This window comes from Bacillus sp. NPDC057893 (assembly GCF_042796455.1).
Lineage (GTDB): Bacteria > Bacillota > Bacilli > Bacillales > Bacillaceae_G > Bacillus_A.
On the sequence record NZ_JBHVNG010000002.1, the window covers coordinates 516825 to 598684 of the forward strand.

Annotated in this window: 92 protein-coding genes, 3 pseudogenes and 2 riboswitches (1 of these 97 only partly in view); of the genes and pseudogenes, 67 read left to right on the top strand and 28 right to left on the bottom strand. The window is 34.9% G+C overall.

From position 1 onward, the window contains the following. The 9 genes and pseudogenes from ACFVQC_RS11280 to ACFVQC_RS11320 all read left to right on the top strand — a co-directional run. Positions 1-793 carry the 3' portion of a YncE family protein gene (locus tag ACFVQC_RS11280; RefSeq protein WP_377890642.1) on the top strand. The gene continues 179 nt to the left of window position 1, outside the view, so only the last 793 of its 972 coding nucleotides appear in the window; the start codon falls outside the window, past its left edge; it ends in the stop codon at positions 791-793. After that, entirely contained in the window at positions 790-1461 is a 672-nt protein-coding gene (locus tag ACFVQC_RS11285; protein WP_002126137.1) for a response regulator transcription factor, read from the top strand. Before ACFVQC_RS11280 ends, ACFVQC_RS11285 begins: the two co-directional genes overlap by 4 nt. Before the next feature lie 3 nt (positions 1462-1464). Further along, entirely contained in the window at positions 1465-2865 is a 1401-nt protein-coding gene (locus ACFVQC_RS11290) for a sensor histidine kinase (protein ID WP_088098832.1), read from the top strand. A gap of 229 nt (positions 2866-3094) precedes the next feature. Beyond that, the gene (locus ACFVQC_RS11295) at positions 3095-3784 is read left to right on the top strand and encodes a FadR/GntR family transcriptional regulator (protein WP_256416076.1); all 690 of its coding nucleotides are present in this window, start codon (positions 3095-3097) and stop codon (positions 3782-3784) included. 166 nt (positions 3785-3950) lie between these two features. Next, entirely contained in the window at positions 3951-4670 is a 720-nt protein-coding gene (locus ACFVQC_RS11300; protein WP_002149679.1) for a (Fe-S)-binding protein, read from the top strand. Positions 4671-4686: 16 nt separating this feature from the next. Continuing rightward, complete coding sequence (locus ACFVQC_RS11305) at positions 4687-6108, top strand: LutB/LldF family L-lactate oxidation iron-sulfur protein (RefSeq protein WP_002149674.1); 1422 nt, start codon at positions 4687-4689, stop codon at positions 6106-6108. After that, complete coding sequence (locus ACFVQC_RS11310) at positions 6108-6818, top strand: LutC/YkgG family protein (RefSeq protein WP_377898388.1); 711 nt, start codon at positions 6108-6110, stop codon at positions 6816-6818. Before ACFVQC_RS11305 ends, ACFVQC_RS11310 begins: the two co-directional genes overlap by 1 nt. Before the next feature lie 112 nt (positions 6819-6930). Continuing rightward, positions 6931-7653, top strand: coding sequence for a prepilin peptidase (locus ACFVQC_RS11315; RefSeq protein ID WP_377898389.1), 723 nt, complete (start codon positions 6931-6933; stop codon positions 7651-7653). 14 nt (positions 7654-7667) lie between these two features. Next, positions 7668-7751, top strand: a pseudogene (locus ACFVQC_RS11320) (cyclic-phosphate processing receiver domain-containing protein); the annotation flags it as partial. Positions 7752-7787: 36 nt separating this feature from the next. Here the strand turns inward: ACFVQC_RS11320 and ACFVQC_RS11325 are convergent. The 7 genes from ACFVQC_RS11325 to phaQ form a co-directional block, all read right to left on the bottom strand. After that, on the bottom strand, positions 7788-8639 hold the full coding sequence (locus ACFVQC_RS11325) for a formate/nitrite transporter family protein (RefSeq protein ID WP_377898390.1): 852 nt from the start codon (positions 8637-8639) through the stop codon (positions 7788-7790). Between the two features lie 209 nt (positions 8640-8848). Further along, entirely contained in the window at positions 8849-9643 is a 795-nt protein-coding gene (locus tag ACFVQC_RS11330; RefSeq protein WP_377898391.1) for a TerC family protein, read from the bottom strand. 77 nt (positions 9644-9720) lie between these two features. Then, positions 9721-9895, bottom strand: a riboswitch (yybP-ykoY riboswitch). Between the two features lie 38 nt (positions 9896-9933). Further along, positions 9934-11253, bottom strand: a complete 1320-nt coding sequence (locus ACFVQC_RS11335) for a TrkH family potassium uptake protein (RefSeq protein WP_377898392.1) — start codon at positions 11251-11253, stop codon at positions 9934-9936. A 114-nt stretch (positions 11254-11367) separates the two neighbouring features. After that, positions 11368-11553, bottom strand: a complete 186-nt coding sequence (locus ACFVQC_RS11340; protein ID WP_000241212.1) for an alpha/beta-type small acid-soluble spore protein — start codon at positions 11551-11553, stop codon at positions 11368-11370. 142 nt (positions 11554-11695) lie between these two features. After that, entirely contained in the window at positions 11696-12139 is a 444-nt protein-coding gene (locus ACFVQC_RS11345) for a MaoC family dehydratase (RefSeq protein ID WP_219917564.1), read from the bottom strand. Between the two features lie 101 nt (positions 12140-12240). Next, positions 12241-12765: a polyhydroxyalkanoic acid inclusion protein PhaP gene (phaP, locus tag ACFVQC_RS11350; RefSeq protein WP_002149654.1), complete on the bottom strand. Its 525-nt coding sequence runs from the start codon at positions 12763-12765 to the stop codon at positions 12241-12243. A 42-nt stretch (positions 12766-12807) separates the two neighbouring features. Continuing rightward, complete coding sequence (gene phaQ, locus ACFVQC_RS11355; protein ID WP_000903018.1) at positions 12808-13260, bottom strand: poly-beta-hydroxybutyrate-responsive repressor; 453 nt, start codon at positions 13258-13260, stop codon at positions 12808-12810. 198 nt (positions 13261-13458) lie between these two features. Here phaQ and phaR point away from each other — a divergent pair, with 198 nt between their 5' ends. From phaR to ACFVQC_RS11380, 5 genes are all read left to right on the top strand, one after another. Beyond that, entirely contained in the window at positions 13459-13941 is a 483-nt protein-coding gene (phaR, locus tag ACFVQC_RS11360) for a polyhydroxyalkanoic acid synthase subunit PhaR (RefSeq protein ID WP_000566956.1), read from the top strand. 158 nt (positions 13942-14099) lie between these two features. After that, the gene (locus ACFVQC_RS11365; protein WP_000250406.1) at positions 14100-14843 is read left to right on the top strand and encodes an acetoacetyl-CoA reductase; all 744 of its coding nucleotides are present in this window, start codon (positions 14100-14102) and stop codon (positions 14841-14843) included. An 83-nt stretch (positions 14844-14926) separates the two neighbouring features. Then, positions 14927-16012, top strand: coding sequence for a class III poly(R)-hydroxyalkanoic acid synthase subunit PhaC (gene phaC, locus ACFVQC_RS11370; RefSeq protein ID WP_002170962.1), 1086 nt, complete (start codon positions 14927-14929; stop codon positions 16010-16012). Positions 16013-16106: 94 nt separating this feature from the next. Then, complete coding sequence (locus ACFVQC_RS11375) at positions 16107-17300, top strand: NAD(P)/FAD-dependent oxidoreductase (RefSeq protein WP_377890622.1); 1194 nt, start codon at positions 16107-16109, stop codon at positions 17298-17300. A 23-nt stretch (positions 17301-17323) separates the two neighbouring features. Continuing rightward, positions 17324-18673, top strand: a complete 1350-nt coding sequence (locus ACFVQC_RS11380) for a TrkH family potassium uptake protein (RefSeq protein ID WP_377890620.1) — start codon at positions 17324-17326, stop codon at positions 18671-18673. A 39-nt stretch (positions 18674-18712) separates the two neighbouring features. On the opposite strand, the gene ACFVQC_RS11385 is transcribed toward ACFVQC_RS11380, so the two are convergent. Next, positions 18713-19096, bottom strand: a complete 384-nt coding sequence (locus ACFVQC_RS11385) for a DUF3905 domain-containing protein (protein ID WP_377898393.1) — start codon at positions 19094-19096, stop codon at positions 18713-18715. Between the two features lie 97 nt (positions 19097-19193). On the opposite strand from ACFVQC_RS11385, the gene ACFVQC_RS11390 reads away from it, so the two are divergent. The 11 genes from ACFVQC_RS11390 to cbpA all read left to right on the top strand — a co-directional run bounded on the left by ACFVQC_RS11390 (position 19194) and on the right by cbpA (position 31739). Beyond that, the gene (locus ACFVQC_RS11390) at positions 19194-19349 is read left to right on the top strand and encodes a hypothetical protein (protein ID WP_002011566.1); all 156 of its coding nucleotides are present in this window, start codon (positions 19194-19196) and stop codon (positions 19347-19349) included. Positions 19350-19577: 228 nt separating this feature from the next. Beyond that, entirely contained in the window at positions 19578-20654 is a 1077-nt protein-coding gene (locus tag ACFVQC_RS11395) for a putative 2-aminoethylphosphonate ABC transporter substrate-binding protein (protein WP_016104247.1), read from the top strand. Positions 20655-20673: 19 nt separating this feature from the next. Continuing rightward, a complete protein-coding gene (locus ACFVQC_RS11400) occupies positions 20674-21675 on the top strand; it encodes a putative 2-aminoethylphosphonate ABC transporter ATP-binding protein (protein ID WP_002149646.1) in 1002 nt (333 codons plus the stop codon). Continuing rightward, the gene (locus tag ACFVQC_RS11405) at positions 21676-23433 is read left to right on the top strand and encodes a putative 2-aminoethylphosphonate ABC transporter permease subunit (protein ID WP_377890615.1); all 1758 of its coding nucleotides are present in this window, start codon (positions 21676-21678) and stop codon (positions 23431-23433) included. It begins immediately after the preceding gene. Positions 23434-23454: 21 nt separating this feature from the next. After that, on the top strand, positions 23455-24249 hold the full coding sequence (gene phnX / locus ACFVQC_RS11410) for a phosphonoacetaldehyde hydrolase (RefSeq protein ID WP_377890613.1): 795 nt from the start codon (positions 23455-23457) through the stop codon (positions 24247-24249). A 15-nt stretch (positions 24250-24264) separates the two neighbouring features. After that, positions 24265-25362, top strand: coding sequence for a 2-aminoethylphosphonate--pyruvate transaminase (gene phnW, locus ACFVQC_RS11415; protein WP_377890611.1), 1098 nt, complete (start codon positions 24265-24267; stop codon positions 25360-25362). Continuing rightward, entirely contained in the window at positions 25359-26543 is a 1185-nt protein-coding gene (locus tag ACFVQC_RS11420; protein WP_377898394.1) for a saccharopine dehydrogenase family protein, read from the top strand. The genes phnW and ACFVQC_RS11420 overlap by 4 nt, the downstream gene beginning before the upstream one ends. Positions 26544-26583: 40 nt before the next feature. Further along, entirely contained in the window at positions 26584-27366 is a 783-nt protein-coding gene (locus ACFVQC_RS11425; protein WP_377890607.1) for a DeoR/GlpR family DNA-binding transcription regulator, read from the top strand. Between the two features lie 489 nt (positions 27367-27855). Further along, positions 27856-30114 carry an NEAT domain-containing leucine-rich repeat protein gene (locus ACFVQC_RS11430; RefSeq protein WP_377890605.1) on the top strand — a complete coding sequence of 753 codons (2259 nt, stop codon included), beginning with the start codon at positions 27856-27858 and terminating at the stop codon, positions 30112-30114. Positions 30115-30360: 246 nt separating this feature from the next. Beyond that, positions 30361-30990: a class II aldolase/adducin family protein gene (locus ACFVQC_RS11435; RefSeq protein ID WP_377890603.1), complete on the top strand. Its 630-nt coding sequence runs from the start codon at positions 30361-30363 to the stop codon at positions 30988-30990. A gap of 125 nt (positions 30991-31115) precedes the next feature. Further along, positions 31116-31739 (top strand): cyclic di-AMP binding protein CbpA, encoded by a 624-nt coding sequence (gene cbpA / locus ACFVQC_RS11440; RefSeq protein ID WP_002140932.1) that lies wholly within the window; start codon positions 31116-31118, stop codon positions 31737-31739. A 63-nt stretch (positions 31740-31802) separates the two neighbouring features. Here the strand turns inward: cbpA and ACFVQC_RS11445 are convergent, their stop codons facing one another. Further along, entirely contained in the window at positions 31803-32573 is a 771-nt protein-coding gene (locus tag ACFVQC_RS11445; protein ID WP_002158732.1) for a divergent polysaccharide deacetylase family protein, read from the bottom strand. Positions 32574-33063: 490 nt separating this feature from the next. Between ACFVQC_RS11445 and ACFVQC_RS11450 the strand changes: the two genes are divergently transcribed. Next, a complete protein-coding gene (locus tag ACFVQC_RS11450; protein WP_002011543.1) occupies positions 33064-33345 on the top strand; it encodes an aspartyl-phosphate phosphatase Spo0E family protein in 282 nt (93 codons plus the stop codon). Positions 33346-33374: 29 nt separating this feature from the next. Here ACFVQC_RS11450 and ACFVQC_RS11455 read toward each other — a convergent pair whose 3' ends face one another. Beyond that, complete coding sequence (locus tag ACFVQC_RS11455) at positions 33375-34871, bottom strand: DUF3149 domain-containing protein (RefSeq protein WP_377898395.1); 1497 nt, start codon at positions 34869-34871, stop codon at positions 33375-33377. A 194-nt stretch (positions 34872-35065) separates the two neighbouring features. Between ACFVQC_RS11455 and ACFVQC_RS11460 the strand changes: the two genes are divergently transcribed. The 4 genes from ACFVQC_RS11460 to ACFVQC_RS11475 all read left to right on the top strand — a co-directional run bounded on the left by ACFVQC_RS11460 (position 35066) and on the right by ACFVQC_RS11475 (position 38337). Continuing rightward, on the top strand, positions 35066-35512 hold the full coding sequence (locus tag ACFVQC_RS11460; RefSeq protein WP_000203343.1) for a MarR family winged helix-turn-helix transcriptional regulator: 447 nt from the start codon (positions 35066-35068) through the stop codon (positions 35510-35512). A 160-nt stretch (positions 35513-35672) separates the two neighbouring features. Then, positions 35673-37367 carry a M3 family oligoendopeptidase gene (locus tag ACFVQC_RS11465; RefSeq protein ID WP_377890599.1) on the top strand — a complete coding sequence of 565 codons (1695 nt, stop codon included), beginning with the start codon at positions 35673-35675 and terminating at the stop codon, positions 37365-37367. Positions 37368-37505: 138 nt separating this feature from the next. After that, on the top strand, positions 37506-38039 hold the full coding sequence (locus tag ACFVQC_RS11470; protein ID WP_002149622.1) for a DinB family protein: 534 nt from the start codon (positions 37506-37508) through the stop codon (positions 38037-38039). Between the two features lie 181 nt (positions 38040-38220). Continuing rightward, positions 38221-38337 (top strand): DUF6254 family protein, encoded by a 117-nt coding sequence (locus ACFVQC_RS11475; protein WP_377890596.1) that lies wholly within the window; start codon positions 38221-38223, stop codon positions 38335-38337. A 9-nt stretch (positions 38338-38346) separates the two neighbouring features. Here the strand turns inward: ACFVQC_RS11475 and ACFVQC_RS11480 are convergent, their stop codons facing one another. Continuing rightward, positions 38347-39555, bottom strand: coding sequence for an ATP-binding protein (locus tag ACFVQC_RS11480; protein ID WP_377890594.1), 1209 nt, complete (start codon positions 39553-39555; stop codon positions 38347-38349). Between the two features lie 208 nt (positions 39556-39763). Then, positions 39764-39807: riboswitch (PreQ1 riboswitch) on the top strand. 93 nt (positions 39808-39900) lie between these two features. Here ACFVQC_RS11480 and queC point away from each other — a divergent pair. From queC to queF, 4 genes are read left to right on the top strand one after another with little or no spacing between them, the layout of a single operon-like run. Next, on the top strand, positions 39901-40563 hold the full coding sequence (gene queC / locus ACFVQC_RS11485; RefSeq protein ID WP_377890592.1) for a 7-cyano-7-deazaguanine synthase QueC: 663 nt from the start codon (positions 39901-39903) through the stop codon (positions 40561-40563). Beyond that, on the top strand, positions 40563-41054 hold the full coding sequence (gene queD / locus ACFVQC_RS11490) for a 6-carboxytetrahydropterin synthase QueD (RefSeq protein WP_002011526.1): 492 nt from the start codon (positions 40563-40565) through the stop codon (positions 41052-41054). The genes queC and queD overlap by 1 nt, the downstream gene beginning before the upstream one ends. After that, complete coding sequence (gene queE, locus ACFVQC_RS11495) at positions 41047-41763, top strand: 7-carboxy-7-deazaguanine synthase QueE (RefSeq protein WP_377890590.1); 717 nt, start codon at positions 41047-41049, stop codon at positions 41761-41763. Before queD ends, queE begins: the two co-directional genes overlap by 8 nt. Before the next feature lie 18 nt (positions 41764-41781). Continuing rightward, positions 41782-42279: a preQ(1) synthase gene (gene queF / locus ACFVQC_RS11500; protein ID WP_002117354.1), complete on the top strand. Its 498-nt coding sequence runs from the start codon at positions 41782-41784 to the stop codon at positions 42277-42279. A 55-nt stretch (positions 42280-42334) separates the two neighbouring features. Here queF and ACFVQC_RS11505 read toward each other — a convergent pair whose 3' ends face one another. Then, on the bottom strand, positions 42335-42520 hold the full coding sequence (locus ACFVQC_RS11505) for a YkvS family protein (protein WP_001165081.1): 186 nt from the start codon (positions 42518-42520) through the stop codon (positions 42335-42337). 254 nt (positions 42521-42774) lie between these two features. On the opposite strand from ACFVQC_RS11505, the gene ACFVQC_RS11510 reads away from it, so the two are divergent. Both ACFVQC_RS11510 and ACFVQC_RS11515 read left to right on the top strand, forming a co-directional pair. Next, positions 42775-42933 (top strand): hypothetical protein, encoded by a 159-nt coding sequence (locus ACFVQC_RS11510; RefSeq protein ID WP_377890586.1) that lies wholly within the window; start codon positions 42775-42777, stop codon positions 42931-42933. A gap of 81 nt (positions 42934-43014) precedes the next feature. After that, the gene (locus ACFVQC_RS11515; protein ID WP_377890584.1) at positions 43015-43617 is read left to right on the top strand and encodes a histidine phosphatase family protein; all 603 of its coding nucleotides are present in this window, start codon (positions 43015-43017) and stop codon (positions 43615-43617) included. 60 nt (positions 43618-43677) lie between these two features. Here the strand turns inward: ACFVQC_RS11515 and ACFVQC_RS11520 are convergent, their stop codons facing one another. After that, the gene (locus tag ACFVQC_RS11520) at positions 43678-44256 is read right to left on the bottom strand and encodes a GNAT family N-acetyltransferase (RefSeq protein ID WP_377890582.1); all 579 of its coding nucleotides are present in this window, start codon (positions 44254-44256) and stop codon (positions 43678-43680) included. Between the two features lie 261 nt (positions 44257-44517). Between ACFVQC_RS11520 and ACFVQC_RS11525 the strand changes: the two genes are divergently transcribed. The 18 genes and pseudogenes from ACFVQC_RS11525 (at position 44518) to ACFVQC_RS11610 (ending at position 62592) form a co-directional block, all read left to right on the top strand. Next, positions 44518-44712: an abortive phage infection protein gene (locus ACFVQC_RS11525; protein WP_377890580.1), complete on the top strand. Its 195-nt coding sequence runs from the start codon at positions 44518-44520 to the stop codon at positions 44710-44712. A 25-nt stretch (positions 44713-44737) separates the two neighbouring features. Further along, complete coding sequence (locus tag ACFVQC_RS11530; RefSeq protein ID WP_002201236.1) at positions 44738-45055, top strand: hypothetical protein; 318 nt, start codon at positions 44738-44740, stop codon at positions 45053-45055. A 478-nt stretch (positions 45056-45533) separates the two neighbouring features. Beyond that, entirely contained in the window at positions 45534-45893 is a 360-nt protein-coding gene (nrdI, locus tag ACFVQC_RS11535; RefSeq protein ID WP_000959445.1) for a class Ib ribonucleoside-diphosphate reductase assembly flavoprotein NrdI, read from the top strand. Beyond that, positions 45880-47007 (top strand): annotated as a pseudogene (locus tag ACFVQC_RS11540) (ribonucleotide reductase N-terminal alpha domain-containing protein); the annotation flags it as partial. The gene nrdI and the pseudogene ACFVQC_RS11540, both read left to right, overlap by 14 nt. A 382-nt stretch (positions 47008-47389) precedes the next feature. Continuing rightward, positions 47390-48340: a ribonucleotide reductase large subunit gene (locus ACFVQC_RS11545; RefSeq protein WP_377890681.1), complete on the top strand. Its 951-nt coding sequence runs from the start codon at positions 47390-47392 to the stop codon at positions 48338-48340. A 94-nt stretch (positions 48341-48434) separates the two neighbouring features. Then, complete coding sequence (gene nrdF, locus ACFVQC_RS11550) at positions 48435-49403, top strand: class 1b ribonucleoside-diphosphate reductase subunit beta (RefSeq protein ID WP_002149605.1); 969 nt, start codon at positions 48435-48437, stop codon at positions 49401-49403. A 434-nt stretch (positions 49404-49837) separates the two neighbouring features. Further along, entirely contained in the window at positions 49838-51187 is a 1350-nt protein-coding gene (locus tag ACFVQC_RS11555; protein ID WP_377890577.1) for an APC family permease, read from the top strand. Positions 51188-51523: 336 nt separating this feature from the next. Further along, the gene (locus tag ACFVQC_RS11560; protein WP_002149603.1) at positions 51524-51814 is read left to right on the top strand and encodes an SAV0927 family protein; all 291 of its coding nucleotides are present in this window, start codon (positions 51524-51526) and stop codon (positions 51812-51814) included. 27 nt (positions 51815-51841) lie between these two features. Next, positions 51842-52090 (top strand): biotin/lipoyl attachment domain-containing protein, encoded by a 249-nt coding sequence (locus ACFVQC_RS11565; protein WP_002149602.1) that lies wholly within the window; start codon positions 51842-51844, stop codon positions 52088-52090. A gap of 144 nt (positions 52091-52234) precedes the next feature. Beyond that, positions 52235-54364 carry a sigma 54-interacting transcriptional regulator gene (locus tag ACFVQC_RS11570; RefSeq protein WP_377898396.1) on the top strand — a complete coding sequence of 710 codons (2130 nt, stop codon included), beginning with the start codon at positions 52235-52237 and terminating at the stop codon, positions 54362-54364. 269 nt (positions 54365-54633) lie between these two features. After that, entirely contained in the window at positions 54634-56127 is a 1494-nt protein-coding gene (locus tag ACFVQC_RS11575) for an aldehyde dehydrogenase family protein (RefSeq protein ID WP_377898397.1), read from the top strand. Further along, on the top strand, positions 56128-57510 hold the full coding sequence (locus ACFVQC_RS11580) for a putrescine aminotransferase (RefSeq protein ID WP_002149599.1): 1383 nt from the start codon (positions 56128-56130) through the stop codon (positions 57508-57510). A gap of 193 nt (positions 57511-57703) precedes the next feature. Further along, entirely contained in the window at positions 57704-58084 is a 381-nt protein-coding gene (locus ACFVQC_RS11585) for a GntR family transcriptional regulator (protein WP_377890569.1), read from the top strand. After that, positions 58081-58779 carry an ABC transporter ATP-binding protein gene (locus tag ACFVQC_RS11590; protein WP_377898398.1) on the top strand — a complete coding sequence of 233 codons (699 nt, stop codon included), beginning with the start codon at positions 58081-58083 and terminating at the stop codon, positions 58777-58779. Before ACFVQC_RS11585 ends, ACFVQC_RS11590 begins: the two co-directional genes overlap by 4 nt. After that, positions 58776-59567 (top strand): ABC transporter permease, encoded by a 792-nt coding sequence (locus ACFVQC_RS11595; RefSeq protein ID WP_377890565.1) that lies wholly within the window; start codon positions 58776-58778, stop codon positions 59565-59567. The genes ACFVQC_RS11590 and ACFVQC_RS11595 overlap by 4 nt, the downstream gene beginning before the upstream one ends. A 14-nt stretch (positions 59568-59581) precedes the next feature. Continuing rightward, the gene (locus ACFVQC_RS11600) at positions 59582-60484 is read left to right on the top strand and encodes an ABC transporter ATP-binding protein (RefSeq protein ID WP_377890563.1); all 903 of its coding nucleotides are present in this window, start codon (positions 59582-59584) and stop codon (positions 60482-60484) included. Further along, a complete protein-coding gene (locus tag ACFVQC_RS11605) occupies positions 60484-61260 on the top strand; it encodes an ABC transporter permease (protein ID WP_377890561.1) in 777 nt (258 codons plus the stop codon). The genes ACFVQC_RS11600 and ACFVQC_RS11605 overlap by 1 nt, the downstream gene beginning before the upstream one ends. A 315-nt stretch (positions 61261-61575) precedes the next feature. Then, on the top strand, positions 61576-62592 hold the full coding sequence (locus ACFVQC_RS11610) for a CPBP family glutamic-type intramembrane protease (RefSeq protein WP_377898399.1): 1017 nt from the start codon (positions 61576-61578) through the stop codon (positions 62590-62592). A gap of 37 nt (positions 62593-62629) precedes the next feature. Here ACFVQC_RS11610 and ACFVQC_RS11615 read toward each other — a convergent pair whose 3' ends face one another. Both ACFVQC_RS11615 and ACFVQC_RS11620 read right to left on the bottom strand, forming a co-directional pair. Further along, positions 62630-62812: a DUF3913 family protein gene (locus ACFVQC_RS11615; RefSeq protein ID WP_000707108.1), complete on the bottom strand. Its 183-nt coding sequence runs from the start codon at positions 62810-62812 to the stop codon at positions 62630-62632. Between the two features lie 100 nt (positions 62813-62912). Then, complete coding sequence (locus ACFVQC_RS11620) at positions 62913-63365, bottom strand: Lrp/AsnC family transcriptional regulator (protein WP_377890556.1); 453 nt, start codon at positions 63363-63365, stop codon at positions 62913-62915. A 123-nt stretch (positions 63366-63488) separates the two neighbouring features. Between ACFVQC_RS11620 and ACFVQC_RS11625 the strand changes: the two genes are divergently transcribed. From ACFVQC_RS11625 to ACFVQC_RS11635, 3 genes are all read left to right on the top strand, one after another. After that, the gene (locus ACFVQC_RS11625) at positions 63489-63902 is read left to right on the top strand and encodes a carboxymuconolactone decarboxylase family protein (RefSeq protein WP_377890554.1); all 414 of its coding nucleotides are present in this window, start codon (positions 63489-63491) and stop codon (positions 63900-63902) included. 13 nt (positions 63903-63915) lie between these two features. Further along, entirely contained in the window at positions 63916-64470 is a 555-nt protein-coding gene (locus ACFVQC_RS11630; protein WP_377890552.1) for a cysteine hydrolase family protein, read from the top strand. A gap of 87 nt (positions 64471-64557) precedes the next feature. Beyond that, the gene (locus ACFVQC_RS11635) at positions 64558-64956 is read left to right on the top strand and encodes an SseB family protein (RefSeq protein ID WP_219917606.1); all 399 of its coding nucleotides are present in this window, start codon (positions 64558-64560) and stop codon (positions 64954-64956) included. 27 nt (positions 64957-64983) lie between these two features. On the opposite strand, the gene ACFVQC_RS11640 is transcribed toward ACFVQC_RS11635, so the two are convergent. Continuing rightward, positions 64984-65904 (bottom strand): S66 peptidase family protein, encoded by a 921-nt coding sequence (locus ACFVQC_RS11640; RefSeq protein ID WP_377890549.1) that lies wholly within the window; start codon positions 65902-65904, stop codon positions 64984-64986. 73 nt (positions 65905-65977) lie between these two features. On the opposite strand from ACFVQC_RS11640, the gene ACFVQC_RS11645 reads away from it, so the two are divergent. Next, positions 65978-67114: an NAD(P)H-dependent flavin oxidoreductase gene (locus tag ACFVQC_RS11645; protein WP_377890547.1), complete on the top strand. Its 1137-nt coding sequence runs from the start codon at positions 65978-65980 to the stop codon at positions 67112-67114. 17 nt (positions 67115-67131) lie between these two features. Here ACFVQC_RS11645 and dltD read toward each other — a convergent pair whose 3' ends face one another. From dltD to ACFVQC_RS11670, 5 genes are all read right to left on the bottom strand, one after another. Further along, positions 67132-68307, bottom strand: a complete 1176-nt coding sequence (gene dltD / locus ACFVQC_RS11650) for a D-alanyl-lipoteichoic acid biosynthesis protein DltD (RefSeq protein ID WP_002149580.1) — start codon at positions 68305-68307, stop codon at positions 67132-67134. Next, positions 68304-68543: a D-alanine--poly(phosphoribitol) ligase subunit DltC gene (dltC, locus tag ACFVQC_RS11655; RefSeq protein ID WP_002011622.1), complete on the bottom strand. Its 240-nt coding sequence runs from the start codon at positions 68541-68543 to the stop codon at positions 68304-68306. Before dltC ends, dltD begins: the two co-directional genes overlap by 4 nt. A gap of 67 nt (positions 68544-68610) precedes the next feature. Next, positions 68611-69777, bottom strand: a complete 1167-nt coding sequence (dltB, locus tag ACFVQC_RS11660) for a D-alanyl-lipoteichoic acid biosynthesis protein DltB (RefSeq protein ID WP_264540408.1) — start codon at positions 69775-69777, stop codon at positions 68611-68613. After that, entirely contained in the window at positions 69774-71288 is a 1515-nt protein-coding gene (dltA, locus tag ACFVQC_RS11665; RefSeq protein WP_002158701.1) for a D-alanine--poly(phosphoribitol) ligase subunit DltA, read from the bottom strand. Before dltA ends, dltB begins: the two co-directional genes overlap by 4 nt. A gap of 12 nt (positions 71289-71300) precedes the next feature. After that, positions 71301-71447: a teichoic acid D-Ala incorporation-associated protein DltX gene (locus ACFVQC_RS11670; protein WP_002011626.1), complete on the bottom strand. Its 147-nt coding sequence runs from the start codon at positions 71445-71447 to the stop codon at positions 71301-71303. 337 nt (positions 71448-71784) lie between these two features. Here ACFVQC_RS11670 and ACFVQC_RS11675 point away from each other — a divergent pair, with 337 nt between their 5' ends. The 5 genes from ACFVQC_RS11675 (at position 71785) to ACFVQC_RS11695 (ending at position 74848) form a co-directional block, all read left to right on the top strand. Continuing rightward, positions 71785-72954 (top strand): amidohydrolase, encoded by a 1170-nt coding sequence (locus tag ACFVQC_RS11675; protein ID WP_377890544.1) that lies wholly within the window; start codon positions 71785-71787, stop codon positions 72952-72954. Between the two features lie 233 nt (positions 72955-73187). Next, positions 73188-73352 carry a hypothetical protein gene (locus ACFVQC_RS11680; RefSeq protein WP_002149569.1) on the top strand — a complete coding sequence of 55 codons (165 nt, stop codon included), beginning with the start codon at positions 73188-73190 and terminating at the stop codon, positions 73350-73352. Then, on the top strand, positions 73345-73791 hold the full coding sequence (locus tag ACFVQC_RS11685; protein WP_377890541.1) for a flavodoxin: 447 nt from the start codon (positions 73345-73347) through the stop codon (positions 73789-73791). Before ACFVQC_RS11680 ends, ACFVQC_RS11685 begins: the two co-directional genes overlap by 8 nt. Before the next feature lie 24 nt (positions 73792-73815). Next, positions 73816-74589, top strand: coding sequence for a hypothetical protein (locus ACFVQC_RS11690; protein WP_377898400.1), 774 nt, complete (start codon positions 73816-73818; stop codon positions 74587-74589). A gap of 97 nt (positions 74590-74686) precedes the next feature. Further along, the gene (locus ACFVQC_RS11695) at positions 74687-74848 is read left to right on the top strand and encodes a hypothetical protein (RefSeq protein ID WP_377890537.1); all 162 of its coding nucleotides are present in this window, start codon (positions 74687-74689) and stop codon (positions 74846-74848) included. Positions 74849-74850: 2 nt separating this feature from the next. On the opposite strand, the gene ACFVQC_RS11700 is transcribed toward ACFVQC_RS11695, so the two are convergent. After that, positions 74851-75753 (bottom strand): aminoglycoside phosphotransferase family protein, encoded by a 903-nt coding sequence (locus tag ACFVQC_RS11700; protein ID WP_377890535.1) that lies wholly within the window; start codon positions 75751-75753, stop codon positions 74851-74853. A 99-nt stretch (positions 75754-75852) separates the two neighbouring features. Between ACFVQC_RS11700 and ACFVQC_RS11705 the strand changes: the two genes are divergently transcribed. Then, the gene (locus ACFVQC_RS11705; RefSeq protein WP_377898401.1) at positions 75853-76362 is read left to right on the top strand and encodes a biotin transporter BioY; all 510 of its coding nucleotides are present in this window, start codon (positions 75853-75855) and stop codon (positions 76360-76362) included. A gap of 25 nt (positions 76363-76387) precedes the next feature. Here the strand turns inward: ACFVQC_RS11705 and ACFVQC_RS11710 are convergent, their stop codons facing one another. The 3 genes from ACFVQC_RS11710 to ACFVQC_RS11720 all read right to left on the bottom strand — a co-directional run bounded on the left by ACFVQC_RS11710 (position 76388) and on the right by ACFVQC_RS11720 (position 78164). Next, positions 76388-76537, bottom strand: coding sequence for a hypothetical protein (locus ACFVQC_RS11710; RefSeq protein WP_002149552.1), 150 nt, complete (start codon positions 76535-76537; stop codon positions 76388-76390). Positions 76538-76555: 18 nt separating this feature from the next. Next, positions 76556-76729: a 2-isopropylmalate synthase gene (locus tag ACFVQC_RS11715; protein WP_377890531.1), complete on the bottom strand. Its 174-nt coding sequence runs from the start codon at positions 76727-76729 to the stop codon at positions 76556-76558. 76 nt (positions 76730-76805) lie between these two features. Beyond that, positions 76806-78164 carry an MATE family efflux transporter gene (locus tag ACFVQC_RS11720; RefSeq protein ID WP_377890529.1) on the bottom strand — a complete coding sequence of 453 codons (1359 nt, stop codon included), beginning with the start codon at positions 78162-78164 and terminating at the stop codon, positions 76806-76808. 182 nt (positions 78165-78346) lie between these two features. Between ACFVQC_RS11720 and uppP the strand changes: the two genes are divergently transcribed. Next, positions 78347-79138, top strand: a complete 792-nt coding sequence (gene uppP / locus ACFVQC_RS11725) for a bacitracin resistance undecaprenyl-diphosphatase (protein ID WP_002086752.1) — start codon at positions 78347-78349, stop codon at positions 79136-79138. A 30-nt stretch (positions 79139-79168) separates the two neighbouring features. Here uppP and ACFVQC_RS11730 read toward each other — a convergent pair whose 3' ends face one another. After that, positions 79169-79756 (bottom strand): thioredoxin family protein, encoded by a 588-nt coding sequence (locus tag ACFVQC_RS11730; protein WP_080019178.1) that lies wholly within the window; start codon positions 79754-79756, stop codon positions 79169-79171. 33 nt (positions 79757-79789) lie between these two features. Beyond that, on the bottom strand, positions 79790-80221 hold the full coding sequence (locus tag ACFVQC_RS11735) for a regulatory YrvL family protein (RefSeq protein ID WP_377890527.1): 432 nt from the start codon (positions 80219-80221) through the stop codon (positions 79790-79792). A gap of 162 nt (positions 80222-80383) precedes the next feature. Here ACFVQC_RS11735 and ACFVQC_RS11740 point away from each other — a divergent pair, with 162 nt between their 5' ends. Both ACFVQC_RS11740 and ACFVQC_RS11745 read left to right on the top strand, forming a co-directional pair. Further along, complete coding sequence (locus tag ACFVQC_RS11740) at positions 80384-80803, top strand: MarR family winged helix-turn-helix transcriptional regulator (protein WP_000081440.1); 420 nt, start codon at positions 80384-80386, stop codon at positions 80801-80803. A 153-nt stretch (positions 80804-80956) separates the two neighbouring features. Then, positions 80957-81112 (top strand): hypothetical protein, encoded by a 156-nt coding sequence (locus tag ACFVQC_RS11745; RefSeq protein ID WP_002149538.1) that lies wholly within the window; start codon positions 80957-80959, stop codon positions 81110-81112. 21 nt (positions 81113-81133) lie between these two features. Here ACFVQC_RS11745 and ACFVQC_RS11750 read toward each other — a convergent pair. Then, positions 81134-81390, bottom strand: a pseudogene (locus tag ACFVQC_RS11750) (dicarboxylate/amino acid:cation symporter); the annotation flags it as partial. Between the last annotated feature and the right edge of the window lie 470 nt (positions 81391-81860).

Below are 81860 nucleotides of genomic sequence, written 5' to 3' on the forward strand. Positions count from 1 at the left end.
GCCGATTGCGGGGGTTACGCTACTTCCAAATGGCGAGGAAATACTTGTTTATGGTAAGCAATTAGAATATATGTATGTATATTCACTAGCAGAAGGAAGACAAGTGGACAAATATAAGACTGGAAAAGGAATTGCTAATGTTATCGCATCAGATGATGGAAAACATTTATTTGCTGCCGATCAAAATGAACAAAAGGTAAGGTTCTTTACGATAAAAGGAAAAGAGACAGGGAGTGTTTCAACAGGAAAAGGGCCGATAACGATGGTAGAGCATCATAACCAGTTATCTGTACTCAACTTTTATGATACGAAGCTAACGACTATTGATACAAAGAAAAAAGAAGTGATACAGTCCTTTATGATTCCGCCAGCATCAACAGGAGCGACGGTTAGCGCTGATGGGAAAGAAATATGGATTGGTGGACATGGTGATGGAAGTCAAGTGAATGAGAAAGTATTAGTGTATTCTTTACAGAGCGGAGAGATGATGCGTTCTTTACATGCTCCGTTTATGCCTGTGAATATAACAAAGGATGATAAGTATGTATATGCGCTAAGTCACGGTTCAAATACGCTTAGAAAGTTTGATGCAAGTACGTATCAAGAGGTAGGATTTGCAGAAGTAGGATCTAATCCATTTGCATTTTTGAAAAGCGGTGCAGAAGGATATGTAGCTAGTTATGATAGCGATGAAGTATGCGTAATGGATATGAAGAATATGAAAATAAAACAAACAATTAAAGTCGGAAAAGGACCGTTTCAACTCATAGAGAGAGAAGGGGAAGGACAATGAGTAAATATAACGTGCTAGTCGTAGATGACGAAAGTGATATGAGGCAACTTGTCGGAATGTACTTAGATAACTTCGGATACGAGTGGGGAGAAGCTGAAAATGGAAAAGAGGCACTTCGAAAATTAGAGACGGATCATTATGATTTCGTTGTACTAGATATTATGATGCCTGAGATGGATGGGCTTTCAGTTTGTAAAGAGATTCGAAAAACGTCGGATGTACCTATTATATTTTTAACAGCAAAAGGTGAAGAGTGGAATAGGGTGAACGGCTTACGTATGGGAGCAGATGATTATATTGTAAAGCCATTTAGTCCCGGTGAACTAATTGCTCGTATGGAAGCTGTTTTAAGACGATATACAAAGCAAGAACAGCAAGAAGAGATTCAATTTGGACCGATTCTTATTAATGAAAAAAGTAGGAGGGTCGAGACGAATGGTGAGACGATTCCTCTTACGGTAAAAGAGTTCGATTTACTATATTTTCTTTGCCAACATAATGGACAAGTATTTAGCCGGGAACAATTGCTTGAAAAGGTGTGGGGATATGATTATGCAGGAAGTACAAGAACGGTAGATACGCATGTGAAAACGATGCGTCTAAAGCTAGGAGAAAGTGGAAACTACATTCAAACCGTTTGGGGTGTAGGTTATAAATTTGAGGTGTAACGTATGTTTACGATGGTACAAAAGCTTTGGCTTACAGTAGTATGTGCAGTATGTGTAACAGTTTCCTTTCTTTATTTTGTATCTTTATACTCATATGAAAAGTTATACGTTGATAATTTAAAAGATTCATTAGTAATGGAAGGGAAACGTCTTGCCACGCAATATGATAAACGTGAAGGAGTATCAACTTTTGAAGAGAAAGTAAGGGCGTATGATCAAATATCTAGTTCAGATGTCCTTTTCGTATACAATCCGCGTGATTTAAGCGCATGTTTGCCTTTTGATGTTCACCATCATTCTCTTATAAGTGAAGGGGATAGACAGGCGCTATTAGATGGGAAAACTGTGACAAAGATAGGGTATGAAGAACATTTTGATCGTAATATTATGGGTGTTGTCATCCCTGTTTTAGATAATAAAAAATTAGTTGGTATTGTATACTCTTATATTCCTTTAAAAAGTATAAAAGACTTAATATTTGATATGGGTCTTATTTTAGCGCCGTTAGCACTTGCAATGATTTTAATTACAATATGGATTGGTAGAAAAATTATTATCGCTATTACGAGACCGCTTTCGCAAATGGAACGAGTTGCAAATCATTTGGCTACTGGAGATTTCTCAGAGCGGATTACAATTTCTTCAGAAGATGAAATTGGACGATTGGGAAAAGCTTTTAATAAAATGGCAAATTCTTTAGAAACAGAAGATGTAAAGCGTAAGGAATTTTTAGCTAATGTTTCGCATGAACTTAGAACACCGCTTAGTTATATTAAAGGATATAGTGAAGCTATTTTAGACGGTGTAGCGAAGGGGCCGCAGCAGGAAAAAGTAACGCAACTTATTCATAAAGAAGCAGGTCGCATGCAGCGCCTCGTTCATGATTTATTAGATCTAGCGCAGCTAGAAGGTGAACACTTTCCCCTAAAGAAACAACCTATCGTTTTTTCACAGCTTATTGAAGATGTACTAGATACGTACGAGTTACAGTTTATAGAAAAAAAACTTCGTATTTCAACGAATTTAAATCCTGAAATTATCGTAATGATTGATGAGGATCGTATGCAACAAGTACTTCATAATGTGTTAGATAATGCGATACGTTATACAAATCAAAACGGGGATATCATAATAACATTAAAGCAAATTGATGATTATTGTGAATTGCACATAAAAGATACAGGAATAGGTATTGATAGAGAGCATTTAGAAAATCTCGGGGAACGCTTTTACCGAGTAGATAAAGCGAGAAGTCGTCAACACGGTGGAACAGGTTTAGGCCTTGCAATTGTAAGGCAAATTGTTCATATACATGATGGTGAGTGGAGAATAGAAAGTGAAAAAGGCAAGGGAACGACAGTTATTATTAAATTAAAAGCACAAGATGAGGAGAGCATATTCTAACTTTTGGAATATGCTCTTCATATTGAAGGTAAATAGTTACGCGTAAATGTATTAATTAATATTAAACAAATATCAAAAAATTGACTATTTTATGAACAAAACATTTGTACTTCTTACTAATTCGTTCTAAAATAGTTATGGATGCTAAGTTCTTATAAAACGTTACAATTGTTGTTTGGAAGATACTGAGGTGATTTAACTGGAGTACAAATCTATTAAACCGAAAAAAATTTACGAAGAAGTATCTGAAGCTATTTTAACAATGATTAAAAATGGTACGTTAAAACCTGGTGACAAACTACTTCCTGTTCATCAATTAGCTGAGCAGTTTCAAGTTGGCAGATCTGCTGTTCGTGAAGCGCTAAGTGCGCTAAGAGCAATGGGCTTAATTGAAATGAAACAAGGAGAAGGTACATATGTAAGGAATTTCGATCCTTCTTCATTAACGAAATCACTAAATAACAAGTTATTAATGAAGAAAGAGGATATTTTGAATTTATTAGAAGTACGGAAGGTGCTCGAAGTGGGGGCAGTTCGAGCGGCAGCGGCAAAACGTACGGAAGCTAATTTACAAAATATGAAGCATTGGTTAGATGAAATGGCAAAGAGCATTGGAGATGAAAAGGCTGGCGAAAAAGCAGACTTTCAGTTCCATATGGGAATTGCAGAGTCTTCGCATAATAACATCTTACTTGAGCTGATGAATCATGTTTCAGAGATGATTGCTGAAACGATTGGTGAATCAAGACGCATTATTTTATATGGTGAACAAACAACATCAGAACGACTTTTAGAAGAGCATCAATCTATATATAATGCGGTGTTAAAGCAAGATGTGGAATTAGCGCAGCAAGCAATGCTAAATCATTTAACAAATGTAGAACATATTGTCACAGGTAAAAGCGATATAAATTCGTAATTTAATCTTTTAAAATTCTAATTTTCTGATAAAATAGAGAGATTAAGTAAACGTTTTCTTTAGAAGAGGGAGAGGATAGGCCATGGTTGAGCCTACTTCTTCTAATCTTAGTCATCTGATGACCATATGATTGTTGGCGAAGTTGTAATGAGGGGGAATTATAGTTATGAAAGTTACTTTATTTGTTACTTGTATAGTCGATATGTTTGAAACAAACGTCGGCAAAGCAACAGTTGAAGTATTGGAGCGTTTAGGTTGTGAAATTGAATTTCCAGAAGCACAAGTTTGTTGTGGTCAGCCTGCTTATAATAGCGGCCATGTAGAAGCAGCAAAAGAAGCGATGAAACATATGATTGAAACTTTCGAAGATGCAGAATATATCGTTACACCATCTGGCTCTTGTGCGACAATGTTTCATGAGTATCCGCATGTTTTTAAAGATGATCCGAAGTGGGCTAAACGTGCACAAAAGGTTGCTGATAAAACATATGAATTCACACAATTTATTGTAGATGTTTTAAAAGTTACAGATGTTGGTGCAAGTTTACCAGGAATAGCTACTATTCATAAATCGTGTCATATGACACGCCTGCTTGGAGTAAAAGAGGCACCAGGAATTTTATTATCAAACGTAAAAGGATTAACTGTGAGAGAACTGCCAAACGTGCAAAATTGTTGTGGGTTTGGGGGAACGTTTTCAGTTAAGATGACTCCAATTTCTGAGCAAATGGTAGATGAAAAAGTAGATAGTGTAATGGAAACAGGTGCAGATTATTTAATCGGTGCAGATTGTGGGTGTTTGTTAAACATTGGCGGACGTATTGAGCGTTTAGGAAAAGAAGTAAAAGTAATGCATATTGCTGAGGTCTTGAATAGTCGCTCATGAAGGGGGAACATAAGCTATGTCTATGAAAATCAGTGAGAAAAAATTTAATGATCGCGTTGGCGATGGAATTCAAGATTCGTTTATGCGCGGGGCAGTATCTTCTGCACAAACGCGTTTATATACAAATCGATTGAAAGCAGCTGAAGAGTTAGGAAACTGGGAAGAGTGGCGTGAACTAGGTGAACAAATTCGTCAACATACGTTAGAGAATCTTGATTATTACTTAATGCAGTTAAGTGAAAATGTATCAAAAAGAGGCGGTCACGTTTACTTTGCGAAAACGAAAGAGGATGCAGCAAAGTACATTCAAGACGTTGCAAAAAAGAAACAAGCGAAGAAAGTTGTTAAATCAAAATCAATGGTAACTGAAGAAATTAGTATGAATCATGCCCTTGAAGAGATTGGTTGTGAAGTGTTAGAGAGTGACTTAGGAGAGTATATCTTACAAGTAGATAACGATCCACCATCACATATTATTGCGCCTGCACTTCATAAAAACAGAACGCAAATTCGTGATGTATTTAAAGAAAAACTTGGATATGAAAATTCTGATGATCCATACGAAATGACAAAGTTTGTTCGTAAACAACTTCGTGAGAAATTTATGGATGCAGAAATTGGTGTGACAGGTTGTAACTTTGCTGTTGCAAATACGGGCTCTCTTTGTTTAGTAACGAACGAAGGTAATGCCGATCTTGTTATGTCGATTCCGAAAACACAAATTGCAGTAATGGGTATGGAACGTATGGTTCCGACAATGGAAGAATTAGATGTTTTAGTTGGTTTACTATGTCGTAGTGCAGTAGGTCAAAAGCTAACAAGTTATGTAACGGTAGCAGGACCAATTCAAGAGGAAGAGGTAGATGGACCAGAAGAGTTTCATTTAGTCGTTGTTGATAATGGCCGCTCTCAAATTCTTGGATCGGAATTCCGTTCAGTATTGCAATGTATTCGTTGTGCTGCTTGTGTCAATGTATGTCCTGTGTATCGTCACGTTGGTGGACATTCATATGGTTCTATTTATTCAGGACCAATTGGTGCAGTGTTAACACCACTTTTAGGTGGATATGATGATTATAAAGAACTTCCTTATGCATCTAGTTTATGCGGAGCGTGTACGGAAGCTTGTCCAGTAAAGATTCCGTTACATGATTTATTATTAAAACATCGTCAAGTTATCGTTGAGCAAGAAGGACGTGCCCCGCTTGCAGAGAAATTAGCAATGAAAATGTTTAGTATGGGCGCATCTTCAGCAGCTTTATATAAAATGGGATCAAAAATAGCACCGGCAGCAATGAGTCCATTTACATCTGGCAACCGTGTATCAAAAGGCGTTGGCCCACTTAAAAACTGGACGGATATTCGTGAATTCCCGGCTCCAAGTAAAGAACGATTCCGTGATTGGTATAAAGATCATAAGAAAGGCGGGGACAAATAATGACAGGATTAATTCAAAACCGCGAGTCCTTTCTAGATAATATCGCAAAAGAACTTGGGCGCGCGCGTAAAACAGTAGGCGTAGAACGTCCAGCATGGAAAAGTAATGTGAATGAAGAAACGTTAAAAGATTATTCACAAGAAGAATTGTTAGAAGTATTTAAAAATCAATGTACAAACATTCATACAACTGTTGTGGAAACGACAAACGACCGTTTACGTGAAGATATTCAAAAAGTAATCGTTGAAAACGGCGGAGGACCTATTATATTATCAGCAGATGAGCGTTTTGATTCCTATGGATTGACTTCTTTATTTAAAGAAGAGCTTCCAAAGCAAAATGTTGAAGTAAATATATGGGATCCTGAGAAAAAAGAAGCGAATATGCGTATAGCGGAAAAAGCGAATATTGGAATCGCATTTAGTGATTATACTTTAGCGGAATCGGGTACGATTGTTGTACAAAGTCATAAAGGACAAGGGCGTTCTTTACACTTTTTACCGACTGTATACTTTGCTATTATTCCACGTGAAACACTTGTACCTCGTATTACACAAGCAGTTCAACACATGAACTCTCGTGTGGAAAAAGGTGAAGCAGTCGCATCTTGTATTAACTTTATTACAGGACCAAGTAACTCTGCGGATATTGAAATGAATCTTGTGGTCGGAGTACATGGACCATTAAAAGCAGTATATTTCATCGTATAAAATAGGGGAAAGCAGGCCGGAAAACGGCCTGCTTTTTTAATAGAATAAAGATAATATGAAGTAGAAGTTCTCTCCTTTTTTTGTTATGTTCTTTTGGAAAGGAGAGGAAGGGATGTTCACTTATTTATATGTATTGTTAACAGGGATGGTGTTTGGTTCTTTTTTTATGGTGATTGCGATGAGAGTTCCAGTAGGGGAATCTATTATTACACCGCGTTCGTACTGTCATTACTGCAACTATACGTTAAAGTCGAAAGAACTTATTCCAATCATTTCATTTTGTTTGCAAAAAGGGCGTTGTACGAGTTGCAAAAGAAAAATCTCAAGTTTGTATATAGTGTTTGAATTTGTTACAGGGAGTTTGTTTGTTCTTACTGTATATATAATTGGAATAGAACGAGAGCTCATCATCATTTTATCGCTCTTTTCTTTACTTCTTATTATTTCAGTTACAGATTTAGTATATATGCTAATACCTAATCGTATTTTAATTTGGTTTGGGCTTTTGCTTATTTTAGAATGTATTTTTGTACCGTTAGTTACTTGGATAGATAGTTTAGCTGGTAGTGGAACTATATTCATTTTGTTATATTGCATGCAAAGGATTTATCCAGATGGTCTTGGCGGAGGTGATGTGAAATTACTTTCATTACTCGGATTTATAGTGGGAGTGAAAGGGGTTTTTATAACTTTATTTTTAGCATCTTGCTTTAGTCTTTGTTTTTTCGGAATAGGTATAGCGTTAAAACGTATAAAAATAAGAACTCCAATTCCGTTTGGACCTTTTATTAGCCTTGGAGCAATATGTTATGTGTTGGTCACATATGCAAAATAAAGAGGAGATAGAACATGAATGTATATATGGATGATCAAAGAAGTTGCCCGTACGGATATGTTTTGGCAACTACAGCAGAAGCCACCTTGAAATATGTAGGGAGCTAAAAACTCCAAAGTGAAACTTTGGAGTTTTTAATGTTTCATATGTGCTTGTAAAGGAATAATTTCCTCCGTTTGAGCTGCAACTAATTCAGTTTCCTCTTGTTTAACATCAGGTGCTTTCTTTGTTAAGTAATGATAGACCATACCGACAAATACGGATCCGCCAATAATGTTACCGATTGTAACTGGAATTAAGTTATGAATAGCCCCAGCGAAAGTAATTGTATCAGGATGTGGTGAAACTAAAGATAAGGCAAACAATGATAAGTTTGCAATGCTATGCTCATAGCCAGATAAGAAGAATGTGAAAACGAGCATCATCATCATCAATATTTTTGCTGTATCACCTTTTACTTGAGAAGGTAAGAAGCAAGCGAGACATACGAGCCAGTTACATAAAATTGCTTTAAAGAATAATTGCATAGTAGGTGTATTCATCTTTCCTTCAACGACTTTATTCATTAAATGACCGTGATCAATTGCTTCGAAAATTCCAGTTGCGTAAAATAATAAAGCAAAGAATAAAGCACCAGCTAAATTACCTGCATAACAAGCAATCCAGTTGCGAAGTGTATCAGAAATAGTTGTTTCTTTTCTCAAAGTTGCCACTGTAAAGTACATTGTATTGCCAGTAAATAATTCAGCGCCGCCATATATAATAAGTACGAGAGCAATTCCGAAAAACATGGAGGAAGCTAAATATGTTGCTGGTGAATCTGCAATATGAAAAAAGTTACCTAATTTAAAACATAGTACAATAATAAAACCGATATAAATGCCCGCAAGTGCAGCACGAATGAAATATTGCATTGGATTTATATCTAGCATTTGTTTTTTGCTCTTAGCCAGTTTTACAACGTAATCTAATCCTTGTTCTAGCATGAGTAATACGCTCCTTTAATACATCGTCTATAAATACTCCTTATATGAATAAGGTACATGGATTTGTTCATAGTTTCAATAAGTTTGTGCAATATTTCACAAAAAGGACATACATCTAGAAAGGAAGCGTTTACAAAAGGTAGTATAATGGAATTTTTTCTAAAAATAGAGAGGGGGATTGAAACGAGAAAAAAGAAAAAGCGCTGTAATTACAGCGCTTTTTCGTCTAAATTCTTTTCTACTTTTACTTCTACTTCTTTCGAGAAGAACCAACCGCCAACTGCGATTCCAACTAATACAATCCAGAAAGTAAGTTTCCACGGAGTAGATTCTGGGAATGAATGCGGAATTACATTTAATGCAGGGTGTGCTAATGTATAGATTGCTAACTTCACACCAACCCAACCTACAATTAAAAATGCTGCAGTTTCAAGTCCTGGTTTACGTTTTAAAATTTGTACGAAAGCAGTTGCTGCAAATCGCATAATGATTAATCCGATAAGTCCACCTACAAAGATAACAACGAATTGCCCAGTATCCAGACTACCGATTGTACCTAATCCTGTTTTCGGTAAAGTCATTGCTAATGCAACAGCAGCTAAAATTGAATCAACTGCGAAGGCGATATCAGCAACCTCAACTTTAAATACAGTCCACCAAAATTTCTCTTGTTTTTTCTTTGCTTCTTTTTCTTCTGTTTCTTCATCTGAATTCTTTTTAACATACGTTTTAAATAAGTGATTACCAGCGATAAACATAAGGTAAATTGCACCGATCGCTTGCACTTGCCATACATCGACTAGGAACGAAATCATAAATAGTGATCCGAATCGGAAAACGAACGCTCCTGCTAATCCATAAAATAGTGCTTTCTTTCGTTTTTCTTCTGGTAAATGTTTTACCATAATTGCGAGAACGAGAGCGTTATCAGCCGCTAAAATCCCCTCTAGTGCAATTAGGATGAGTAATACCCAACCATACTCCAATAATAATGATACATCCATGTACATTCTCCTCTCATTTCTATAAAGTCTAAACAAGTGAAGAAGTTCCCCACTGTTTAGTTTCCCCATACTCCTGCGCATCAACGGTGGAGGAAATTTGAAAACAAAAAAGACCTCTGCCGTTGATAGGCAAAGGTCTTGCTAGACATATGTAATGAAAATGCCAACAAAGCCGGAAGAACTAAGTTCTACGTAATGACGACTTTGTTTCCAAGAAATAGTTCTTGGACGCTACTCCCCTTTGGAGATATGCTATTGTACTCTCATTATATGGATAATTTATACGGTTGTCAACCTGTTAAAATATCTTCGTTTGGATATTTTATTTTTCTTTGTTTTTTACGTGCAAATGAAAAGGCTAATGTTAAAGGCCCCATCTTTCCAAAAAACATCATAAAGATAATAATTGTTTTGCCGATGATTGTTAAGTGTGGCGTCAAATTCATGCTAAGGCCGACAGTTCCAAATGCTGAAAATACTTCAAAAGCACTCATTAATAAAGGAACCTTCTCAGTGATGCTTAAAATTAAAATGGAAAGAAAAATAAACGAAATTGAAATAATAGTAATCGTTAATGATTTGACAATGAGCGTATCTTTAATGGATTTTTTAAACACTAATATATCATCTTGTTCTTGCAAAAATTTAAATACGCCTAAAAACATAATTAAAAAAGTTGTTAACTTAATCCCACCACCAGTTGAAGCACTGCCAGCACCAATAAACATAAGAAGCATCATTAATAAAAGTGAAGGTTTTGATAATGCAGAGATATCAACAGTATTAAACCCGGCAGTACGTGTTGAAACCGCTTGAAAATAAGCAGCCATCCCTTCTTCAAATGGTGTAAAACCTCTCATGGAAATTGAATTATGAAACTCGAATATGAAAATGAAAACTGTAGCAATAATATTGACGATAAGAGTAGAAGAGAGCATAAGCTTTGAGTGCAAAGTAAGGTTTTTAAAGTTTTTCTTTCTTTTTATATCTACGATAACTGTAAAACCAATCCCACCTAAAATAATGAGGGAAGAAATAACGAGATTGACGAGAATGCTATGGGAGTGCGACATTAAGTTATCGCTCCACACAGAAAACCCAGCATTGTTAAAGGCTGAGATAGAATGAAAAAAGCTGTAATATATCCCTTTGGCAATCCCGTATTTTGGTACCCATTCAAAGGAGAGAAATAAAGTAGCGATACATTCTACAGTAAAAGAAAATAAAAATAATGCTTTTGCAAGACGAATGATTCCGCCGACATTTGTTTGGTTTAATGCTTGTTGTAATAAAATCCGGTTTTGAAGGCCGATTTTTCTACCGAGCATAATTGCGATTAAAACAGCAAAGCTCATAATGCCAAGCCCGCCAACTTGTATAAGTGTTAAAATGACACATTGGCCAAATAAGGTAAATACTTTACCAGTGTCCACAACACCAAGCCCTGTAACCGTACAAGCAGAAACCGTTGTAAATAAGGCATCGAGCCATGAAATAGACGTTGTTGTAGCAATTGGCAGTTTTAATAAGCATGTACCGATAATTGATAATGAAATAAAAGATAAAGTAAGAACACGGGGAGGACTCATGCTAATGTTAATCCGTTTCATATCACGTATCGTTCCTTTCAATTTACTCTTACTAGTATGTGAAAAAGCACGATTATGTATGATGAAAATAGAAAGAGGCAGAGAATATCTGCCTCTAAGCCATATGTTATAGTATTATCCGCGTAATTGTTGTTGCGCTAAAGCAACAAGGCGTTTCGTTACTTCCCCGCCAACTGAACCGTTAGAACGAGATGCTGTATTAGATCCTAAGCTTACACCGAATTCTTGTGCAATTTCATATTTAAATTGTTCAAGCGCTTGTTCTGCACCTGGAACTAGTAATTTGTTTGTTTTCACCATGCTGATACACATCCTTAAAGAGTAATCCAGTTTAGCTAAGTGCTATCTGGTAACGTTATTTTATGTGGAAACGACGTACTCATACACGGAAGTAATCGGTGTGATTAGAAGTTATTGGATAGAAAAAAGAGTAGCAAATTTGCTACTCTTTTTTCAGTATTGTCGCTGTACCTTCCACGACAATATCATCAGATTGATTATAGATGTTTGTTTGCAATGTAATGATTTTTTTATCATCCCGTTTTTTAATGACTTCTGCCACTACACGAAGTGTATCGCCGATTTTGACAGGAGCGCGGAATGAAACGTTTTGAGATAAATAAATCGTATTTTTGCCCGGGAGTTTCGTTCCAAGGATGGTAGAAATAAAACTGGAAACGAGCATGCCATGAGCAATACGTTCTTTAAACATTGTCGTTTTTGCAAAAGAGTCTAAAATATGAATAGGATTTACATCTCCAGTCAATTTTGCAAAATTGATAACGTCCTCATCCGTAATTGTTCTTGTTAGAGATGCTTGATCACCGACTTGAATCTCATCGTAACGAAGCTCCGGAACAGTTTGTGCTTCTTGAAATGGATTCATTTTGTCCTCCTTCTTTTCCATATCGAAAAATGTAAGCCATCTTGATGTAGTAGGAGGAAGAAAGAGTTTTGTTTGTGCTGCAGTTAGTTGCCACATTTTTCTTACTTGATGGAAGTAAATAGATTTTTTGAGTTTGCCTCGAACTGCTTTGCGAGTTCTAGTTGTTTGGACTTGAACTCTCCCAAAAAAACTTCTAACTGTTTTTGAACCTCTTCACGTTGCGACTGTTGTTGTTCGATAAAGTGTTTTGTTGTTTCTTCAAATTGGCCGCTAGTTTGAGTAAGAATAGACAAAGATGTTTTCGTAGGCGAAACAGTAAGTTGGTGCATTTGATTAGAAAGCTCATTCCACTTTTCTTGCCACTCGTTAATTTGATCATTTAAGGAGTTTCCAGTTAATTGCTTCACATAGTCTGTATATTGGTTATTGAACTGAGCAGTGAATTGGTGTAGTTCTTTTTCTAGTTCATCTACTCCTGATGTTAATTTATGCAAAGCGTCTTGTTGTTGTTTTAACGTTTCTAAAGTAAGTTGCTCTAATTGTTTCCCAGCTGAAGAGAAGAGGGAAAGAGATTGAGACCAGTTTTTCCAAAATGCATCGACTAATTCGTATGGCTTAGTTTCCATTGTTTGACCTCCAAATGTTTTTTTGCATATTGTGAACGCAGATTACTCTGCTGTACCACCAGGTGAAGATGAAGAATCCTTTTCATCCTTTTCTGGAGAAGTAGAAAATGGAAAGAATGCATTGGTGTATAACGTGAAAAACGTCCGCAACATATTTTGATAATGTTCAAAAGAAGTCGCACATGTTGTTAAATATTGCTCTCCATATTCTGTTAAAGAATAAATTCGTTTCGCGGGCCCGCCTTCGCTTGTATCCCAAGTAGAAGAAATAAGATTTTCTTTTTCTAATTTGCGTAGTGTCCTATACACATTACCTTGGTCAACAGAAGAAAAGCCGATGTCCATTAGCATTTGAATAAGTTTGTAACCATGAAGACTCCAGTCTTTTAGACAGAGAAGTAAGAAAGGAACTAAGAAGTTTTTTGGCATGGAGTTTGGTTGTTTCGCTTGGTTTTTTTCCAAACTTTCTGGGTGTTCTGGTTCATTATGTAGCATGATTGTGCATCACCTCATGAATCAGTTAGATGGAATTTTTTGCTTATAAGTGCAATTTACACCTATCTGTTTTTAATGTCAATACATTTGTTAGAAAATAAAGAAAAATAAAATATATACTTGAAGTTTTATTCGGAATATTAGAAAATAGTGAATAGGTTGAATTGTTTCAAAAACGAAAAAGGGAGTGTAGGCGAAGTGATTGATCAAAAATTCGATCCATTGCAAGCATGGAAAAATGCTTATGAACAAACCGAAACATTTTGGGGAAAAGCGCTCAATGAAACAATTAAAACAGAAGAATATTCTGCTTGGATGGGCAGCGTTCTAGATTTGAATTTGTTTTATCAAAAAGCATTAAATGATACGACAAAAAATTATTTAGAGCAGGTGAATGTGCCGACGAGAGAGGATATCGCTAGAGTAGCTACGCTTGTTATTAATTTAGAAAATAAAGTTGATAACATCGAGGAAATTCTAGAAGAGAAAGTGGATTCATTAGGACAAGCTCCTACATTAAAGCGTGATGTTACGAAAGTAAAACAAGATATGCGCACGTTAGAAACGAAAGTTGATCAAATTTTAGAATTGCTAGAAAAGCAAAATGCAGTACTTGCTAAACTACAAGTACCTGTAAAAGAAGAAGTAAAGCCTGTAAATAAGCCAGAAAATAAAAAATGATAATCGCGTTTGTTTATAACGTGTAAAAGAGAGAGGGAGAATCTCTTTTCATGTATAAACAACGAAACATAATTAATATAAATATATGGACTCAATTAGTATGAGTACCAAAATGATTCATAACAATCGTTCACAAATTCATTTAAGGGGGAAAAGAAATGGTTCAATTAAATGGCAAAGTAGCAATCGTAACAGGTGGGGCAAAAGGAATTGGAAAAGCAATTACAGTAGCATTAGCAGAAGAGGGAGCAAAAGTAGTTATTAACTATAACAGCAGTAAAGAAGCAGCTGAAAACTTAGTAAATGAATTAGGAAAAGAAGGACATGATGTTTATGCAGTTCAAGCGGATGTTTCTAAAGTAGAAGATGCAAACAGACTTGTAGAAGAAGCTGTGAATCATTTTGGTAAAGTTGACATTCTTGTTAATAATGCTGGTATTACAAGAGATCGTACATTCAAAAAGTTAAATCGTGAAGATTGGGAGCGCGTAATTGACGTGAACTTAAGCAGTGTATTTAATACAACAAGCGCGGTACTTCCATACATATCGGAAGCAGAAGAAGGAAGAATCATTAGTATTTCTTCTATTATTGGCCAAGCTGGCGGATTTGGACAAACAAATTATTCAGCAGCAAAAGCAGGTATGTTAGGATTTACAAAATCATTAGCGTTAGAACTTGCAAGAACAAATGTAACTGTAAACGCAATTTGCCCAGGATTTATTGATACTGAAATGGTAGCAGAAGTACCAGAAGAAGTGCGTCAAAAAATCGTTGCGAAAATCCCGAAAAAACGTTTTGGTCAAGCTGATGAAATTGCAAAAGGTGTAGTATATCTATGCCGTGACGGTGCGTATATCACAGGTCAGCAATTAAACATTAACGGCGGATTATACATGTAATGAAGTAAGAAAAAAGTGCATATCCATAGCAGGAATGCACTTCTTTTTTTAGAAAGAAATTGACCAAAAAGGAGATAGAAAAAATGACTACATTCGTAACGGAATGGGAAAAGCAATTGGAGTTGTACCCAGAAGAATATCGTAAAGCATATCGCCGTGTGAAAAGAGCGAGCGAAATTTTATTACGCGAACCAGAACCACAAGTTGGTTTAACACCGAAAGAGGTTATTTGGACGAAGAATAAAACGAAGCTTTATCGTTACATTCCAAAACAAGAAAAAACACAGAGAGTTCCAATCTTATTAATATACGCTCTTATTAATAAACCGTATATTATGGATTTAACTCCAGGTAATAGTTTAGTGGAATATTTAGTAGATCGTGGTTTTGATGTGTATATGCTTGATTGGGGCACATTTGGTTTAGAAGATAGTCATTTGAAATTTGATGATTTCGTGTTCGATTATATTGCAAAAGCAGTGAAAAAAGTAATGAGAACTGCAAAATCGGACGAGATTTCTTTACTTGGTTATTGCATGGGTGGCACGTTAACATCTATTTATGCAGCGCTTCATCCGGACATGCCAATTCGTAACTTGATTTTTATGACAAGTCCTTTTGATTTCTCTGAAACAGGATTATACGGTCCTTTATTAGATGAGAAATATTTCAATTTAGATAAAGCGGTTGATACATTCGGAAATATTCCGCCAGAAATGATTGATTTCGGAAATAAGATGTTAAAACCAATTACAAACTTTGTCGGCCCATATGTTGCTTTAGTCGATCGTTCAGAAAATGAGCGCTTCGTCGAAAGTTGGAAATTAGTTCAAAAGTGGGTAGGCGATGGTATTCCGTTCCCAGGTGAATCTTATAGACAATGGATTCGTGATTTTTATCAAAATAATAAATTAGTGAAGGGTGAACTCGTTATTCGCGGACAAAAGGTAGACCTTGCAAATATTAAGGCGAATGTCTTAAATATTTCTGCGAAACGTGATCACATTGCTCTGCCATGTCAAGTAGAAGCTTTACTGGATCATATTTCTAGCACAGATAAACAGTATGTATGTTTGCCGACAGGACATATGTCTATCGTGTATGGTGGAACGGCTGTAAAGCAAACATATCCGACGGTTGGGAATTGGCTTGAAGAGCGTTCTAATTAAAGAGAAGAAATCCAACTAGCGTATGTTAGTTGGATTTTTTTATGGGAAATGACGAAACATAGGAAGGAGAAAAATACATTGTAGGAGTATAATTATGAAGCTTATGACTGGTAAGTTGTTTTGGAATGCTGGGGTTTCTGTACCTTGTTATCCAACGTTAGAAAATGATATGATATGTGATGTGCTAGTAATTGGAAGTGGAGAAGCAGGTGCTCATATAGCGTATTCGTTAGCTAGAATTGGAATGCGTGTTATGCTCATTGAAAAAAGAGCAGTTGCATGTGGTAGCACAGCTGCAAATACAGGATTATTACAATTTGTTCATGATAAATCGTTGACCTCTCTTATTCATACATTTGGTGAAGAGAAAGGGGTACGAGCATATAGACTTTGTTATGAAGCGCTGCAAACAATGGAGACGGTTGTGCCAACTCTCGATATTGATCCCCATTTTATTCCGCGAAATAGTTTGTATTATGCAAGTAGAGATGAGGATATTTCATTTTTACAGGAAGAATATAATACGTTACGCCATTATGGATTTCCGGTTGAATATTTTACAGAGTCTGATATTAAGAAACGTTATTCATTTGCAAAACAAGCAGCGTTATATACAAGCGGTGATGCAGAGGTGAATCCGTATTTATTAGCGCATAGTCTTTTGCATAAAGCGAAACAAATGGGCGCTACTATATATGAACATACAGAGGCATTACATATTAAACAAATCCAAAATGATTTAATTTGTTACACGAATACAGGAAATAAAATCGTGGCAAAAAATATTATTATGGCGACAGGCTATGAAGCAATTTTTGGAAAGAAAGAAAAAAATACAACAGTAGAAACGTCTTATGCAGTTGTGACAAATAAGATAGATCATTTTGAAGGCTGGCATGAGCAATCATTAATTTGGGAAACAGCACGTCCGTATTTGTATTATCGAACGTATCAAAATCGTATTATTATAGGCGGATTAGATGAGGCGCTGAAAATTCAAAAAATCGGCGACACGAAATTATTGCATAAGCGTGATCTCCTTATTAACATTGTAAAAGAAATGTTCCCGCAGTATAAAAATATACAGGCAGAATACTATTGGGCAGCAGCATTTGGTGGCAGTCATGACGGTCTTCCTATTTTGAAAGAAGATAAAAAAATACATAATTTATATTACGCACTGCCGTATGGGGGAAATGGAACTGTATACGGAATGGTATTTGCAAAACTATTTCAGCAGTTATTTACAAATGAAGAAAGTAATGATTTTTCTTTATTTAATCGATAGAAAAAAGGTAGCGAAGTGATGGAATGAGAGATATAAAAAAGTTTTTACAAAAGTTACGCCCCGTGCAACTTATCGTTGTATTTTATTTACTAGCGGTAGTTGTATCGGTAATTTTACTTAGTTTACCATTTGTTACGAAGCCTGGCGTGAAATGGACATTTATAGATGCGCTGTTTACATCTGTTAGTGCTGTAAGCGTTACAGGACTGTCTGTTGTTACTATTTCAGATACGTTTACAACAGCAGGAATTATTGTTTTAGCCCTGATTTTACAATTAGGCGGATTAGGAATTATGGCACTTGGCACATTCGTTTGGATTATAACGGGTAAAAAGATTGGTTTGCAGCGAAGAAGGTTAATTATGGCAGACCATAACCAAGGAAATTTATCGGGTCTTGTAGAATTGATGCGTTCTATTTTAATTGTAATTATTTCGATAGAACTCATTGGAGCAATACTGTTAGGTACAAGATTTTTACTATATTTCCCGACTTGGCAAGAAGCTTATTTTCACGGTTTCTTTGCCGCTGTGAGTGCAACAACGAACGGAGGATTTGATTTAACAGGACAATCACTTATTCCGTACAAAAAAGATTATATTGTTCAAATGATTCATATGTTGCTTATTATTTTAGGAGCTATTGGTTTCCCGGTGTTAATGGAAGTAAAGCAATTCCTTAGTAAAAGGCAACAACAACTATTTCGCTTTTCATTATTTACAAAATTGACGACAATGACATTTTTTGCACTCGTTATTGTCGGAACAATTATGATTTTTCTATTAGAACGAAATCATTTTTTAGTAGGAAAGTCATGGCATGAAACTGTATTTTATACATTATTCCAATCTGTGACGACGCGAAGTGGTGGACTCGCTACAATGGATATACGTGAATTATCACAACCAACGCTTTTATTTATGAGTATATTAATGTTCATTGGAGCATCTCCAAGTTCAGTTGGGGGCGGGATACGTACAACAACATTTGCTGTTAGTATATTATCGCTATATACATTTGCAAGGGGCGGGAGAACAGTCCGTGTTTTCAAACGTCAGCTACATGAAGAGGACGTGTTGAAAGCATCTGTCGTTATGACAATGGGGATTTTATTATGTGCATCAGCGCTATTCATTTTATCCATTACGGAAAATGTACCGTTTATGAGCTTGATCGTTGAAGTTTGTTCTGCTTTCGGGACGACTGGACTATCAACAGGTATTACTCCAGAGTTAACAACTGTTGGTAAACTTGTACTCATTGTACTTATGTTTATCGGACGCGTCGGTATTTTAACATTTATATTAGCTAGTGGTGGAAGAGAACAACCACCTCGCTATAAATATCCGAAAGAGAGAATTATTATTGGATAGTATGAAACCATTCTACCTACGTTAGGTAGAATGGTTTTTTTAATCGTTAATTCCAAATTGAGGGTGCATAAAAGCATCACTTTTGTTATCAACTTCGTTTTTTAGTAGTTCTTGATTTTCTTCTGAAATCCATCCGATATCATTTGTAGGATGAATCCATTCTTCTCCAGCCATAATGGCAGGATCTATTTCATCACTCCAATTATTAAGGGGACTGTTCGTGGAATCATATTTACTGTCTCCGATTACAACGTCGTATTCATTAATAAAAGGTTGTTGCATTTGCTTTCCTGTGCCTTTAAATGATGGGAAATTCATTTGATGCGGGAGCGTCTCGTCTAAAATTGGCGATTGGATCGTTTCTTTTTTTTTCAAAGTAATCGCTCCTTTTTGTAATGGCTTGTTCGTATGTAGTATTTCCATCTATAAGCTCTTCTGTACTTGTTAACACTTCCCAGTAATAATTACTGTAAGTTGTTTCAAACTAGAATAGAAAGTTATTCCGTGAGAGCAGGTGAGTATGTTGGTAAAAAGAAAAGTAAAACAAAATGCAGCAATTAATAATAATAAAACTCCGAAAGAAAGCTTACCAGATGCAGAATTTGCATTAGAGTATGAAGGAGAAAATAGTGCGAAGTACGCAAATCGTAATTCAAAAAAAGGTAAACAAAAATGAGGCGTTTTTTACAAACGCCTCATTTTTTTGTGGGATTATAAAGGTTTTTTTAATTATTTGTAAATTTCACGTTAGATATTAGCAGAAAAATGCGAAAAAACATAGAAGTAGCAACGTATTACACAAAAACAAACAACAAACAAAAGATTAATGTTGGTTTAATACTGCTTTTACACTAGTTGTTTATATTTGAGTTGTACATAAGATTTGTAAAAGGAGAGAGAGACAGTGAAAAAAACAATCTTTAAGGCTGTAGCAACTGGAATGGTATTTTCGTTATTAATGGGGTGTGGTGCAAAGAAAGAAGAAAGTGCTGGAGCAAAAGTGAAAGATGATAAATTATCTGGATCATTAACTATTTACACAGCGATTGAAGAAGAGCTTGTACCGATTTATCTTGATTCTTTTAAACAGAAGTACCCAGACGTGAAGTTGAACATTGTTCGTGATTCAACTGGAGTTATTACAGCGAAATTACTAGCTGAAGGAAAAAATACACAAGCAGATGTTGTATGGGGAACTGCAGCGTCTAGTCTATTAGCTTTAGATAAAAAAGATATGTTAAAAGGATACTCTCCAAAAGGAGCAAATCGTGTTCTTCCGCAATTTAAAGATGATAAGCAACCAGAAAAATGGGTAGGTAATACGGCATTTATGACGGGGATTGCTGTAAATAAAGAAGAATTAAAGAAGAAAAATTTACCGATGCCAGAATCATATGAAGATTTAACGAAACCAGAATATAAAGGAACGCTAGTTATGCCGCATCCAGCTTCTTCTGGAACAGGATTTTTAACAGTTTCTGCATGGCTACAAATTATGGGAGAAGATAAGGGCTGGGATTACATGAAGAAACTTCATGATAATATGGCAACTTATACTCATTCAGGTTCAAAACCAGCGAAATTAGCAGGAGCGGGTGAATATCCAGTTGGTGTGTCAATGGTTTATAGTGCTTTGAAAGAGAAACAAAAAGGTGCACCAGTTGAAGTTGTACTGCCGAAAGAAGGATTAGGTTGGGAAGTAGAAGCGAATGCACTTATTAAAAAAGATAATGCAAAAAATGATAAATTAGCACAAGCATTTTTAGATTGGGCAATTACAGATGATGTAATGAAGTTATACTTCGAGAAAAATGGATTTGCGACAATTAAAAATGATTATAAACTTCCAGATGGATTCCCTAAAGATGTGACAGAAAAGTTATATAAAAAGAATGACTTTAAATGGGCAGCAGAAAATCGCGACAAAATTTTAGAAAAATGGGAAAAAGAGTTTGGCCAAAAAGCAGAACCGAAAAAGTAAGTGAGTGGGAGAGAGAAAAATGAGCGAATATTTATCAATTCAACACATTCAAAAACAGTTTGATGCATTTACAGCGTTAAAAGATATTTCTTTTACTGTGAAAAAAAATGAGTTTGTTTGTTTATTAGGCCCAAGTGGTTGTGGGAAAACGACGTTGCTCAGAATTTTAGCAGGGCTAGAAGAGGCAACAACAGGTAGTATTGCTGTGAATGGAAAAGATATTACAGCATTACCACCTGGAAAGAGGAACTTCGGAATGGTTTTTCAATCGTATGCATTATTTCCGAATTTAACTGCACTTGAAAACATTGAATACGGCTTAAAGACAAAAAAATATGGAAAAGCAGAAGTAAAAGAGAAAGCGCTATCGGCGTTAGAACTTGTTGATTTGATGAATGTAAAAGATAAATATCCTGCTCAAATGTCTGGTGGACAACAGCAGCGAGTAGCACTTGCACGTGCGCTCGCTCTGTCTCCCGATATTTTGTTACTTGATGAGCCGTTATCTGCTTTAGATGCAAAAGTGCGTGAAAAATTGCGTAGAGAAATGCGTGATTTGCAAGAAAAAGTGGGAGTAACAACTATTATGGTAACGCATGATCAAGAAGAGGCATTAACGATGGCTGATAAAATTGTTGTAATGAATCATGCGGAAATTATGCAGATTGGGACACCAGAGGAGATTTATCAAAGACCAGCCAATCCGTTTGTGGCAGATTTTATTGGTTCTATTAATTTCTTTTCGAAAAATAACGAAGAACATGCAATTCGTCCTGAACATGTAACAGTTGTACAAAATAATGGTATTAAAACAGTTGTAGAAAGCATGGAATTTCGCGGGTCTGTATATCGGACGGAAGTGCGGGTCATAGAAGAGAAAACACACCTTTATAACGAGAAAATTGTAGTGGATATATTGGCATCAGAAGTAGAGGCGACTGCAATTAGAAAAGGAAAGTCAATTCAAATCTCTTTCTCAGAAAATCATATGTTGTCATATGGAAAGAAGGTCATTGTATAGATGGAGATGTTAGAAAACTTTAAGGTGGAAAGTACGAAAAAAAAGATTAAGAGACGTATCGGTAAAGAAGAGTGGATACAAAGACTATTAATTATTGGTATGCTTCTTTCATTTTTTATCATGCTTGTATTGCCTTTATTACAACTGTTTACACAAGCCTTTTATGATAAAGACGGAGCTTTCGTTGGTGTTGCGAATTTCAGTAAATATTTCACAACACCAACGCTAGTTCAATCATTACAAAATACGGTATGGATTTCGGGCGCTACAACAATTATTTCAGTTACACTCGCTTTCGCTTATGCATATGCAATTGCTCGTACAAATGTTTTTGGAAAGCGCGTATTTCAATACATAGCATTATTGCCATTATTTGCACCGACGATGATGCATGGTATTGCGCTTACATATTTATTTGGTAATCAAGGGTTAATAACAAAAGGGATGTTCGGTTTATTTGAAGGAATACAAATACCGTTATATGGACCAGTAGGAATTGTAATAGCTGAAGTTATGTATACATTTCCACAAGCATTCCTTATTTTATTAATTGCTTTTCAAGGTTCTGATTATCGTTTATATGAAGCTTCTAATATGTTAGGTGCAAGTAAAGTGAAACAGTTTCTTACGGTTACTTTACCTAGTGTGAAATATGGATTAATTAGCGCGATGTTCGTTGTATTTACACTTAGCTTTACTGATTTTGGGGCACCGAAAATTGTTGGAGGACAATATAACGTACTTGCTACTGACGTATATAAGCAAGTAATTGGACAGCAAAATATGTCCATGGGCGCAACTGTTGGAATGATTTTATTAATCCCAGCTATTTTCGCATTTGCAGTTGATCGTATTACGCAAAGGAAACAGGCGAATCTCTTATCTTCAAAAGCAGTACCATACAGAATAATAAATAATAAGAAAAGAGATGTTATTTCATTCGTATATTGTAGCGTAATAACGCTTATGATCAGTCTTTTATTTGTGGCAGTTGGTATTGCTGCAAGTGTGAAAGTTTGGCCCTACAATATGAGTTTTACACTTGAACATTTTAATTTTTCAAGTTTGACAGGAGACGGACTTGAAGCATTTAAAAATAGTGTAATTGTCTCAGTCGTTACGGCAGTTATCGGGGCGATTTTAACATTTGTGTTTGCTTATGCGATTGAAAAAATAGAACAGCTACATTTTTTCAGGAAAGTAGGTTACTTTTTCTCTATTGTACCGTTAGCGATTCCTGGATTAGTACTTGGATTAGGATATGTCTTTTTCTTCAGTCAACCAACAATTCAAATTCTAGGACTTTCAGTAACAAATCCGTTTCATTCCTTATATGGGACAATTGCTGTTTTAGTATTAGTAAATATCATTCATTTTTACTCTGTAACGTTTGTTACCGCAACGACTGCTTTAAAGAAACTGGACCGAGAGTTTGAACTTGTTTCACAGTCGATGAGTGTACCATTCTATAAAACTTTCTTTCGAGTAACAGTACCGATGTGTTTACCAGCTATTTTAGAAATGGTTATGTACTATTTCGTAAATTCAATGGTAACTGTATCGGCAGTAGTGTTCTTATACGCGGCTGATTTTAAACTAGCTGCTGTATCAATTGTAAATATGGATGATGCAGGAAATGTAGCACCAGCAGCTGCAATGAGTGTACTTATTGTTGTTACAAATATTGTAGTGAGAGTTGTATATGAATGGGGAACGAAAGCACTTCGTAACCGAACTTCACAATGGCAAAAAAGATAAGTAAGAAGGGTGATGGATAGAATGAAAATTGAAGCAGTTATTTTTGATTGGGCAGGTACGACAGTTGATTACGGATGTTTTGCACCATTAGAAGTATTCATGAAGATTTTTCATAAACGCGGTGTTGAAATTACAGCAGAAGAAGCACGTAAGCCAATGGGATTATTAAAAATAGATCATGTAAGGGCACTAACAGAAATGCCTCGTATTGCAAATGAGTGGAAGCATGTCTTCGGACAATTACCAACAGAAGCAGACATTAATGAGATGTATGAAGAATTTGAAGAAATTCTCTTTGCTATTTTACCGTACTATGCCACGCCAATTGATGGAGTAAAAGAAGTGGTTGTTTCACTACGTGAAAGAGACATTAAAATTGGATCAACAACTGGTTATACGAGAGAAATGATGGACATTGTTGCAAAAGAAGCAGAGATACAAGGGTATAAACCTGATTTTCTTGTGACGCCAAATGATGTTCCAGCAGGCCGTCCGTATCCGTGGATGTGCTATAAAAATGCGATGGAATTAGGTGTATATCCAATGAATCATATGATAAAAGTTGGAGACACCGTATCAGATATGAAAGAGGGCAGAAATGCTGGAATGTGGACAGTTGGTGTAATCCTCGGTAGTAGTGAGCTCGGTTTAACGGAAGAGGAAGTTGAGAATATGGATCCGTTAGAGCTTCGTGAAAAAATAGAAGTAGTTCGTAATCGTTTCGTTGAAAATGGGGCTCATTTTACAATTGAAACGATGCAGGAGCTCGAAAACGTAATTGAACATATCGAGAAACAAGAACTTATTATTTCATAAAGGAGGCATAGGGTCATGAATGAAAATCATTATTTATTATTAACGCCAGGACCATTAACGACAACAAAAACTGTAAAAGAAGTTATGTTATACGATTGGTGTACGTGGGATGTTGAATATAACACGATGGTGCAAGATGTAAGAAATAGGCTTGTATCGTTAGCGACAAAGGAAGAAGAAAAGTACACAACAGTTTTAATGCAGGGAAGCGGTACGTTTTCGGTTGAAGCAGTAATTGGTTCTGTTATTCCTAGAAACGGAAAACTGCTAGTTTGTACAAATGGTGCGTACGGTAAGCGGATTGTACAAATGGCAGAGATGTTACATATAGATGTGGTGGTCAGTCAAACAGAAGAGTGGGAGCCTACTAATATTGCAGAAGTAGAACAGTTATTGCAACAAGATAAAGAGATTACGCATATTGTAGTTGTTCATTGTGAAACAACTACAGGTATTATTAATCCAATTGTAGATGTATGTAAATTGGGAAAACAATACGGAAAAATTACACTGGTTGATGCGATGAGTAGTTTCGGTGGTATTGAAATAGATATCGCTGAGTTGCAAATTGACTTTCTAATTAGTAGTGCGAATAAATGTATTCAAGGTGTTCCCGGATTCGGTTTTGTCATCGCAAATCGTGATGAATTATTGAAATGCAAAGGGCAAGCTCGTTCTTTATCATTAGATTTATATGATCAGTGGGAAACGATGGAAGAGCAAAATGGGAAATGGCGCTTTACCTCACCAACCCATATTGTACGTGCCTTCTATCAGGCATTGCTTGAATTAGAAGAAGAAGGCGGGGTAAGAGCCCGTTACAATCGCTATTATAACAATCAAAAACTATTAGTTAATAGAATGAAAGAAATTGGTTTTCGAGCGTTAGTAGATGAAAAATATCAATCTTCTATTATTACATCTTTCATTTATCCAGGTGAAGGATTTGAATTTCAGCAATTATATAACGAATTAAAGCAGTATGGATTTGTTATTTATCCTGGTAAAATTTCGAAAGTAGATACGTTCCGCATTGGAAATATCGGTGATGTACATGAAGAAGATATTAATCGCTTAGTTGATAGTATTGCTAAAGGGGTTGTTATAGGGTGAAAGTATTTTGCTTAGGTGGAGCAGGTAAAATTTGTCGTGAAGCAATTTTAGATTTAGTTCAATTTTCATCTTTTGAGACGATTACGGTAGCCGATTTTAATGAAGAGGAAGGCCGAAAAGTAGTAGAGTGGTTAAACGATCCTCGTGTTGATTTTGTGAAAGTCGACGTGACAAACTATGAAGATACCGTTGCAAAAATGAAGGGCTATGACATTGTAATGGATGGCACGACGATAAAGTTAAATGGCTTGTCTACTCGCTGTATCGCAGATGCCGGCTGTCACGGTGTGAACTTAAATGGATTTGGTGAAGAAAATAAATCCCATTCTATATTTGTTCAAAACGGAAAAACATGTTTACCTGGGTTTGGTATGACGCCAGGTGTAACGCAAATGATGGCTATGCATGCAGTAAATCAGCTAGATACTGTAGAGTCAGTTCGAGTAAGCCATGGCTCATATCGTCCGATTGCTTTTTCTGCATCAATTACAGAAACAACGACATATGAATATGATCCACATTTACCATCGCGTACAGTGTATGAAGATGGTGAATTTAAGCAAGTACCTCCGTTTGCGCGTCCAAGAGAAATTGAATTACCAGCGCCTTACGGAAAAACAATGCAGTATATCATCCCGCATTCAGAAACGATTACGTTAGCGAAGGCACTGGAGGATAAAGGTGTTGGGCTGATAGAAACGAGAGGTACTTGGCCAGAGCAAAATATGCAGCTCGTTCGTGCTTTATATGATTATGGTATATTGCGTAATGATCAAATTGAAATAAACGGTAAAGAAATTGGTATTATGGATTGTATTTCGAAGTATCTATTAAAATCGAAAGAAGGGCAAGCAACAGAGCTTTATGGTTATGCACTTCATGTAGAAGTAGTAGGTATGAAAAATAATCAAAAACAGCGACATGTATTACACCATACACATCCGCTATCTGACGGTTCTGTAGTAGGTTGGGAGAAATTAAGAGCCTATACAAGAAATGTTGGTATCCCATTTGGAATCGCTACAGAGTTAATTGCAAAAGGAGTAGTTGATAAATTCGGTGTTATTACTCCTGAAGAAGCTTTCGAAAATCCACAAATTATTTTTGACGAACTAGAAAAGCGCGGTATTTATATTCATGAAGAGATTTTTATTGAAAAAGAAAATTATAACTTTGTATAAGTAAGGCAGTTTATGAGGTAGATATAAATGGGGTGAGGCTATGTCTGTAGTAGGTGAAGAAAGAAAGAGGACAATTCTTGAAAAGGTAGAGTTTAAAGGGAAAGTAAAAGTTTCAGAATTAGCGAGAGAGTTCGCAGTATCAACAGAGACGATTCGTCGGTATTTAGAAGAATTAGATCGTGAAAAAAAATTGAAGAAAGTGTATGGTGGAGCCGTTCAACTTCCGGGAGCTGGGATAGAGGCACCGATGTTAGAACGAGAGATGCTGCATATAGAAGAGAAGAAAAGAATTGGGTATAAAGCAGCAACGTTTGTGGAAGATGGAGATGTTATTGCGATTGATGATGGAAGTACACCACTTCAAATGGTGCCATATCTTGTTCATCGTAAAAATTTAACGATTGTTACGAGCTCTTTTCCAGTAGCGACACAATTAATATCTTCTATTAATAAAAAGATGTTTCACGGTGAGGTTTTATTTATTGGTGGAAAAGTATCTCCAAAACATTCACGTGTGTCGGGGTCTATTTCGCAGCAAGTGATTCATCAATTTCATTTTCATAAAGCATTCGTTTCGATTGATGGATTGTTACCTAGCTTTGGGGTTTCTAGCTTTGAATTAGAAAAAGCGAAACTGTCAGAAGCGATGATTAAATTATCAGAGAAAACGTATATTTTATGTGATCATACAAAGGTAGGCGTAAAAGGGAACTACCGAATAGCAGGATTTTCTCGTATTCAACATGTTATTTGTGATAAGAAAATGCCATATAGTTTTGAAGAAGAAGTTAAAAAGCATAATATTCAATGGACAGTTTGCTAGTAAGCGGCGGGAGGTTCCATCTCTCGTTAATTATTAGCAAGGACTAGCCACTCAAGCTTTTATGGATAGTTGGACTTACTTAACAAAATTTTGATATGCTCTCGAATAGTGAGAGAAAAGATTTGCATTCGTGCAAAAAAGTGGACACATTTTCTCATTTCCTTCATATAATTTACCAATAGAAAAAAAGTTGGCTGGAGGAAAGAGGGGACGGGAATGTCGGAACGGGTATATAATAAGCTTGTATTGTACGCGAATGTTTTGCAAAAACTCGGTGTTATTAATGAAAAAGAAAAAAGTGAAATCCTTCATACGATAGGTAAAAAAGCCCTTTGAATAAAGGGTTTTTTTTATTTTTTATCGTCGGAAATATAATTTTAATGTAATATTCTCGTTGACAACGATAATGATATTCATTATCATTTAATTGTAGGTAATTGATAAAAGTTATCAATTGCTAAAAATTATATAAGACAAGGGGATATTATTTTGAAAAAAAGTTATATTAAGGCGCTAGTAGTAGCAACGACATTAGCTATTCCATTTGCTGCATACTCTACTCCAGCATTAGCAGCAATAAAAATTGAAGCAAACCAGTCGGTAGCAGCAGCTAGTGATCGCACATACGATACTGAGATTAAAATATATAAGGATCAAAAAGATGAGCCATCTATGGTTTCTCAGTACATAAAAAATCCTAAAGTAGCGATTGAAGACGGGAAAAAAATTGTTACTGCAACAGTACAAGATAGCGATTATTTTCAATATCTTAGAATAGAAGATAGAAACCAACCAGGTGTATTTCATGATGTGAAAGTTTTGTCAGAAGATAAGAGGAAAAATGGGACGAAAGTAGTTCAATTTGAAATTGGTGAATTTGAGAAGAAACATAATATGCAAATGCATATACTTATTCCGGCTATTGGATATGATCACAAATATCAAGTTCAATTTGAAATTAAAGATCCAACTTTAGGCGACAAAGAAACAGAGAAACCAGATGATAACTCTAATTCAGGCAATACGGAAACGGATACTCCAGTTGATAGTCAAAACATGATAACAGATAAGAAACTAAGAGAACTTGTTAATAAAAAAGTATTTAATAGAAAAGATTTAAATACACCAATTACGAAAGAAGAGTTATTACAAGTAAATGACTTGTTTTTAAATACGAATGAGATTCTTGAGTATAATGCATTAAAATATATGCCAAATTTAAAATCTTTAACAGTTGCAAATGCGAAGATAAAAGATCCGTCGTTCTTTACGAGCTTAAAGCAATTGAAACATTTGGCTTTACGCGCTAATGAAATTGTAGATGTAACACCACTTGTTAAGATGGATAATTTAGATTCTCTTGATTTAAGTAATAATAAAATTACGAACGTTGCACCATTAACGGAAATGAAAAATGTAACAAGTTTATATTTAGCAGGAAATCAAATTGAAGATATAACAGAATTAGCGAAAATGGAACAACTAGATTACTTGAATTTAGCAAATAATAAAATTACGAATGTTGCTCCGTTAAGTAAGTTAAAAAATGTAACATACTTATCTTTAGCAGGAAATCAAATTGAAGATATTACACCGCTTTATACGTTACCGTTAAAAGATTTAGTACTAACGCGTAATAAAGTTAAACATTTATCAGGAATTGATCAATTGAATCAATTACAAGAGTTATGGATTGGGAAAAATGAAATAAAAGATGTTACTCCTCTAAGTAAGATGACACAGTTGAAAGTTTTAAACTTACCTAACAATGAGTTAAAGGATATTACTCCATTATCAAGTCTAGTAAACTTACAAAAACTTGATTTAGAAGCAAATTATATTTCAGACTTAACACCAGTTAGCAATTTGAAAAAGTTAGTATTTCTAAGTTTTGTTGCAAATGAAATCCGCGATGTTCGACCAGTTATAGAACTAAGTAAAACAGCTTATATCAATGTTCAAAATCAAAAAGTATTTTTAGAGGAAACAGAAGTAAATAAGGAAGTAAGAGTACCTATATACGAAAAAGATGGTGAAATCTCTACAAAAATTCGTCTGAAGAGTGATGACGGCACGTATAGTAACGGTGTAGTTAAATGGAGTACACCGGGTGAGAAAGTATATGAATTTGGAGTGAAAGATCCATTTGCGGATACAGGAATTTTCTTCACTGGTTCTGTTATTCAAAATGTTGTAAATGAAAAAGTAGCGGAAGAAGTAATTGAATTTAAAGATGTGCCAAAGGGTCATTGGTCAGAAGAAGCAATTAACTATTTAGCGAAAGAAAAGTTATTTATAGGCTATGGAAATGGGCAATTTGGATTTGGTGACAACATTACTCGCGGGCAAGTAGCACTTCTAATACAAAGGTATTTAAAATTAGACACTGATTTAGAACAAAAAACGATGTTTACAGATACGAAAGGAAATATGTATGAAAAGGCTATTGGTGCAGTGGTACAAGCTGGAATTATGACAGGATACGGTAATGATAAGTTCCGTCCAGATGGAGTATTAACTCGTTATGAAATGTCAGTGGTATTACAAAGAGTATTCCAGTTAAAGGAAAATAAAAATAGTGTAGAGAGCTTTAAAGATGTGCCATCTGGTCATTGGGCGGAAGGATATGTGAAAGCTTTAGTGGATAATAAAGTATCAAAAGGTAACGGCAAAGGTGATTTTTTAGGTGATGATTTCGTAACACGTGAACAATACGCACAATTTTTATATAACGCAATAATTAAATAATAAATGGGGAAAATACGTTATTCTTTCATTAGAAGAATAACGTATTTTTTATTGTAAAATTAAGTAGGACATAGACAGCGGTATTGGCATGTGAGCAGCCTATTTTTACGAGGAGCGTTGAAACCATATTGACAAAAAGGTATTCTCGTGTGATAATTCAATTAAATTTTTAGAATAATCAAAAAACATTCCTTTTACATAGAAAGGATTTTAACATTATATTAATATTACGCCGGGGGTGACGAAATGTTATTTTTTCTGAAGAAATGGAACGAATTAAAAGATGTGAAAGCAGAATTGGCACTTCGCGATTGGTTTTATGGTACAAAAATTAGTTTATCGATGTGTACGTCAAAAGAGCCATTAACATTTTTAGTGAATGTAGAGGGAAGAGATAAAGGGGTATTTTCTGAAGAAGATTTTATTGTCGTAAATTGCATGTGTGAGCCAGTATTTGAAAACGAAGAAAAACCAGCTACAGAGTCATTTATGCATGCGGATATTTATAAAAAAAGTAGTGCAGAATGTATTTTACAAGTGCAAACTGTAGATAGTCATTTAATGTCAGAGCTATATGGGAAAGAAGGAGAAGTAACATTCGAAAAACGCAGTGTGGAACGTGTTTTTGGAAAAGAAGGTATTACAGAAATGACAATTCCAATTGTAGAAGATGAAAAAAAATTCGCTGATTTATTAGAAAGTAATGTTCCGAATTTTATTGAAGGTGGCGGAGTAGTACTTGTTCATAATTACGGAATGATCGTGTGGGGGAAAACCCCAGAAGAAGCGAAAAAATGGTTGGAAGGTATAGAGTATTTAATGAACTATCACGTAAAGCTTTTAATGATAAAAGGGGCAAAAAGTTCTGTTATATAAGGATGTATTCACAGATATTATCATTCTATAAAAATGAAAGCGTTTTAAAAATAAATTTCACTCATAAAATATAGGTCTCCTTATTATATATAGATTACATGTTGACATGTAAGGAGGAACATATTTTGCGAGTTAAATATCATTTTCTGCCAAAACAGCAGGTGACATTTTGCAAAACGAATGATTCTGGTGAAAAGGCGTTACAAATTATGAATGAAACGGGATTCCGCGCAATCCCTGTATTAGCAGAAAATGAGAAGGAATTCACGGGGATTATTTATAAAGTAGATCTTTTAGAAAAGAAGTGTAATAGCAGATTAGAGGATGTAAGTACAGAAGATGTACTGGAAAATCCAAATTCGTTTATTTTTGAAAAGGATTCTTTTTTTAGAGCTTTTTACGTTATTCGTCGTCTCCCGTTTTTAGCGGTTTTAAATGAGTATAATGAATTTGTCGGCATTTTAACACATTCTAATGTATTTGATGTTATTGAGGATTCGTTCGGTATGCGGACGGGTGGTTATATATTAACAATTGCAACACAAGATTGTAAGGGAACAATTAAAGAGCTTGGGACATTATTAAAAGCATATAATATCGGTGGACTGTTTACGCTTGATAACGGTGATCAATATATTCGCCGTGTTATCGTAAATATATCGGATGAGTTAAATGAAAAAAAATTAAAGCAATTAATTGAAAAGATAGAGAAAAAGGGATTTAGGGTGAGTCATGTAGATTATATCTAAGTTAAACAAGGTACCTATCTGCTATATGTAGATAGGTACCTTGTTTAGTGTGAGAAATGAATCTTATTTTGAAACAGAAGGTGGAGACAATGCTAAATCAGATAAAAAAATAAAGTCTGCATGCTCACGAATTTTAGGAATAGAAGTTTCTATAACACGTGATGTAATTTCGCCTGGAGCCCCAACGTGTCCGATAGCTACCATAATGGGTTTGTCTTGGATTTTTTTTATGAGTAATTGTGCTTGTTTTGAAATGTGACTTACCGTATATACATCATCAAAAAATAATTGGTTTTCAATAATAGGCACGCCTAATTCTTTCCCGATTTTTGGGACAACACTATTAGGGTTTGTTTTACTATCTAAATAAAATAAACCGTGTTTTTTACAGGCAGAAAGTATAAGACGTACAATCCTTTCATCAGCGGTTACTTTTGATCCCATATGATTGTTCATACCTATTGCATGAGGTATTTCTTGAATTGCTTGTTCGAGTCGGTTGTTTATTTCTTCATCGCTTAAATCTGTTGTAATCGCTTTTGGTCCAAGCCACTCTTTTTTTCCTCTAATTGGTTCCATTGGCATATGTATAATAACTTCATGCCCTTTTTTATGGGCAGCTATTGCATCTTGTTTAGTAGAAGGAAGAAATGGCATAACAGCAACAGTGAGTGGAATAGGAAGTGATAACATCTTATCTGTGCCTTTCATATTATTACCGAAATCATCGATGACAATAGCAACCTTATTCGTATGAGCATTTGCTTGAATAGGAAATAGGAAGAAGGGTATGAACAAGGTGAAGACGAGAAATGTAATAGTATATTTACGCATATAAATATTTCCTTTCTATTTTATTCCGCTATTTGCGGGCAGTAAGACTCCCACCTCAAAATTCGGCTGGAGCAAAGAAGTTAGGTGGGGGATCCACTGCTCGTAAACGCCCGATTGGTGAGGACTAATAATCAGTGGGGATGAACAAAACCTCTACTGATTAAAGTTTCACTTTATCAATCATCATTATGTTTTGCGTTTTTATATAAATTAAACAAAAAATGTCGAAGAAAAGTATATGGAAAATAGAGAATCCGCAGTTTACTTGGTATTTGCTAAAAAAGAAGATGAAAAAAATGTCTATTATTGCGAATGTATTTACAAAGATAGAATAATTTGTAATAATTCTCAAAGTGAGGGTAAAGATTTGTAAATTACAGGGGGAAAATGTTAAATTTTCTGATTCTTCAAATTCAAATAGGATTAAGTGTTTAAAGGGCTAAACTAGAAGAGACGTTGAGAGTATCGAAGAAAAATAAGGGGGATATGGATGTTTACTGTAAAAAGGAAGTACACATTAGAAAAGCTTTCGCATGATATTCATATGAAACGTGAAGAAATGATTCATTTAGGATTAACAAGTGGGTTAAATAGTATGGAGACAATTCAAGTTAGTCAAGAATTGGACAAGCTTATCGTACAGTATCAGCGTTACAAAGAAAAACAAACACCAAAATGGTTTTCAATTATAAAGGTTCCTATTTTTCAAATTGGGTATGAAGGGAAATCGAACAATTTTTGGAGAATGTTTGTGGCTGGTTTTATGAAATAAGTATAATTACCCTTTTAGGATAAGGATAATTATACTATGTGTAATGGAATCTCTATATGAACTGTCGTTCCTTTGTTTTCTTTACTATCAATAAATATATGCCCATTGTACATCTCTACAATTCGTTTACATATAACAAGCCCAAGACCTGTTCCAGTATCTTTATTAGTAAAGAACGGATGAAAGAGGTGTTTTTGAATATATTTTGGAATCCCTTTTCCAGTATCAATAATTTGCAATTGTGCGTGTTTTTCGTTGTTTGTTACTACAATGGTTAATGTATCACCAGAAGCCATAGCTTCAATTGCATTTTTTGTAATGTTTAAAACCACTTGTTTCATATGGTCTTTTGAGCAACGTATATGAACAGGGTGGTCTGGCAAATGTAAATGGAATATAATATTATGCAAATTCGCCTCAGATTGAATAATTACTGCTACCTCATTAAGAATCGTTCTTACATCATATGTTTGTTCAATGATGGCAGTTGGCTTTCCAAGAATAAGAAATTCGCTTACAATCTCATTAATACGTTCAATTTCTTGTTCAATTACTGAAAAGTAGAACTGATCCTGTTCATTTTTATATTTCTCTTTTAACAGTGCAACGAGTCCTTTAATTCCAGTAAGGGGATTACGGATTTCGTGAGCTGTACTAGCCGCAAAAGTTCCAACCAATTCAATCTTCTGTAGTTCATTTTGTTGTCTTTCTAGTTTTGTTTGCCGTTTTAATAACATATATTGAGCAAGTAAAAATAAAATAGACATTAAAAATAAAGTAGCTATACATTCTATTGAAACTAACTGGTATAAGGTTTGTTGATGAATAGGTAATGGAGAAACAGAGACCTTCCAGTTTAATCTTTGGAGTGGGGTAGTAAGCATGTTAGAATGCTCATCACTTGATTCATTATTATCATCGGTTAGAAAAACTACATTATGTTTATCAGTCACTTCGAAATGATATTGTGGTTTAATAGCATTTAAAGAGGATGAAATGTAGTCAAAGCGTAAACTAGCTAACAATAACCCAGAGAGTTCCTTTTGTTTATTAAATATTGGCGAAGCAATCATAATAGCTTGATGCCCAAGAACGCGATCTGTAATAACTGATGATACAGTTGTTTTCTTAGATTGTAATGCATCTTGAATGTACTGGCGGTCAGAGACATCAACATGCGTTGATTCACCTTCAGATGCGATTGTAATCATCCCATCTGTCGTAGCGTAATATAGACCGGAAAAACGTTCATCATTTCCATCGGTATCATGTACAATCTGTTTAATCCCATTGATGTTCCCAGTTTCGGTCCCTACGACTTTTGCGAGCATTTCTAAGGCAGATATAGCTTCACCAAGGTGATGGTCTAAATAGTCTCTATATAAAAAGAGAACAGTATGAGCAGATAGTTTGTTTGCCTGTTTCATTTGATAAGTGTGATACGAAAAAAATGTGGCACCAATCCCTATCGTTGGCAGTATAACAAGCAGTATGTAAAAAACTATACTTTGTAATTTGACTTTCAAATTTGGTACTCCTTCTTTTTTTATTATCATTATATATAAACTATGTTAAAATTGTCATGTTTTTATTCAAGAATCATTTGCATTATATTAGGGAGAGGAAAAGGGATGAGTGAATATTCATTCGGAAATTGTAATGAAGTACTACATTGCTTTTCTTTTTGTTGCGGAGAATTTAAGTGAAGGGTTGAAATGGTATGACATCAAATAATGAGCGAGAAGACATTTCTCAATCTTTAAAAGTATTTATTGCATTATCCCGTGTACATCGTTCTGTTATGGATACTACAAATAAATCCATACAAAGTAACGGATTAAATCCAACTGAGTTTGCTGTATTAGAATTACTATATCATAAAGGAGGCCAACCACTTCAGCAAATCGGTGAGCGTATTTTAATAGCAAGTGGCAGCATTACATACGTTGTAGATAAGCTAGAGAAAAAAGGGCTTGTAAAACGAATTCCATGCCCAAATGATAGGCGTGTTATTTATGCGCAATTAACGGAGTCTGGAGAGAGCTTTATTGCTTCTATTTTTCCAGGTCATGAGCAAGTTATACATCAGTCTTTTGAAATGTTAACGAAGGATGAGAAGGATGAATTACTTGATCTATTAAAAAAAATTGGAAAGTATGAAAAATGATGATATGTTCCAAAGAAGCTTTGGATAAAGAAATCCAAGGCTTTTTTGTGTGTATATATTCATGACATCATCTACCGCATTTTGCTGAAGAATAAGAGGAGATTTGTAAGTAAGCATTGAATTATAGTAATGATGCATATAATGGAGAGGGGGCTCGTTCATGTCATTTAAAGACTATGAATATAAACGGCCAAATATTGAAGAATTAAAAGAGAAGTTTATTGTTGCTTTAGAAAAGTTCGATAAGGCAAAAACGCTTGAAGAACAACAACAAGTAATTAATTCAATTAATGAAATTCGTAATGATTTTGGTACAATGGGGAACCTTTGTTACATTCGTCATTCTGTTGATACGACAGATGTTTTTTATAAGGAAGAGCAAGATTTCTTTGATGAATACTCACCAGTTGTGCAAGGCTATGGAACAAAATATTATAAGGCATTAATTAATTCTCCATTCCGTGAAGAATTAGAAGCGTATTATGGAAAGCAATTATTTGCTCTAGCTGAATGTGATTTAAAAACATATTCAGATGAAGTAGTGAAAGATTTACAATTAGAGAATAAATTGTCTTCACAATATACACAGTTATTAGCATCTGCAAAAATTGACTTTGCAGGAGAAGAAAGAACGTTATCGCAACTTATTCCGTTTATGCAAGGAAAAGAAAGAAGCGAACGTAAAGCAGCAAGTGAAGCATACTACGGATTTTTAGCTGAGAATGAGGAAGAGTTAGATCGTATTTATGATGAGCTTGTTAAAGTGAGAACGAAAATCGCAAAAACACTTGGTTTTAAAAACTTTGTTGAATTAGGATATGCAAGAATGTATCGTACAGATTATAACGCTGAAATGGTAGCGAACTATCGTCAGCAAGTATTAGATTATATCGTTCCGGTTGCAACAGAGTTAAGAAATAGACAAAAAGCACGCATTGGTGTAGAAAAGCTCGCTTATTATGATGAAAACTTTGAGTTTGCTACAGGTAATCCAACTCCAAAAGGTGATGCCGATTGGATTATTAATCACGGGAAAACGATGTATAAAGAATTATCAGCTGAAACAGATGAATTTTTTAATTTCATGCTTGATAATGATTTATTAGATTTAGTTGCGAAAAAAGGAAAAGCTGGTGGTGGATATTGTACATATATCGAGAATTATAAAGCGCCATTCATCTTCTCAAATTTTAATGGAACGTCTGGTGATATTGATGTATTAACACATGAAGCTGGTCATGCTTTCCAAGTATATGAAAGTCGCAAGTATGAAATTCCAGAATATAATTGGCCAACATATGAAGCGTGTGAAATCCATTCAATGAGTATGGAATTCTTTACATGGCCATGGATGAAGTTATTCTTTGAAGAAGATGCGGATAAATATTACTTCTCACACTTAAGTTCAGCACTTCTATTTTTACCGTACGGTGTATCTGTAGATGAATATCAACATTATGTATATGAAAATCCAGAAGCATCGCCAGCGGAACGTAAGTCAGCATGGCGTAACATAGAGAAGAAGTATTTACCACATCGTGATTATGAAGATAATGATTATTTAGAGCGTGGTGGTTTCTGGCAACGTCAAGGCCATATTTATAGCTCACCGTTCTATTATATTGACTACACGTTAGCTCAAATTTGTGCACTGCAATTTTGGAAACGTGCAAGAGATAATAGACAAGAGGCTTGGGAAGATTATGTGAATCTTTGTCAGCAAGGTGGAAGTAAATCATTCTTAGAATTAGTAGAAGTTGCAAATTTAACATCACCATTCGCTGAAGGGTGTGTAAAAAGTGTAATTACAGAAATTGAAGAGTGGTTACGTGCTGTTGACGACACAAAATTGTAAAAAACATGCACTTTTTTCACATGTTTAACATCGACATAATGGAAAAATGATGAGATAATAAAAGAAAATTCAGAATTATTTTAGGGGTGTTTCTAATGGGGAGCACCCCTTTTCACCAACAAAAAGGGGGAAAGCACTATGCTTCAATCTAATATGGATGTTAGTTTAGAAACTTTAGTCCACTCATTACAGTCTACACGAAGCACGCTGTTATCAGAAATTGAAATGTTAAATGATACGGAGGTGAATGTAAAGCCACGCCGTGATAAATGGAGTATTATTCAAATTTTGCATCATTTGCATTTAGTTGAACAGTCTGTCACATCTGCCCTTGTATATGCTTTGCAAAAAAAAGAAAGAAAACTTGCTCCATTTAAAGACCTCCAACTTACGCTTGATCGCACACATAAACGAGAAGCTCCTCAACAAATGAAACCAACAGAAACATTAATGAAAAAACTGCAAGGAATTCAATTACTAGAACATTCACGACAAGAATTATTTCATGCACTTCATAGTGTGATAGATGAAAAAGAATTATTTGAAAATGGATTAAAACATCCTATTTTTAATGATTTGAATTTATATCAATGGGTTCAATTTTTGGATTTACACGAACAAAGACATCTTACACAGCTAAAAGAAGCGAAACATGCAATTTTACAGCGGTAAAGTAAAACTTTAATCAAGGGGCATATCACTGATTATTAGTCCGCAACAATCGGGCTGCCATCAAATAGCGGGAAAAAGGAAAAGAAGCGGCGAACCGCTTCTTTTTCCTTTTTTACTCATGCATAGTTTTATTTCTTATTTTGGAATACTACATGAGGAAGAGAAAAAGGAGTTGAAAAGTATGTCAAAGAAAAAGAGAGAAGAAGAGCGTGAATGGAAAGCTCGGAAAGAAAATCAAAAGCCACATGGAAAGGTGAAAGCTTTTGCAGAATTAGTTGAAGGAACAGAAAAAACGTGATGAACTTCATCACGTTTTTTGTATGAGTGGGAAAGTTAATAAGAAAGTTGTACCTGTACCTTTTTCGCTTATAATATCAATCTTTCCATCCATTGCTTGAATGACGCTGAAGACGACCATCATTCCGAGTCCGGTCCCTTTTTCTTTCGTTGAGTAGAAAGGTGATCCAAGGCGTTTTACTTGTTCTTGATCCATACCAATACCTGTATCTTTTATATATAATTGTATATGCTTATGATCTGGAACTAATGTAAGAATAAGGTCACCACCGTTAGGCATAGCCTCAATACAGTTTTTAAAAATATTTAATAAGCATTGGTTCAGCTTTTGCTTTTCACCAGCTATAAAGAAGGATGTACTTTGTTTTATGTAATGTATACGAACATTTGCTAAATTGGCGAGAGGTGTGATCAAAGACAACGCATGAAGTAATTCGTCCTCTACTTGTAATTGTTGTTCTTTTTCAATACTCGGTTTTGCAAAAGTTAAGTAGTCTGTAAGAACATGATTTGCTTGTTCGATACCATTGATGGCTATGTCGATATATAATTTTCGTTCTTCCTCAGAACATGTATCCGATTGTAAAAGTTGCAAAAATCCTTTCGTTGAAGTTAAAGGATTGCGAATTTCATGAGAGATGGAAGCTGCCATTTCACCGATTAAATGAAATTTTTCAGCATTCATAAGTTCATTTTGGAGACGAACTTGCGTTTGTAATATGTGTAGCAAATATAAAATAAGGATTGTACCAAGCATCGTACATAGTTCGTACACGATAATATGTGGTATATAATCTGCCGTATTTGTAACCTCTGAAAGGAAAAATGGTATCCAGCCAAATCCGAATATGAGGCTGTAGAAGATAGCGAGTGCTATTTTTATACGATTAGAACTTCGGTTAAACAGTTTGTATGTTAATAGTAGAACAATGAATAGTAGAACCGAAGCGATAAAGGATGGGAAAACACCTACCCCTCCTAATAAAAAGCGGTATATGTTTAATACAGCTAAGATGGATGCACCGGCAATAGGACCACCTGTTAATGTACCGACAATTAATACGATATGACGCATATCAAATTGAAATCCATAATTTGTTTTTGCTGCGAAAGTGATACATAGTATGGTAGCGAGGCAACATAATACAATAAATATAGCTGAATTTAATTTAGGAGAGCGTTTCCCTTTTTGATTCCAAAATAAATGATATACAAGCATTGTAACAAGGATGGATAATATATTTAAAAAGAGATAAATAATAAAGAGTTTCAGTGGGATGCCTCCTCTCTTCTCACATTAAATTAATCATACTATAAAATGAAAGAAATGAAATATGAAATAGCGGAAAAAATCAGAAATTTTTTCTGGTAGTATACAATATGTTACAATAATCTTTGTCAATGAAAGAAGAAATTCCGTGCACTGCATGGGAGAGGTTCGCGAACTCCCTCTATAAAAAACTATGGAAACAACAATATCATTAGGTATTGTTTTGTTTTTTTATTGTGACAGTTCAAGAACGTTCTTTCTTCTTATTCGTAGTAGAGAAGGAGAATGAGTGAAATGAAAAAAGAAAAAGCAGTTGTTGTTTTTAGTGGTGGACAAGATAGTACAACATGTTTATTTTGGGCAATACAACAGTTTGCAGAAGTGGAAGCTGTAACGTTTAATTACAATCAACGTCATAAGTTGGAAATTGATTGTGCAGTGGAAATCGCGAAAGAGTTAGGAATTAAACATACGGTACTAGATATGAGTTTATTAAATCAACTTGCTCCAAATGCGTTAACGAGAACGGATATGGAGATTACACATGAAGAAGGTGAATTGCCATCAACATTTGTAGATGGACGAAATTTACTGTTTTTATCATTTGCGGCTGTATTAGCAAAACAAGTTGGAGCACGTCATATTGTAACGGGTGTATGTGAAACTGATTTCAGTGGTTATCCAGATTGTCGTGACGTGTTTGTGAAATCATTAAACGTTACATTAAATTTATCTATGGACTATCCGTTTGTTATTCATACACCACTTATGTGGATTGATAAAGCAGAGACATGGAAATTATCTGATGAACTTGGAGCATTTGAATTTGTTAGAGAAAAAACATTAACATGTTATAACGGAATCATTGGTGATGGTTGCGGTGAATGTCCAGCATGTCAACTTCGTAAAGCAGGATTAGAAACGTATCTACAAGAACGCGAAGGAGCGAGCAACTAATGGATAACTTTTTTGGATTTCGCATCGTAGAAAATTTGCAAAAAATGGACAAGGATATTCAGCGTGAACAACTCAAATATCATAATAAAAGAGTAATGGTCAGCAAGGAATTTACATTTGATGCAGCGCACCATTTACACTGCTATGAAGGGAAATGTAAAAATTTACATGGTCACACATATAAAGTCGTATTTGGAATTAGCGGATATGTAAATGAAATAGGCCTTGCAATTGACTTTGGAGATATAAAAGAGATTTGGAAAAATGAAATAGAAATTTATTTAGATCATCGTTATTTAAACGAAACATTGCCAGAAATGAATACGACTGCTGAAAATATGGTCGTTTGGATCTATGAAAAGATGGCAGAAGCATTAACGAAAGATAATCGTGCGAACGAATACAAGGGAGCTCGTGTTGAATTTGTTCGTCTTTTTGAGACGCCGACTAGTTATGCGGAAGTAAGACGGGAGTGGATGCTCGATGAGTAAAATCCCCGTCTTAGAAATATTTGGTCCGACCATTCAAGGAGAAGGGATGGTTGTAGGACAAAAGACAATGTTTATCCGTACAGCGGGCTGTGATTATAGCTGTGCTTGGTGTGATTCTGCTTTTACATGGGATGGATCGGCCAAAGATCAAATTAAACAAATGACACCGGAAGACATTTGGAATGAGCTTGTAGAAATTGGTGGAGAAAATTTTTCTCATGTTACGATTTCGGGTGGAAATCCTGTTTTGCTGAAAAATATGCAATTTCTTCTTTCTATATTAAAGGAGAATGGAATGCGAACAGCGGTAGAAACGCAAGGGAGTAAATGGCAAGATTGGTTGCTTCAAATTGATGAGGTAACGATTTCTCCAAAACCACCAAGTTCAACTATGCAAACAGATTTTCAGATGTTAGATTCTGTTATTCATAAACTAGCAGAGAAAGATTTTAGTTTAAAAGTAGTAGTATTCGATGATCAAGATTTTGAATATGCAGTTAAGATGCACGAGTGTTATCCGAATGTACCATTTTTCTTACAAGTAGGAAATGATGATACGAAAACAGTGGATGATGCGGTGCTTATAAAAAACTTATTAGAAAAATATGAATGGCTTATTGAAAAAGCTGTGAATTGTAAAGAAATGAATGATGCGAAAGTACTGCCTCAGCTTCATGCGTTAGTATGGGGAAATAAACGAGGGGTATAATGAGAAGGGATGTTTAAAATGGCAGGAAGATTAGATGAAGATTTAAAAGATGTAACATTATTAGGAAATCAAAATACAAAATATTTATTTGAATATAGCCCGGGAATTTTAGAGGTATTTGATAATAACCATCCAAACCGTGATTACTTTGTAAAATTCAATTGTCCTGAATTTACAAGTTTATGTCCGAAAACAGGACAACCAGATTTTGCAACAATTTATATTAGCTACATTCCAGAACAAAGAATGGTAGAGAGTAAATCTTTAAAGCTATATTTATTTAGCTTCCGAAATCATGGTGACTTCCACGAAGATTGCATGAACGTTATTATGAATGATTTAATTAAATTAATGGATCCACGCTATATTGAGGTATGGGGGAAATTTACACCACGTGGTGGTATTTCAATCGATCCATACTGCAACTACGGTCGCCCAGGAACGAAGTATGAACAAATGGCAGACTACCGCATGATGAACCATGATCTATATCCAGAAACAATTGATAATCGTTAATATATAATAGAAAGAAAGGATCTGTATAACATACAGATCCTTTCTTTCTATTATATTATGCATTTTGATTGATGACAGTATAGTTTTTATGACTTACAACTGTAAGAGGTTCCATATCTAGTTCTCTAAAATTCTCCATAATTGTTATATCAACAATAACGGAGTTTTGATTTACCTTTTGAACACGGCCTTGCATTCCACCTTTAAATTCAATGATATCTCCAGTTTCTGCGATCTGCATAAGCAACTCTCCTTGTTCTAGTTTTCCCAAAAAAAGAATAATTTGGGCTTTTTTATTTCCTCCTATTTTGAACTATATTTACTACTTTGTAAATGTTTCCAAAGCAAAAATTCGAAAAATATTCACTTTTTGTAAGAAAATATGTAAAAAAATATTGTTTAGGGGAGGAATGATGAAAGTGCATACATCTTTATATAGGAGTATAATGAAAGATACAATAACCTACTAAAGTGGGAGGAATTAGGGGCGGTAAAATGAGGTTTGAAGTTGTGGGGAGCTTTATAGCGATTTTATTATTTTTATTTTCTTATATACAGTTGAAGAAAGTGCGTCATCATGAAACAACTACATATTTTGATGGACTGGATGGTGTGCACACATCGATAACACATGATAGTGGTGGGGATATATAACTTTCTTTTTATGCATGGTATGATGGCAATAAGAAATAGTACGTAATATAGTTCGTAAGTGATGAATGGGGAGTGGAAAGAATGCGAATTTCTTTTATTCGTCATGGTCGTTTGGACAGTACTATAGAGCCAATGACAATTATTTCATTTCGTGAATGGATGAAGCAATATGATTTAGGGACTACAGCAAAAGAAACTCCTATACCAATTGAAACAATTGAGATGATTGAATCAGCGAATTTGGTCGTAACGAGTGATCAGAGGCGTGCTGCGCGATCAACAGCCGAATTAACGGATTCTTTATCTTTTATGCAAAATCCTCTTTTTAGGGAAGCTGAAGTTCCAACGAGTTTTTATGCTCCAAAATGGTTGAAATGTAAACCTAATGTATGGATGTTTATTGGACGTACACGATGGATAGCTGGTTATAGTAAAGATGTTGAGTCTTATAAGGAAGTACGAGAAAGAGCAAGGCAAGCTGCTAATATGTTGCACCGCTATGCGCTCGTACATGGACGTATTGCCCTTGTAGGTCATAGTTATTTTAATGCGATGATCGGGACTGAACTGAGGGCAATGGGGTGGTCTGGTTCGCCTATTTTCCATAGGAAGCCATGGGGATGTACAACGTATACATTTCATGAGGCGATGGATGGAAATGTATTAAATACAAAATTAACTTAAAAGAGGCTGCCCCTTTGGCAGCCTCTTTCTCTACATAACAAGCAAAAAAGAATTGTCCTTTTAAGATATAGAAACCAATGACCGTAATGGTTTTATTAGATGGGCATACGGTTCGCCAACGAGCATAACGATGTTATCTTTTTTGTAACCAAGTTTTTCATATAGTGAACAAGCGCGTTTGTTTTCTAAATTAACAAGTAAGGCAATTTGTTCATGACCTTTTTCAGTTGCATGAAGTTCAGCTGCATCGATTAATTTAGAGCCAATGCCACGTCCACTGTACATATTTAAAACTGACAACGTGTCAATATAATACTCATCAAGTTCAGCTTCTTTTTCTAACGTAATGGATTCGTCTTCATGTAGTTCTCTTAAGTGGTGTACGATTGGTGCATCAAGTTGCTCAGCGTCACTACCGTGATAAACGACAATAACTCCAACTACCTTTCCATCTTGTTCAGCCACTAAACAGTTTTCATAGCTCAATCGATTATTTTCTTTTGCGAACCATGTTTCAAGTCCTAGTATCACTTTTGCTTCAACTGTACTACCTGTGATTTTTTCAGCAATTTCGTGCAGAGCGTTATACAGTAAAGGTGCAACTCCTACCGCATCTGTCTTTTTTGCTTTCCGAATCATAGTATCCCTCCTAGTTCTATTTGTATATTGTAGCATAAAATAAAATAACAAACAGTGGATTGGAACTTTGTTATACAGAGCGTCAAAAAGTTTGATATAGAGAAGTAGCTATGTTAGTATATGATATTTAGTGCGAATATAATAAAGTGATATAGCTATAAAAATAATGAAAGTGAATTACATAATAGTAACGGGATAATTTTACCGTTGTCGACCTATAGAAGATGCGATAAAATAAACTATTGCAGAGAGGTGAAATACATGGATAAACAATTAGCAAATGCAATTTTGGATCAGCTGAAAAATGGTGAAATAAAGGAGTATGTTGCGACGAAAGATGTATTTTATACGTTCAGGGAAGTTGTTGTAAATCGAGAAGATTTTAAACATATTATCGGGAACGCACAGCGCGGTGGACAGGTAATTTATGCATATTCAGAAACACCACGTTCATAAATAGAAGATAAAGGAGAGGAGAATTATGGGGGATTTTAAACAAGGCATATTGCCACATTGGGATTACATGTGGAAAGATAGAGCTGGGAATAGGTTTATGGGAATGGTTATGTATCCAGAGAAACGAAAATGTTCAGCAAAAATGCTTCGGAAAATAAAAAGAGCATATGAGCAAGCAATAGAAATTAAAGTAACTGTACAAGTTCAACATACATATCAGTACGTAGAAGGAATGATTGTATACTTTGATGAAGAAGCTCCTGTATGTACAATGCTTGATAAAGATGAGAATCCACATCATATATTTGTAAAAGATATTTTGCGTATTGAGCACCCTGAATAATTTTTTTCATAAATAAATTGAAGTTCCATAATAATAATCTTTTTCTATAATAGTTATCTTTTAGTATGTAACGAGGAACGAAAGAGTATGTATAAATATTTAATAAAGTAAAATTGATAAATGTAATCGTTTTTTGGAACAGATTATCGTTTAAGGTCTGTTCTTTTTTGCGTGATGCTGGAGAAATATATTACTCCAGCATTTACTGTTTTATGACAAAAAATATTGTTAACTTTTTAAAAAATAAGGTTAAATTCGTTGACAACTTTTTTGAAAAGCACTTTATTGACATGAGTTTTAGAATGTTGTTTCATAGTCTTTGTATTGAAAAAAATCGACGGTCATGTCGAAAAGTAAAAGTTAAAAAAAGAAAGAATTTATACATATATCTTGTGTCTTATTTTGAAACGTAATACAATATATAGAGAAATCAAGAAACGACATACAGAGAATATAGATTGGAGAGGGAGGGTCGGAAATGTTAGTTGCATATGATTCTATGACAGGAAACGTGAAGCGTTTCATCCACAAATTAAATATGCCGGCCGTTCAAATTGATGAAGCTCTAGTATTAGATGAAGACTTTATTCTTATTACGTATACAACAGGTTTTGGAAATGTACCGGAACGTGTTTTAGACTTTTTAGAACGCAATAATGAAAAATTAAAAGGCGTATCTGCAAGTGGCAATCGTAATTGGGGAGACATGTTTGGTGCAAGTGCTGACAAAATTTCTACTAAATATGAAGTGCCTATTGTATCAAAATTTGAGTTATCTGGAACAAATAATGATGTAGAATATTTTAAAGAAAGGGTGCGGGAGATTGCGACACATTGAACTGAATAATGAAATCACGCAAATGCAGGACGGTTTTTATCAGCTTCATAAAGATAAAGAGGCATTAGAAGTCTTTATGGAAGAAGCTAGAGAGAATACCGTTCATTTTAATAGCGTGGCAGAGCGAATGGAGTATATGAAAGAACATGATTACTATTACAACGTTCTGGACGAGTATAGCTTGGAGGAAGTAGAAGGAGTTTATAACATCGCTTATGGTGAAAACTTCGAGTTCCAATCTTATATGGCAGCATCTAAGTTCTATAAAGATTATGCGTTAAAAACGAATGATCAAAAACAATACTTAGAAAGCTATGAAGATCGTGTAGCAATTGTTTCATTATACTTAGGACGCGGTGATGTTGCGAAGGCAAAACACTTCGCAAGCATGATTGTAAAACAAAACTACCAACCAGCGACACCAACCTTTTTAAATGCGGGACGAAGCAGAAGAGGAGAAATGGTGTCTTGTTTCTTGTTAGAGATGGACGATAGCTTAAATTCAATCGGCTTTAACATTAATACTGCAATGCAATTATCGAAAATCGGTGGTGGAGTAGCTTTAAACTTATCTAAGCTACGCGCACGTGGTGAGCAAATTAAAGGTATTGATAACGCCGCAAGTGGTGTAGTGCCTGTTATGAAATTGCTTGAAGATTCGTTTTCATATGCGAATCAACTTGGCCAACGAAAAGGTGCCGGAGCTGTATACTTAAACATTTTCCATTGGGATATTATTGAATTCCTTGATACAAAAAAAATAAATGCCGATGAGAAGAGCCGTATTCAGTCTCTATCAATCGGAATTATCGTTCCAAGTAAGTTCTTTGAGCTTGCTGAGAAAAACGAACCTTTCCATGTTTTCGCGCCTTATACAGTATTTAAAGAGTACGGAAAACATTTAGATGATATAGATATCGACGAAATGTACGATGAATTAATGAGCAATCCGAAAGTGAAGAAGAAGCCACTAGATATTAGTGCGCGTGATATGCTTATTAAAATTGCTATGATTCAGCTTGAGTCTGGTTACCCATACTTAATGTTTAAATCAAATGCAAATAACCAACATCCACTGAAGGATATTGGAACTGTGAAGATGTCGAACTTGTGTTAAATATGTAGCACCTTCTAGTAGAAATGCTAGTCGAAAACTCCGTTAAACGGGGAAAGCCTCAAGTTTGAGGTAACCTACCGTGCTAAATCTTATCTTAGAATGAAAATATAAAAGTTCAGAATGTATCTTATTATTTTGTATAGCAGAGTTATTGAACAACATAAAGTAATAAGAGACTTTCTGAAAGATTAAGATAAGTAAAAGCCTAACGACTATCCCATTTGGGAGTAGAGCGCAAGCGATTGGCGTTCGAAAAGCGGAGCACCTAACCAGGTAATGCTGTAGGTGGTGATATAGTCTGTCCTGTATGGTGACATACAGCAGTTGCATGAGCAACGGACCGAGGAGTAGCGAACTCGGTTGAACATTCGAGACAGAAATCTTCCAGTTACAAGAAACTTCTGAAATAAATGATTATGGTACAGAAGACATTATCCGTCGTGATATTAACTGTAACTTAGGATCGTTAAATATCGTAAACGTAATGGAAAATAAAGAAATTCGTGAAGCAGTTCATGCGGGAATGGAAGCTTTAACAGCTGTTTCTGATATGACGATCATTCCGAATGCCCCAACTGTGAAAAAAGCAAATGATGAGCTTCATTCAGTTGGACTTGGAGCAATGAACTTACACGGATATTTAGCGAAAAATAAAATCGCTTATGAAAGTGCTGAAGCGAAAGAATTCGCTCGTACATTCTTTATGATGTTAAATTACTACTCGATTGAGAAAAGTATGGAGATTGCTAAAGAAAAAGGCGAAACATTTAAAGACTTCGATAAGTCTGATTATGCAAACGGCACATACTTTGAAAAGTATGAAACGACAGATTACAGCCCAGTAACTGAAAAAGTTCAGCAATTATTTGAAGGAATTCATATTCCAACAAAAGAAGATTGGACAAATTTAAAAGAGCAAGTACAGAAGAATGGTTTATACAACTCATATCGTCTTGCAATCGCTCCGACACAATCGATCAGTTACGTTCAAAATGCAACTTCAAGCGTAATGCCGATCGTAAGTCAAATTGAATCAAGAACGTATGCGAATGCGACAACATATTATCCAATGCCGTATTTATCAAAAGATACGTTCTGGTACTATAAATCTTCTTATGATATGAATCAGTTTAAATTAATTGATTTAATCGCAGAAGTTCAAGAACATATTGACCAAGGAATTAGTACCATTCTTTATGTTAATAGTGATATTTCAACACGTGAGTTAGCACGTTACTACATTTATGCACATAAAAAAGGCTTGAAGAGTCTTTATTATACGAGAACACGTAAATTAAGCGTGGAAGAGTGCGTGGCTTGTACCGTTTAATATAAAAAGTGAGACATTATGAGCAGGGTTTTTCTGAACCCTGCTCATGCTTAGTTATCAATTTTTTATGTTTATTTAGAGAAGGGGCGATTTAATGCGTGCGGTAAACTGGAACAAAAAAGAAGATGATTTTAGTTTAATGTTTTGGAAGCAAAACATCGCTCAGTTTTGGACAGAAGAAGAAATCGCAGTGTCTTCTGACAAAAATACTTGGGCACAATTATCAAAAGAAGAGCAAATTGCTTATAAGCGTGTATTAGGTGGTTTAACACTTTTAGATACGAAACAAGGCGGCGAAGGGATGCCTCTTGTACTTGTTCATCTTGAAAATTTACAAGCGAAAAGTGTATTAGCTTTCATGGGCGCTATGGAAGAAGTACATGCGAAGAGTTACAGTCATATTTTCACAACGTTAGCTACTGAAGAAGAAATTGATGATATTTTTGAATGGGTAGATAACCATCCATTACTTGAGAAAAAGGCTGGTATTGTTACTAGTTACTATCGTCGTTTATTAAAGCCTGAAGTAACGAAAAAAGAGTTATACATGGCAATGGTAGCAAGTGTGTTCTTAGAAAGTTACTTATTCTATAGTGGGTTCTTCTATCCACTTTACTTAGCAGGTCAAGGCAAATTGACGGCAAGTGGTGAGATTATTAACTTAATAATTCGTGACGAGTCAATTCACGGCGTATTCGTTGGTATTTTAGCACAACAAATCTTCGCGGAACTTTCTGCAGAAGAGCAACAAGAAGTACAAACGGAAACGCAAGAGTTATTAATGAAACTGTATGAAATTGAATTGGCATATACAGAAGAAATTTACACTTCTATCGGTCTTGTAGAGGATGTAAATCGTTTCGTTCGTTACAATGCGAATAAAGGACTTATGAACTTAGGGCTTGAGCCGAAGTTTGAAGAAGAAGAAATTAATCCAATCGTTTTAAATGGTTTACGTACAGATACGAAAAACCATGACTTCTTCTCTGTAAAAGGAAATGGTTACGTAAAAGCAACGAATGTTGAAAAGTTAGCAGACGATGACTTCGTATTCAATTTTTAATATAGTGTTATAGAAAAAGCTGTCTTTATAGAAAAGACAGCTTTTTTGCTATGAATAGTTTACATAATGTTATTATTTCATGGAAATATTTTAATCTTGTAAAAGCCCAATTTGTGAGGAAGTGGGAATCAAGAAAAAACACGGATTAAGGTTTTATTTTCATATTTAGTCGTATGAGAGATTGAATAACTTATGTCAAAATGAATAAAAAATGAGAAGAAATGAGAAGAAATGAGGCCCAATTTCACCTATACGTTCTTTTTAATATTGAATTTTTAAACTCTAGAAATTTTGGCTTAAAAATTGCATGAATATTTAAAAAGCAACAAAAAGGGAGGTAATACTCGGTGTGATATATAGTTAATTGAAAACGCTTCCTTTTGATTGTCGATTTTTAAATGGAAATTAGATAGAGAAAGTAGGAGGAATGATAGGTGGGGAAAGTAGTTGGTTTAAAACGTTCATTAGGGCTTTGGTCAATTGTTATGCTAGGGGTCGGGTATATGACACCGATGGTTGGGTTTGATACATTTGGAATCGTTTCTGAAAAAACGGGTGGTCATGTTCCAGGAGCTTATCTTATTGCATTAGCGGGGATGCTGTTTACCGCTGCAAGCTACGGCAAAATGGTAAAGGCTTTTCCTACCGCAGGATCTGCTTATACGTATACACAGAAGACAATTAGTGCAAGGCTTGGGTTTCTTGTTGGATGGTCCGCGTTATTGGATTATTTGTTTCTACCAATGGTGAACGCACTATTAACGAGAATTTATATGTCAGCATTTTTCCCAAGTGTTCCTAGTTGGGTATGGGTAATTGGCTTTGTTCTCCTTGTTACATTAATAAATATGATTAGCGTAAATGTTACTGCTAATTTCAATACGTTCTTAGTAATATTTCAAGTGTTAGTAATGGCCGTATTTGTTTTTCTAGTTATAAAAGGCTTATTAGCGGGAGAGGGAACAGGAGAAGTTTTTTCCATTCAGCCGTTTTTTCAATCAGATATACAAATATCACCGTTAGTTGCAGGTGCAACAATTCTTTGTTTCTCATTTTTAGGTTTTGATGCAGTAACTACATTTTCAGAAGAGACACCAAACGCGGAGAAAACAATTCCTCGAGCTATTTTTCTTACTGCTTTAATCGGCGGAGTTTTATTCATTACTACTACGTATTTTACACAATCTATGTTTCCAGATACATCTGTATTTAAAAATCAAGAATCAGCATCTCCAGAAATTGCGCTATATGTTGGTGGGAAATTATTTCAAGCTTTCTTTTTAGTAGGAACCCTTATGGGGACACTTGCGTCTGGTTTAGCTTCTCATACAAGTGTATCCAGGTTATTATACGTAATGGGGCGAGATAATGTAATTCCGAAGAAAATATTCGGGTACATTCATCCTCGCTGGCGAACTCCAGTATATAATATTATTTTTGTAGGAATTATTTCGCTCTTCGCTATATTCATTGATTTAGAAACAGCAGCATCTCTTATTAACTTTGGAGCACTTATTGCATTTACATTTGTTAATTTGTCTGTAATTTCTTACTATATAATCAAGAAAAAAAGATATAAAACGATAAAAGATTTCTTAAATTATCTAGTTATGCCTATTTTGGGTGCTGCTACTGTAGCGGTACTATGGTTTAACCTCAATATCCATTCACTTATTTTGGGACTTGGCTGGGCTGCTATCGGAATTGGGTACCTCCTATATATTACGAACATGTTTCGTTCAGCTCCTCCGCAAATGCATTTTGAAGAAGTACAGGAAATATAAAAAAGCAAAAGACATCGGGAATGGATCCGATGTCTTTTGCTTTGAAGATCATGTAACCAATGCAGTATTGCATAATTCATTCAACGATTCATAAGAAAGAGGGGCAAGTCTAGGGAGGATGGCTGATAAATGATGGTCCATATAGTATTTTCATTTGGCACAATTATTGCTTTGTACAATTAGTAAAAATATAAAAGCGGGGTGTTATGGTCGTAATCCAAGCAGAAAACATAATACAGTTGAACTTGAAAATCATTTCATTGAAGGTGGTTGCAAAGTTGTAGGAATAGCACGTCTAATATGCTAGTTGCATTTTTAACCTAAAGGAGGGACCAAATGAAACTGGATATTTTATTAGAAGAAGTGGAGAGACAACAAATCGGCTATTATTGCATTTTGTCGAATAGTCATCGTTACGATATAGCTGTTACGTATTCGCAACAGTTTCTTGGAAAAGCAATGGTTACCTCAATTCAAAATGGGAGAATGGTTTTATTAAGTCAAGAAGATATTGGAGAGGAACAATATTGGGCACCAAGGCTAGGAATTGAGGTAGAAGATATAGAAGAGCTTCAAAGCTTTTTCTATATGATTCTTCAGTCACAAAGGTTAGAAGAACAATATTAATAGAATAAGAGAAAGGGATGATTGATTGTGTATTATGATATTATTACGAGTCCGTGTTATGGAATAATTGAAAAAGTGTCTATTAATAAGGATTCACGAATTTATGAATGGGAGCCATTATTCTCTATTAAAGATATGAATGGTAAACTGGAAGTAATTAAGATGGGATGTAGTGGAGAAGTTCAATCTTTAGAAGTAGAGGCAGGAGATAAAGTAATTCCAGGTATGGTATTAGCTTACATTCAAGAAGATCTTTTCGTTAGTGGTAGTGATTAATGATAGAACAATGAGGAAGATGGAGGCATTCATCTTCCTTTTTTTAGTAAGTAAAGGAAAAAACGTTTTATTTTCAGATTAATTAAAAAAATCTGTATTTAATGATACAATACAAATTACATAGTTCAAAGGAGGAATAGCAGAATGTTTTCCATTGCTCATAAAAAAATTAGACCTATTGTTTCTCTATCTATCGATCAATCTGAAAAGGAATGGAATATAGATGTTGAAAATATAAAAGAATCTTTTCTATTTTTAAAAAGAGGGGAGAAATTATTTGCATACGTTCATGTGAAGGATCTGCTATCAAATAGTAAGGGATTAACTGCTAAGGTATTGCTTTCAAATGCTGTTTCACTAGATACAATATGTCATCTTAGTAAAGATATTTCTTTAACAGCTCTTTTTCAAATTATTGGAGCGCCGATTGCGATAGTAAAAAATGAAATGGATGAGCTAACAGGATATATAAGAAGAGAGGATGTTTTTGCAGAACTATTTAAACAAGAAAATCAGAGTGTTGATATATTGAAAATTATTTTAACATCTATTCCAATGGGGATTTTTGTAGTAGATCGTGAAAAGAAAATTGTAAATTGCAATGAGTCTGGTTTGAAGATGATTAAATCGACTCCTGAAAAAATTATGAATGTACCAGCAGAACTGATTTTTAATGAAGAGCACATTAATAATGTATTTACAACTGGAAAAACGATCTTGAATCAATTACAAATCACAAATGAGATGGGTGTATTAGTTGACTATAGTCCGATTCCAAACTTTGATCAAAATATTGAAGGAATGGTTATTATTGTGCAAGATTTGCCGATGGTCGAGGACATGGCGATGGAAATTGAATATATAAAGGATTTAAATAAAGATTTACATGCAATCTTGTCTAGTATTTATGATGAAATATTAGTTGTTAATCATAAAGGGGAAATAATTCGTTATAGTGAAACTGTTATCAATGATTTTTGGGGGAGTAATTTGAAAGACCTGTTAGGAAAAAATCTTTTAGACTTAGAAAAGAAAGGATTATTTAGTCCATCTGTTACGCGATTAGTGTTGGAAAAACAAAAAAAGGTATCAGTTGTACAAGAAACAAAAAGCGGAAGAAAAATATTAGCAGTTGGAAACCCTGTATTTAATGAAAACGGAGAGCTTCATCGTATTATTATTGCCTCAAGGGATATTACCGAAGCAACGAGATTGAAGACGGAATTACATGAAATAAAGAAGATATCAAAGCAATATAAGAAGGAGTTAGATGACTTTAAAAACAAAGATCGTTTTCTTAAGAAGCTTATTTACTGTAGTCCGAAAATGGAGCAAATTATTAACCAAGCTAAAAAAATAGCAGATTTTTCTTCCAATGTTCTTATTTCTGGAGAATCTGGCGTCGGAAAAGAAGTAATTGCTCAGGCAATTCATCAACTTGGAAACCGATCTTCAAAGCCGTTTTTAAAATTAAATTGTGGTGCAATTCCAGAAACTTTGTTAGAAAGTGAACTATTTGGTTATACGAAAGGTGCTTTTACAGGAGCCGATAAAAATGGGAAAGAAGGATATTTTAAGCGAGCTGATCAAGGTATTTTATTTTTAGATGAAATTGGAGAAATGCCTTTACATTTGCAAGTGAAATTGCTTAGAGTCCTGCAGGAACAAGAAGTAATTCCTATTGGAAGTACAATACCTACGAAAATAAATGTACAAATTATTGCTGCTACAAATAAGAGTCTTGAAAAGATGGTGGAATCTGGAACGTTCCGTGAAGATTTGTTTTATCGCCTAAATGTAATTCCGTTGCGAGTTCCTCCTCTACGAGAGCGAATGGAAGATGTTCCGGTACTTGCCTTTCATTTTTTGCAACAGTTAAATGAAAAATATAATAAAAATTATCATTTAACTCCAGATGCACTTAGCTTACTAGAGTTTTACTCATGGCCAGGAAATGTACGTGAATTACAAAATATGATTGAACGTTTAGTAGTATCAGCAGACGATCCAGTAATTGAAGCGGAGTTTGTCAGTAAGTTTTTAACACCTGGTTATGACTTTAAAAAATCAAAACCAGTTATTACAAGAGTATTACCATTACAAGAAGCATTACATTCTGTAGAAGAACAATTGATTTTACTTGCAATGAAGCAGTATAAAACAACGACTAAGGCTGCAAAAGCTCTTGGAATCAGCCAATCTTCAGTGAGTCGTAAATATCAAAAAATTGTTAGTGAAAAAGGGATAGCGGCTGATATCATCTCTTATTCCTAAAAAAGGAGAAGGTCACATAGACTTCTCCTTTTTGTGTGCGCCCAGCATGTACATATTCTCTAGGGTTCAAGTCCGGGGGCATGAAGGCGGTAGCGGTAATGATTAGCGTTCCGTTTTATGCAAAATAGAATAGTGTATGCGAAAATGCATAAATTATTTGTTGTTTTTAAGAAAATAGTCAGTTTATGTATGATTCCTTTGAATTTTAAATATTGGCATGAAATTTGCTTATAAATATATAAACGATCGATAAAGGAGGATTCAATATAGTGCTAGATTTAAAAATGTATGTAAATGGTGAATGGAGAGACTCTAGTAATCAAGAGAAAAGAACGATTATTAACCCTGCGAATGGCAAGGGTATAGCATATGCACCTGAGGGAACGATTGAGGATGCAAAATACGCGATAGAAGTGGCAAGAGCGGCTTTCGATAGCGGAATTTGGTCAGAAACATCAACTGCTCAAAGGGCATCATATTTATTTAAAATAGCAGATGAAATTGATAAAAATATGGAAGAATTAGTGTACCTTGAAACAATGGATAATGGAAAAACGTACCGTGAGGCAGAAGGAGATATTGGAGATGCAGCGGCTTGTTTTCGCTATTATGCCGGATTGATTACAAAGCCAGATGGTCAAACATATCATGTAGCCGATCCGATGCAAGCGATGGTTGTAAGAGAGCCAGTTGGTGTTTGTGGATTAATTGTTCCATGGAATTATCCACTATTGATGAGTGTATGGAAAATTGCACCTGCTTTAGCAGCTGGAAATACAATTGTGTTTAAACCTTCTGAAATGACACCAATCACTGCAACAAAGCTATTCGAAATCCTTGAAAAAGTAGGGCTACCAAAAGGTGTTGCCAATATGGTAATGGGGGCTGGCCCAATAGTAGGGAATGAAATTGCAGCAAGTAATAAAGTGGATATGATTTCCTTTACAGGTGGAACAAAAACAGGTAAGCACATTATGAGAACAGCGGCAGATAATATGAAAAAGATTTCGTTAGAACTTGGAGGGAAATCTCCAAATATTATTTTTGCAGATGCAGATTTTGAGACCGCTATTGATTATGCTCTATTCGGTATTTATGCAGGTAGCGGACAAGTATGTTCAGCAGGATCAAGAATCCTTGTAGAAGAAAAGATTTATGATAAATTTGTTAATAGTTTTGTAGAGCGAGCACAGCAAATTAACGTTGGGCCTGGTGATAATCCAGAATCAGAAATGGGGCCACTTGTAAGTCAAGAACATATGGAAAAAGTATTACGTTATATTGAAATTGGGAAAGACGAAGGTGCAAACGTTGCTTGCGGAGGTAGACGAATAATGGAGGATGGAAAAGGTGATGGTTTCTTTATTGAACCAACAGTCTTTGTCAATGTAAAACCTGATATGCGTATTGTCCAGGAAGAAATCTTCGGTCCTGTTGTAGTAATTCAAAAGTTTAAAGACGAACAGGAAGCAATTGAGTTGGCAAACGGTACAGACTATGGTTTGGCTGGAGGGGTATTTACAGTTGATGGTGCAAAAGCAATGCGTGTGATTCGCAAACTTCGCGCAGGAATTACGTGGATTAATAGCTATCATCCAACATACAATGAGGCACCTTGGGGCGGATATAAGCAAAGTGGTATAGGTCGTAGTCTAGGAACGTTTGGTTTAGAAGAATTTCAAGAAATTAAGCAGATTAATATAAATCTAGAAGTAGAACCAATAGGTTGGTTTGCAAATAAAAAAAATGTAGGAGTGAATTAGATGGGAACGAACGTAGAAAATAAATTGAATGAGAAAGATGTAAAAGGTTCAAATGTAAATGAGTATATTACGAAAGTACTACAGTTAATTGAAAAAGAAAAGGTTACTGAAGAAGAGGCAAACTGGATTCAAAAAGAAACAGTAGACGGATTTAGAGAGCATGTAAACCCTGGTTTTCTTGCTTATAGAAAAACAGTAACAAAAGATGGACAATTTGCAGCAGTAGAGTGGTCAGATGAAGGATCTTGTTTCATGGATATTAACGGTAAAAGATATATTGACTGTTTAGGTGGATTTGGAATTTATAATGTTGGTCACCGTAATCCGAAAGTGGTAAAAGCTGTGACAGATCAATTAAAACGTCAAGCATTGCACAGTCAGGATTTACTGGATCCACTTCGAGCAATGCTTGCAAAGATTTTAGCGGATATTACACCTGGTGATTTGAAATACGCCTTCTTTACAAACAGTGGTACAGAAAGTGTGGAGGCAGCATTAAAACTAGCAAAAATGTATAGTGAGCGAACAACGTTCATTGCTACAACTCGTGCCTTCCATGGTAAGAGCCTTGGTTCCTTATCCGGAACGGCAAAAGGAATGTTCCGTAAGCCATTCTTACCATTGATTCCAGGTTTTCGTCACGTTCCATTTGGCGACATTGAGATGATGAGAAAAACATTTGAGACATGTGCATTAGTAGGAGAAGATGTTGCAGCAGTTATTTTAGAGCCAATTCAAGGGGAGGGCGGCATTATTTTACCTCCAGAAAATTATTTGAAACAAGTGCGAGAGCTTTGTGATGAGTTTGGATCACTCCTTATTTTTGATGAAGTGCAAACTGGAATGGGACGTACAGGCAAAATGTTTGCGGCAGAATTATATGATGTTGTGCCGGATATTATTTGTCTTGCGAAGGCGTTTGGTGGAGGTGTAATGCCGGCGGGAGCTATTGTTGCGAAAGAAACAGTATTCAAAAGTTGGTTTGAAAATCCATTTATGCATACAACAACATTTGGAGGAAATCCTCTTGCATGTGCTGCTGCAATTGCAACAATCCATGTATTATTGGAAGAGAAATTACCGGAACGAGCTATGGAAGTTGGGGAGTATTTCTTGAATGGATTGAAACAAGCAGCAGAAGGGCACGAAGATAAAATCTTTGAAATTCGTGGTCAAGGTTTAATGATTGGGATTGAATTCCATAAAGACGAGATTGGTTATGAAGTGTCAAAGGCGATGTTTGATCAAGGAATTCTTGTTGCGGGAACATTAATTAACTCAAAAACAATTCGTATTGAACCATCCCTTACAATTAGTTATGAAGAAGTAGATACAGTTATTAATACGTTTAAATCTGTGCTAACTCAAGTAAAAGTAAAATAGATTTTGTATAAGGTTATATGTGAATTCAAACGATTGAAACTATAATCAGAATAGATTTATTTATATTTTATTACAGGAAGGCAGTGTAACGAAAAGTTACACTGCCTTTTTATTACATTTTTTGTTGTAAGTATTTACATGTAATTTGTCTTAGTGTACTATTTAACTAACACACTAAGACAGGAGGGGAGAAATGAAAATCGAATTTTCTCCAAATACACCAATTTATATTCAGGTAATGGAATACACAAAGAAAGAAATTGTAACGGGTCATTTATTGCCTGGTGATAAAATTCCCTCCGTACGTGAATTAGCGAGTGAATTGCAAGTAAATCCAAATACGATTCAGCGTACATTTCAAGAACTAGAACGGGATGGAGTTGTTGTAACACGTAGAGGAATGGGGCGATATGTAACGAATGAAGGGGAGAAAATTATGGAGCTGCGAAAAGATATGGCGAAAGAATTACTTCATTCTTTTATAGATGGAATGGACAATTTAGGTTTTTCAGAAGAAGAAATTCTTTCAATTCTTCGTTCTTCATTAAATAAGAAAAGGGAGGAGAACGAATGACAGAGCTATTAAAAATAGAAAATCTATGGAAGCGATATGGATTGAAAGCAGTAATCCGGGAATTAAGCATAGAGATTACAGAAGGAAAAATCGTTGGGCTTGTTGGAGATAACGGGAGCGGGAAAACGACATTATTGAAAATGATTGCAGGGCTGCAGCATCCTTCAGAAGGTAGCATAGCAATTAACGGTAAAAAAATAGGGTTAGAGACGAAAGAAATCGTTTCATTTATGTCTGATAAGCCAGTCTTTGATGATTGGATGACTGTAAAAGATGCATTATTCTTTTATAGAGATTTTTATAAAGACTTTGATATTCAAAAAGCAGTAGATACGATTGCGGAATTTAAAATACCATTAGAAGAAAAAATTACAGCATTATCAAAAGGTATGGTTGAAAAGCTTCAAATTATTTTAACGTTTTCTCGAAAAGCGAAGTTATACGTACTGGATGAACCACTTGGCGGGATTGATCTTGTTTCTAGAGAACACGTACTTGAGCTAATCCTTAAATTTTATCGTGAAGATTGTACGCTGCTTATATCGACTCATTTAATAAGAGAAATCGAAAATATATTTGATGAAGTAATCTTTTTGAAAGATGGAGAAATAATATTGCATGAAAATGTGGAAGAACTACGATTTCAAAAGGGCAAAGCAGTACATGAGCTGTTTAAGGAGGCCTATGGGAAATGAGTCAGCTTTTTCGTTATCTGTATAATTGTAATAAGAGAAAGATAGCCATTATTTACTTCGGATTTATTACAGTTTCATTAATTCTTTTATTTAATATGAAAGGAGTTTCAGGAGTTAGAATTTCAGGTAGGCAAGATATAATCATTATTATATTTTTTATCGTACTAAGTATAAATGGATTTGCAATTCTTCTAACAGGTATATCGTCTTTTCGAAAAATGCTAAAAAGCTCTATGCTACGTTATACTTCTATTTCAGCACAAAAGTATATATGTGCAAATGTTTTATTTTGTGTACTACTCTTTATGATTTTGCTAGGAATAGGAATCATTTTTCTATACTATTTTTCTTTAAATATTTACAATGGAAAAACAGATTTAGGTGTTCAGCAAGCAATCCACAGTTTATATGATTATGGAATATTACATCATTTGTTATCTATTTTTTTATGGGGACTAGATTTTATTAATATGCTAGTTTCTATTTATTTAATTATAGTAATTGTAAAACTATTCAATGTGAAATCATCGATGAACAAGATTGTTTGCGTAGTTTTATTCGTCGTTTTTATCGCATTTAATGGGGGAATAACGTATATTTTTCAGCAAATAGAAAAGTACGTGTTTGCTATAAATAATATTGGATTTATAGATCAAGATGGTTTTTTAAATACATCATTCTATTCTGGTACAGAGATTACAGTTTTAAATCTATGTTTTAATTGTTTATTAACAATTATATTACTAGTAGTTACAGGTCGCGTAATCGATAAAAAACTAGAAGTCTAAAGGAGGAGTCAGCATTGGGAAACGTAGTAGTGAAATTAGAAAATGTTCGAAAAAAGATTGGTAAGACAGAAATTATTCAGGGCTTATCATTTGAGGTTCAAGAAGGAGAAGTATACGGGTTCCTTGGACCGAACGGTAGTGGTAAGACGATGACAATTCGTATGATGACAGGTCTTATTTCGATGACAGAAGGTGATATTACAATTTGTGGCCATAGTATCCGCACAGAGCGTGAAAAGGCGCTAGAGCAAATTGGAGCGATTGTAGAAAATCCCGAGTTATATGATTATATGACAGGAATGCAAAACTTAAAGCAGTTTGCAAACATGGCAATTACCCCAATTAGTAAAGAGCGTATCGCTGAAATTGTAAAGCTTGTTGATTTAGAGCATGCCATTCATAAAAAGGTGAAAACATATTCACTTGGAATGAAACAACGCCTAGGAATCGCACAAGCGTTACTTCATCAACCAAAAATATTAATTTTAGATGAACCGACAAACGGATTAGATCCAGCTGGTATTCGCCAAATTCGTGACTATTTACAACGATTAGCGAAGGAAGAAAATATTGCAGTCATTGTATCAAGTCATTTATTAAGTGAAATTGAATTAATGTGTGACCGCGTCGTTATTATAAAGCAAGGTGAGTTTGTGCAAGAGTATAACTTACATGAACAAGCGAAGCATGATGAAACGGTAGTTGTAGCGTTTGAAGTAGATCAAGTTCAGAAAGCAAATGAAATCATTGAAGGTAAGGAACAAGGGAATGTAATTGTGACATCTATAATGAAAGAAGAGATTCCGCAAATTGTAAAAGAGCTAGTAAATGCTGATGTACTCGTATACGGTGTTACTGTTCAAAATAAAACGTTAGAGGATGAATTCTTAGCGATTACAGGGGGAGTGAAAGCGTAATGTTTAAATTAATTCAAAATGAATTTTTGAAGTTACATGCGAAAAAAGGTATGTATATTTTAATAGGTGTAATTGCAGCATTGGAGATTTTGGGAGTTTTAGCGATGCTGAAATGGGGAGGAGGACATGAGTTTAAAGGATCATATTTAGATTTTGTAAGTTCAGATATTGGTTTAATTACCTTGTTTGCAACAATTTTTGGAATTACGATTGCTTCTCGTACAATTACTGATGAGTTTCAAAAAGGTACAATTAAGCAGTTATTAATCCGTCCGAGAAAACGAATTACAGTTTTGTTCTCTAAATATATTACAGTGTTACTTACTATATTATTTATCATATTTGCTAGCACGTTAATCGCAATGATTATTGGCGGGATTGTAATGGATGGTAGTAAAACAGAATTAACGTTAGGAATCATAATGAAGTCCATTTTATATCAAGTACTTTCACCGTTCTTCTTTGCAACTCTTGCCTTTTTCTTAGCAAACGTATTTAGAAAGTCTGTATTACCATTAATTATTACGTTGTTCCTATTTTTCTTGCAAGGAGCAATTAATATGGTGCTAATAATGTTTGCAAAAGGTGTAGCGAAATTTGTTGTGTTCTTCCATTTAAATTTAAGTGTTTACGACAGCAATAAATTAGTAAGTGGCGGAGTAGAACCACCATTTACAGAATTTACGTTTACAACTTCATTGTTACTTGTAGTTGCATACTTTGCAGTATTACTTGTAGCATCAAGTGTATTATTCCAAAAACGTGACGTATTATAATAGAAAAAATCCCCGTGTTAACGGGGATTTTTATTAACCAATTTTTTTTGATTTATATAGTTTTTAAGTGTGGCAAATACATATTTACTTAGGAATATAATTGTAACTAAGTTGAAGAACATCGATATCGTATATCAAATAAGATCGTTATTATATAATTTAATAGATATGTTGTTCGAAAGCACCTGAGAAAAATAGGGAGATTTTCAACTATATTCATATTATAATTTAGTTATTCGGCCATTTGTGGGAGAAGGGCTACCCATAAAACACTGAGTAAAGTTTCACTTTATATCATCTCTGGAGGTGTTCAATATGCAATATGCATTTTCACGTATAAGGTTACGTAGTTTTTTTGGATGGATGATTATAGGGATGTTCCTAACGATGATTCCATTAAGTTTATCAGGCGCTTCTGACAATACGATAGAGTTCTTGTCACAAATATCAATATTTTTCGTATTTCCACTATTGTGGCTATATTTAAAAACAAGTAAAAATAATGTTGTTTTTAAAAGTTTTTTTGATAAGCCCAGACGTTTACATTGGGGGTTAATTGTATTAGCAACGATAATGGGAATGATTTTTTCAGTCGGTATATCCCAAATTCAATTTTATATTTTAGCACATACTTTACCTGATTTCTTAGTTATCATGTTAGAAGATGGAAATGTAATTAATACGAGTAACATATACATGACGATATTTACTTTCATTTCAGCATGTGTATTAGCCCCAATAATGGAAGAGGTCATTTTTAGAGGTTTTTTCTTACAGCGAATGGCATACAAATGGGGGATTAAACGAGCGGTTATTATATCCTCTCTTATTTTTGGACTAGGACATTTTGATGTTATCGGTGCTTTCATGTTCGGTGTTATTATGTGCCTTCTATACATAAAGACAAAAAATATATGGACGAATATTGCTGTGCATGCTCTAAATAATTTGATTGCAACGAGTATGCAATCTGTAGGTGGAGATGGAAGTGACGCAATCTCGATTACTGAATTACAAGCACAAAGTAATTTATGGATCGGCATTGGTCTTGCGATTATCGGTTTATTATGGTTAATTCCTTTTACTTGGAAACAATGGCGTACTGTAAAAGAAGTAGGTGTGCCACCGATTCGCTTAATAAATGAAGAAAAAGTGATGAATTCATCACGTGAAAATGAAATGTATAGCCAAGTTATACTAACGAATAGATTGATGGCGGTGGAACTACCAGATGAGGCTGTCAACCAGCTCAAGTTAGAAGAAAATGAGTATGTAACAATAGCTGTAGAAGAAGATAAGATTATTATAAAAAAGGCGGATTATAGGCCATGAAAAAGTAGCTCTCCAGTATGAAAAGGAGAGCTACTTTTTAATTTGTAATAATTTCTACACGGAAGTTATTTCCGTTTTTCACGTATTTAATATCTGTAACAATCCGAACGGTTTTTAGAAGTTCAACTTTTTCACCAATTCGAGGGATGGTCGGAACATTATCCCAAATACCAAGCAAGTCATCTAATTGCGCCGTTTTTTCATAAAACCAGATTTTCAATGTAAAGCCCCTTTCTCGAACTTTATGTATTTTAATACATGATATATCATTTTTATTCTTAATGTAAGGGGTTTTTACTCTTTTTATGAATAAAAATGAATTAATCTTCTGGGAAGATATGTTCAATATCCGGAGTAAGAGCTACTTCTGATAATACGATATGAGAAACTGTCGTTGCATATGAAGAAACATTATTGATAAATTCTTCAAGTTCAACGAGTGAAGGAACAGAGATTTTTACAATGTAGCATAAGCTTCCTGTTACTCGATAACAAAAACTTGCAGATGGATAAGACTGGATAAACTGTTGCATACGTGTTGTATCACCATTTTTTAAAGTGATTTCTAAAATACAATCTAAAACAAGTCCTGCTTTTTTATAATCGATATCAATTGTGTATTTTTGAATAATTCCTTCACTTTCAAGTTTACGAACACGTTCTGTAGTAGACGGAGCTGATAAGTTTACTCGTTTTGCTAATTCGCGCATGGAAAGGCGACTATCATTATATAATTCATTTAAAATTTTTCGATCAACACGGTCTAATTGCATTTGTAAATATACCTCCAGTAAAATGATGATTTTTGTAAAGGAAAAATATAAATTAAGATTCATATGAAATGTAAAGTGAACTTTATTTATTTTACAATAAAAAAGAAGGGAATAGGAGGAAAAATGATGGAGAGAATTACATTATCAAATGTAGGAGATACAAAGTTTCAAAAATTATTAGGGCATAATCCGAGTATATTAAATTCGTGGAGTACGTTAGAGAATACACTGTATAGTACAGGGACGCTTTCCGCAGAGTTAAAAGAGCAAGTAAGAAGAACATTAGCGTTTGGGAATGAATGTCCGTACTGTATGGCAAAGGGAAAGCCGGATGATATACAAAAAATAGAAGAAATTAGCGTAGCCGTTACTTTTGCACATGCATTTGTTCATGACCAAAAGGCGATAGATGATAATATGTTTCATGCATTAAAACAATATTGGACTGAAAAAGAAATTGTAGAGCTTTGTGCCTATATTTGTTTTATTACTGCGTCACAGCAACTTGGTTTTCTGTTTCAATTACAGCCTAATTAATTAGGAGGATAGTATGCTTAATCAAGTAGCACTTATAATCATTGATGTACAAGAAGCGTTCAATTTACCGTACTGGGGCACAAGGAATAACCTTTTTGCGGAAGGAAATATGAAAAGCTTGTTAGAAGAGTGGAGAAAAAGGAAACTACCAGTTTTTCATATTCAACATGTAAATAAAGAAAATGTTCAGTCGATGTTTTATCAATATGCGGAAACGGTGAACTTTAAAGAAGAAGTGAAACCACTGCCAGATGAGGTGATTATTCAGAAATCTGTTAATAGCGCGTTCATTGGGACAAATTTAGAGGAACAATTAGGAGAGAAGAAATGTAATACTGTAGTGATTGTAGGATTAACGACAAATCATTGTGTGGAGACGACAACACGGATGGCAGGTAATTTAGGATTTACAACGTATTTAGTGAGCGATGCGACGGCTACATTCAATCGTAAAGGTCTGGACGGGGCAGAGTATAGTGCAGAGGACATCCACAATATGACACTTGTAAACTTACATGATGAATTTGCTAAAATCATTACGACTGAAGATGTTTTAAAATTATTTTAAGAAAATAATTACGGAATTATGTAGAAAAAAATAAGAATATTTCGTATAATCTAAGTATAATCATTTTGAAAATAGGGGTGGCATCATATGGAGCAAATTTCAGTAAATAAAATAGAAAAAGTACTCGTTTTAGCAGGTGAGGATAAACAAAAGCAAAAGGAATTTTATGAATTGCTCTTATCAACGGAGTTTTATGTTTCTGGTTCACTTGAAGCAGAAGACGGGGCAACGGAAGGAACACTTCGTTTGCGTCATTTCCAAGGAGAGGGTAGATGGATCGTTCCGTTCTTTACACAATTGAAATTTGTAAAAGATGTGTTGCCAGAAGGTACACCCCTTATTACGATACGTGGAAAAGAATTATTTGGTGGCATTGAGAAGGATGCAACAGCTGTATTAAATGTTGGTACTGATATAAGTAAAACATTTATTCCAGAAGAAGTTGCAGATATCGCATCTGGACGAATTTTTAATTATTATAAGTAAAAGGAAAAGCTTAATTGCTTTTCCTTTTTAATTTAAACATGGAGTGGCTACGCCGGAAGAAATAGAGAGTGTTTTATTATTTGTATTTATTGTTGCTGTAGCTCCAAGGGGAATACCGATATTTGGACTTATATGTCCAATCGGTAAACCGAATAGGACAGGTATATCATATGGCATGAAATATTCATATAATATTGTTTGCAATGATTGGGATGGTTTAGAAGGGTTGCAATCATGACAACTTGAAAAAATAACGCCATTGCATTCATTAAACTTTCCAGATAAAAGTAATTGATTTAACATACGATCGATGCGGTACGGTTCTTCCCCGATATCTTCAAGCAATAAAAGTGTATTGGCTGTACTTATTTCATAGGGTGAACCAATTACACTCGTTAAAACAGCTAAATTCCCTCCAACTAATGTACCTGTAGCTGTACAGGCTGAGCTAGGTACGATACATTCTGATGCATATAAGATGGATGAATACGGATGGAATAGTTGATTGAAAGAAGATAAAGAGAGAGAATCTATACCTTTTCCTAATTCTTCAATCATTGGACCATGAAAAGTTACAAGCTCTGCATAACGTGAAAAGGCAGTATGTAAAGCCGTAATATCGCTATATCCCCAAAAAATCTTTGGATTCCGTTGAATGATTTCATATTGAATGTAAGGGAGGAGACGAGCGCTGCCGTAACCACCTCGTGCACAAAAGACTGCTTTGACTTCAGTATTTGTAAATGCTTCATGTATATCATCAAGACGAACTTGATCACTTCCAGCTAAATATCCATACGTTTCATAAACACTCTTCCCAATTATTACGAATAAACCCATCTCTTGTAATACGTTCACACCTTTTAATACATTCTCAAGTGTTGGTGGGCCAGACGGTGCAATAATCATTACTGTATCACCTTTTTTTAACGCATTTGGATAAATCATTGTTCTCAGCCTCCTTCTCTTTCAATATATTCGCTTGAGCGAAAGTTCAATCCTTGTAAAAGAAGGGGAAAGCATGTCATATAAAGAAGGTATAGGGAAAGTAGGAGGGAAAATGATGTTTACAAGTCGAGTAATAGATATATTACAAATTAAGTATCCGATCATTCAAGCAGGTATGGCAGGAGCGATTACAACGCCAGAACTTGTTGCAGCTGTGAGTAATAGCGGAGGATTAGGTACGCTTGGAGCAGGGTATATGAGCCCAGAACAAATCCGTGAAGCGATTTATAAAATAAGGGAACTAACAAATAAGCCTTTCAGTGTTAATTTACTTTTAACGAAAGAGATACAGATAGAAGAAGAGAAGGTAAACGAGGCGAAAGTATTACTTAGTGGAGTGAATAGAGAATTAGGTATAGAGGAAGAAAAGACTTTAAAACTTCCAAAAAGCTATAAAGAACAATTACAAGTAGTATTAGAGGAAAAGGTACCAGTCGTTAGTTTTGCATTTCAAACGTTAGAAAAAGAAGAAATAGATGATTTGAAAAGGGAAGGGATAAAAGTTATCGGAACAGCTACCCATGTAGCGGAAGCGAAAGCACTTGCTAAGTTAGGGGTAGATATTATCGTCGGGCAAGGTAGCGAGGCAGGAGGGCATAGAGGAACGTTTATTGGGAAAGAACAAGATGCGATGATTGGTACATTTGCATTAATCCCGCAATTAGTAGCGGAAGTACCTCATATCCCGATTGTTGCAGCAGGTGGTGTAATGAATGGGCAAGGGCTTGTTGCGGCATTTGCGTTAGGGGCAGAAGCTGTTCAAATGGGATCAGCCTTTTTGACGAGTGAAGAAAGTATTACGCATGACGTGTATAAAGAGGCGATTTTACATAGTACAGATACAAGTACAACGGTAACCCGTGCGTTTTCTGGGAAATATGCACGGGGTATTCGTAATGAATTTATAGAGAAACATGAAGGAAGAGAAGAGAAGTTACCGATGTATCCAGTGCAAAACGTATTAACTTCAAAAATACGTCAAGAAGCAGCGAAGCAAAATAAGGAAGAGTATATGTCGCTTTGGGCGGGACAAGCATCATCATTAGCACGAACGGAATCAGCTCAGCACGTAGTGAAACGTGTCATGACAGAAGCAGAGAACGTAATTGAACAATTACAAGATGTATATAGAAAAAGACCACTTGAATAATTCAAGCGGTCTTTTCGTTAGTTTGCTTTATAAAATTGTTGGATAGCTTCGTCGATGTAAACCCAGCCTTTCCAACCTAAGTGCATATGATCTTTTAAGAAGTACTTATCATATTCATGATTTGAGAAATCAGCAATTGGATAGCCAGCCTGCTTAATTTGCTCATGAACTTTATTGTAGTATAATTCGCGTTTTTCTTTCGGGAAGCCAGCGTAATCATACCAAGGACCTTTTACAGGAACAGAAATGAAGAGCGGTTTTGCGCCAGATTGTTTTAATAAATCAAGTACAATTTGTAAATCTTCATATTCTGGTGATTGGTCATAAGCATCATTTTTTAAGTAACCTTCACGTTGCTTTAATTTCTTCTTAATTTTGCTATTGAAGTAATCATCTTCGATACCAAATTCGTTAGATCCTGATTCTACTGCACCTGTTTGATCCGCATGTTTACGAGCTTCTTCCCAGGTCATTTGTTTCAATGATGGATCAAGCGTTTCTTTATGCGGTTTAATATCAAACATTACTGTAAATAAATCTTTACGATCTAGAATGTTACGATAAATATAAGCGAAAGGTTTAGCAGCAAGTGCTTTTACTTTATACTTTGTATCATCGTAGGCGATACCTTCAAGCGAAATTTTTAATAAAGTTTCTTTTTTAACAATCTCAAAGTTTAATAAGCGTTTTGCAATTTGTTTTTTCATTTCAGGTTTTAAATCATCGTTGAAAATGAAGTGGTAACCTTGTTGTTTTGAAAAGTTAGGTGCAAAGTGTGTCTCATCAATACCTTGTGGTACAAACCATTGCGGAGAAAGAACGAATATCATTTTCTTATCTTTCAATTGATCCATTGTAGATGCGAAGTTTAATACATGTACAAGGTCTTGTGTTCCGCCGCGTCCAAGTAAGAATGGTGTGAATCCTTCAGGCTTTACTTTGAAATAATTCGATGGATGGAAAGCATCCATACGTGCGAATTCCGATGAACCGTACATCGGAAGATATTTCGGGTCTGCTAACATCTTTTGCTGTAAAATCATACTTTGAATCTTTTCTTCTTTTAAAGAAGTCGCAGCTTGTTCTACTTTCTCATCACTTAAAAGTGGGAGTAGGAAGCGCGTAGGAATAAGTAAGAATACAGCAAAAAGGGCCAATGCTAAAAGCATCGGACCAAATTTTACTTTGTTCATCGGATTTCTTCCAACTTTTTAATAACCATATTTGGTGTAGCCCACTCATCGCGGTCAAAATCAGAAATAGAAACTTCAATCTCTAAACGCTCTTGGAATTCTACTAATAAAGATACTACAGCGAAAGAATCAAGAATACCTTCTTCAAATAATTGAACATCTAAGTTTTCTTTCACAATATCGTTTTCACATACTTCTTCTAAAATATCTAATACTTGCTCTTTGAATTCTGCCATTTTTAAAATCTCCTTTATATCCGAATATATTATATGTGCAACTTCTTAATAGAATAAGAAGGGTGCATTAAAAGTATCTGTTAAGGTGTCCAGAGAAAATAAGGAAACCGAAACATACAACGTGGAACGTAATTACAATCGCAAGGACGTGTGTAAATTTATTGTTTGGCCAAAACTTATGCTTCTTGTTTTTTCGTTCGAAAATATCGAATAAGATAAACAGAGCGGCATGATATAGACCGTAAATAACATACTGCGCAACAGCGCTTCCTTGGATGTGCCAAATTCCCATAATGAAAAAGTTTAAAAATGCACCGATATACGAAATTGTGTAGCGGTTTTTAATTAACTTTTTCTTCGTTGCAAAAAAGACGAAACGCATGTAGATGAAATCACGGAACCAGAATGATAAACTCATGTGCCAGCGGTTCCAGAAGTCTTTAATATTACGACTAAGGAATGGCTTATTAAAGTTTTCTGGTGTTTTAATTCCCATCATGTAACTGATACCAATTACGAAAGCACTATAACCTGCAAAGTCAAAGAATAATTGCATGCTAGTAGCGTACATAAAAATCACATTAGATAAAAGTGTATCTTGATTGGCGAATACTGCCTTTACAAGATATGTTGTTATCAAGTGCGCGATTATAAATTTATACAGAAAACCTTGGAAAATACGGTTAAGCCCGGTATATAGTAACTTTTGATATTCCTCAGCACTAGGCGGCTTTTGGATATCTTTTTGGAATCTACGGTAACGATCGATAGGTCCACTTGAAATCGCAGGGAAGAATAAAACGAATTCCCAGAAATTAAAGAAGGAAAGTTCTTTAATTAAATTATCACGAACTTCAAAGACCATCTGTACAGCTCTAAATGTTACGTAAGACATACCTGCGAAAACAATAAAATGCAATTCAGGTACAAACGGTGCGATTTTTGCCAAAATAAGCGGTAAAATCGATAAAATAACAGCTATACAAAACGTGAATGTACTATTATTTTGTTTTCTTAACATTAAATAGCCTTTAATAAGGGCATATTGCCAAATAATAAATGCGGCTAACATGATTGCTTGCTTCGGTTTATCAGAGAAGATAATAACAAGCATTACTAATGTTAAAAAGGCATTATATTTACGCAACATTTTACCTTTAAATCCAGCTATGATAGTAGGTATTAATAAAATGCCTACTATAGCGAAAAAATAAAATGATCCATATGCGGTCATGCTGTAACCTCACTCAATAATTTTTTGCGATCTACCTTTCCATTTGGTGTCATTGGAATAGAAGATTGATACATGAATTTACGTGGAATCATGTAGTTTGGTAATCGCTCATTGAGTTCTTTTTTAATTGCAGATGTTAATTTGAATTCTTTTTCAAATGAATGCTCTCCAGGAACAACAACCGCTAATAAATAATCGTATTTTTCACCTTTTTTAATTGGAACAATAACTGCTCCTTCTACGTAAGAACACGCACGAAGGTGATGCTCAATTTCTTCTAATTCCATTCGATAACCATGAAGCTTAATTTGGAAATCAAGACGACCATTATAGAATAGAAGACCATTTTCTACATAGCCAGCATCGCCTGTTTTATAGGCGCGCTCGCCGTCAATCATGGTAAATGCTTTTTCTGTTAATTCAGGGCTTCCTAAATATCCAACGCTTACGCTTGGACCGACAATTACGATTTCACCCTTTTCACCATCAGGTGCAAGTGTGCCGTCTTCTTTCATAATAAGAAGGCGACAGTCTGATTTACAGTAGCCGACTGGAAGTGATTTGTATTGATCAAGCACTTCTTCTGTAACATGAATACCTGTTACAGCGACAGTAGCTTCTGTTGGACCGTACGTATTCATAATTGTAGCTTTCGGGAAACGCTCAATTAATTTTCTCGCCACTTCATTTGGTAACACTTCACCGCAGAATAAGAATGTTTTCATGTTTGGTAGCATACTCTCAGAGAAAGATGCTTCCATTAAACACATTTCAGCGAAAGATGGTGTTGAAGTCCATACTTGAATATCCGATTGCTCTAAAGAAGCAAACAAGTCTTTTGGACGTGCAATCATGTCTTTATCGATTGCCCAAAGTGTACCACCTGTTACTAATGATGGATAAATATCCATTACAGATAAATCGAATGAGAAAGGTGCTTGGTTTAAGAATACTTGCCCTGTTTGTAAGTTGAAATCTTCTACAGCCCATTTTGTAAAGCTAACAAGACAGTTATAAGTAATCTGAACCCCTTTCGGATTACCTGTACTTCCTGATGTGTAAATAATGTAGAAGTTCTCATCACCTTTTACCGCATGTTCAGGATTTGGAATGTTCCCTTTATGAGTAAAGAAAATATCTTTTAAGTTGTCTTCACTTACGATACGAACTGGTAAATCAGTTACAGTTACTTCTGTTCCTGATAAAAGTAATTTCGCACCAGAATTTTCAGCGATACGTTGTACGCGATCAGCTGGGATAGATAAATCTACAGGAATGTAAGCATGTCCAGCTTTTACACAACCTAAAAAGTTAATAATCATTTCAGGTTGCATATGGCCATAAACCATAATTGGTGAACGATCATCTGGATACTCAGAAGAAATCCAATGTGCTAACGCATCAGAATCTTCCTTTAATTGTTTGTACGTAATTTTCGCATCTCGCCAAACAAAAGCGGTTTGATCAGGCGTTTCTACAGCCCACTTTTCAATTTGTTCTAATAACTTCATAACGTTCCCACCCTAGAATTCATTGTAAATAAATGTACTTGTGTTTGTATCATGGAATCCATACAACCAAAGTAATGCAAATAAAATTGCAAGGTAATAAACCGTCTTTGCAACCCATTGTGTGAGTGGTTGAGACCATATCTCTTTTAATCTTTCCATGTCTTTCCCTCGCTTAATGAAATAATAGCTCTTTGTAGGTATCATGTCCTACATTATTGTGAAAAAAACAAAATCCCACATTTTAGGTAAAAATAAGTCAAAAGGCTCTTTTCTGATATTAGCACTAAATACTAAAAAAGAAAATCCCTAACTTAGCAATTATATTACATTCAGCATGAATTTGTAATGGGTTTGACATGTAAATAGAAAGTGGATTGTGTGAATACATAAAAGTGGACTATAAGAATACATGAAAATATAATATTTGTTTTTTATTAATCGGTAGAGACTGAGCAAACTTTAAATTACTAGATCTTTTTAAAAGGAGGAAATTATCATGAATAGAGTGTGGAAGAGTCTTATTTCAGAAGAAAATATTATGAAATGGAGACGGCATTTCCATAAGTATCCCGAATTATCGTTTCATGAAAAAGAAACTTCGCAATTTATATATGATACATTATGCTCATTTTCTTCTTTTGAAGTAACGAGACCAACGAAGTACAGTGTACTAGCAATTAAAAGAGGAACGGAACAAGGGAAAGTAGTTGCGATTCGAGCGGATATAGATGCTTTACCAATTCAAGAGGAGACAAGGAAATCTTATGCGTCTGTGAATAAAGGGATGATGCATGCATGTGGGCATGATGCTCATGCAGCTATTTTGTTAAGTACAGCAGAAGCGCTATCAAATATAAAGGAAGATTTTGTAGGGGAGATTCGTCTATTCTTTCAACACGCAGAAGAGGTGTACCCCGGTGGCGGACAAGAAATGGTGGAGGCCGGTGTTATGGACGGTGTCGATTATGTAATAGGTTTGCATGTTATGTCTGGATTAGAAAGTGGGAAGGTAGGAATTGTATATGGCCCTATGATGGCAGCACCAGACGTATTTACAATTGAAATTTTAGGAAAGGGTGGTCACGCGGCACGACCAGAAGAAACGATAGATCCTATTGCTATCGGAGCACAACTTATTACAAATTTACAACATATCGTATCAAGAAATACAAGTGCTTTTATGCATAGAGTATTGTCAGTTACACAATTTCATGGGGGGATGGCTGATAATATCATTCCAAACAAAGCATCTTTAATGGGAACTGTTCGATCTTTTAATCAAACATTAAGAGAGGAAGCAAAAGAGAAAATTGAGCAAATTGTGAAAGGAATTACAGAAGCGCATGGAGGGGATTATACATATACGTATCGTTACGGATATGATCCAGTTGTTAATAATGAGTACATTACGAAAATAGTAGAAAAAAGTGCGATAAAATTGTTCGGAAATCAGCGTATTGTGCATCTTGAACCTTCTATGGGAGGAGAAGATTTTTCAGCGTATTTAAGAAAAGCACCTGGTTGTTTTATTAAATTAGGAACAGGGAATAAAAAAATTGATACTTGTTATCCACATCATCATCCGAAATTTGATGTAGATGAATCAGCTTTAATTTATGGAGTAGAATTATTTTTAGAAACAACGATAAGGTTACTAAAATCATAGAAAAGTATAAAAAAAGGCAACTGCGCTCTATCGCAGTTGCTTCTATTTCTTCCGTCAGAGAGGGCTGAGAAAGAACTATGCTCATTTATAGTATATGAATAGCTAACGGACAAGCTTGTACATTTTAACTATTTTTTTAAAAATAGTTATTGACTTTGATAATCAATTTCAATTAATCTAATGGTATAATTGAAATTGATAATTATTATCAATGAAACAGATGAGGAACCTTAATGAGAAAAACATTTCACCTTTTACGAAGGGGATTAAAAAATAAAGATGTTGATAAGCATATTGAATGGCAACGAAATATAATTCGTTCTGAATATATAGATGAGAAGAGTACACTTCCAACAGAAAAAGAGATACAAGGTAAAAGGAGAGGTTCAGTTGAGTAAGTTAGTAATGATTTTTGCAAGTATGAGTGGAAATACGGAGGAAATGGCTGATCATATTGCGGGTGCGATTCGTGAAACAGAAAATGAAATTGAAGTCATTGATATTATGGATTCACCAGAAGCTTCTATATTAGAGCAATATGACGGTATTATTTTAGGTGCTTATACTTGGGGAGATGGTGATCTTCCTGATGATTTTTTAGATTTTTATGATGCAATGGATTCTATTAACTTAACTGGTAAAAAAGCAGCAGTATTCGGTTCTTGTGATTCGGCTTATCCGAAATACGGGGTAGCGGTTGATATTTTAATAGAAAAGCTGCAGGAGCGCGGGGCAGCAGTTGTATTAGACGGATTGAAGGTAGAATTAACGCCAGAAGATGAAGATGTAGAAAAATGTTTACAGTTTGGAGCTGAATTCGTAAAACACCTTTCTTAATGGCAGTAGGGAGATGAAGAGCAATTGCATGAAAAAATCTCAATTAAAACGATGACAGATTACCATTTGTATGATTTTATGCGTTGTCCAAACAAATTTTATTTCCGTCATATAAAAAGAAGAGAACCATCTTCATTTGAATGGCAACAAATAGCACAAATGATTGTAAATCAAATTATTAATGAATATTACACGGTACCTACCGGGCAACAAACAAAAATTTTTCTTTTAATACTTTTAGAAAAGTATTGGAAAAAAGTAAGGGTTAATATGTTTGCTTCAAAGGCGGAGTACTATATTGTTTTAGCGAAGCTAACTGATCACTTACTACAGTTTGTTGAAAGGGATGAGAGTCAGGCACCGCCGTTATTTTTATATGAGAAGTTTCAAACATATATGGAAGAGTTAGGTGTTCACATGTCATTGACATTTGAAGTTGGTGAGTGGAGTGCTGAATCGTTTGTAATTAAAAAGTATGTGGTTGATGCGGATGAGGAAATGCTAGCTCTTTGTCAGAAGTTAATGACTGTGTTTAGTTATAAGGCTTTCGGCATTCTTCCGGGAAAAATCGAAGTGATTAATTTAATAGAAGGAACTAAGTATGAGTACATTCCAAAGCAGGAAGATATTATAACTGGAATGGATGATTTATTTAGAATGAAAGAAATGCTGCAACAACCTGAGCACTACACAGAGCGTAATTTTCGTTCTGAGTGTATGAGCTGTGCTTTTCGCAGTGAATGCCAAGTGGAAGAGGCAAAAGAGAAAATGCTGCAGAAGAAAAATATCGTACATTAAAGGATGTAACTTTGCATCCTTTTTTGTTATTGACATGAAAAGCTTTTCATCATTTACGGTATATTTGTAGAAAATTTTATAAGGGGAGGAATAATCAATGAGAGATGAAACGAAAGTATTTCAATGGTTAAAAGAACAGAATGCTCCTTTTGGAATTCAACTGCAAATTTTACAGGCGTTTCAATTGTATAAAGTTATTGTTGAAATGGATAAAAAGTTAATGATGTATGAGGAGAGAGAGTATAGGGAGAGAATGTAATCTCATCCCTGTAATATCACTTTCAGTTGTTCTTTATTCTTAATTAATTCGATTCTGTTGTTTGTTTCGATGTTATAAACAAGGTTATGTAGTAAAGGACTGTATTGATAAAAGCTAGTGATACGTTGAATAAGTAATGGATCATTGTGAGAAATAAGGGAACAGTATTGTTCATATACAGATGTAGTAAATTCATGTCCGAAATCATAATATAGCCCGGCAAAATCAAAAGCGGGATCGCCAATTTGAGCATCACCAAAATCGATGATTCCTGAGATGGTTTTATTTTGGTTATTAAATAAAATGTGATGATGTGTAAAGTCAGCGTGAATGATTGTATTTTGAAAAGTGGATGTAGCTATGTATTCAAAGAAATTTTCGAATAGACGATTTAAGGCTGATTTTTGGAGTGAAGTAAGACTGTTAGTAAAATACTGATTTAATTTTGTTTGTAGCTCTTTCCAGTATGTAAGTGTTTTTTCGATAGGGAACCCTAACGTTGTAACTTGTTTTAAAGGGATACTATGAAGTGCTGTAAGGAAAGTAGCTAATTGTGTAATGATTGCTTTCAATTCTTTTTTCTCTAGCCTGGTAACTATTTCTTTTTTAAACGGTTCACCATGAATGAGAGTATAGTAACTACAAAGTGGAAAAGTATCAGCATCATTTGTATATAATAGGTGATACTTTGGAACCTCGATTTCTTGTAGCGAATGAGAGAGAATTGTGCACAGTTCCTTTTCTAACGGAATTCGCTTTGCATACTCAAGTTTTCGCGGGAAACGAAACAGTAGCTCGTCATTTATAATAACCGCTATATTATCCCATCCTTCTTCATTTTGTTTATATGAATGTATAGAAAGATTAGGCAGAGCTTGTTTTATATATTGTTTATAGGAGCACATAATCGTTCCTCGTTTCTAAGTTAAAGGTAGGATATTCTACTTTATAATATCAGAATTTTCTTTCTTTGTGTTAATATATAACTATCATTATGAATAGGGATGGGATGTATTGTGAAGAAAAGAATAGTAATCATTTCTATATGTATCGCTTTTGGTTTGTTTTGGTCATATAAAGAGACTGTTTTTGCTAGCTTTAAACCGATAGATCAGTACGAGTTAAACCAAGAATTAAAGAACAAGAATATAGAAATTTTAACTCATAAAGAAATGAAAATGATAGGAGAACACTTTGTGACAGCGCAACTAGCAGTGTTTGAGTTTGATAATAAAGAAGATGTGAAGATAAAAAGCGAAGAGCTATTTGTAAATAAAGGGTATGAACAATTAATGAAAAATTATTATCCAAATCGTTTTCGGAATTTAGAGTATAAATTTACAAACGAGGAGATACGTGAAGTGACGGAGGAGAGTTTTCGCTATCATGCTGTAGTGTACGTTGCTGGTACTGAAAATGGCAAGAGAAGTGAAATGAAATTAAATTATGACATGAAAATTGTAAAGGTTAATAATTTATTCATGGTGTTAGAACAAAAACAATATGTACAATAAAAAACCCTCTAGAAGCAGAGGGACTTTAAAGATTTTCATTTTGTTGACCAAGTTCTTTTTGAGCAATGTATAAATTTCCTTGCTCAACTTGTTTCAGTGTATGAACAGAATCTCCTGCATATCCTTTTTCTGTTTTAACAGTTCTTTTTGAACGATTAGATTCTTGTTTCTTCATATAATAGACCACCTTCCATTAAAAATAAACGAAAATGATGAGTACGAGTAATACGGCTGCGAAAATGGTAATGCCCATTAAAAAAGAAGTGTTTTTATATTTAGCTGGTTTATGTACATCTTGCCGATATCCAGGTGGAATTTCAGGGGCGAATTCTTCATCGAATGATTGTTTCTTTTGTTTTTCGTCCATATGTATCCACCTTTCTTTTTCATTATGTTACACGTTACAAGAAAAAATATGCATGAAGAAAACAGCCGCTATATCATTAGCGGCTGTTTTGCGTTGTATATTTTCTTTGTACTTGAAAGAGACGGATAAGCAGGAAGCCTGCCCCAAATGCTAGACCGATAATAAGACCGATCCAATACCCTTTCGCTGCCCAGTCAGTATACGTTGCGAATATGTAGCCAAGAGGTAGGCCTATTACCCAATAAGCGATCAATGTCATTATTAAGGCGATGTTTACGTCTTTATAACCACGTAATGCCCCTTGTACTGGAGTTGCAATCGCATCTGAAATTTGAAATAAAATCGCAAATATAAGAAATTCTTTTGCTAAATGGTGGACATTTGCATCTGTCGTATAAATAGAAGCAATTTCATCATCAAAGAAATAAAGAAGGATTGAATATAAAAGGGCGAAAGCAAGAGCTAGCCCAATTCCGATAAATCCATATTGTTTCGCATTATTGTATCGTTTTGCTCCAACTTCAAACCCAACGGCTATCGTCATTGCCATTGCTAAACTTAGAGGAGTCATATATAACAAGGAAGCAAAGTTCATGGCTGCTTGATGTGCTGCTATTGTTGTCGTACTAAAATTACTCATCATAAGTGTTACCGCAGCGAAAATACTCGTCTCAAAAAAGATAGCAAATCCGATAGGGACGCCAAGTTTCAGGAATTCCTTCCAACTTGCAAGAGAAGGACGGTATAACTGTTTAAAGATATTGAAAGAAGCGAAAGGCTCTTTCGTACGAATAATAATGACGGTAATAATTAAAATACACCAATATGTTGCTGCAGAAGCAATTGCCGCTCCGACACCACCGAGTTTTGGAAAACCGAAGTGACCGAAAATTAATACATAATTTAATACTACGTTAATTGGTAATGATAGTAATGTAATGATCATTGTTGTTCGAGTTTTTCCTAATGCATCAATAAATCCACGTAAAACAGTGTAAGTAAATAAAGGGATAATTCCAATCGCGATAATACTTAAAAATTGTGCCGCAATACGTTCCACGGGTTCTTCTAAGCGCATGCCATTTAAAATAGGTGTAACAGCGAAGAAGCCGATAAGGATAACAACGAAACTAGCACAAATTGCTAAATATACTGCTTGTATGACAATGTGAGGAACGTCCTCCTTTTTCTTTGATCCAATGAGTTGTGCAACAATAGGAGTAGTAGCCATTAAAATTCCGGTTAATCCCGTACTAACTGGAAGCCATATACTCGTTCCGATAGCAACACCCGCTAAATCAATAGGACTCGCGTGCCCTGACATTGTCGTATCAAAAAAGCTCATCGCAAATAATGACATTTGAGTTACAAAAATCGGGAAAAAGAGTAATAAAAATTGCTTTAACTTTTGTGAGAATGAAGTAGTTTCTTTCATAAAATCCCCTTTCAACGTAAAAAACAAACTCTTATTATCATACAATTTAATCAAAAAATAGAAAAGAAATAAGCGTATACAACAAATGAAATCAATAAAAAAAGGATGCACTTTGAAAAGGGATAAGGTATTATGATAAGGTGTGAAAAAATTACATATTCGTTATTAAGGAGGCACTACTTGTGGCTGATTGGTTAATTGGTTTAATCATGGGTGCTGTTGAAGGGTTAACAGAGTTTTTACCAGTATCATCAACAGGACATATGATTTTAACAGGACATTTAATTGGATTTGAAGACGATAGAGCGAAAGTTTTTGAAGTTGTAATCCAATTGGGATCGATTTTAGCAGTTGTTGTTATATTTTGGAAACGCCTATGGTCATTAGTTGGAATAGGGAAAGTAACTGATGGACCATCGTTAAATTTATTACATATTATTATCGGGATGATTCCTGCCGGCATACTCGGCGTATTATTCCATAGTGCAATTAAAGAAGTTTTATTCGGTCCAGGACCGGTTGTTATTAGCTTAGTAGCTGGTGGTATTTTAATGATTGTTGCTGAGAAGTTTTCAAAACCAAGTACAGCAAGAACGTTAGATGAAATCACATATAAGCAAGCATTTACAATCGGAATGTTCCAATGTTTAGCACTTTGGCCAGGATTTTCACGTTCTGGATCGACAATAAGTGGTGGTTTATTAGCACGTGTTTCGCATACAGCGGCAGCGGAATATACATTTATTTTAGCGGTGCCAATGATGGTAGCTGCAAGTGCCTTAGATTTAATTAAAAGCTGGGATATATTAAGCGCAGCTGATATACCGTTATTTGCAACTGGATTTATTACAGCATTCGTTGTTGCGATGCTTGCAATTGTTTCATTCTTAAAATTATTAGGTCGTGTAAAACTAACACCGTTCGCTTATTACCGTTTCATTTTAGCTGCGGTATTCTATTTCTTCATTATGTAATAAAAAAACCTGCCGAAATCGGCAGGTTTTTTATTTTACTACTTTCTCAATCATGCTTTCCATTACATGTTCCCAAAGAGAAGTATCATCAGCTAATGTAGCACGGAAATTAGCATACATTTCTTTTTGTTTTTCTTCGAATGTTGGATCCTCTTTTTCAGGTAATGTAGCACGCATTGAAGTTACTAATTCTTGTACTTTTGGAGCGCGTGGTCCAAAGACGGCTTGTTCATTTCCGTCTTTATCAATGAAAATAAAGATTGGAATCGCACGTGCTGTTCCATTTGTTAAATATTGATCCATTAATTCTAAGTTTTCATCACGAATTAATAATTTCATATCAATATTTGCAACTTCAGAAATTCGTTTCATAACAGGTACACATAAAAGGGCGTCGCCGCACCAATCAGCAGTTAATACGATAACACGCCAGCCATCATTTTGACGTTCTTCTAATACAGGAAGTAATTCATTTGGAATTAAAAAGTTATTATAAATGTGTAGTAACTCGTATTGGTTTACTTTCATTTCATTCACATATGTATCAAAGGACATACCTTTATCAGCCCATTGTTGTAAGTTCATAAGTAACACCTCTTTAGTATGATTTGCTTTTATTGTACCAATTTTTATATAGAAAAGCTTGTATTCTTACTCTTTCTTATCGCTTAATAATTTATTTAAGACGAACAAGAATAGTACGACACATAATTCAGCTATGTTGGACATTTGCACGCTTTCTATCCAATCATCGGCAGTATGAATGACGAGCCAATCTAGCGTAATTTCAATGATTGAGAAAAGTGCAAGTGAGAGCCAATTTGGCATATTTGTCGTCATTGGATATAACAGTACTTTAAAGAAGATTAAGATAAAGTATGTAATGCCATCTAAGAGGAGGATAAATAAAAAAAAGAGTAGTAAAGCAGTTCGTGATGAGTATTCTATACCTGTAATTTGAAAGATTCCTACATATACAAAAAATATAAATGCAAAAAATATAATGAGAAAGAGAGCAATAATACTAATGATAATTGTTTTATCTTTTAGGCTGAAATTAGAGAGCTTGTCCTCCTCATTCATTAAAATCACTCCTTTTTCTGGGAAATCAATTTCATTGTATCATGAAATATATTTTAAAAAACTACGAATTATGGGAAAATAAGGTGACAAAAAGTAAGATTTCATGTAGAATTATTAATAAGGTTTTTATTTAACTAAATTAAATAAAAGGGGCTGTCAAATTTGTCTCAAAATCGAGAACAATTAATGGAAGAACTATCGACAAATGTTTTTGCTATGTTCCGCACGTTGCGTAATGATATTGGAAAAATATTTGGTGGTTACATACCGTGGAATGAGTTCATTGTCCTTAGAATATTGAATCGCACGAATAAAGAAATGGTATCACGTGTAGCTAATGAGTTAAATGTATCGAATAGCCATATTACAGCTGTCACAGAAAAGCTAATTAATAAAGGCTTTGTAACTCGTTCACGTTCTACATCAGATCGCCGAGTTGTATATTTAGAGATTACAGAACAAGGGAAAGATTTAGTTGCGAAAATGGAAGGTGAGAAAAAGAAATATTTACAAGAAAGATTCTCCGCACTTTCAGAAGACGAAATGAATGTAATGATATCTATTTCTAAAAAACTTATTTAAGTAGTTATAAACAAGAAAACGCTTACTTAATAACGAAGAAGACCTTCCTTATATACGGAAGGTCTTCTTCTGTGTGTAATAGATGATAAAAAATAAAATGTGTATGAAAAAAGATGGAGCGCCATACTACTAATAAAGGAAGGAGGGAGAAATATGACGAATCGTAATGGTAGTCAAGGAAGTGGAAATCAAGGTTCACCAAAATCAGGGCAATTCCAGCAGGAGTTTAGTGCTGAATTTGAAACAGGTAATGATAACAAAGGAAAAGAATATCGTTCGAAAAAAGGAAGCAAGTCAAAAAAGGAGTGAATCATTTCACTCCTTTTTAATTTAGGATGCCGCAGATTGATCCGTATTATATTTTTCTTCTGTTTTGAAACAATCATTGCGCAAATTGCATCGCCGGAAATATTTACAGCTGTTCTAGACATATCTAGAATGCGGTCAATACCGATAATTAAAGCAATACCTTCTACTGATAGATTTACTTGATTTAAAACCATCGTAAGCATTACAAGTCCAACACCTGGTACACCAGCAGTACCGATACTAGCTAGTACAGCAGTTAATACGACCATAGCTAATTGCTGAAATAAGCGAAGAGAGTTAAATTATGTATTTGGAAAAAAATAGACCATCACATGATGGCCTAGGGAAGGGGACAATTTATGTCAATTTAATTAGGGATGGAAAGCTGTTCAAGACACTGGGGAATGTCTTATAAATTAGGGAGGAACAGCTCCGATACATATACTATAAAAGGTAGATGTGATCTAGATGTGAACATAGAGTGAAAGAGCGAGGGAGTTTTAAATAAAAGATAGAAAAAACAAAAAATAAGACCATCACATATAGGACGGTCAAGGGAAGGGGACAATTTATGTCAATTTAATTAGGGATGGAAGCTATTCAAAGACACTGGGGAATGTCTTATAAATTAGGGAGGAATAGCTCCGATACGTATACTATAAAAGGTGGATGTGACCTAGATGTGAACATGGAGTGAAAGAGCGAGGGAGTTTCAAATAAAAGATAGAAAGAACAAAAAAATAAGACC

Bases quoted from the DNA above. Each gene is read 5' to 3' on its own strand.
- phnW (WP_377890611.1), top strand. From the start codon at position 24,265: ATGAATGAAAATCATTATTTATTATTAACGCCAGGACCATTAACGACA.
- ACFVQC_RS11560 (WP_002149603.1), top strand. From the start codon at position 51,524: ATGAAACTGGATATTTTATTAGAAGAAGTGGAGAGACAACAAATCGGC.
- ACFVQC_RS11315 (WP_377898389.1), top strand. From the start codon at position 6,931: ATGTTCACTTATTTATATGTATTGTTAACAGGGATGGTGTTTGGTTCT.
- ACFVQC_RS11305 (WP_002149674.1), top strand. From the start codon at position 4,687: ATGTCTATGAAAATCAGTGAGAAAAAATTTAATGATCGCGTTGGCGAT.
- ACFVQC_RS11735 (WP_377890527.1), bottom strand. From the start codon at position 80,221: ATGAATGAGGAGGACAAGCTCTCTAATTTCAGCCTAAAAGATAAAACA.
- ACFVQC_RS11520 (WP_377890582.1), bottom strand. From the start codon at position 44,256: ATGATTCGGAAAGCAAAAAAGACAGATGCGGTAGGAGTTGCACCTTTA.
- ACFVQC_RS11720 (WP_377890529.1), bottom strand. From the start codon at position 78,164: ATGAAAGAAACTACTTCATTCTCACAAAAGTTAAAGCAATTTTTATTA.
- ACFVQC_RS11645 (WP_377890547.1), top strand. From the start codon at position 65,978: ATGTCATATAAAGAAGGTATAGGGAAAGTAGGAGGGAAAATGATGTTT.
- ACFVQC_RS11580 (WP_002149599.1), top strand. From the start codon at position 56,128: ATGGGAACGAACGTAGAAAATAAATTGAATGAGAAAGATGTAAAAGGT.
- ACFVQC_RS11505 (WP_001165081.1), bottom strand. From the start codon at position 42,520: ATGCAGATCGCAGAAACTGGAGATATCATTGAATTTAAAGGTGGAATG.
- ACFVQC_RS11710 (WP_002149552.1), bottom strand. From the start codon at position 76,537: ATGAAGAAACAAGAATCTAATCGTTCAAAAAGAACTGTTAAAACAGAA.
- phaC (WP_002170962.1), top strand. From the start codon at position 14,927: ATGACTACATTCGTAACGGAATGGGAAAAGCAATTGGAGTTGTACCCA.
- nrdF (WP_002149605.1), top strand. From the start codon at position 48,435: ATGCGTGCGGTAAACTGGAACAAAAAAGAAGATGATTTTAGTTTAATG.
- ACFVQC_RS11345 (WP_219917564.1), bottom strand. From the start codon at position 12,139: ATGAATCCATTTCAAGAAGCACAAACTGTTCCGGAGCTTCGTTACGAT.
- queD (WP_002011526.1), top strand. From the start codon at position 40,563: ATGGATAACTTTTTTGGATTTCGCATCGTAGAAAATTTGCAAAAAATG.
- ACFVQC_RS11400 (WP_002149646.1), top strand. From the start codon at position 20,674: ATGAGCGAATATTTATCAATTCAACACATTCAAAAACAGTTTGATGCA.
- ACFVQC_RS11405 (WP_377890615.1), top strand. From the start codon at position 21,676: ATGGAGATGTTAGAAAACTTTAAGGTGGAAAGTACGAAAAAAAAGATT.
- ACFVQC_RS11595 (WP_377890565.1), top strand. From the start codon at position 58,776: ATGAGTCAGCTTTTTCGTTATCTGTATAATTGTAATAAGAGAAAGATA.
- ACFVQC_RS11630 (WP_377890552.1), top strand. From the start codon at position 63,916: ATGCTTAATCAAGTAGCACTTATAATCATTGATGTACAAGAAGCGTTC.
- ACFVQC_RS11465 (WP_377890599.1), top strand. From the start codon at position 35,673: ATGTCATTTAAAGACTATGAATATAAACGGCCAAATATTGAAGAATTA.
- ACFVQC_RS11375 (WP_377890622.1), top strand. From the start codon at position 16,107: ATGAAGCTTATGACTGGTAAGTTGTTTTGGAATGCTGGGGTTTCTGTA.
- ACFVQC_RS11480 (WP_377890594.1), bottom strand. From the start codon at position 39,555: ATGCTTGTATATCATTTATTTTGGAATCAAAAAGGGAAACGCTCTCCT.
- ACFVQC_RS11425 (WP_377890607.1), top strand. From the start codon at position 26,584: ATGTCTGTAGTAGGTGAAGAAAGAAAGAGGACAATTCTTGAAAAGGTA.
- ACFVQC_RS11335 (WP_377898392.1), bottom strand. From the start codon at position 11,253: ATGAAACGGATTAACATTAGCATGAGTCCTCCCCGTGTTCTTACTTTA.
- ACFVQC_RS11300 (WP_002149679.1), top strand. From the start codon at position 3,951: ATGAAAGTTACTTTATTTGTTACTTGTATAGTCGATATGTTTGAAACA.
- ACFVQC_RS11670 (WP_002011626.1), bottom strand. From the start codon at position 71,447: ATGGAAAGATTAAAAGAGATATGGTCTCAACCACTCACACAATGGGTT.
- ACFVQC_RS11310 (WP_377898388.1), top strand. From the start codon at position 6,108: ATGACAGGATTAATTCAAAACCGCGAGTCCTTTCTAGATAATATCGCA.
- ACFVQC_RS11695 (WP_377890537.1), top strand. From the start codon at position 74,687: ATGAGAGATGAAACGAAAGTATTTCAATGGTTAAAAGAACAGAATGCT.
- ACFVQC_RS11390 (WP_002011566.1), top strand. From the start codon at position 19,194: ATGTTGGTAAAAAGAAAAGTAAAACAAAATGCAGCAATTAATAATAAT.
- phaP (WP_002149654.1), bottom strand. From the start codon at position 12,765: ATGGAAACTAAGCCATACGAATTAGTCGATGCATTTTGGAAAAACTGG.
- ACFVQC_RS11450 (WP_002011543.1), top strand. From the start codon at position 33,064: ATGTTTACTGTAAAAAGGAAGTACACATTAGAAAAGCTTTCGCATGAT.
- ACFVQC_RS11605 (WP_377890561.1), top strand. From the start codon at position 60,484: ATGTTTAAATTAATTCAAAATGAATTTTTGAAGTTACATGCGAAAAAA.
- ACFVQC_RS11590 (WP_377898398.1), top strand. From the start codon at position 58,081: ATGACAGAGCTATTAAAAATAGAAAATCTATGGAAGCGATATGGATTG.
- ACFVQC_RS11445 (WP_002158732.1), bottom strand. From the start codon at position 32,573: ATGCGTAAATATACTATTACATTTCTCGTCTTCACCTTGTTCATACCC.
- ACFVQC_RS11680 (WP_002149569.1), top strand. From the start codon at position 73,188: ATGAGAAAAACATTTCACCTTTTACGAAGGGGATTAAAAAATAAAGAT.
- dltD (WP_002149580.1), bottom strand. From the start codon at position 68,307: ATGAACAAAGTAAAATTTGGTCCGATGCTTTTAGCATTGGCCCTTTTT.
- ACFVQC_RS11285 (WP_002126137.1), top strand. From the start codon at position 790: ATGAGTAAATATAACGTGCTAGTCGTAGATGACGAAAGTGATATGAGG.
- ACFVQC_RS11330 (WP_377898391.1), bottom strand. From the start codon at position 9,643: ATGGATGTATCATTATTATTGGAGTATGGTTGGGTATTACTCATCCTA.
- ACFVQC_RS11745 (WP_002149538.1), top strand. From the start codon at position 80,957: ATGACGAATCGTAATGGTAGTCAAGGAAGTGGAAATCAAGGTTCACCA.
- queF (WP_002117354.1), top strand. From the start codon at position 41,782: ATGGCAGGAAGATTAGATGAAGATTTAAAAGATGTAACATTATTAGGA.
- ACFVQC_RS11365 (WP_000250406.1), top strand. From the start codon at position 14,100: ATGGTTCAATTAAATGGCAAAGTAGCAATCGTAACAGGTGGGGCAAAA.
- ACFVQC_RS11510 (WP_377890586.1), top strand. From the start codon at position 42,775: ATGAGGTTTGAAGTTGTGGGGAGCTTTATAGCGATTTTATTATTTTTA.
- ACFVQC_RS11290 (WP_088098832.1), top strand. From the start codon at position 1,465: ATGTTTACGATGGTACAAAAGCTTTGGCTTACAGTAGTATGTGCAGTA.
- ACFVQC_RS11385 (WP_377898393.1), bottom strand. From the start codon at position 19,096: ATGGAAATACTACATACGAACAAGCCATTACAAAAAGGAGCGATTACT.
- ACFVQC_RS11380 (WP_377890620.1), top strand. From the start codon at position 17,324: ATGAGAGATATAAAAAAGTTTTTACAAAAGTTACGCCCCGTGCAACTT.
- ACFVQC_RS11515 (WP_377890584.1), top strand. From the start codon at position 43,015: ATGCGAATTTCTTTTATTCGTCATGGTCGTTTGGACAGTACTATAGAG.
- ACFVQC_RS11675 (WP_377890544.1), top strand. From the start codon at position 71,785: ATGAATAGAGTGTGGAAGAGTCTTATTTCAGAAGAAAATATTATGAAA.
- ACFVQC_RS11620 (WP_377890556.1), bottom strand. From the start codon at position 63,365: ATGCAATTAGACCGTGTTGATCGAAAAATTTTAAATGAATTATATAAT.
- ACFVQC_RS11635 (WP_219917606.1), top strand. From the start codon at position 64,558: ATGGAGCAAATTTCAGTAAATAAAATAGAAAAAGTACTCGTTTTAGCA.
- dltA (WP_002158701.1), bottom strand. From the start codon at position 71,288: ATGAAGTTATTAGAACAAATTGAAAAGTGGGCTGTAGAAACGCCTGAT.
- ACFVQC_RS11640 (WP_377890549.1), bottom strand. From the start codon at position 65,904: ATGATTTATCCAAATGCGTTAAAAAAAGGTGATACAGTAATGATTATT.
- ACFVQC_RS11470 (WP_002149622.1), top strand. From the start codon at position 37,506: ATGCTTCAATCTAATATGGATGTTAGTTTAGAAACTTTAGTCCACTCA.
- ACFVQC_RS11530 (WP_002201236.1), top strand. From the start codon at position 44,738: ATGGGGGATTTTAAACAAGGCATATTGCCACATTGGGATTACATGTGG.
- phaQ (WP_000903018.1), bottom strand. From the start codon at position 13,260: ATGCTACATAATGAACCAGAACACCCAGAAAGTTTGGAAAAAAACCAA.
- queE (WP_377890590.1), top strand. From the start codon at position 41,047: ATGAGTAAAATCCCCGTCTTAGAAATATTTGGTCCGACCATTCAAGGA.
- ACFVQC_RS11460 (WP_000203343.1), top strand. From the start codon at position 35,066: ATGACATCAAATAATGAGCGAGAAGACATTTCTCAATCTTTAAAAGTA.
- dltB (WP_264540408.1), bottom strand. From the start codon at position 69,777: ATGACCGCATATGGATCATTTTATTTTTTCGCTATAGTAGGCATTTTA.
- queC (WP_377890592.1), top strand. From the start codon at position 39,901: ATGAAAAAAGAAAAAGCAGTTGTTGTTTTTAGTGGTGGACAAGATAGT.
- ACFVQC_RS11585 (WP_377890569.1), top strand. From the start codon at position 57,704: ATGAAAATCGAATTTTCTCCAAATACACCAATTTATATTCAGGTAATG.
- ACFVQC_RS11700 (WP_377890535.1), bottom strand. From the start codon at position 75,753: ATGTGCTCCTATAAACAATATATAAAACAAGCTCTGCCTAATCTTTCT.
- ACFVQC_RS11715 (WP_377890531.1), bottom strand. From the start codon at position 76,729: ATGGACGAAAAACAAAAGAAACAATCATTCGATGAAGAATTCGCCCCT.
- ACFVQC_RS11625 (WP_377890554.1), top strand. From the start codon at position 63,489: ATGATGGAGAGAATTACATTATCAAATGTAGGAGATACAAAGTTTCAA.
- ACFVQC_RS11525 (WP_377890580.1), top strand. From the start codon at position 44,518: ATGGATAAACAATTAGCAAATGCAATTTTGGATCAGCTGAAAAATGGT.
- ACFVQC_RS11435 (WP_377890603.1), top strand. From the start codon at position 30,361: ATGTTATTTTTTCTGAAGAAATGGAACGAATTAAAAGATGTGAAAGCA.
- nrdI (WP_000959445.1), top strand. From the start codon at position 45,534: ATGTTAGTTGCATATGATTCTATGACAGGAAACGTGAAGCGTTTCATC.
- ACFVQC_RS11475 (WP_377890596.1), top strand. From the start codon at position 38,221: ATGTCAAAGAAAAAGAGAGAAGAAGAGCGTGAATGGAAAGCTCGGAAA.
- phnX (WP_377890613.1), top strand. From the start codon at position 23,455: ATGAAAATTGAAGCAGTTATTTTTGATTGGGCAGGTACGACAGTTGAT.
- ACFVQC_RS11610 (WP_377898399.1), top strand. From the start codon at position 61,576: ATGCAATATGCATTTTCACGTATAAGGTTACGTAGTTTTTTTGGATGG.
- ACFVQC_RS11705 (WP_377898401.1), top strand. From the start codon at position 75,853: ATGGGATGTATTGTGAAGAAAAGAATAGTAATCATTTCTATATGTATC.
- ACFVQC_RS11325 (WP_377898390.1), bottom strand. From the start codon at position 8,639: ATGCTAGAACAAGGATTAGATTACGTTGTAAAACTGGCTAAGAGCAAA.
- ACFVQC_RS11570 (WP_377898396.1), top strand. From the start codon at position 52,235: ATGTTTTCCATTGCTCATAAAAAAATTAGACCTATTGTTTCTCTATCT.
- dltC (WP_002011622.1), bottom strand. From the start codon at position 68,543: ATGGCAGAATTCAAAGAGCAAGTATTAGATATTTTAGAAGAAGTATGT.
- ACFVQC_RS11340 (WP_000241212.1), bottom strand. From the start codon at position 11,553: ATGGTGAAAACAAACAAATTACTAGTTCCAGGTGCAGAACAAGCGCTT.